The following is a 115,343-nucleotide window of genomic DNA, read 5'->3' as shown; positions in this document are numbered from 1 at the left end:
CGCCCTGCCCGTCCCGGCGGTCCAGGACCAGCCGCGCAAGTTCTTCGACTCGATGGGCGACTTCGCCGTCGAGCACGGCGCGAAGGGCCTGGCCTGGATCCGCGTCGGCGAGGACATGGCCCTCACCGGCCCGATCGCGAAGTTCCTCACCGAGGACGACGTCAAGACCCTCACCGACCGCCTCGGCCTGCAGCCGGGCCACGCCGTCTTCTTCGGCGCCGGTGACGTCGACGAGGTCTCCAAGATCATGGGCGCGGTCCGCGTCGAGGCCGCCAAGCGCGCCGGCCACTTCGAGGAGAACGTCTTCCGCTTCTGCTGGATCGTCGACTTCCCGATGTACGAGAAGGACGAGGAGACCGGCAGGATCGACTTCTCGCACAACCCCTTCTCCATGCCCCAGGGGGGCATGAAGGACCTGGAGGAGAAGGACCCGCTGGACATCCTCGCCTGGCAGTACGACATCGTCTGCAACGGCGTCGAGCTGTCCTCGGGTGCCATCCGGAACCACGAGCCCGAGATCATGATCAAGGCGTTCGAGATCGCCGGGTACGACCGCGACACCGTCGAGCAGGAGTTCGCGGGCATGCTCCGCGCGTTCCGCTTCGGCGCCCCGCCGCACGGCGGCATCGCCCCGGGCGTCGACCGCATCGTCATGCTGCTCGCCGACGAGCCGAACATCCGCGAGACCATCGCGTTCCCGCTCAACGGCAACGCGCAGGACCTGATGATGGGCGCGCCCACCGAGCTGGACGAGACCCGCCTGCGGGAGCTGAACATCGCGCTGCGCAAGCCGGTGTCGGAGAAGTAGGAGAACGGTCGGCCGAAGGCCCCGGGACCGCACGGTCCCGGGGCCTTCGGCATGCCCGGGACGGGGTCCGGACGGCCGGTGGGCGGGGCCGGCCGGGTGCGGGGGTCGGGGAGCGGACCTGCCTGGACCGGGTCGGTCCCGGTCCAGGGCCGGGAGGCCGGACCGGGACGACCGGGGGTTGGGTGGGGCCGCCGGGGGCCGGTGGCCGGAGGTGGCGGCCGGGTGCCCGAGGCGGCGGGCGAGGGCCGCCCGGGGGCCGGGGATCGGGCGCGGGTCTGAGGCGGCGGGCGGGGGCGGCCGGGGGTGGGCCGGAGGCCGGATGCCGGGAGGGCGGGCGTGGTGGATCGGGGCCGGGTGCCGTGGCGCCGGCCGGGGGCCGGGCACGGCGGGCTGGGGGTCGGGCCCCGTGCGGGCGGGATGAGGGTCGGGTACGGCGGGTCAGCGGCGGCGGGTCGGTCGGGCGCGGTGGGCCGGGGGGGGGGCTGGAGGCGGCGGGCCGCGGGGCCTGACGTGGTGGCGGTGGCGGTGGCGGTGGCGGTGGCAGGGGGCGGGTGTGGTGGCCCGGAGTGGACATGTGGGCCGAGGGGTCGGGTGCGGCGGGTCGGTCGGGCGCGGTGGGCCGTGGAGGCGGCGGGCCGCGGGGCCTGACGTGGTGGCGGTGCCGGTGGCAGGGGGCAGGTGTGGTGGCCCGGGGTGGACATGTGGGCCGAGGGGTCGCGTGCGGCGGGTCGGGGGGCCGGACATGGGAGCCGAGGGTCCGGACGCGGCGGGTCGGGGGCGGACGCGGGAGCGGGGCGGGCGTGGCGGATCGGGGTCATGTCCGGCCCCCCCGTCTCCGGGCGCCACGTCTGTTCGAGGGGCCGCGCCCCCGCCGACGGCCCCGCAACCCCGATCGGCCGCCGCCGCGTTGACAGGGTGTGAACCACCCATACGACGAAGGACGGCGGGTACGTGGACGCGACGAAAGGGACGCGGCGGCGCTGCGCGGGGGACGGGCCGGTCCTCCGGATGACGGCGGGTGACGCGCCGGACGGCGCGACGGCGCCGAGACTGGCTGTGGCGTCCCCGGCACGTCCTGCCGGCGCGACGGCGTCCCCCGTCGACGCGACCCCCGTCCCGAGCACCACCGAAAGGCCCGACATGCCCGTCCCGCGACGCTCCCGCCTCGTCCTGGCCGCGACGCTGCTGTTCCCGCTCCTGCCGCTGGCCGGTTGCACCGTCGCCGCCGAGCCGGTCCAGGCCCCGGCGGGCGGTGACCGGCAGCGGCACTCCGCCGGCCCCACCCCGGCGCCGACCGGCGCCGACCGGCAGCGGCAGCCCGCCGGCGCGGGCCGGGAGGGCGCCGCCGCCGCGAAGGCGGCGCCCGGGCCGCCGGCGCCCGCGACCCGGCCCGTCATCCCCGGCCTCGGTCCCGCGACCCGGGCCCGCATCCCCAAGGACAGTCGGCAGGCCGTCGTGGTCCGCGGCGACGGCCGGGACGCCAGCACCTCCACCGCGACCCTCTACGAACTCGACCCCGTCACCGGCTGGACGGCCGTGTCCGACCCGTGGCCCGCGCACAACGCGGCGAAGGGCTGGACCGATCACCACCTCCAGGGCGACCTGCGCTCCCCGATCGGCGTGTACGGCCTCACCGACGCGGGCGGCCTCCTGCCCGACCCGGGCGCGCGGCTGCCGTACGAGCAGGGCCACGGCTTCACCGTCACCGGGAACGGCTCCCTCGGCGAACCGCTGGAGGGGTCGTTCGACTACGTCGTCGCCATCAACTACAACCGTCGCCCGGGCGTCACGCCGCTGGACTGGACCCGCCCCTGGGGCGACGAGCGCGGCGGCGGCATCTGGATCCACGTGGACCACGACGGCCCGACGCAGGGCTGCGTCTCCCTCGAACGGGACCGCATGCGGGAGCTGCTGCGCTGGCTCGACCCGGAGAAGAAGCCGGTGGTGGTGATGGGCGACGTCCTCAGTCTCGGCCGCTGACGGGCCCGGTGCCCGGTCCCGCCGGCACGGGCCCGGGCTCCGACGCGGGCACCGGCGCGAGGGCGGTCGCGAGGGCGGGGGCGGGCGTGGCCGCGGGCGACGGCACCGGCACCTGCACCTGCACCGGCCCCGGTACGGGCACCGGGACGGGCGCGGGCGGGGCCGTTGCGCGGTCGGCGGCGGTACGGCCCCACGCCGTGCCGCACAGGACGAGCGCCACGCCCACGAGGCCCGGCCACCCCGGCCGGTCACCCGCCAGGGCGATGCCCGCCACTGCCGCCCACACGGGCTCGGTGCCCAGCAGGAGGCTCACCCGTGACGGGGAGGTGCGCCGTACCGCCCACATCTGCACGAAGAACGCGAAGAGCGTGCAGCACACCGACAGGTACAGCAGCCCCAGCCACTCTGCGGCGCCGAAGCCGACGGCCACCGCCCACGGCGTGCCGTCCGCCCCGGCCACCGGCGTCAGCACCGCGAACACCAGCGTCGCCGCGCCGAGCTGCACGGTCGTCAGCGACAGGGAGTCCGCGCCCCGCACCGACCGCAGGCGCGCCATGGCCAGCACGTGGACCGTACGGGCCACGGCCGCCGCCAGCACCAGCAGGTCGCCGCCGGACGGGGCGCTGAACCCGCCGCCCTGCGTCAGCAGCACCACACCGAGTACCGACAGGCCGGCCGCCGCCGTGAACGCCCCGGGCAGCCGCGTGCCCCGGACCCGGCTCTCGGCGATCGGCGTGAAGATCATGGTCAGGCTGATGATCAGGCCGGCGTTGGTCGCGGACGTGTGCACGAGCCCGTACGTCTCCAGCAGGAAGATCCCCGCGAGGATCGCCCCCAGCAGCGTTGCGCCCCGCACCTGGGCGGCGGTGAGCGACCGCAGCCCCCGCCACCCGGCGACGACCAGCGCGGGCAGCACCACGGCGAACCGCAGCACCAGCACCCCGAGCACGGTCTGCGCGGTGGTGATGCCCTTCGCGGCGAGGTAACTGGAGCCCCACGCCACCGCCACGAGCAGGACGGGCAGGTCGGTCAGCCAGGCACGGCGGGCGACGGGGGCGGGGACGGCGGTCATGGGGCTCCTCGGCACGGTTCGGGCGGGGGTCCGGGCCCGCCGCACGCGGTGCGGTCGTCGCCCGGCGGCGTCGACGGGCCCGCACAGCGTAGTGGCACCGGGGGAACACCCGTTCGGGCGCGTGGGGGCCGACCACGGATCGCTCCGGCGCGCCCACGCCGAGGACCTGCCCCCCACCGGGGACCCCCGCCCCGGTGGCGTGCACGCCGCACACCACCGCCCCGGCGCGCCGACGCCGAAGACCGCCGCCCCCGGTGCGGGAGGCGGCGGTCCTCGGACGGGATCCGGTCGGGCCGGCGGCGTCAGGCCGTCTTCTTCGGCTCCTCCAGGCGCGGGAACAGCACCGCGCCCTTCGTCACCGTCGCGCCCACGGGGAGCCGGCCCCACGTGGCGGCGTCCTGCACCCGCTGGTCCGCGAGGGCGCCCAGCGCGGGCTCGGCGCCCAGGGACTCCCACAGCTTCTGCGAGGTGTCCGGCATCACCGGGTTGAGCAGGACGGCCACGGCGCGCAGCGCCTCGGCCGCCGTGTACAGGATCGTGGCGAGACGGGCCCGGCCCTCCGGGGAGTCGTCCTTCGCGACCTTCCAGGGCTCCTGCTCCGTGATGTAGCCGTTGACCTGCTTCACGAAGTCGAAGACCGCCAGGATGCCGCCCTGGAAGTCCAGCTCCTCGCCGATCTTCCGGTCCGCCTCGGCGACGGCCTTCTCCAGCCCGTCCCGGACGGCCTGCTCGGCGTCACCGGCGGCCGTGGCCTCCGGCAGGGCGCCGTCGAAGTACTTGCCGACCATCGCCGCCAGGCGCGAGGCGAGGTTGCCGTAGTCGTTGGCCAGCTCGGAGGTGTACCGGGCGGTGAAGTCCTCCCAGGAGAACGAGCCGTCACTGCCGAAGGCGATGGCCCGCAGGAAGTACCAGCGGTAGGCGTCCACGCCGAAGTGCGAGGTCAGGTCCTGCGGCTTGATGCCGGTCAGGTTCGACTTCGACATCTTCTCGCCGCCGACCATCAGCCAGCCGTTGGCCGCGACCCGGCCGGGGACGGGCAGCCCCTGCGCCATCAGCATCGCGGGCCAGATCACGGCGTGGAAGCGGAGGATGTCCTTGCCGACCAGGTGCACGTTCGCGGGGAACGTCTCGTCGAACTTGGCCTGGTTGGAGCCGTAGCCGACGGCCGTGGCGTAGTTCAGGAGCGCGTCGACCCACACGTAGATGACGTGCTTGTCGTCCCACGGGATCGGGATGCCCCAGTCGAACGTCGACCGGGAGATCGACAGGTCCTGGAGGCCCTGCTTCACGAAGTTCACGACCTCGTTGCGGGCCGACTCGGGCTGGATGAAGTCCGGGTTCGCCTCGTAGAACTCCAGCAGCTTCGGGCCGTACTCGCTCAGCTTGAAGAAGTAGTTCTCCTCCTTGAGGATCTCCACCGGCTTCTTGTGGACGGGGCAGAGCTTCACGCCCTGCTCGCCGTCGATCAGGTCGCCGGGGAGCTTGTACTCCTCGCAGCCCACGCAGTACGGGCCCTCGTAGCCGCCCTTGTAGATCTCGCCCTTGTCGTACAGGTCCTGCACGAACTCCTGGACGCGGTCCGTGTGCCGCTTCTCCGTGGTGCGGATGAAGTCGTCGTTCGCGATGTCCAGGTGCTCCCAGAGGGGCTTCCAGGCCTCCTCGACGAGCTTGTCGCACCACTCCTGCGGGGTGACCCCGTTCGCGTCGGCCGTGCGCATGATCTTCTGACCGTGCTCGTCCGTGCCGGTGAGGTACCACACCTTCTCGCCGCGCTGACGGTGCCAGCGCGTGAGCACGTCGCCTGCGACGGTCGTGTAGGCGTGGCCCAGGTGAGGAGCGTCGTTGACGTAGTAGATGGGGGTCGTGACGTAGAACGCCTTCGCCCCCTGCTTCTCGGATCCAGTGGCCGCCATGGTCGAAATCCTAACGGGCGCCCGAACCACCCCCCACCTCCGAATCCGCCGCCCCGCCGCGGGGACGCGCGGAGACGTTCCGGGCGCAGGGGGCCGGCGGACGGGCCCGCCCGCCGGGCTCGGCCCGTCCCGCGTGCGGTCCGTCGCAAAGGCGCGCGGCGGCACGGTACGCGTCCGTGCCCGGCGGCCTCGGCGGGGGCCTGGTCCGTCACCGTGGACCCGGCCCCCGCGCCGGCGGAGCCGCGTCAGACCGACCAGGCGGCGAGGGCCTCGCGGTAGAAGCGGGCGTGCGGGACCTCGCGCGGGTCGGGGCCCGCGTGGAAGAACGCGGCGTTGTCGACGTCGAGCTTGCGCAGGTAGTCGAACGCCTTGCCGTCCTCGTCGCCGAACGCCACGAACTGCCAGAACACCGGCCGCCCGGTGGCCGCCGCGTCGGCGAGCGCCTGCGTCGCGGCGGTCTTCGACTCGGGGGCGCCGTCGGTCTGGAACAGGACCAGCGCGGGCCGGTCGGCGCCGGACTCCGCGTGGTGGTCGACGACCTGCTTGATGGCCCGGTCGTAGTTGGTCCGGCCCATCCTGCCGAGGGCGCCGTGCAGCTCCTCGATACGGCCCTCGACCGCGTCGAGGGTGACCTCGCCGGTGCCGTCGACCTCGGTGGAGAAGAACACCACCGGTACGGTCGCGGCCTCGTCGAGGTGCGCGGCGAGGGCGAGCGCCTGCTCGGCGAGGCGCTGGGCGCTGCCGTCCTTGTAGTACGGCCGCATCGACCCGGACCGGTCGAGCACCAGGTACACGGTCGCCCGCGCCCCGACGAGCCCGCGCTTGCGCAGCACGGCGCCGGCGGCCTTGTACGCCTCGACGACGCTCTCCGGCGCCCGCGCCTTCACCCGGGCGAGCGACACGGCCGCCTTCCCGGAGCCGGAGGGAGCACCGGCGCCTGCAGCGTCTTCAGCCCCTTCGGCCCCTTCGGCCCCTTCGGCCCCCGAAGCGTCGGCTCCCCGGGCGGGGCTGTCCGTCGCGGAGGCGTCCTCGGCAACGTCCTCGGCGGCGGGTGCGTCGGTCCGCGGCGTGTCCTGGCCGCTGTCGGTCGCGGCGTCCGGGGTGGCGTCCTCCCGAGTGGGGGCGTCCTCGTCGGCACCCTGCTCGGCGGCCGGGGCGTCGGCCTTCGGCGCGTCCTGGCCGCCGTCGGTCGCGGCGCCCGTGGTGTCGGCTTCCCGGGCGGCGCTGTCCTGGGCGTCGGCTTCCGGCGCGGGAGTGTCCTCGGCATCCTTGTCGGCGGCCGGGGCGTCGGCCTTCGGCGCGTCCTCGCCGCCGTCGGTCGCGGCGTGCTGGGCGGCGTCCTCCCGAGTGGGGGCGTCCTCGGCATCCTGCCCGGCGGCCGGGGCGTCGGTCTTCGGCGCGTCCTGGCCGCTGTCGGTCGCGCCGTCCGGGGTGGTGGCGTCCGGGGTGGTGGCGTCCGCCCGAGCGGCGGCGGCGTCCGCCCGAGCGGCGGCGTCCGCGTCCTCGTCGGCCTGCGGCGCGTCGCTCCGAGCCGTGACGTCCTCCGCGGGAACGTCCGTGGACTCCGTCCGTGCCGCCGGCACCGTGGCCTGCCGGGGCGCCGGGGCGTCGAACGACGCGGCCACGAGCGCCGCGGCGGTCTGCTCCGGGGACGGCGCGTCCTCCGCGCGCTCCGCGGGGGACGGGGCCGCCGGGGACGGCACCGTCGCCACCGCCGCCGGCTCGTCCTGGGGCACCGTGCGTTCCGCCTGGGGCGGGACGGAGGGGGTGGTCGTCGACTCGTCACGCTCCGCGCGGTCGCGTCCGAACACCTTGCGCAGCAAGCTCCGAATGCCCATGGGCCATGGCCTTTCGCATATTGGGTGCTGTATATGTCCGTACTGCTGGGATTCCATAGGAATCATCCCTGGCCAGGGCGGACACGTAAGGTTAGCCGCCCGGAGTGGCGCGGAACGGAGTCCTCCCCGGCCGCAAATCCGGCCGTCAACCCGGCCGTCAACCCGCCGTCCACCCGGGCGTCGGCCCGGCGATCGGCCCGGCCCTCAACCCCGCCCCGGACGCCCCGCGTTCATCGCCCGTTCACGCCGACGCCTCCGCCCTGCACGAGGGCGTGTCTAACGTCGCGGCCGAACGACATCCCGACAGCACGTCGGCGCGGTGCGCGCCGAAGGAGGAACATCGTGCGCAAGCTGCTGCCGTTGCTCACCACCACCCCGCACGCCGGCGCCGGCGGACGGTCCGCCCTCACCTGCCGGTACCGCTGCGGCGACGCCTGCTTCCACGAGGTGCCGAACACCAGCGACAACGAGTACGCCGGCGACGTCATCGCCCGCGCCCTCTCCCGCCGTTCGATGATGCGCGCCGCCGCCGCGGTGACCGTCGCGACCGCCGCGGGCGGCGCCGTGCTCGGCGCGGCCGCTCCCGAGGCGCACGCCGCGCGCGGTACCGCGGCCGGCTCCGCCGCCCCGACCGCCGGCAAGGCGCTCGGCGCGCGCGGCCTGCGCTTCACGCCCGTCGCGCCCAACACGGCCGACCGGGTCACCGTGCCGAACGGGTACACGCATGAGGTCGTCATCCGCTGGGGCGAACCGATCCTGCGCGGCGCGCCCGCCTTCGACCCGGAGCGGCAGACCGCGCGGGCACAGGCGGGCCAGTTCGGGTACAACAACGACTTCCTGTCGCTGCTGCCGCTGCGGGGCGAGCCGGGCCGCCAGGTGCTCGTCGCGAACCACGAGTACACCGACGAGGTGCTGATGTTCCGCGGGTACGACCCGCAGAACCCCACCCGCGAGCAGGTCGAGATCGCCTGGGCCGCGCACGGCCTGTCGGTCGTCGTCGTGCAGGAGGAGCACCGCACCGGGCGGCTCACGCCGGTCCGGCGGCACCCGCTGAACCGCCGCCTCACCGCGACCAGCGTCTTCGAGATGACGGGCCCGGCCGCCGGCAGCCCGCTGCTGCGGACGTCCGCCGACCCGACGGGCCGCAGGGTCCTCGGCACCCTCAACAACTGCGCGGGCGGCACCACCCCGTGGGGCACCACCCTGCACGGCGAGGAGAACTTCAACCAGTACTTCGCCAACGGCTCCTCCGTCACCGACAAGCGGTACGGCCTCGGCTCCGGCGCCACCGAGCGCAAGTGGGAGCGGTTCGACAGGCGTTTCGACGCCGGGCAGGAGCCCAACGAGTCGCACCGCTTCGGCTGGGTCGTCGAACTCGACCCGTACGACCCGGACTCGACGCCGCGCAAGCGCACCGCGCTCGGCCGCTTCAAGCACGAGGCCGCGCAGCCGCGCCTGACCGCCGACGGCCGCCCGGTCGTCTACATGGGCGACGACGAGCGCTTCGACTACTTCTACAAGTTCGTCTCCTCGAAGCGGATGATGAAGGGCGACTCCCGCCGGGCCCGCGAGCACAACCTCACCCTCCTCGACGAGGGCACCCTGTACGTCGCCAAGCTGACCGGCGACAGCCCGCAGGACGTCGACGGCACCGGCCGGCTCCCGAACGACGGCGAGTTCGACGGCAGCGGCCAGTGGATCCCGCTCGCCACCGGGAACGTCTCGCACGTGCCCGGCATGACCGCCGAGGAGGTGTACGTCTTCACGCGCCTCGCCGGCGACAAGGTCGGCGCGACGAAGATGGACCGCCCCGAGGACGTCGAGCCCTCCCCGCGCACCGGCCGCGTGTACGTGGCCCTCACCAACAACTCCAACCGCGGCAAGCCCGGCCAGCCCGGTGCGGACGAGGCGAACCCGCGGAACCTCAACAAGCACGGCCAGGTCCTGGAGCTCGCCGAGCACTGGGACGACCCGGCCTCCGACGGCTTCGCCTGGCGCCTGTTCCTCGTCGCGGGCGACCCGGACGACCCGGCCACGTACTTCGCGGGCTACCCGAAGGAGAGGGTGTCGCCGATCTCCTGCCCCGACAACGTCGCCTTCGACCCGCACGGCAACCTGTGGATCTCCACCGACGGCAACGCCCTCGGCTCCCACGACGGCCTGTTCGGCGTCGCCACCCACGGCGAGCGGCGCGGGGAGCTGAAGCAGTTCCTGACCGTGCCGACCGGCGCCGAGACGTGCGGTCCGATCATCCAGAACCGCCGCGTGCTCGTCGCGGTGCAGCACCCGGGCGAGGTCGACGGCGCGAGCGTCGAGAAGCCCGCCTCCACCTGGCCCGACGGGCCGGGCCAAATCGTCCGCCCGTCGGTCGTCGTGGTCTACCGCAAGGACGGCCGCCCGATCGGCGTCTGACCCGCGAGGTCGCCCGCCCGGCCCGCCGGGGTGCCGCGCCCGTGACCCCCGGCAGCGGGCACGGGCGCGCGGGGGCGGGCCCCGGCGGGTCCCGGGGCGGCCCCGGCGGGTGCCGGTGGCCGGGCGGCCCCACGGGCGGGTCCCGGGGCGGCCCCGGGGCCGGGGGCGTACGGGCCGCCCGGTCCCACGGGCCGCCCGGTCCCAGGCGCGGGCCCGGTCCCACGCGGGCCGGCCCCTCGGGCGGCGGGGTGGCTTCACGGGGTGGCGCGGGCCTGTGCGCGCCACCTCGTGAACTGCTCCGCCGGGTCGCCCGTGTACGACCACGGGGACCGCGACACCCGCGGACCCAGCAGCCGGAACAGATCTCCCGCCACCTCCAGGCGGCCCGCGTAGCAGGCGGCGTGCGTGAGGTAGTTGAGGAGCTCCACCTCCTCGGGGCGGACCGGGCCCGGCGCCCGGTCGCCGATCCACCGCTCCCAGGTGCGGCGCACCTCCGTGACGGCCAGCTCGTGCTTCCAGTGCTGGTCGAAGCCGCGCACCGAGCCCGGCCCGCGGCCCCGGCCCAGCTCGCCGTCGACGACGTACCGGTACTCCTCGACGCGCGCGATCTGCACCAGCACCGGCAGCGGGCAGCCGGGCGGCGCCGCGCCCGCCGCGTCCCGCGCGAAGTCGTACATCGAGCCGTGCGTGCCGTGCCACCGGGCCGACCAGTAGCGCAGCAGCTGCACGTGGCCCTCGGTGTTGTGCGGGTCGCGCCGGCGCAGCTCGTCCCACCAGCGGCGCAGCTCCGCCCGGCCGACACCGCCCTCGTACAGTCGGGCCACCGTCAGCAGCGACACCCACGGCATCGGGTCGACGGGGCGGGCGTCCGCCGCGGCCAGGCAGGTGTGGACGGCCGCGTCCACCCGGCCCCGGTCCACGGGGGTGCCGCGGCCCGCCGCGATGGCCGCGTCGAAGACCCGTACCACCTCGGTCGCGGCCCGCAGGACCGCCGCGTCCGGGTTGTCCGGCTCGGCCGCCCACCACCCCTCGACGGCCGAGGTGCCGGCCGCGGCGTGCGCGAGCAGCCGGACGCGGTGGGTGCGCAGCGGCCAGTCGTCGCCGGTCTCCCGCAGCAGGTCGCGGACGCCCTGCCAGCGGCCGATGACGAGGTCGTGCCGCACGTCGTCGAGGGCCGCGTCCCCGAAGTACGGGTCGAGGTCCGGGACGAACCGTCCGTCGCGCGCGGCGCGCGACACGCGGCCGATGAGCCCGACGCGTCTGCCGGCGCGGCCGTGCCGGGCGTGCCCGCCGCGGCCGGTCCTGTCCGGGCGCTCCCCTCCGGTGGCGCGGTGGCGTGCGGCCATGCCTTCTCCCCCCGGTCGCGTGGTCCTCGCGTGGTCGGTCGTGGTCAGAAGTCGGTCGCCAACGGCTCGTCGGCGTCCGGCCGGTGCTGCCGCGGCACGTCCGGGTAGCGTCCCTCCGCCCCGGCGAGCGTCCGTACCGCGTCCAGCTTCGCCGGACGGTAGTACGAACTGCCCCGCCGCCAGTACCAGGTCATCGGAATGAGACCTGCCGCGAGGCCGCCGAGGCCGATCACGACGGACGGGCCGGACAGCTCCGCCAGCGACTCGACGAAGATCCACAGCATGAACGCCGAGCCCAGCAGCGGCCACACCCCGCCCAGCAGGAACTCCCGCACCGACGACAGCAGCAGTTTGCGGTAGGCGACGACGGCGGCGAGCCCGGCCAGGCCGTAGTAGAACGCGATCTGCAGCCCCATCGCGCTGACGGCGCCCGAGAGGATGTCGCCCACCGAACCGAGCGCGTTGGCCGCGACGAACAGCGCCAGCGCGACGGCCCCGACGACGCAGATCGCCACCCACGGAGTGTTCCACCGGCGGTGCACCGCGCCGAACGCGGCCGGCACGGTCCGGTCCCGGCCCATCGCGAACAGCGTCCGGGACACCTGGATCAGCGTCGTCTCCAGCGTCGCCACCGTCGACAGCATCACCGCCACGACGAGCAGCTTCCCGCCGACCCCGGGCCAGATCGCGTCCCCGAGCAGGGAGACGGTGTCGGCGGCGCCGCGCGCGGTGACCTCCTCCGCGGACAGGACGACGTTCACGGCGACCGTGAACGCCTCGAAGAGCAGGAAGACCACGCCGACCCCGACGAGCGCGGCGAACCCGGCCGTCCGCCGGCTGTCGCGGGTCTCCTCGCTGAGGTTGCCGGTGACGTCCCAGCCCCAGTACGAGAACGCGGCGATCAGCGCGCCCGACGCGAAGCCGGACACCCCGTCGAAGTGACCGAAACCGAACCACGACCAGTCGAACGCGGCGGCCGCGCCCCCGCGCACCACGGCGCCGAGGACGAACAGCAGCAGGATCAGCAGCTCGACCCCGGTGATGACCATCTGGGCCCGTACGGTCAGCCGGGCCCCGCCGAGGACGACCAGCAGCATCACCAGGAACCAGCCGGCGCCCACCGCCGTCGCGAGCCAGGTGTCGTGGGCCAGCGCCGGGTCGAACAGCGACAGCGTCAGCGCCCCGGCGGGCAGCGACCCCGCCACCATGAACAGCGTCGTGGACACCACCAGCGCCCACCCGCAGAGGAAGCCGAGGAACGGGTGCAGCGCCCGCCCCACCCACGAGTAGGCGGCGCCCGCGTTCACGTCGAGCCGGCCCAGCCGCCCGAAGGCCAGCACGATGCCCAGCATGGGCAGCGCGCAGTACAGCAGCGCGGCGGGCGCGGCGAACCCGACGGCGCCGACGAGCACGGCGGTCGTGGCGGCCAGCGAGTAGGCCGGGGCACTGCCCGCGACCGCCATGACGACGGTGTCGAACGTGCCCAGCACATTGGGTCGAAGCCCTCTGCCGGAAGTGTTGCGCATGCCGAACGTCCTTGACTGGCAGGGGATATGGCGCAGGGACAGCCGCATCGTAGACCCCTGCCTGGAACCCGTCGCTCCACCCCGCTCCCCGGCCCTCGGGTCTCGGACGGCGCGTCCGCGCGGTGCGCGGGCACGGCGGTCCCCGGGTCCGGGACGCCGGGCCCGCGCGGTGCCGCGCACCTGCCGCTCACCCGCCCCGGTGCAGCACGGCGTCCACGACCAGGGCCCGGTGGTCGCTGCCGGGCAGGTCGAGGAAGCGGGCGCCGCGCACCGCGAAGTCCCCGCTGACCAGCACGTGGTCGATCTGCGTCCAGGGAGGTACGGGCAGGTCCGCGGGCCACGACGGGGTACGCGCCCGGCCGGCCAGCCGGGCCGCGTCGTGCAGCCCGCCCGCCCGCAGGACGGCCCGGAACGCCGCGTGGTCCTGCGCCGCGTTGAGGTCCCCCGCGACGACCGCGGGCGTGCCCCGCCGCGCCGCCGCGTCGTCCCGCAGCAGCCCCAGCTCCCGCCGCCACTCCCCGACCAGGCCCGGTACGGGCGGCACCGGGTGCGCGAGCCGGAGCCGTACCGCCACCCCGCCGACCCGGGCCGTCGCGCCGGGCATGCCGAGGGCCGTTCCGGGCAGGACGTCCGGGCCCGTCAGGGGGAACGCGCTGAACACCGCTGATCCGGCCGCGCCCTCCCGCGCCGCCCTCGCCCGGTGCGGCAGCCGGTCGGCCAGCGCGGCGGAGAGCACGTCCGCGCAGGCCGGATCGCACTCCTGGACGAAGAGCAGGTCGGGCCGTTCGCGCCGGGCCGTGTCGACGAGGGCGGGGACCGCGTCGCCGTACTCGACGTTCGCCGTCAGCACCCGCACCGCCGCGGCGACCGGGCCGCGCGCGGCGGTCGTGGCGGGCCCGTACGGCAGGGTGGCCCAGACCGCCGCGGCGAGCACCCCCGCCGCCCACGCCGCCAGGGCCGGCCGGGCGCGTCCCCGCGCGGCGGGCGCGAGCAGCAGCGCCGCGGCCGCCGGGGCGCCCAGCCACGGCAGCAGCGACAGCAGTTGCGGCACGGGCGTGACGGCGTCGGTGTCCAGCAGCCGGGCGGCACAGGTCACGGTGGGCGCGACGAGCAGCGCCACGGCCCCCCACGCCGGCCGGCGGCCCGCCGATCCACCGGCCGGTCCCCGCGCCGGCCGGCGGCCCGCCGATCCACCCCCCGGCCCCCACGCCGGGGGGTGCCACCGGGCCGCCGCCCCCCGTGCCGGTCTCCCCGTTGCCGGCCGCCGCCGGCCCGCTGATCCACTTGCCGGCTCCCCCGCCCGGGTGTGCCCTGGGAAGCGGGTCCACCGGCCCGCGCGCCGCAGGACCCGTCGGGACACCCGTCGGAAGGAGCCCGACCATGGGCGCACACGCGGCACCCGCTCGCCACCGTCGTTCACGGCCCCGCCCGCCGGGCCGCACGGCGGACCGGCACCCCCTGCGCCGGGCCGTGCCCGCCGCCCTCGCCGTCGTCTACGGCCTGTACGCGGGATTCCTCCACCGGGGCGACGGCCCGACCGACTGGGGCGACGTCCTGTTCGGCCTGGTCTGCGCCCTGGTGTTCGGCGCGCTCTGCTTCGTGCTCGCGCGGGCCCAGGGCTCGCTGCCCCGGGAGACGCGCGGCCTGGCGTACGGAGCGCTGGGCGGGATCGGCGTCGGCTTCCTGTACAGCGCCTCCGGCGGCACGCTCCTGGCCTGCGCCGTGCTCGGCCTGCTCGTCGGGGCGGCCGTCTTCTGCGCGGCGTTCTACGTCTTCTACACCCATGAGTGACCCCGCGGATCGGCCGCGCACCCGCCCGCGCGGACGCCTGCGGCCACGGTAACGCAGCCCACCCCACCGGTCACCGCAGGTCACGGGCCGCCCATACCCGCACCGCGCCGCATGGCGCCGTGCGGGTGACGGCCGGACACTGGGGGAGTGCCGCCACACCCGCGCACCACGGGCACCGGACGGCGCACCACCGGAACCGGGCAGCGCGCCGCAGCACCGCCGCTCGGGCCGCACCGCCGCTCCGGCCCCACCCCCGGAGGGCCCCGGAGCACACCGGAGGACCCCGCCATGACCCCACACCCCGTCGGCGCCGGCACGGCCGTCCCCGACCTCGCGGTCGAGACGCACGGCCTGGTCAAGGTGTTCGGCGCCACCCGGGCCGTCGACGGCGTCGACCTGCGCGTGCCCGCCGGCACGGTCTACGGGGTGCTCGGGCCGAACGGCGCCGGCAAGACGACCGCCGTGAAGGTCCTCGCCACCCTGTTGCGCCCCGACGGCGGCGAGGCCCGGGTCTTCGGCCGGGACGTGGTGCGCGACGCCGACGCCGTCCGCGGCCGGGTCAGCCTCACCGGCCAGTACGCCTCCGTGGACGAGGACCTGACCGGCACGGAGAACCTCGTCCTCCTCGGGCGGCTCCTCGGCCACGGCCGGACCGCCGCCCGCGACCGCTCCGCGCAGCTGCTGGAGGCGTTCGGGCTGGCGGACGCGGCGGCGCGGCAGGTGAAGCACTACTCGGGCGGCATGCGGCGCCGCATCGACATCGCCGCGTCCATCCTCAACACCCCCGACCTGCTCTTCCTCGACGAGCCGACGACCGGCCTCGACCCCCGCTCCCGCAACCAGGTCTGGGACATCGTGCGGGCCGTCGTCGCCCAGGGGACCACGGTGCTGCTCACCACCCAGTACCTGGACGAGGCGGACCAATTGGCGTCCCGCATCGCGGTCATCGACCGGGGCAGGGTCATCGCGGAGGGCACCAAGGGCGAGCTGAAGGCGTCGGTGGGCTCCGGCTCCGTCCACGTGCGGCTCCGGGAGGCGGAGCAGCGGGACGAGGCGGTGCGGGTCCTGGAGGCGGCGCTCGGCACGACCGCGCAGCTCGACCCGGACCCCGTGGCGCTGACCGCGACGGTCGACGGCGGGCGCAGCGAGCTGGGCGCGGCCGAGCAGGCGGCACGGGCGCTCGCCGCACTCGCCCGGGCGGGTGTCACCGTGGACGACTTCGCGCTGGGGCAGCCGAGTCTGGACGAGGTGTTCCTGGCGCTGACGGGCAAGGAGGGGTCGGCATGAGCACGACCACGTCGCAGAAGTCGCAGAAGCAGCGGGCCGACGACGCGGCGGTCGCCGTACCGCGCCCCGCGGACCTGGCCGCCCTGCTGGTCACCGGCGCGGACCGGCGGCCACCGCGCCCGTCCGCCCTGTCGGCGTCCCTCACCTTCGGCTGGCGGGCGATGCTCAAGATCAAGCACGTGCCCGAGCAGCTCTTCGACGTGACGGCCTTCCCGATCATGATGGTGCTGATGTACACGTACCTCTTCGGCGGCGCGCTCGCCGGGTCGGTCGCGCAGTACATCCAGTTCCTGCTGCCCGGCATCCTCACGATGAGCGTCGTGATGATCACCATGTACACGGGGATCGCCGTCAACACCGACATCGAGAAGGGCGTCTTCGACCGCTTCCGCACCCTGCCCATCTGGCGCCCCGCCCCGATGGTCGGCTACCTGCTGGGCGACGTGGTCCGGTACCTGATCGCGTCGGCGGTCATGCTCTCCGTGGGCCTGCTCATCGGCTACCGGCCCGACGGCGGGGTGGTCGGGGTGCTCGCGGGCGTGGCGCTGCTGATGGTCTTCTCGTTCGCGTTCTCGTGGATCTGGACGATGTTCGGGCTGCTGCTGCGGAGCGAGAAGTCCGTGATGGGCGTCAGCATGATGGTGATCTTCCCGCTGACGTTCCTCAGCAACGTCTTCGTGGACCCGCGCACCATGCCGGGCTGGCTCCAGGTGTTCGTGAACAACAGCCCCGTGACCCACCTGGCCACGTCGGTACGGGAACTGATGGCGGGCGCCCGCCCCTTGGCGGACATCGCCTGGACCCTGGGCTGGTCGGCGGTGTTCGTGACGGTCTTCGGCGCGGTGACGATGCGCCTGTACAACCGCAAGTAGGGGGCCGGGGCGGGCGGGAGTCCGGCGGCACGCCGCCTCGGGGGGCGGTCACCCGTCGCCGCCCCGGCACCGCCCGGATCCGGTGCCGCCCGGCCCCTGCCCTCGCGCCAGGCCCGCAGCGCCCGCCCCGGCACCACCGCCGCCCGGACCCGGCACCGCCGCCGCCCCGCGCCCCCCCGCCCCCGCGCGCACCCCGACCCCTCCCGGGCACCGGCACGCGGCACCCGCCGCCTCACCCCACCCGGACCGGCCGGTAGGGTTCCGGCCCGTGAGCTGCCCGGAGAACACCCCGCCCGTCACCGTCGTCGGCATCGGCGCCGACGGCTGGGCCGGGCTGTCCGGTCCCGCCCGCGACGCCCTGCGCGCCGCGGAGGTCGTCATCGGCGGCGGCGCCCGCCAGCTCGGCCTGCTGCCGCGGGCGGAGGTCACCGCGGAGCGCGTCGCCTGGCCCGTACCGCTGCGCCCCGCCGTGCCGCGGCTGCTGGCGGCCCACGCGGGCCGCCGTGTCGCGGTCCTGGCCAGCGGTGACCCGATGTTCCACGGCGTCGGCCGCGCCCTCGCCGAGGTCCTCGGCCCGGAGCGGCTGCGCGTCCTGCCGCACCCGTCGTCCGTCGCGTACGCCTGCGCCCGGCTCGGCTGGCCCGTGGAGGACACCGCGACCGTCACGCTGGTCGGCCGCCCCCTAGACACCCTGACCGCCGCCCTCCACGACGGGCGGCGCCTGCTGGTGCTCAGCTCCGGCGCCGCCACCCCGGGCGAGGTGGCCGCCCTGCTGCGGGCCCGCGGGTACGGGCCCAGCCGCCTGCGCGTGCTGGAGCAGCTCGGCCACCCCGACCGCGAACGCGTCCTGCGCGGCACCGCCGAGGAGTGGCCGCACCCGCCGGGCGACCCGCTGAACGTCGTCGCCGTCGACTGCGTCCGCGCGCCCGACGCGCCGCGCCTCGGCGCCGTACCCGGGCTGCCCGACACGGCGTACGAGCACGACGGGCAGCTCACCAAGCGCCACGTGCGCGCCGCGACGCTCGCCGCGCTGGCGCCCGCGCCCGGCGAGCTGCTGTGGGACGTCGGCGGCGGCTCCGGCTCCATCGGCGTCGAGTGGATGCGCGTCCACCCCACCTGCCGCGCCGTCACCGTCGAGCGCGACCCGCAGCGCGCCGCCCGCATCGCCCGCAACGCCGCCGCCCTCGGGGTACCGGGCCTGCGGGTCGTCCGGGCCGCCGCGCCCGCCGGCCTCGCCGGACTGGACACCCCCGACGCCGTGTTCGTCGGCGGCGGGCTGACCGCGCCCGGTCTGCTGGACGCCTGCTGGGCGGCGCTGCGGCCGGGCGGCCGGCTGGTCGCCAACACCGTCACCCTCGAATCGGAGGCGCTGCTCGCCGACCGGTACCGGCGCCACGGCGGCGAACTGGTGCGGCTCGCGGTCGCGCACGCCGTCCCGGTGGGCGGCTTCACCGGCTGGCGCCAGGCCATGCCGGTCACGCAATGGTCCGTCACGAAGCAGGAGACAGCAGGATGACCGTCTACTTCATCGGGGCGGGCCCCGGCGCCGCCGACCTCATCACCGTGCGCGGCGCCCGCACCCTCGCCTCCTGCGGGGTGTGCCTGTACGCCGGGTCGCTCGTCCCCCGCGAGCTGCTCGCCGAGTGCCCGCCGGACGCCCGGCTCGTCGACACGGCCCGCCTCGACCTGGACGCCATCACCGCCGAGCTGGTCCGCGCGCACGAGGAGGGCCACGACGTGGCCCGCCTCCACTCGGGCGACCCGTCCGTCTTCAGCGCCGTCGCCGAGCAGATGCGGCGGCTGGACGCGGCGGGCATCCCGTACGAGGTGGTGCCGGGCGTCCCGGCGTTCGCCGCCGCCGCCGCGTCGCTGAAGCGGGAGCTGACCGTGCCGACCGTCGGCCAGACGGTCATCCTGACCCGGATCGCCGAGCAGGCCACGGCCATGCCGGAGGGCGAGGACCTCGCGACGCTCGGCCGCAGCGGTGCCCTGCTGGTGCTGCACCTGGCGGCCCGGTACGTCGACCGCGTCGTCGCCGAACTGACCCCGCACTACGGCGCGGACTGCCCGGCGGCGGTCGTCGCGATGGCCAGCCGCCCCGACGAGGTGGTCCTGCGCGGCACCCTCGCCGACATCGCGGCGGCCACGAAGGAGGCCGGCATCACGCGCACGGCGGTCATCCTGGTGGGCCGTACGCTGGCGGCGACGCAGTTCCGGGACAGCCACCTGTACTCGCCGGAGCGGGACCGGCACACCTGCGACTGAGCCACCCGGCCGGCCGTCGCCCGGCGGCGGGGCGGCGGGGCGGCGGGGCGGCGGGGCGGCGGCGGCCCGGCCCGCCGGGTTGCCCGTCCGCCTGTCCGACCGCCCCGCCGGCCCGCCGGCCCGCCGGCCCGCCGGCCCGCCGGCCCGCCGGCCCGGAGACCGGCCGATGACAATCCCCACACGGAAAGTCCGGGCCGCGGGGGCAACTGTACGGCTCGCCCCGGTTTGGGAGTTGGTGGAGCGTCAGCTTCCCCGGCGGTGCGGTCGGCCCCCCGGCCCGTGCCCTTCTCCGGGGCGAGCGGGCTCCCTACGATCGACCCGACCACCGGCGTGACCTGCCGCGTGCGTGACCTCCGCTCCCGGGGAAAGAGCACTCGTGAAGACCAGACGTACTTTCGCGACCACCGTCGCCACCGCCGTCGCCGCCACCGTGGCCGCCCCCGTCGTCCTGCTCGCCGCGTCGCCGGCGTCCGCCGGGACGACGGCCCCGGCGGCGCCCGCCACCCCGGCGGCACCTGCCGCCACGGTGGCTGCGGCGGCCCTGGCGGCACCGGGCGCCCCGGCCCCCGGCCCGACGGCGCCGCTGGTGTCCCCGCCGGCCGCGTCGGCCGCCCTCCGCGCGGACGGACCGTCCGCCGCGGACCTGAAGCGGCTGGAGAAGGCCGTCGCCGACGCCCGCAAGGCGCTCGACGCCGCCATCGCGGCGCGGGCCGCGGCGAGTGCCGCGATCGACGCGGCGTTCGAGCCGACCAACCCGCACGTACTGGCGATCGCCGCGGCGGAGAAGGAGGCGGCCGCGGCCGCCGAGAAGGCCGCCAAGGCCGAGGAGGCCCTGAAGGCAGCTCGCGAGAAGCTCGCCGCCGTCACCTCGGACGAGACGGCGACGCCGCAGCAGAAGGAGGACGCGCGGAAGGCCGTCCAGGAGGCCGAGACGGCCACCGAGGCCGCCGCGACGGCGAAGGCCGCTGCGGACGGGAAGGTCCAGGACGCCGACCGTGCCTACGACGACGCCAAGTTCGCCCTCGCCAAGGCCCTCGGCGCCGCCCAGACCGCCGTCGCGAAGGCCCGGGAGGAGCTGGCCGCCGCGGAGAAGGCCCTCGCCGACGCGAAGGGCAGCGGCCACGGTGTCTGCGCCCGCGACGAGACCGCCGTCGCCGAGCTGGTCGGACTGCCCGAGAAGATCGTGGTGGGCAAGCCGGTCGAGCTGACGGTCCGCGTCACCAACACGTCCGAGCGGACGATGGACCGCGCCTACGGCCAGATCGTGATCGGTTCGGCCGACAGGGGCGTCGTCCCGCCGTTCGGGCTGGAGTGGACGTCGAGGACCGCGCCCGGCTGGAAGAAGGCGGACACCTCCGGGCTCGCCGTCAACGTCGGCCCGCTGGCCCCCCGTGCCGCCGGCACGTACACCCTGCGCCTGAGCCCGGCCGCCGACGCGAAGGCGTGGAAGGGCCGGATCGAGGTGTCCGCCTGGTACGAGCGCGGCGAGGACTGCGGCGCCAACGCGCGCTGGACGAGCCACCCGCTGGAGCTCGGCGTGGCCCCGTCCCCCACCCCGAAGCCCACCCCGAAGCCGACCGCGAAGCCGACTCCGACGCCCAGCAGCTCCCCGAGCCCGCAGGGCGGCACGGGCAGCACCCCGATCGGCACGACCACGACCACCACGACCACCGGGACGACCACCGGGACCCTCGCGAAGACCGGTTCCTCCGACGCCCTGGGCGGCTACGCGCTCGCCGCGGGCGCCGCGATCGTCATCGGCGCGGGCGCGGTGTTCGCCACCCGCCGCCGCTCCACGACGGGCGCCTGACACACCCGCGCGCCGCGCGTCACCCCCGGGCCAGGCCCCGGCCGCGTAGACCCCCGAGTCCGCGGCCGGGGCCTCCGCACGCCCGCACCCCCCGGCCCCGGCCCCCGCATCCCCCGGCCCCGATCGGCCCCCGCAGCCCTTCGGCTCCCGAAGCGCTTCCGCCCGGGTGGTTCCCCGCACCCCGACGCGCCACCCCGCGCGCCCCCGCAACCACCCCCACCACCTCCCGCACCCCCCACACCGCACCCAACACCGCGCCTGGCAAGCCCAGTTGCCGCGACCGACCGTCCTCGCCGCCGGCCCCCCGCGCCCCGGCCCCCGGCAGGTCCCCTTCCCCCACCGGGTCACGGTGTGTTCACTTCTCCCCTACCGGGAGCCCGCCGCGCGCCGGCACGGCGGGCGCCCACCATGTCCACCGTGCGGTCCGCACGTACGAGGGGGAGGCGCCCATGGCAGGAAAGCGAGCCGCGAGGTGATCGCGGCGGTCGGCCACACCGACCTGACCCCGGAGACCCTGGCCCTGGTCGAGGAGGAACTGCGCACCCGCCTGGAACACCTCGCGGACGACGCCACCGGGCTCGTACGCGTCGGCGCGGGCCTGCCCGTGGCGTTCGGCCGCGCGGTCCGCGGGGCGGGCCGCGGCCTGGTCGTCCTGCTCCCGGCCCAGGGCTCGGTACCGGCCGTGCTCCCCCGCCGCGACCGCCACGCCGCCGGCGAACTCCTCCGCCTGGCCGAGCAGATGCGGCTCATGCCGTACGACCCGGAGGGCCGCGACGCGTGCGTCGGCGCGGACGAGCGCATGATCGCCACCAGCCGCCACATCCTGGCGGTCTGGGACGGCTCCCCCTCCGACGGGCGCGACGCGACGGCCCACCTGGTCGCCTACGCCCGCGCCCGCGGCATCCCGGTGGACGTGGTCTGGCCCCCGGGCGCCACCCGCCACCCCATTCCCGCGGTCACATGACCGGCCGGGCGGGGCAAGCCTCCGCAGCCGTCCGAGCGCCCGGCGTCCCGGAACGCGGCACCTACCGGGGAGGAGAGCCGTCGCGGGCCCGCCGGGTCGCCCCACGGCTCACCACCCAGATGCTGATCAGCACCATGAGCACCCCGCCGACCAACCACCCCACGGACCCACCGGCGCGGTAGTCCCTGATCCCGGTGGCCAGGAGGAGACCGGACGGGATGAGCCCCGCCCAGTCGAGGACCCGATCCGCCCTCGTGGCTCTCGAAGACTCGGTCACGGGCCGATCCTGACAGGTGGGGGTGCCCGCCACCAGACCGGAAGCCGCCGACAACGGTGCCACAGGAGCCGACCGGACGGACCGGGGCGAGAGGGACCGATCCCTCCGGAGCCCTCGTCGCGTCCCAGCGGCGTCCGGTCTCAGGCGACCTCAACCCCCCGGGGTGCTCAAAGACGCCGGCGCCCTACACCTGCCTGCAGCATCCGTACTGCCGGCATATGTAGTAGTGGCCCGAGGATCTCATGAGGAAGCCGCATTCCGGACAGGCGGGGACTTGATGCGGGTTGACTCTGAGCACGCACGCGTTCTGCATCTTCAATGCGACCTCAGCGGTTTCCCGCCCATGGTGGCGGATGCCTTGCTGCATGAACTCGAATGCGCCGTAGACGTGTCCACACTCCGGGCAAGGGATTCGGTTGGAGTACAGAACCCCCGCATCCGATACACCCAGCTCGGACTCGATCCGCTCCTTCTCTTGGTCCGAGACCTCCTCCAGGCCGTATCGCTTCTTCTGTTCAGGGGTCCAGTACCATTCGATGATCGCGTCGTACTGACTCTGCGGCAGGTAGAACGTGGCCGACAAGCCGCTGTGAATGGTGGCCTTCACGATGGATATCACGGTGTGGCCGTCGGTCGAGATCACGGGGTTCCCGCTGCCGACTACTCCATCGATGGAGGTCAACAGGTTTTCCATGGCAATGCACCCGCCTACGGTGAGGGCTGAGTGGGAATTCCGGCCGGGCGTCGAGGGGAAGGTGTTTCCGTCCATCCGGCCTCGTCTCACAGGCGACGGATGTTGACGTTTTGCCACGCAGGGCCGATAGGAATTCATCGTCTCATGGTGCGCTGTGGGTGCAAGCCAGGGCGTAGTGGCGACATGGGAGTGGGCGATCACCCACCCATGAATGGTTTCTTGTTTGACGGTTTTCTTGTCGACAGGTGATGAGTGAACATCCGCCACAGGGCCGAAAGATCTCAGAAAAAAGGGGGGACGGGCCCCGGGACGGGCCAGACAGCATGTCCGGGCTCTGGGAGGGGCTCGCCGACGGCGACACGTATGCGAGCACGGCGGAACGGGCGTGCTTCTGCGGCGACCCCACGACCTGGGGTCCGAGAGCGCCCCGGTGATGAACTGGCGGTTCGCGTCCACCTCGTGCCCGTATCGGCAAGCACCGCATCGACCGCTTGAAGCCCGAGCGCCGCCGCGCCGGCGAAGCAGCCGCGGCTCGAAGAAGAGGAATCGGAGGTCGAGCCCCAGTCCTTCGAAGAGGTTCGACGTCTACTGATCGAAGTCAACAAGCGCCGGGACGGTGCCCGCTGGGTGCCGTCGCCGGCACTCGGTCCGCGGCAGGGCGAGACGCGTGGTCTCCGCTGGTGTGCCGTCGACTTGGGCGACGAGTACCCCAAGCTGCGCCGGAACCGTCCGCGGCCGAAGTGCCGGCACGGATGCCCGGAGTCTCGCCGTGCGGCCGGGCGGTGGCCGGGTGCTGCCCGCATCGAGTACGGGTGCGGCGCGAGACCCAGAACGCGAAGTCCCGAACGGGCCGCCGTGCGGTGCCGTTGCCGAGCCCGCTGGGCGCTGTGCTCCGGCAGCATGCCGAGGCGCGGGCGTGCGGACCCGAGGCCGCCGGCAGCCTGTGGCGGTGAGTCGGACTACGTGTGCACCACGCCGCTCGGAGGGCCGCTGAGCGCGAACACGCATTGCCGCGGCTGCAAGCGGCTGCTCGAAGGCGCACAGGCGCGGGATGGCCGGCTCCACGATGCCCGCCACACCGCCGCCACCGTCCTCATGCAGGGTCGTTCGTCAGCGTCCACTCACGTTCGGCTGCTGGCGGTGTCACGGCTCTCGGCCCTCCATGAACCACCCCGGACAGTGCCGAACGAGACGGAAACTGAGACGGAGCCCAGCGGAAGTGGTGGCGGCCGGCAAGCCTTCAGAAGGGGGGAGCGGTGTCGTAGCCGTCCTGCGACTCGACACCCCGAGGCTGAGGCTCGGATTCGGCGTCACAGACGGCATATCGCTCCTGCAGGACCTCCGACCCGGTGGTGTCATGGCCCCAGCTTGCCAGCGCATCGATCGCCCTCTCCTGGTACTTCCATGCCTCACTCGTAGCCAAGACGTTGCGCAGCATGGGGGCCAGGGCGTCTCGCAGGTGAATGAGATGAGGGTCGTCGAGCAGCGGGATACAGGCGGAGACGGCCGCTGCGCGTACGTCAGTGTCGGGATCATCGAGGAACGCAGAGACGGCGTGGAAGAGCTGCGGCCGAATCCGGCAGATCGCGACGAACGGCGGGTACTCCTCGGGCGGGAACCCGAAACGCCGACTGGTGGCCGCGGCCTCGTCGTCTGCTGCGTCGGCGACGGAGTCAAGCCACCCCAGCAACTCGGCGCGCATCGGTCCAGAGAAGCCGTGGGGCCCCTTCTCGACGGCTTCGAGGGTTCGGGCATCGCCGAGGATGCCCGCCACGTACATGGCAGCCGGCGCCGTGGCGGTGTACAGGGTGTTCTGGTGGTGCACCACGTGATGCAGACGGCTCAATGACTCCGACCTCACGCGCAGATCGGTGTCCATGAGACCTTGCAGCATCTGCGGTACGTCCTGAGCCGTTCCGTAGGCATGCTCCAGAGTGCTCCATGCTGTTCCGGACAGCACCTCTGCGGGGGCCATCGGCTCGACTGTCTCGTGGGGGAGGGGCACGCCGCGAGTATGGCGCAGGGCCGACGAGTACGAGCTGTCGGCCCTGTGCCTTCTGTTCCGTAGCTCTGGCCGGATCGGTCAGCGGAGGTCATACCGGCCGCTGGGTGGGCCCGTGGTGACGCTACCGTGCGGGGCGGTTACTGCCGCCCTCCGCCGCGGCGCCCCCTACTCGGTGGAAGGGCGCGTACAACCCACTGGTGCCCGCCGGAGTCTTCAGTCGCCGACTCAGACCGCGTCCTATGTGGTGAGGCGGTCGTTGGGCGGGTCATGGGGCGGGGTACGTGGAGTTGGATTGTTCCGGACGGGCTGTGGGAGATCGCGAAGCCGCTGATCCCGCCGTCGAGGGTGCGGCCGCAGGGCGGCGGGACGCAGGACACGCCTGATGGGACGCTGATCGCCGCGATCATCTACGTCCTGGTCAGCGGCTGCGCCTGGCGGGCCTTGCCGCCCTGCTTCGGGACGTCGAAGGCAACCGCCCATCGCCGGTTCCTGATCTGGTCCCGTGCCGGGGTGTGGGGCCGGTTGCACGAGGAGATCCTGCATCACCTCGACGACGCCGGCCTGCTCGACCTCTCCCGCGCCGTCCTCGACCCCGCCCACGGCAGGGCGAAAAAGGGGGCGGACTCACCGGTCCGAGACCCGTGGACCGGGGCAAGCCGGGCACGTCCTGTCGGACGCGAACGGACTGCCCCTCGTCGTCGGCCTCTCGGCCGCCAACGGGTCCCCGGCTGTTGACACAGTCACAAATGAGCGAGTAGCTCGAGGCCCGCTGGGTCACCGCCGAGGAGTTCACCGGACTGCGCCCCACGTTTGCCGGCGACCGCCCCTTCTTCGACGATGTGCTGCCGACGCGGGGACATCAGGTCCCAGAGGAGCCTGTACAGAACTGACTCCCCACCGCGCCGGCCACTCCGCTCCGGCTACTTCGCCGCTCAGTGTTCGTGCGTCACCTGAGCCAGCAGCTCACGGATCTCCCGCAGGCTCATCCGCGTACCGGGGTCGGAGTCCCGCTCCTCGATCTGCGCGAAGTGTTGTTCGGCCGTGGCCAGGTCGCCGCGGTGCCGGGCCAGTCGGCCGGCGAGGCGGTGGCCGGCGAGGTGGCCCGGGTACTCGGCGAGGATGTCCGCGACGAGTGGCGCGGCCTCCTCGTCGCGCTCCGCCTCGACGAGCAGCTCGGCCAGCTCGGGACGGGGATCGACGCGCCCTTCGAGCGGTCCGCGCGGTGGGTCGAAGTCGCCGGAGCGCTCCACGGCGCGGCGCAGCCACTGCTCGGCCTCCGCGGTGCGTCCGAGCCGGCGCAGCGCCCTGCCGAGGTGGTACGCCGCCTCGGGGATGTCGTTCTCCCACGCCTTCACGAGCCACCGCTCGGCCTCGGCGTACCGCCCCCAGCGCACCATGCTGCGACCGGCCAGGAACGCGGGCCGCGCCAGACCGCCCTCGGCGGCGCGCACATACCAGCGCTCCGCGAACTGCGGGTCTCCGCCCCGTTGTTCGGAGGCCCAGCCGACGCCCCAGGCTGCCCTCGCGTGACCGAGTTCCGCGGCCTTCAGCGTCCAGATGCCGGCGGCCCGCTCGTTCTTCGCGTGGGTGTGGATCCCGGCGATGCTGTACGCAGCCCTCGCGTCCCCGGCCTCGGCGGCCGGCCCGAAGTACGGCACGAGCAGGGTCTCGTCGGCATGGCAGTCCTGCAGCATGCGGCCGAGCTCGAGCAGCGCGCGCGGAGTGCCGGTCTTGCGGTACCAGTCGGCGGCGTCGGGCAGCCGGTACAGGCGGTCGAGTGCATCGGCGTACGCGAAGCACTCCTCGGCTCCCCCGGACTCCGCGGCCGCCCGCAACTCGGGCAGGCGCGCCGCGAGTTCGGGGTCGGGCAGTCGGGCGGGGTCGGCGCGAATCGCCGCGATCTCCTCGAGCTGCTCGACGAACATCCTGGGCAGGCCGCCGTACTGATCGTTCTCGTCCTCGGTGTCGCCGGTGAGACGCAGCCATCGCTCGGCCTCGTCCAGCCGCCGCTGCATGATGCCGATCAGACCGAGGTGGAAGCGGGCGTAGTCGTGACCATCGGGTGCTGCGGCCGCCGTCTCGAACCAATGCTCGGCCGTGCGCTGGTCACCGCGCTCGAAGGCCCAGACACCCAGGACGTAGGCCGCGCCCGAGTAGCCGAGCTCGTGCGCCCGTACGGCCAGGGCGCGTGCCTCCTCGATCCGGTCGCTGTCGCGGGCTACCAGGATGGCCTGCTCGACCAGGGCCTGGTGCGAGCCGACCGCCGCGGCTCGCGCGTAGAGAGCCTCCGCCGCGCGGATCGTGCTCGGGTAGTACGTGAACATGCCCGCGTACTCCGGGTCCCGCAGCGGACTCAGCGCCTCGAACGCGGCCTCGGCGTCCCCGTCAGCCTCCGCCCGCGCGAGCCGCTCCTCCCAGAGCTCAAGGTCGTCGACGATGTTCTCGATCACCTGACGGGCCGAGGCCGCCTTGCGGTCACCCAGTTCGGCCGCCTCGTCCAGCTGCGCCTGTGCTTCGGCGAAGGCACCGTGGCGGGCGGCTTTGAGCACCGCGCCGTTGGTGAGGCTCTGGACGTGGCCGAGCGCGGCTCCCCGCGCGTACCACTCCTGTGCTCCGTCCTGGTCGCCGGACTCCTTCAGGAGTGTGGCGAGCCCGAAGGCGCAGCCGCCGTCACGGTCGGCAGCGCTGCGGTACCAGCGCTCGGCTTCGGCGAACTCCCAGCGGTCCTTGTGGCAGATCGCGAGCGTGCGCGCCGCATCTGCGTCCCCGTGCTCGGCGGCCTTGGCCCACCAGGGCAGGGCCTGGTCCATCCGGCCGCTCTTGCCGAGGAATGTGGCGTAGGCGCGGTACGCGCCGTCCTGTCCGGCCTCGGCAGCGGCCGCCAACTCGGCTTCCTGGTCGCGTATGTGCTCATGCGTCTCCCCGTGTGTCATTCCGTGATCGTGTCAGGCGGCCACGGCCGGGGCGGATACGGGGGCCGGGGCGTGAAGGAGACGTTCCACCTCAACGCGAAGCGCCCCTCCGCCGCCTGCGAGGAGGCTGCTCGCGCAGCCGCTGCCGATGCCCCGCCGGCCGGATCCCGGACGCGACGGGAAGGGACGCCTTCACCACCGCGTACAGGGCAGCCAGGGAGCAGGCGGTCCGTGTTCGTCGCCGTCGAGCGCCAGGCCCGCGGTGGACGGTGAAGACCGACGCGCTCACCGCACCGCACGGGTGTGGTGTCACTTCCGTGGAAGAGCTCCGGCAGACTCAACCACCGCTACGAGCGCGTCACCCTCGCGACCACCTGGCCTTTCTCGGCCTCGCCGCAGCCCTCTGCTGCTACAAACGACTTCTCCGCCTCACCACATGGGACACGGTCCAGGCGTCAGTCGACCTCCGTCGGGCTGGAGCGGAGCCGGAGCCCCGGCCTGCGTGCCACCATGACTTCCGAGCGCTTCGCGACCGACACAGGGGAGGGAACGTGGGCAGCACCACGTCCGCCAAATGGTCCGGCTGGCGCAGCCGAATTGTCGAGATACCGGGTGCAGGAGGCGGGAAGCCGGTCCTCTTGGAGTTCCGCGCCGGCCTCACCACGAGCTTCAGCCTGTCGACCGTGCGCGAGGGTCCCTATCATCAGCGGGCCCACGACACGCTCGTCACCATTGGCCGGACTGGGCCGTCGCACATCGTCCTGCCGGCGGACTGCACCGCCCTCGCCATCCGGCGAGTCGTGGCGGGCAGCGAGGGCGCCAGTGGCCTGGGCCGGTGGAAGGTGCGCATCGTGGACAGCGACGCGCTGCCTCAGCTCCCGAGCAGAACAGCCCAGGGAAACGGAACCCAGACCTTCGGCTATTTCAGCCCCAAGCCGTACTTCGAGTACGCGCCGGTTGTGCACTACGACTTCATCGACTCCCCCGGCACCATCATCTACACACCGGCCGACGGTGGGAAGCAGCTGATCCGCTCCACTTCCGCTGTCGACCAGAAAGGCAGCCTGCGCCTTCCGCAGCACGGATACGTCACCTTGTCCGAACACGGCAAGTGGCGAATCTCGGTGACCTGACCCCACTGATCTGAGCGCTCTCCATGGTGATCAGATGGCGAGTTCGAGGGGACGACGGCTCGGACGACCGCGGTGATCCGGGTGGTGCCGCAACGGAGCTTCCGCAGGACCCGCCAGCTTTTCCGGATCGCTGTGGCGCGTTCGCCGAGGCTGCGGATCTTGGCATGATCCCGGTGGTGACGCCGCCGCCAGCCGCGCGGGTTCCTGCCCCGAAACGGAACACGGGTGCCGGAACTCGCACCCTGATACGCCTTGTCCGCCCGGCACTTGATGCCGTCGGCGGTCAAAGCGGCCGGGATGCCGTGCGTCCGGCCGCGGCCAGGTCGTGCGTGGCTCCCGGCAGTGCGTCCGATACCCAGATCAGGCGTCCGGCCGGGTCGGCGGGAACCTGCACGTTCATGCCGTGGTGCTTCCTCTTCCCCGAGTGGTACGGACGGCCGGCAGCGATGCGGTCGATCGGTAGGAGCGTGCCGTCGGGGATCACGTACGCCCTCCTGCGGACCGTGTCCATGGCGTGCTCCAGCGTCGGAGCGAGCGGTGCCGGGAGATCGACGGCCTCGCGTATGTAGCGGTGGACCGTCGCGATCCCGATGCGGAAACCCGCCGCGAGGCGGGCGTAGGTGTCACCGCAGCGCAGGTGCGCGAGGACGGGCAGGGCCTGCCGGCCACAGGTCAGTGCTTCTGCTGCTCCGCGTTCCGGATGTCGTGGTCGACGCGATCATGGGATGGGAGCCGGGCGGTGCCGCACGGATGCGGGCCCGGTACATGCACGTGACGGGGGCCCTGCTGAAGAAGACCGCCGACCAGGTCGGCGAAGCTCTCTGGCGTCCTCCCGAGGGCAAGTGAGACGGAAACTGAGACGGACAACGAAGAAGGGCCCCACCGCAAGCGGTGGGGCCCTTCGACATCGTGCCCGGTGAGGCACTGGCGGAGGATACGAGATTCGAACTCGTGAGGGGTTGCCCCCAACACGCTTTCCAAGCGTGCGCCCTAGGCCTCTAGGCGAATCCTCCGCCGGGAACATTACATGACTCGGAGGGGTGCTCGCGAACTCGTTCCCAGGCCGGAGGATCGGGTACGCTGGGCGCAGCCCCTCACGTGGCGCTATCTGACTGAACTCCCCCAGGGCCGGAAGGCAGCAAGGGTAGGTCGGCTCTGGCGGGTGCGTGGGGGGCGCTTGCGTTGGTGGCCGGGCGCGTGTGGTGCTGGTCTCGGAGCGGGGCCGCTTGTCGGTGGGGCCCGATATCGTCGTAAGGGTGTCGTCCCTCGCGCTGTACCGCCGCTATCGACCCGAGACCTTCGCCGAGGTCATCGGGCAGGAGCATGTCACCGACCCCCTGCAGCAGGCGCTGCGGAACAACCGGGTCAACCACGCGTACCTGTTCAGCGGGCCGCGGGGCTGTGGCAAGACGACCAGCGCGCGCATCCTCGCCCGCTGCCTGAACTGCGAGCAGGGCCCCACGCCCACCCCGTGCGGGGAGTGCCAGTCGTGCCGGGACCTCGCGCGGAACGGGCCGGGTTCGATCGACGTCATCGAGATCGACGCCGCGTCGCACGGTGGTGTGGACGACGCCCGTGACCTGCGGGAGAAGGCATTCTTCGGGCCCGCGGGCAGCCGGTACAAGATTTACATCATCGACGAGGCCCACATGGTCACCTCGGCGGGGTTCAACGCCCTGCTGAAGGTCGTGGAGGAGCCGCCGGAGCACCTCAAGTTCATCTTCGCGACGACGGAGCCCGAGAAGGTCATCGGGACGATCCGGTCGCGTACGCACCACTACCCCTTCCGGCTGGTGCCGCCCGGCACGCTGAGGGAGTACCTGGGCGAGGTCTGCGGCCGGGAGGACATCCCCGTCGAGGAGGGCGTGCTGCCGCTGGTCGTGCGGGCCGGCGCCGGGTCCGTGCGTGACTCGATGTCCGTGATGGACCAGCTCCTCGCCGGCGCCGGTGAGCAGGGCGTGACGTACGCCATGGCCACGTCGCTCCTCGGCTACACGGACGGGTCCCTGCTGGACGCCGTGGTGGAGGCGTTCGCGACCGGTGACGGCGCGGCGGCCTTCGAGGTGGTCGACCAGGTCGTGGAGGGCGGGAACGACCCGCGCCGGTTCGTCGCCGACCTGCTGGAGCGGCTGCGGGACCTGGTGATCCTCGCCGCCGTGCCCGACGCCGTGGACAAGGGCCTCATCGAGGGCCCGGCGGACGTGGTCGAGCGGATGATGGCGCAGGCGTCCACCTTCGGCGCTGCCGAGCTGAGCCGCGCCGCGGACCTGGTGAACACCGGTCTCACCGAGATGCGCGGCGCCACCTCGCCGCGGCTGCAGCTGGAGCTCATCTGCGCCCGCGTCCTGCTGCCCGCCGCCTTCGACGACGAGCGTTCGGTACAGGCCCGGCTGGAGCGGCTGGAGCGCGGCATGCACGTCCAGGCAGCCGGCCCGGGGCCTTCGATGGGGTACGTACCGGGGCCCGGTGCCCACCAGCCCGACGCGGTGGGGCAGGGCGCTCCGGCGGCCGTGCCGCCCGGCGGCGGTCCGGCGGCCGCGCGGGCGGCCGTCCGTGGCGGTGGCCCCGGCGCCGGCCCCGGCGTCGGCGGTGGCCCGGCCGGGGGTTTCGGTGGCGGCGAGGGAGCCGGTGCCGGCCCCGTCCCGGCCGCCGCCGCTGACCAGGCCGTGCCCCCCGCGCCGACCACGCCGATCGCCCCGGCCGCACCCGCACCCGCACCCGTCGCCCCGGCCGCGCCCACGCCCCCGGCGGCGCCTGCGGCGCCCGCCCCCGCGGCGGAGGCCGCGGGTTCCCGCGCCCCGGCGCCTGGCCCAACGCCGCCGCGCCCGGTGCCCCCGCGCCCGCCGGCGCCGGTACCGGTACGGGCGCTCCCGCCCCCGGCGGCCGGCAGCCCGGCGCGTGGCCGTCCGCCGCCGCGGCCGGGCCGGGCCGCGCCGCCCCCCAGCCGGAGCACGCCCCCCAGCCCCCGCAGTCGCCGGCGCACGCCGCCCCGCCCGCCGGGGCCTCCGCCGAGATGACGCACGGCGCCGCCCAGGCCCGCAACATGTGGCCCGGCATCCTGGAGGCCGTCAAGAACCGCCGCCGCTTCACCTGGATCCTGCTCAGTCAGAACGCCCAGGTCGCCGGGTTCGACGGCACGACCCTCCAGCTCGGCTTCCTCAACGCGGGCGCCCGGGACAACTTCGCGGGCAGCGGCAGCGAGGAGGTGCTGCGGCAGGCGCTCGCCGAGCAGTTCCACGTCAACTGGAAGATCGAGGCGATCGTCGACCCGTCGGGCGGCTCCGGCCCGGCCCCCTCGGCCCACCAGGGCGGTTACGGCGGCGGCCGCCCCGCCGCCCCGGCCGCGCCCCCGCCGCCCGGCCCGCAGTCCCCGCCGCCCGCCGCGCCCCGACCCGCCCAGCAGCCCCCGGCCGCGCCGCAGGCGCCGCAGGGGCGGCCCGGCCCGTCCACCGGCCCCGGCGGGTACGAGCAGCCGCGGTCCACCGGGCCCCAGCCGGTCGCCCCCGAGGACGACGTACCGGAGGAGGACGATCCGGACCTGGTCGACTCCGCGCTCTCCGGCCACGACCTGATCGTCCGGGAGCTCGGCGCGACGGTGGTGGAGGAATACACGAACGAGTAGGGGGCCCCGGCTCGGCGGCCCGCACAAAGGGCCCGCCGCGCGCCGGGCTACCCTGGCTGGCGTGAAGGTCCTCGTCATCGGCGGCGGCGCCCGCGAACACGCCCTGTGCCGCTCCCTCTCGCTCGATCCCGACGTCACCGCTCTGCACTGCGCGCCCGGCAACGCCGGAATCGCGGAGGTCGCCGAGCTCCACCGCGTCGACGCCCTCGACGGCGCGGCCGTGGCGCGCCTCGCCACCGACCTGGGGGCCGACCTGGTCGTCGTCGGCCCGGAGGCCCCGCTCGTCGCCGGGGTCGCCGACGCCGTGCGCGCGGCCGGCGTCCCCTGCTTCGGCCCCTCCGCGGAGGCCGCCCGGCTGGAGGGTTCCAAGGCGTTCGCGAAGGACGTGATGGCGTCCGCCGGCGTGCCCACGGCCCGCAGCTACGTCTGCACGACCCCCGAGGAGATCGACGAGGCGCTGGACGCCTTCGGCGCCCCGTACGTCGTCAAGGACGACGGTCTCGCCGCCGGCAAGGGCGTCGTCGTCACGGGTGACGTGGAGGAGGCCCGCGCCCACGCCCGCTCCTGCGAGCGCGTGGTCATCGAGGAGTACCTCGACGGCCCCGAGGTGTCCCTCTTCGCGATCACCGACGGCACCACCGTCCTCCCCCTCACCCCCGCCCAGGACTTCAAGCGCGCCCTCGACGGCGACGAGGGCCCCAACACCGGCGGCATGGGCGCCTACTCCCCGCTGCCGTGGGCCGACCCCAAACTGGTCGACGAGGTCATGGCGACCGTCCTCCAGCCGACCGTCGACGAACTGCGCCGCCGCGGCACGCCGTTCTCCGGCCTGCTGTACGCGGGCCTCGCGATCACCTCGCGCGGCGTGCGGGTCATCGAGTTCAACGCCCGCTTCGGCGACCCCGAGACGCAGGTCGTCCTGGCCCGCCTCAGGACGCCGCTGGCCGGGGTCCTGCTCCACGCGGCGAACGGCACGCTCGACTCCGAGCCGCCGCTCACCTGGCGCGACGAGGCCGCCGTCACCGTCGTCGTCGCCGCGCACGACTACCCGGCCACCCCGCGCACCGGCGACCCGATCGGCGGCCTCGACGAGGTCGCCGAGCTGGACGCGCCGCACGCGTACGTCCTGCACGCCGGTACGCGGCGCGAGGGCGACGCGGTCGTCAGCGCCGGCGGTCGCGTCCTGTCCGTCACCGCCACCGGCGCGGACCTGGCGCAGGCCAGGGAACGGGCGTACGCGGCGGTCGGGCGGATCCGCCTGGAGGGCTCCCAGCACCGCACCGACATCGCCCGTACGGCCGCCGGGCAGTAAACCCGTTCGAACCCCGAACCGTCCTCAGCCTTAGCCAAAGCCATTCCATCGAGTGACGGCTCACCCATCCGGATGACGCCTGCCGACGCCCCAACTAGGGTGCCGCGCAGGCGTTCCGGCACTTGGCCCACCGGCATTGCGATGTCCGTGGCGGGTGTCACAGTGGGGGAGTGAGCACAACCGTCGCAGGCGTGGAGGGGGTGACGTAAGGCCGTGTTCGGGTCCGGATCCGACAGGGACGGCGTGGGCGTCCCGCGTGCCGGTGGCGCGCTGGGCGAGGAGCACGGCGCGCGCGCCGCGCACGCCCTGGCCGTCGCCGTGCTGCGGGTGCGCGGTCGTGCCCTGGCCGTCGCCCTGCTGCCGGCCGCCGTCGCCGTCGTCCTGCTGACCGGTGGGTTCACGGGGCAGTTGGCGGGCGGCGGCTGGGACGCGGCGCGGTGGGTGGTGTCCGGTCTGGCCGCTGCCGTGCTGCTCGGCGCGGCCGGCGTCGGCGCGGTCATCGCGCGGGCCCGCCCCGCTCTCACGCCGACCGTCGAGATCACGGAGGCGTCCGCCCCGGACCTGTACCGGATGGTGCGGGACCTGGCCTCGCGGCTGTCGGTGCCCGCGCCGTCGGCGATAGCGCTGACACCGGACTGCGACAGCTGGCTGGAGGACCGTACGCACCGGGCGCACCGCGTGTCCGGCCGCCCGCACGGCCCGTCGGACGCCGCTCCCGTCCTGGTCATAGGGTCACCGTTCCTGTGGTGGATGCGGGTCGGCGAGCTGCGGGCGGTGCTGGCGCCGGTCGTGGCGGGCACGGGCTCGTCCGCCGACCCCGACATAGCCGCGGCCCGCCGGTTCGTCCGCGGGCTGGACGCGGCGGTGGCCCTGCCCGACCGGCCGGCCCTCGGCGCGCTGCCGCGGCTGGGCGCCCGGGGCGCGGGCGCGGTCGCGCGACTGCTGCTGCGGGCCGTGCGCGGACCCGCCACCGAGATGGAGCGGGGCGTTGCGGCGGCGGCGTCGGAGCGCGCGCAGGCCGTGGACTACGGGCTGCGGATCGTCGCCCAGGAGCAGGTCGGCCTCGCGTACGCGGGGTGGGACCGGCTGCTGACCCGGGTCGCGCTCCCCGCCTGGCGCATGGGCCGCTGGCCGTCCCGGCTGGACGCGGGCGTCGTCTCGGCGCTCACGGAGCTGTCCCGCCGCGACCGGCTGGCCGAGGGCTACACGACGCGACTGGGCGAGCGGCCCGCGTGCGACCTCCTGGAGGAACCCGGACTGGTGGACGAGGCGACGTCCCTGCTGGCCGCCCGCCTCTTCCACGGCGGCCCGGCCGTACCGGGCCCCGACTGGGCGCCGGTCGACTGGCAGCGGTACCCGGAGGAGGTCGTCGACCGGAAGTGGCGCACCGAGGCCGCCCGCCTCCACCGCGCCCTCGACCGCCTGGGCGCCCACCCGGGCGGCCCGGACGGCGCTCCCGACCCCGAGGGCCCCACTCTCGCCCGTGTCCTGCGGCACCTGTCGACGGCGGACGACGGCGACACCCTGGCGGCGGCGATCAGCGCGGAACTCTCCCGCGAGGAGTCCACCCGCCGGCCCCCGTCCGACCCGTCACCGGCCGATCGGACGCCGCCCGGCTCGAAGGCGAGCGACCGGATGCCGACCGGCCCGGACCCGGCTGACCTCCCGCCGACCGGCCAGGCGCCGGTGGCGGCCCCGGCGGGCGCCTCCGCCCCGGCGGCCACCCCGGCCACGGACGCCACCCCGGCCACGGACGCCACCCCGGCCACCCCCGTGCCGCCCCGCGACGGGCAGGAGGCGGCCGGATCCGGTCAGATCGTGGCGGCCGCGCACCGGGGGAGCGCGTCCACCCCCGCGCACGCCGCGGGCGCGGCAGGGCCCGCCCCGTACATCTGGGGCGGTGACGACCTGCCGCTCCTGCCGCTCCAGCCGCCCCGCACGGGCCGGGAGTTGCTCGCCGACCACGTCACGGCGATGGTCTGCTGTGCCGCCGTCGACACCGCGGGCGCCGCACCCGGGCTGGACTGGCTGGACGGGCCGGTCCTGCTGCTCGGTGAGGACGGCGGCAGACAGCGCGCCGACGTGGCCGACGGGGTCCTCGCGCTGATCGAGGACGCCGACCCCGAACCGCTGCGGAGCTGGCTCGCCGCCGTGGGCGCGCGCCCGGAGAAGCCCGTACGGCTCGTCTGACGGCCTCCCCGGCGTTCACCTGACGGGCCCGGTCCGGTGGTACTCCCTCCACCGGCACGCCACCGGTCTCCGGCCTGGCCGCCACCGCGCCGCCGCGGCCCCCACCCGGCGTCGCCGAGCCACTGCCCCACCCGCCGCAGCCCCACCGGCCACCGACCCATCCGCCGCCGGGCCGCCGCAGCCCCACCGGCCACCGACCCATCCGCCGCCGCGTCGCCGCAGCCCCACCGGCCACCGACCCGCCCGCCGCCGCGTCGCCGCCGGCCCACCCGCCGCCGACCCACCCGGCGCGGACGGGCGTGCCGGGTGCGCCGGGTGGCCCCTCCCCCGGGGGGCGCGGTTCCGTTCACGTCAATTCGCGACGACCGGTGACGGAGTGCGTGCGTTATGTGATGTGCTGGGGACCGGCGCTGAACGCGTCGGGTCATCGGAACCGGGGGAGCTGAGGGAGGGGCGCGGCATGGGGGCGGAGCACGTACGGAGGTGGGAGTCGGGGGCGCTCGCCCACGCGGCCACCGATCCGTTCGGTCAGGGGCGGCTTCCCTGGCTGCGCGGGACCGAGCAGTTCGTCGACGAGGACGGCCGCGTCACCACCTGGTACGCCGATCAGCCCTCGCCCCCGCACCCGCGCCCGTACCCCCCGAGCCCGCGTCCGGCCGCGTCCCGGGGCGGCGGCCCGCGCGCCGCGGACGACGTCCACCTCCAGATCAAGGGCTTCGCCTCGACGGGCGCGGTCGCCCCGGGCGAGGCGGTCGACTTCCACGTCACGGTCAACCCGCCCCAGCAGTTCTCGGTGGACGTGTACCGCATCGGGCACTACGGCGGTGACGGCGCCACCAAGATCACCACCAGTCCGCGCCTCTCCGGCATCGTCCAGCCGCCGCCGCTCACCGCGGACCGCACGGTCTCCTGCCATCACTGGTGGCTCTCGTGGCGGTTGCAGGTCCCGGCGTACTGGTCGACCGGCGCGTACGTCGCGGTGCTCACCACGGTGGATGGCTACCGCTCCCACATCCCGTTCACGGTCCGCGACGCCCACCCGGCGGACCTGCTCCTGGTCCTCCCGGACCTCACGTGGCAGGCGTACAACCTCTATCCGGAGGACGGCCGTACGGGCGCGAGCCTCTACCACGCGTGGGACGCCGACGGGCGCCTGCTCGGCGAGGCGGACGCCGCGGTCACGGTCTCCTTCGACCGCCCGTACGCCGGGCAGGGCCTGCCGCTGCACGTCGGCCACGCCTACGACGTCATCCGCTGGGCCGAGCGGTACGGCTACGACCTCGCCTACGCCAACGCCACCGACCTGCACGCCGGCCGCGTCGACCCGACCCGTTACCGGGGCCTGGTCTTCCCCGGCCACGACGAGTACTGGTCGGTGCCGCTGCGCCGGGCCGTGGAGGCCGCCCGTGACGCCGGCACCTCCCTGGTCTTCCTGTCGGCCAACTCCCTGTACTGGCAGGTCGAGCTCTCCGCGTCCCCGCCCGGTGTGCCGGACCGCCTGCTCACCTGCCGAAAACGCCAGGGCCCGGGCAGGTCGGCGCTGTGGCGGGAGGCGGACCGCCCGGAGCAGCAACTGCTCGGCATCCAGTACGCGGGCCGCGTCCCGGAGCCGGCCCCGCTGGTGGTGCGGAACGCCGAGCACTGGCTGTGGGACTCCACCGGCGCCGGCGAGGGCGACGCACTGCCCGGCCTCGTCGCGGGCGAGGCGGACCGGTACTTCCCGCGTACCGCCCTCCCCGCCCACCAGCGGCGCATCCTGCTCGCCCACTCCCCGTACCGGGACGCGGACGGCGCCGTCCGCCACCAGGAGACGTCCCTCTACCGCGCCCCGTCCGGCGCCCTCGTCTTCGCGTCGGGGACGTTCGCCTGGTCGCCGGCTCTGGACCGGCCGGGTCATGTCGACCTCCGGGTCCAGCGCGCCACGGCGAACCTGCTGGACCGCATCTGCAAACGGGACTAGAACGTCCCTGCACCCCTGGCCACGGCCCGTCCCGCCGCGTGCGGGAGAATCGGAACCGATCGGTCAGAACCACGGGGAGGAACCGTGTCCGGATTCGTAGAAAAGCCCGAGCCGCTTCAGGTGCCGGGCCTGGTGCATCTGCACACCGGGAAGGTGCGCGAGCTGTACCGGAACGAGGCGGGCGACCTCGTGATGGTCGCCAGCGACCGCATGTCCGCGTACGACTGGGTCCTGCCCACGGAGATCCCGGACAAGGGGCGCGTCCTCACCCAGCTCTCCCTGTGGTGGTTCGACCGGCTCGCCGACCTGATCCCCAACCACGTGATCTCCACGGAGCTGCCCGAGGGCGCCCCCGCGGAGTGGGAGGGGCGCACGCTGGTCTGCCGCTCGCTGCGGATGATCCCCGTGGAGTGCGTGGCCCGCGGCTACCTCACCGGCTCCGGCCTGGTCGAGTACGAGGCGAACCGCACGGTCTGCGGCCTCGCCCTGCCGGAGGGCCTCGTCGACGGCTCGGAGCTGCCCGCGCCGATCTTCACGCCGGCCACGAAGGCCGCCGTCGGGGAGCACGACGAGAACGTCTCCTACGAGGAGGTCGCCCGCCAGGTCGGCGCCGAGACCGCCGCGCAGCTGCGGCAGTCGACCCTGGCCGTGTACAGCAGGGCCCGGGACGTCGCGCGGGACCGGGGGATCATCCTCGCGGACACCAAGTTCGAGTTCGGCCACGACGAGGCGGGCGGCCTCGTGCTGGCCGACGAGGTCCTGACGCCGGACTCGTCGCGCTTCTGGCCGGCCGCCGAGTGGGAGCCGGGCCGCGCGCAGTCCTCGTACGACAAGCAGTTCGTGCGGGACTGGCTCACGTCCCCGGCCTCCGGCTGGGACCGCCACAGCGAGCAGCCGCCGCCGCCGCTCCCACGTGAGGTGGTGGAGGCGACGCGCGCCAAGTACGTCGAGGCGTACGAGCTGCTGACGGGCACGGCCTGGTAGCCGGCGGACCGCACCTGACGGGTTCCGGGCGCACGAAGGCCGGGCGCGGCACACAGGGACGGGCGCGGGCGCACCCACGGGGTGGGTGCGCGCCCGTCCGGTCGGTCGATCCGCTCCGGGAACGGGACGGGACCGGACGGGACCGGAAACCGGAAGGGGAACGGGGCGGGAACGCCGAAGGCCCCGGTCCGATGACCGGGGCCTTCACACTGAGCGGACGACGAGATTCGAACTCGCGACCCTCACCTTGGCAAGGTGATGCTCTACCAACTGAGCCACGTCCGCATGCGCCGTAGCGCGGGACCCACTATACCCAACCTCGCTCGCGCGCGAGACGCACCGCGGCATGACGGTTCTCGGCGCCGAGCTTCGAGACGGCGGAGGAGAGGTAGTTGCGGACGGTCCCGGGGGAGAGGTGGGCCCGGCGGGCGATCTCCGCGACGGGCGCCCCGTCGGCGGCGAGTTCCAGCACCTCGGCCTCGCGCGCGGTCAGCGGGGAGTCGCCCGCGGAGATGGCATCGGCGGCCAACTCAGGGTCCACGTAACGGTTCCCGGCATGCACGGTACGGATGATCTCGGCGAGCCGCTGGGCGCTGACCGTCTTCGGGACGAACCCCCGCACCCCGGCCGTGAGGGCCCGCTTGAGGTGGCCGGGGCGGCCGTGCCCGGTCACGATCATGGTTTGGCAGCCGGGCAGTTCGGCCTGGAGCGCTGTGGCGACCCTCACACCGTCGGCGCCCGGCATCTGGAGGTCCAGCACCGCCACGTCGGGCCGGTGGGCGCGGGCCATGGCGAGCGCCTCCGGGCCGGACGCGGCCTCGGCGACGACCTCCAGGTCGTCCTCCAGCCCGAGGAGGGCGGCGAGCGCGCCCCGGATCAGGTGCTCGTCGTCGGCGAGCAGCACTCGTACGGTCATCAGCGGACCCCTTCCACGTCGTCCCGCCGCCCGGGGGGAACCCCGTCGGCCACCGGGGCCGCGCCGGGCACCCGGGCCATGTCGGTCGCCGCCGTCGCGCCGGTCGTGCCGGTCGCGCCGGTCACGTCGGCCGCGCCGGACGCCGTCGCCCTCGTCAGCGGCCCTGCGGTCGTCCCCGCGGCCGTCCACGCTCCGGTGATCCCGGCCACCCCCGTTCCGGCGATCACCGCGGCCGCCGCAGCGCCCGTGGCGGCGCCGAGCGGGACGCGGGCCGTGACGCGGAACCGGTTGCCGCCGTCGACCGGCCCGGCCTCCAGCACGCCGTCCAGGGCGGCCAGCCGCTCCCGCAACCCGGCCAGTCCCGACCCGGGCGCCTCCGGCGCGCGGGTCCTGCCCGCCCCGGTACCGCCACCGGCGCCCGCCCCGCTACCGCCCGGCACCCCGGTCCCGCCACCCGCCCCGGGAACGCCCGACGGCCCGCTACAGCCCGGCGCCCCGCCACCGCCCGGCCCTCCGGCCCCACCTCCCGCTCCGGCAACGCCCCACAGCCCGGGACCGACCAGCGTCCCGGGCCAGTCCCCCGCCGCCCCGGGCCCGTCCGCCGCTCCGGCACCCCCCACTGCCCCGGGTACGGCCGGTACCGCCGTGGCGGCGGCGCCGTCGTTCTCGATGACCAGGACCGCGCGGTCGCTCCCCGCCGGTACCGTCACCGTCACCTCGCAGAGCCGGGCGTCGCCGTGCCGCAGGACGTTCGTGGTGGCCTCGCGGACCACCCAGGCGAGCGCCGACTGCACGGGCGCGGGCACGACCGCCTCGGCGTCCCGCGCGTCGACGCGGCAGACGATGCCGGCGGCGGCCAGGACGCCGCGGGCGCCCTCCAGTTCGGTGTGGAGGTCCGCCCCGCGGTAGCCGCGCACGACGTCGCGCACCTCCCGCTGGGAGTCCTGGGCGATGCGCTGCACCTCGGCCATCTCCGTGACGGCCCGGTCGGTGGCGCCGCGCCGGGCGAGCTGGACGGCGAGCTCGCTCTTGAGGGCGATCACCGAGAGGTTGCGCCCCATGACGTCGTGGAGGTCGCGGGCGAACCGGAGCCGTTCCTCCGTGACGGCCAGCCGCGCCTGGAGCCGGTGGGCGGCGTCCAGTTCCCACACGGCCCTCAGCAGCCAGCCGGAGAAGCCGCTGGTGACGGCGAAGACCACCGTCCCGAACGCGGACGAGAGGGTGACGCCGACGACCGCGGTGGCGGGCAGCCCCATGGCCAGGGCGAGCCCCGCGACACCGCCGATCGCGACGACCGTCAAGGCGAGCAGGTGGCGGGCCCGCAGGGAGCACAGGGCGAGGGCGCCGACGCCCCAGCTGACCAGCCCGGCGGCGATGTACATCGTGATCTGGAGGTCGAGCAGCGGAGCCACCCGGCGCTGGGCGAGCACGGTGACGCAGCCGAGCACGGTGAGCGCCGCGACGGCGGCCATGAGCCGGTGCGGGCGGTCGCGCCGGCCGAGCTGCCAGCTGAGCGCCCACGAGGCGAGGACCGCGACGAGCACCGTGTGCACGACGACCAGCAGGAACAGCCAGCCGCCGATGGGCCCGGCCTGCACGGCGAGGGCCAGCGCCGGCAGCCCCGAGATGAGCACCGACACCCCGGCGAGCCCGTGGTACGTCCACCGCGTGTACAGCTCGACCTTCTCCGGATTGCTCCTGCGGCTCCACCAGCCGGTCAGTCCAGGCATGCGCCCCGTCTCCCCCGTCCCGCTCAGTGGCGGGGCTCCCACCGGAACCACCGCCGCACAGCAAACACCGACACGGCCGTCCAGGCCAGGGCGGTCACCGCCGCCCGTACGAGCTCCCCCGGGTCGCCCCCGCCGAGCCACCCGGCCCGTACGAGCTGCACCACGCCGGTCACCGGCAGCAGCGCGCACACGTCCTGCACCCGCTCCGGGAACACCTCCAGCGGGACGAACAGACCCGAGCCGAACGCCGACACCAGGAACAGCGGCATCGTCGTCAGCTGCGCGCTCTCCACGGTCCTGGTCAGTCCCGCGGTGACCGCGGCGAGCGCGGCGAGCAGCACGATGCCGACGAGGACGCCCGCGACGAGCAGCTCCGGCCGCCGGGGTGCCCGCACGTCGAGGAACGCCACCGCCGCCCCCACCATGATCAGGCACTGGGCGAGGGTGAGCGCCACCGAGGGCAGCGCTGTCCCGGCGAGGATCTCCGGGTCGGTCGCCTCGCCGGTGCGCAGCCGCTTGAGGACGAGCTCCTCGCGGCGCGCGACGTACGCGGGGACGAGGTTGAGGTAGACGACGATGACGAGGACCATCCCGACGCCGCCGGTCATCACCGCTTCCAGCAGGGTCAGTCCGCTCTTCTCCGCGCCGATCCGGTCGACGCTCGTCCCGATCGAGCCGACCATCAGCAGCGGCATGAGGAGGGTGACGAAGAGGGAGGTGCGGTTGCGTACGAGGAGGGTCAGTTCGGCCCGCGCGAGCGCGCCGAGCCGGCCGGCGGCCGTGGTTCCGGGCCGCTCGTGGGCGGTGGTCGCCGCCATGTCACACCTCCACCGTGTCGGCGCGGTCCCCGGAGGACCGCGCGATCTCCAGGAACGCCTCCTCCAGGGAGGCGGACCGGGCGTCGAGCCCGTCGAGCGTCACGCCCTGGTCGCGGGCCCAGCCGAGCAGTTCGGTCAGGGCCCGCTGGAGGTCGTGGGTACGGATCTCGACCCGTCGCGCGCCCTGCTGCGCGGCGCGCAGGGAGAGCGGCAGCCGGGCGGCCGGGATGCCGGCGGGGAGGCCGAAGCGGATCCGGGCCGGCCGGGAGGCGGTCACCTCCGCGGGAGTGCCGGAGGTGACGACGCGGCCGGCGTGCATGATCGCCAGCCGGTCGGCGAGGGCCTCGGCCTCCTCCAGGTAGTGCGTGGTGAGGAGCACGGTCGTGCCGGTCTCGCGGAGCTGGCGCACGAGGTCCCAGGTGTCACGGCGGCCCTCGGCGTCGAGTCCGGTGGTGGGCTCGTCGAGGAACAGCACGTCGGGCCGGCCCAGCAGGGCGAGCGCCAGGTCGAGCCGTCGCCGTTCGCCGCCGGAGAGCTGCTTGACGCGGACGCGGGCGCGGCCGGTGAGGCCGACCATGTCGAGCGCCTCGCCGGTCGGCCGGGCGCCGCTGGTGCACCCGGCCCACATGCGGACCGTCTCGCTGACGGTCAGGTCGGACGGGAAGCCGCCTTCCTGGAGCATCACGCCGATGCGGGGCCGGACGGCGGCGCGCTGCCGGTACGGGTCGTGGCCCAGCACCCGGACGCTGCCGCCGTCGGGGGCGGCGAGCCCTTCGAGGATCTCGACGGTGGAGGTCTTCCCGGCGCCGTTGGTACCGAGGAGCGCGAAGATCTCCCCGCGCTCCACGGCGAAGGTGATGCCGGTCACCGCCTCGAAACCCCCGGCGTACCGGCGCCGGAGCCCCTCGGCCTCGATGGCGGGCCCGTCGTCGGGCCGGCGTCCGGTCCCGGGGCGGGACGCGGTCCCGGGGCGTGGCGCTGGGGCGGGCCCGTGGTCGGGGCCGGAGTGGTCGTCGCTGGTCATGGTTCCAGGCTCGGCGCGGACCGGCGCGGTCGGCAGTGGGCGCTGTCAGCTCCCCGCGATGACAAATGTCATCGGGCCGGGGAGGAGGGGAGGGGCGCCGGATGTCGGCTCGGGAACGGCGAAGACCCCGGTCGATTGACCGGGGTCTTCATTCCTGAGCGGACGACGAGATTCGAACTCGCGACCCTCACCTTGGCAAGGTGATGCTCTACCAACTGAGCCACGTCCGCATTGCTCCCGACCGGCTTTCACCGGGCGGTGCGAACACCACTGTACCTGATCCACCGGAGTGGTCGGTACGTGATGTGGAGCGGGTGACAGGAATCGCACACTGCGCCTTCCCCCTGGAAGGGGGATGTTCTACTACTGAACTACACCCGCACGCTCCGTGAGGTCTCGGCCTTTTCGGCCTCGCCCCTCGGCGTGCTCCAGACTTTAGCCGATCAAGGGGGGTGTCGCGCAACTCGGTGCTTCGGCACCGGTCCCGCGGCCCCTGCGACCGTGCGTCCCCCCGGCCCCCGCCGGCCTCCCGACGGGCCCTGACCTGCCGACCGCCGTACGACTGCCGCCCTGTCGGAGCGCCATCGGTACGAGCGCCCCCCTCGCGCGGGCGCCGCTCCTGCCCCGGGCCCCGCACCGCCGAGCGCCCCCAGCGGGGCCGCCGCCCCCCGCCACCGCCGGCTCCCGCCGAACGCCGCGCGCCCGAGCGCACCGCCCCGCTGGGCCCCGCACGGACCCGGCCCTGCACAGACGGCCCCGCTCGGACGGGCCCGCACAGGCCGCCCCGCGCAGGCCGGCCCCGCACAGGCCGCCCCGCACGGGCGTCGACGTGCGGCGGGGGCGGCGACACCCGTCGCCGCCCCCGCCCGCCTCCCGCCGCCGGCTCAGGCCGGCGCCCTACGTCTCAGTGCGCCTCTTCGAAGGCTTCGTACACCCGCTTCGGGATGCGGCCGCGGGCCGGGACGTCCAGCTTGTTGGACTGCGCCCAGGCGCGGACGGCCGCCGGGTCGGGGTCCACGGCGGTGTGCCGGAACGGCTTGCGGGCCTTCTCGACACCGCCGCCGGACTTCTTCCGGCCGGCGTCGAGGTACGGGGCGAGGGCCTTGCGCAGTTTCTCTGCATTGGCTTCATTGAGGTCGATCTCGTACGACTTACCGTCGAGGCCGAACCTGACCGTTTCCGCCGCTTCCCCGCCCTCGATGTCGTCGGTGAGCGTGACCACTACGCGCTGCGCCACGGATATCGGTCCCTTCCCGTGGTAAGCCGCCGTCGATGTGTGTTCTGTGACACGTTTGACGTGCGGCGATACCTGATTCACATGGGTGTTATTTCCTTTGTACAGCGCCGGGTGCCGCACTGGGAAGACCCGGCAATTCTCCCCGCGTGTCCGCGCGGCATTGCGCGGCCCGGATTCTTTTCCGGGATTTTCCCCGGGCATCCCGCGGACGTGCCGCTGCCCGCCTTCCGTGTCCGCATGCCGGGGGAGGGGAGCGGGCGTCCCGGGTGCGCGCGTGTCTTCCTTCAAGATCACCCCAGGTCGTTTGTGGGATCCTCTGGAAATCTACTCGCGTAGAATTTGTAGGCAGGTACGCTGAGGGAACCGCCCACGCAACACACCACCGGGAGTGCCAGTGGCACGCGTCGTAGTCGACGTCATGCTCAAGCCGGAGATCCTCGACCCGCAGGGACAGGCGGTGCAGCGTGCACTGCCCCGCCTCGGTTTCGAGGGGATCGCGGACGTCCGCCAGGGGAAGCGCTTCGAGCTGGATGTGGAGGGCCCGATCGACGAGGCCGCCCTCGCCCGCATCCACGAGATGGCCGAAACATTCCTTGCCAACACCGTCATCGAGGACTTCGTCGTCAAGGTGGAGGAGGCGTGACCTCTCGCATCGGAGTCGTCACCTTCCCCGGGACGCTCGACGACCAGGACGCCCTGCGCGCGGCCCGCCTCGCCGGTGCCGAGCCGGTTCCGCTCTGGCACCGCGACAAGGACCTCCACCAGGTCGACGCGGTGGTCCTCGCGGGCGGCTTCAGCTACGGCGACTACCTCCGCGCCGGAGCGATCTCCCGGTTCTCGCCGGTCATGGAGACGGTCATCGAGCAGGCCCGCGCGGGCATGCCCGTGCTCGGCATCTGCAACGGCTTCCAGATCCTCACCGAGGCGCACCTGCTGCCCGGCGCGATGCTGCGCAACAACCACCTGCACTTCGTCTGCCGCGACCAGAAGCTGCGCGTGGAGAACGCCGGCACCGCCTGGACCGCCGACTACGAGCAGGGCCAGGAGATCTCGGTCCCGCTGAAGAACATGGACGGCCGGTACGTCGCCGACGAGCGCACGCTCGACGAGCTGGAGGCCGAGGGCCGGGTCGCCTTCCGGTACCTCGACGTGAACCCCAACGGCTCGCTGCGCGACATCGCCGGCATCACCAACGCCGCGGGCAACGTCGTCGGCCTCATGCCGCACCCCGAGCACGCCGTCGAGCCCCTCGTCGGCACGGGCCGCACGGACGGCCTCGGATTCTTCACCTCGATCCTCAAGAAGCTGGTCAACGCCTGATGAGCCTCGACACCGTCAAGCACGCCACCGAGACCCCGGACGTCGAGCAGCCGTGGGCCGAACTCGGCCTGAAGAAGGACGAGTACGAGCGCATCCGCGAGATCCTCGGCCGCCGCCCGACCGGCGCCGAGCTGGCGATGTACTCCGTCATGTGGTCCGAGCACTGCTCGTACAAGAGCAGCAAGGTCCACCTGAAGCAGTTCAGCGAGAAGAAGCCGCAGTCCGACGCCATGCTCGTCGGCATCGGCGAGAACGCCGGCGTCGTCGACGTCGGCCAGGGGTACGCGGTGACCTTCAAGGTCGAGTCGCACAACCACCCCTCGTACATCGAGCCCTACCAGGGCGCCGCCACCGGCGTCGGCGGCATCGTCCGCGACATCCTCGCCATGGGCGCCCGCCCCGTCGCGGTGGTCGACCCGCTGCGCTTCGGCGCCGCCGACCACCCCGACACCAAGCGCGTCCTGCCGGGCGTCGTCGCCGGCATCGGCGGCTACGGCAACTGCCTGGGCCTGCCCAACATCGGCGGCGAGGTCGTCTTCGACTCCTGCTACCAGGGCAACCCCCTGGTCAACGCCGGCTGCATCGGCGTGATGAAGCACGAGGACATCCACCTCGCCAAGGCGTCGGGCCCCGGCAACAAGGTCATCCTCTACGGCGCCCGCACCGGCGGCGACGGCATCGGCGGCGTCTCGGTCCTCGCGTCCGAGACCTTCGACGACACGAAGCCCACCAAGCGGCCCGCCGTCCAGGTCGGCGACCCCTTCCAGGAGAAGCTCCTCATCGAGTGCACCCTGGAGATCTTCCGGGAGAAGCTCGTCGCGGGCATCCAGGACCTCGGCGGCGCCGGCCTGTCCTGCGCCACGAGCGAGCTCGCCTCCGCCGGGACCGGCGGCATGCGGGTCGAGCTGGACACCGTGCCGCTGCGCGACGCGTCGCTCTCGCCCGAGGAGATCCTCATGAGCGAGTCGCAGGAGCGCATGTGCGCGATCGTCGAGCCGCAGCACGTCGACCGCTTCCTGGAGATCTGCGAGAAGTGGGACGTCATCGCCACCGTCATCGGTGAGGTGACCGACGGCGAGCGCCTGGAGATCTTCTGGCACGGCGAGCAGATCGTGGACGTACCCCCGGGCACGGTCGCCCACGAGGGCCCGACGTACCACCGCCCGTACGAGCGCCCCGCGTGGCAGGACGCCCTCCAGGCCGACGACGCGAACGCGCTGCCCCGGCCCGCCACGGCGGAGGAGCTGCGCGAGCAGGTCCTGAAGCTGGTCGCCCACCCGAACCAGGCCTCCAAGGCGTGGATCACCGACCAGTACGACCGGTTCGTGCAGGGCAACACCGTCCTCGCCCAGCCCGAGGACTCCGGCATGATCCGCATCGACGCGGAGACCAACCTCGGCGTGGCCATCTCCACCGACGGCAACGGCCGGTACGCCAAGCTCGACCCGTACGCGGGCGCGCAGCTCGCGCTGGCGGAGTCGTACCGCAACGTCGCCGCCTCCGGCGCCCGGCCGCTCGCCATCTCCGACTGCCTGAACTTCGGTTCGCCCGAGGACCCGGCCGTCATGTGGCAGTTCGCCGAGGCCACCCGCGGCCTCGCGGACGGCTGCCTCCAGCTCGGCACGCCGGTGACCGGCGGCAACGTCTCGCTGTACAACCAGACCGGTGACACCGCCATCCACCCGACGCCGGTCGTCGCCGTCCTCGGCGTGATCGACGACGTGACCCGCCGCACGCCCATCGCCTTCGCGCAGGAGGGCCACCTCCTGTACCTGCTGGGCGACACGCGTGAGGAGTTCGGCGGCTCGGCCTGGTCCGAGGTCGTCCACGGGCACCTCGGCGGTCTGCCGCCGAAGGTGGACCTCGACCGCGAGAAGCTGCTGGGCGAGATCCTCATCTCCGCCTCGCGCGACGGCATGGTCGACGCGGCGCACGACCTGTCCGACGGCGGACTCGTCCAGGCCGTCGTCGAGTCCTGCCTGCGCGGCGGGAAGGGCGCCCGGCTCGTCGTCCCGGACGGGCTCGACGCGTTCACGTTCCTCTTCAGCGAGTCGGCGGGCCGCGCGGTCGTCGCCGTCCCGCGCAGCGAGGAGCTCCGCTTCACCGACATGTGCGGCGCGCGCGGCCTGCCCGCGACCCGCATCGGTGTCGTGGACGGCGACGCGATCGACGTCCAGGGCCAGTTCGACATCCCGCTGGACGAGCTCCGCACGGCCCACGAGGCGACCATCCCGGGCCTGCTGGCCTGAGACCCGCCCCACCCCGCGGCCCGCTGCCCCGTCCGCCCCGCCGCATCCGCGCGCGGCGGGGCGCCAGGCCGTCGGGGCATCGGGCCGGGCCGTCGGACACCGGGCGCCGGGCCGCCCCGACACCCGCGCGGTGCGCCGGTAGCCTCGGGGCATGCCACAGCCGAGGAAGCGCCCCCGCAGTTACGACCCCGGGAAGACCCGCGCCGCGGTCACGGCGCAGTTCGCGCACGTCCACGAGGGCGTCGCACGGCTCACCCCGGAGCAACTCGCCCTGCCGACGCGGCTGGGCGAGTGGACCGTACGCGAACTGGCCGCGCACATCGCCATGGTGCTCCGGTCCGTCATCCGCGGCGTGGCGGCCCCCGAGCCGTCCGTGCGGGACGTGGTCCTCCTCGACTGGCCCGCCGCCACCCGGCGGTACGCCGGCGCGGTGGACCAGGACACCCGCGAACTGGCCGAGGCGGCCGTCGGACCCGACGGGCTGCCGGAGCTGTACGCCCGCACCGCCGAGGAGTTCGCCGCCGCGCTGGCGGACGCGCCCGGCGACCGGCTGATCGTGACGCGCTTCGGCGCCATGCCGCTGGCCGACTTCCTCGTGACCCGCACGGTCGAGCTGACCGTGCACACCGACGACCTCAACGCCGCGACCGGACTGGCCGTCCCGTACGACCGGCAGGCCCTCGCCACCTGCACCCGCGTCCTCGCCGACGCCCTCGCCCTCAAGGCGCCGGGCGGCTCCGTGGAGCTGCGGGTACCGCCCCACGCCGTCGTGCAGTGCGTGGAGGGCCCCCGGCACACCCGCGGCACACCGCCGAACGTCGTCGAGACCGACCCGCTCACCTGGACCCGGCTCGCCACGGGCCGCACCTCGTGGGCGGAGGCGGTCGACGCGGCGCACCTGCGCGCCAGCGGTGACCGCGCGGACCTGGCCGCCTGGCTCCCCGTCCTCGGCTGACCCGCCGGCGTCGGCCCAGGCCCACGGGCCCCCTCCGAGGCGTCCACCCGGCCCCTCCCGGCGCCCCGTCGTGGCCCGGGGGCGCTCCATGGGCCGATCCCAGGCGCCTCGTCGACCCCGGACGGCCCGTACACGGCCCCGGGCAGCCGGTCGTCGGGTCTGAGGCGTCGTGCGAGGCCCTGCGGGGTCCCTGGGACGTCCGGGCCACCGGAAGACGCCGGGGGCGCAGGGGGCGGAACCGACGCGCGTCCCGGCCCGTCCCATCCGCATGCGGACCACGAAGACTCTCCTCCCCGCCCTGGCCGCCGCCGTCGCGCTCGCCGGCTGCGCCACCACCGAGGGCCCCGGCGAGCGCCCCGACATCCCCGTCACCGGTGTGCACTGGACGGTCGACTCCCTCACCGTGGACGGCCGCAGGACGGCCTCCCCGGCCCCCACGGCGTACGTCGAATTCCAGCCGGGCGGCCGCTCGGCGGGCAACGCCGGGTGCAACCGCTTCACCGCCGCGGCGACCGTCGACGGCGACACCGTCACCGTCGGCAAGAGCACCCGCACCCAGATGGCCTGCGACGGGCCCGTACAGGGCTTCGAGAACGCCTTCCTCAAGGCGTTCACCGGCCGGCTGGAGGCCCGACTCGACGACGACCGCCTCACCCTCACCACCCCGGACGGCGACACCATCGCCCTCACCGAGCAGCCCGCCGCGCCCCTCGCCGGCACCACCTGGCACGTCGACTCGCTCCTGGAGGGGAAGACCGCCACGTCGCTGCCCGCCGGCACCGAGGGCCGGGCGCACCTGACGGTCGCCGACGACGGCACCGCGCGCGGCAACCTCGGCTGCAACAACTTCACCGCCACCGTGAAGACCGGCTCCGGGAAGCTGACGTTCGGCCCCCTCGCCGTCACCCGCAAGATGTGCACCAAGCCGCAGATGGAGCTGGAGCAGCACCTGTACGGGACGCTGAGCAGCGGGACCGTGACGTTCCGGATCCAGCACCGGGCACTCTCGGTCACCGCGCAGGACGGCTCCGGATTCGCCGCCCGGGCCGCGGCCCGGTAGGGGTGCGAGGTCCGTCACACCGCGGGCGGGGCGGCGGGGCTCCCGGGAGCGGCGAAAGGCCGCCTGGTCAGGGGCCCCGTCCCGCCCGCGCCCCGCGGGGGCGGGACGGCCCCATTCGGACCAGTGGTCGATCTCGCCTACACTCGGTGGTGTGCCACGTGGTGACGGTCGACTCAATCACGATCTGCTTCCCGGCGAAAAAGGCCCCCAGGACGCTTGCGGCGTCTTCGGTGTCTGGGCTCCGGGTGAAGAGGTCGCAAAGCTCACGTACTTCGGGCTCTACGCCCTCCAGCATCGGGGTCAGGAATCCGCGGGAATCGCGGTAAGCAACGGCTCCCAGATCCTCGTCTTCAAGGACATGGGCCTGGTTTCCCAGGTCTTCGACGAGACTTCCCTCAGCTCGCTCCAGGGTCACATCGCGGTCGGACACGCCCGCTACTCGACCACCGGGGCCTCCGTCTGGGAGAACGCCCAGCCCACCTTCCGGGCCACGGCGAACGGCTCCATCGCCCTCGGGCACAACGGCAACCTGGTCAACACGGCCGAGCTCGCCGGGCTCGTCGCCGACCTGCCCAAGAAGGACGGCCGCGCCACCCAGGTGGCGGCCACCAACGACACCGACCTCGTCACCGCGCTCCTCGCGGGCCAGGTCGACGCCGACGGCAAGCCGCTGACCGTCGAGGAGGCCGCCGCCGCGGTCCTCCCCAAGGTCCAGGGCGCCTTCTCCCTCGTCTTCATGGACGAGCACACCCTCTACGCCGCCCGCGACCCGCAGGGCATCCGTCCGCTGGTCCTCGGCCGGCTGGAGCGCGGCTGGGTCGTCGCCTCCGAGTCCGCCGCCCTTGACATCTGCGGCGCCAGCTACGTCCGCGAGGTCGAGCCGGGCGAGATGATCGCGATCGACGAGAACGGCATCCGCACTTCCCGATTCGCGGAAGCGAAGCCCAAGGGCTGTGTCTTCGAGTACGTGTACCTGGCCCGTCCCGACACGGACATCGCCGGCCGGAACGTCTACCTCTCCCGTGTGGAGATGGGGCGGAAGCTCGCCGCCGAGGCCCCGGCCGAGGCGGACCTCGTCATAGCGACGCCGGAGTCCGGCACGCCCGCGGCGATCGGCTACGCCGAGGCGAGCGGCATCCCCTTCGGCGCCGGCCTGGTCAAGAACGCGTACGTCGGCCGGACCTTCATCCAGCCGTCCCAGACCATCCGCCAGCTGGGCATCCGCCTCAAGCTGAACCCCCTGAAGGAAGTCATCAGGGGCAAGCGCCTGGTCGTCGTCGACGACTCGATCGTCCGCGGCAACACCCAGCGCGCGCTGGTCCGGATGCTCCGCGAGGCGGGCGCCGCCGAGGTCCACATCCGGATCTCGTCCCCGCCGGTGAAGTGGCCGTGCTTCTTCGGCATCGACTTCGCCACCCGCGCCGAGCTGATCGCCAACGGCATGACGGTCGACGAGATCGGCAAGTCCCTCGGCGCCGACTCGCTCGCGTACATCTCGCTCGACGGCATGATCGAGGCGACCACGATCGCCAAGCCGAACCTCTGCCGCGCCTGCTTCGACGGCGAGTACCCGATGGAGCTGCCCGACCCCGAGCTGCTCGGCAAGCAGCTGCTGGAGACGGAGCTCGCCGCGGGCCCGGCCGCCACGGCCGCCGCCGACGCCCTCCGCCGCCCGTAGGCACCCCCCACACCCCCGCTGTACGACACGAAAGTTCTGTAGCCATGTCTCAGGCCACCAGTGCCACGGGCGGCGGCGCCAGCTATGCCGCCGCGGGCGTCGACATCGAGGCGGGCGACCGCGCCGTCGAGCTGATGAAGGAGTGGGTGCGCAAGACGCAGCGCCCGGAGGTCCTCGGCGGCCTCGGCGGGTTCGCCGGCCTCTTCGACGCCTCCGCCCTCAAGCGCTACGAGCGCCCCCTCCTCGCCTCCGCCACCGACGGCGTCGGCACGAAGGTCGACATCGCCCGCCGCATGGGCGTGTACGACACGATCGGCCACGACCTCGTCGCGATGGTCATGGACGACATCGTGGTCTGCGGCGCGGAACCGCTCTTCATGACGGACTACATCTGCGTCGGCAAGGTCCACCCCGAGCGGGTCGCCGGCATCGTCAAGGGCATCGCCGAGGGCTGCGTCCTCGCCGGGTGCGCCCTCGTGGGCGGCGAGACCGCCGAGCACCCCGGTCTCCTCGGCCCCGACGACTTCGACGTCGCCGGCGCCGGCACCGGTGTCGTCGAGGCGGACCGCCTGCTCGGCGCCGATCGCATCCGTACGGGTGACGTCGTCATCGCCATGGCGTCGTCGGGCCTTCACTCCAACGGGTACTCGCTCGTCCGCCACGTGCTCTTCGACCGGGCCGGCATGGCCCTGGAGCAGCAGGTCGACGAGCTCGGCCGGACCCTCGGCGAGGAGTTGCTGGAGCCGACGAAGATCTACTCGCTGGACTGCCTGGCGCTCACCCGCACCACCGACGTCCACGCCTTCAGCCACATCACCGGCGGCGGCCTCGCCGCGAACCTGGCGCGGGTCGTTCCCGACCACCTGCACGCGACGGTCGACCGGTCGACCTGGGCCCCCGGCGCGATCTTCGACCTGGTCGGCACGGCCGGTCAGGTGGAGCGGCTGGAGCTGGAGAAGACCCTGAACATGGGGGTCGGCATGATGGCCGTCGTCCCCGCCGACTCCGTCGACGTGGCCCTGACGACCCTCGCCGACCGGAATCTCGACGCCTGGGTCGCCGGCGAGATCACCGAGCGTGGCGACCACTCGACCGGCGCCGCCCTCACGGGTGACTACGCGAGCTGAGCAGCACAGAAACCCGGTCCGGGGCGGGCCCCGGACCGGGTGGAGAGTGTGCGGGCGTCAAGCGCCGCGACGCTGCGATGACGGACCGGACTCGTCGTCCCCGTCATCGTCGTCGTTGTACAGCTCCGCGTAGCGGGCGTACGGGTCGTCTTCCTCGTCGTCGTCCTCGAACGGCTCTCCGTTCGGAGGCTGACTCGAAGTCGATGCGCCCAGCTCGCTGGCCAGCCGTGCGAGGTCAGTCCCACCGCTGTTGTACTTCAGCTGGCGGGCGACCTTCGTCTGCTTGGCCTTGGCCCGGCCGCGCCCCATGGCTCGACCCCCTCGGTGACGGGGCTCGACGGCCCCAGAGTCTTGACACGCGTTCATGATGCGGAACGGACTCCCCGTGGAGAGACCGGCCCGTGGGCTTCAACGGTACCTGCTTCCGCGGCCATACGGTACGCCGCCCGCATGACGCGCCCCGGAGCCGGACCGGCGAGGCGCCCCGTCCTCGCTGGTCAGCTGCGATTTTAACCTCTTCCCGAGGTCGACCCGCCGACCGGCGTGAGCCATCTCTCTCCGACGGCCGCACACCGCTGTACGAACACACCAACCCGGAGCGCGTCCGGGAGGTTCCCGAGGGCACGCAAGGTGCCGCCCGCCGGGCCGCCCTGTCAAGGGCGCCTTCCCGGCGGGCGTACGCAGCGTGGCCGGACGACTCCGCGGCGGGGTCAGCGGCGGCGGGCCTCCGCCATCCGCTGCTCGGCGATCCGGTCGGCGGCGGCGGCCGGCGGGATGCCGTCTTCCTTCGCACGTGCGAATATCGCCAGCGTCGTGTCGAAGATCTTCGTCGCCTTCGCCTTGCACCGGTCGAAGTCGAAGCCGTTCAGCTCGTCGGCGACCTGGATGACGCCACCGGCGTTGACCACGTAGTCGGGCGCGTAGAGGATCCCGCGTTCGGCGAGGTCCTTCTCGACGCCCGGGTGCGCGAGCTGGTTGTTGGCCGCGCCGCACACCACCTTCGCGGTCAGGGCGGGCACGGTGCCGTCGTTCAGCGCGCCGCCGAGCGCGCACGGCGCGTAGATGTCCAGGCCCTCGGTGCGGATCAGCGCGTCGGTGTCGACGGCCACTCTGACCTGCGGGTACGCGTCGGTGATCCGGCGCACCGACTCCTCGCGCACGTCCGTGACGACGACCTCGGCGCCGTCCTTCACGAGGTGCTCGACCAGGTAGTGACCGACCTTGCCGACGCCCGCGACGCCGACCGTGCGGCCGCGCAGGGTGGGGTCGCCCCACAGGTGCTGGGCGGAGGCGCGCATGCCCTGGAAGACGCCGAAGGCGGTGAGGACCGAGGAGTCGCCGGCGCCGCCGTTCTCGGGGGAGCGGCCGGTCGTCCACCGGCACTCGCGGGCGATGACGTCCATGTCGGCGACGTACGTGCCGACGTCGCACGCGGTGACGTACCGGCCGCCGAGGGAGGCCACCATCCGGCCGTAGGCCAGCAGCAGTTCCTCGGTCTTGATCTGCTCCGGGTCGCCGATGATGACGGCCTTGCCGCCGCCGTGTTCCAGGCCGGCCAGAGCGTTCTTGTACGACATGCCGCGGCTGAGGTTCAGCGCGTCGAGGACGGCCTCCGCCTCCGTGGCGTACGGGTAGAAGCGGGTGCCGCCCAGGGCCGGGCCCAGGGCGGTCGAGTGGAGGGCGATGACGGCCTTCAGGCCCGAGGCGCGGTCCTGGCACAGCACGACTTGCTCGTGGCCCCCCTGCTCCGAGTGGAACAGGGTGTGCAGGACGCCGTCGGTCACATCGGTCACGGTGGTGACTCCCAAGTACGAAGCGGCGGAATGAGGCCCTCCGGGGGTGGGGAGGACCTGTTCGGGATGAGGGTAAGTCCTACCTGCGCGTAGGACCGATGCAGTGCGCAGGATCACCCCCTCCCGGAGTACGGGACGGTGCCGGCGTGGAAGGATTCCCGGCATGGCGGCTGTCTCCTCGGTCCTCGTCCCGTACGCCTCGTACCTGCGGGTGTACGAGCCCCTGGACGCCTTCCCGGAGCCCGAGCGGGGCCACTGGGCCCGCTACGCGCCGGTCGCCCTGCGGGGCGGGACCCCGACGGCCCAGGACGAGCTGCGCCGCTCCCTCGCCGATCTGCTGCCGACGCCGCCGGTGCCGGTGCCGGTGCACGAGAGCGGCGACGCCTTCGTGGTGGAGCGCGACGGCGTGGTGTGCGTCTGCCCGTGGCGGACCCGGCTGCGCGGCTGGCTGGCGCTGGAGGAGCTGTCCGAGCTGCTGCCGCCGTCCGTGCTGGACGCGGCGCTGCCCGCGGTGGTGCGGGGTCAGGCTGCGGCGGACTTCGAGCGGTGGCGGGAGCGGAACCCGGACGCCCGGCCGTGGATCCGGGGCGCGGTGTGGCAGGTGCCGGTGCGCTGGTTCGTCCTCTTCGCGGACGAGGAGCGCGAGTACGTGCCGGGGGAGGGGGCGGGCAAGCCGCCGCTGCTGCGGTACCGCACGCCGATGGTCGAGGCGCGCCGGCGGGTGGCGCGGGGGCTGCGGGCCCTGCGCGAGGCGGTCGACGAAGGGCCCCTGACCGAGGGGCTGGTGGACGTCGGGCGGTGGCTGGAGGAGTTCCACCCGCGCTCGCTGGTCGAGCTCGACTACGGGGGCCTCGTCCACGCCCTGCCGGCGGAGCGGCTGGCGGAGGACCGGTCGGTCGCGGACGTGACGGCCGCCATCGCGGCGCTGCGGGACGGCGACGGGACGGGCGCGGGGACGGCGTACGAGCGGCTGACGACGCGGTGGCGGACGGTCCGGGACCTGCGCTTCGCGAACTGAACCGGAAGATTCCCAAGTGGGGCTATTGCGCCGGAGGCTGTTGCACCTGAGTCTTGTGTGACGTGCGTGCCCTGAAGGTCGATGGTCCCGATCCGGGTCTTTGCCTCAAGGGTGATGAATCGCACTAACAGTGGCTCTTGCGTCCATCGCCCGACCTCGTGCCAAAATAGGACAAGGAGTCCGGGGAGGGCTCCTTCCGTCCAACTTTGGGCGGAAGGCTCAGCATTGCACGCTATGGGGGGTCTGGTGGCTCCTGATCGCTCTGTGACTGATCGTCACTGTGACGTGACTGTCCGCTATGGCATGGTCCATCGGCTTCCGCCGCTGATGGACACCTGAGAGGGCAATTCCATCGGTTTGGCCGAACGTGGCTGGACAGATGGTGTAGTTGTAGTGCCGAGGACAAGCCGTTCGTCCTATAACCGACTCGGCCCGCGTCTGCCATTTCGGGCAACGCGGGTCAAGGTGCAGAATTTAGAGGAAAGAACCGAGAACGTCGGTTCTCCCGAGGAGGCCGCTCATGACCGCTCGCACCCCTGATGCTGAGCCGCTGCTGACCCCCGCTGAGGTAGCCACGATGTTCCGCGTGGACCCGAAGACGGTGACCCGCTGGGCGAAGGCCGGCAAGCTCACGTCCATCCGCACGCTGGGTGGACACCGCCGGTACCGCGAGGCAGAGGTCCGTGCGCTGCTCGCGGGTATTCCGCAGCAGCGTAGCGAGGCCTGAGACACCCCTGTGAACCGGGCTCTTCCGGGTCCCCCAACCCGGACCGCCCACCCCTTGCACCACTGACGGACGCCCGCCCCAACGGGCCGAAGGTCACCGATCGCGCTGGACTCCGCCGGGTCCGGCGCGATCTTTTTTTGTGCCCGCCTCCCGTCGTCCCGACGGTGCAATTGCACGTATTAAATCGGGCTGGTGTAGGCATGGGATAAGTGAAGCGGTTTCCCGAACGGGTTCCGTGACTCGCGTCACATTCCTGACGCCCCCTCGGGGCGGTCCGCGGAGCCCCCGCCGGGGCCGCCCCGCCCGCCGGACGGGCCGCCTCACACGGTCTCGTGGGGTGCGCACGCCCCCACGCAGGCCCCCGCGCACCCACGCACGTCCCACGCGCACCTCTCACGCGAGTCGATCGGACGGGCCGTCAGGCGGACTCGGACCGGGCCTCCCGGAGCGGGGGCTGCTCGGTGAGCGCGGCGAGCTGGGCGAGGCGGTGGCACACGGCGCAGCGCCGGGTGAGGTGGCGGTAGCCGGAGGCGGCCGCCAGGTGGGCGCGCAGGAGCGCGCGGGTCTCGTGCCGGGCCGTCGCAGTCGCCATGCGCGTCACCTCCGGGACAGGGCGCCGATGCCCTTCTGTCTGGGTACCGGTCCCGTCATCCGCCGTCAAGACGGTCGGCACGCACCGGCGCCCCGTACGGGCCCCTGAGCGGCACGGACGGCCCCGTACGGGCTGAGGGGGATCAGATGTCCGGGAGCGCGACGGGGCGGCGCAGGGAGCGCCCCGCCGGCGGGGCGCCGGGGGCGTGAGCCGGGGAGCGGGCGGGGACGTGCGGGGCCCGTTGCGGTGGGGAGGGGCGCCGCGGGGGGCCGTACCGCGCCGCCACGCCCCGCGGTGCGGGAGGCGCGCTTCAGGCCGGGCCCGGGCATGCGAACGAGGGCCCGCACCGTATGGTGCGGGCCCTCGTATCACTGCGGTCCTGACGGGATTTGAACCCGCGGCCTCCACCTTGACAGGGTGGCGAGCACTCCAAACTGCTCCACAGGACCAGGTTTCGCGGCCGGTGTTCCTTGGCTGCGAGCAAGACTGTACAGCAGGTCGGACCACCAGGTCGAACTCACTCCTGGCGACCGCACCGTCACGGCGCCGCCGCGTCGATCGCCTTCACGATCCGCTTGTCCGAGACGGGATACGCCGTGCCCAGCGCGTGCGCGAAGTAGCTGACGCGCAGCTCCTCGATCATCCAGCGGATGTCGAGGACCTCCTGCGGCACCGGCCGGCCCTTCGGCAGCTGCTCCAGGAGCCAGGCGTACTCGTCCTGCATCTCGTGGACCTTCTCCATGCGCGTCGTGTCGCGCTGCACGGATGTCGGCATCTGCTGCAGGCGGCGGTCCACCGCCACCAGGTAGCGCATCAGGTCCGGCAGGCGCCGCAGCCCCGTCCTCGTCACGAAGCCGGCCGGCACGAGGGCCGCCAGCTGCTCGCGGACGTCCCGCACGTTGTTCACCAGGGTGAGGCTGTTCGTGGCCTTCAGCCGGCGCTCGCACGCCTGCCAGGCGGCCAGGATCTGCTGGACCTGGTCGACCGTACGGATCGTCAGCTCCACCAGGTCGGCACGGACCTTGTCGTACAGCTTGCGGAAGGACTCCTCGTCCCAGGCGGGGCCGCCGTGCTCGGCGATCAGCCGGTCCGCCGCGGCGGTCGCGCAGTCGTCGAACAGCGCCTGCACGGAGCCGTGCGGGTTGCGCGACAGGGCGAGCTTCTGCTGGTTCGTCAGCCGGTCGGAGGCGAACTTCGCCGGGTTCACCGGGATGTTCAGCATGATGAGCTTCCGGGTGCCCCGCCACATCGCCCGCGCCTGCTCGGCCTCGGTGTCGAAGAGCCGGACGGCGACCGTCGTGCCCTCGTCGACGAGGGCCGGGTACGCCTTCACCGGCTGGCCGGCCCTGCGCGTCTCGAAGACCCGCGTCAGCGTGCCGATCGTCCACTCCGTCAGGCCGGTGCGCTCCAGCGAGCCGCCCGAGCCCGCCGGGCCCGCCGTCGCGGCCGCCGCGGCCTTCGACAGGGCCTGCCGGGCCTTCGGGCGCAGCCGCAGCTTCAGCTCCTCCAGGTCCTTGTCCTCGGCGAGCTTGCGGCGCCGCTCGTCGACGATCCGGAACGTGATCCGCAGGTGGTCGGGGACCTTCGCCCAGTCGAAGTCGTCCGCGGAGACCGGCACGCCCACCATGCGCTGCAGTGCGCGGGCGAGGGTCTCCGTCAGCGGCTCCTGCCCCGGTGCGGCCTGCTCCAGGAACCTCCGCGCGAAGTTCGGCGCCGGCACGTAGTTGCGGCGGATCGGCTTCGGCAGCGAACGGATCAGCTCCGTCACGACCTCCTCGCGCAGGCCCGGGATCTGCCAGTCGAAGTTCTCGTCCACGACCTGGTTGAGGACCTGGAGCGGGACGTGGACGGTGACGCCGTCGGCGTCCGCGCCCGGCTCGAACTGGTACGTCACGCGGAACTTCAGCGCGCCCTGCCGCCACGTGTCGGGGTAGTCGTCCTTGGTGACGGCCCCGGCCCGATCGTTGATGAGCATCTCGCGCTCGAAGTCGAGCAGTTCCGGCTCGTCCCGCTGCTTGTGCTTCCACCACGAGTCGAAGTGGGCGCCGGACACCACGTGCTCGGGCACCCGCTGGTCGTAGAAGTCGAACAGCGTCTCGTCGTCGACGAGGATGTCGCGGCGCCGTGCCCGGTGCTCCAGCTCCTCGACCTCGGTGAGCAGCCTGCGGTTGTCCGCGAAGAACTTGTGGTGCGTGCGCCAGTCGCCCTCCACGAGCGCGTGGCGGATGAACAGCTCTCGCGACACCTCCGGGTCGATGCGGCCGTAGTTCACCTTGCGGTCGGTGACGATCGGCACGCCGTACAGCGTCACCTTCTCGTACGCCATGACGGCCGACTGGTCCTTCTCCCAGTGCGGCTCGGAGTACGTGCGCTTCAGCAGGTGCCCGGCGAGCGGCTCGATCCAGTCAGGCTCGATGCGGGCGTTGACCCGCGCCCACAGCCGGGACGTCTCGACGAGCTCGGCGGACATGACGAAGCGCGGCGGCTTCTTGAAGAGCGCCGACCCGGGGAAGATCGCGAACTTGGCGCTGCGGGCACCGAGGTACTCGTTCTTCGCGCCGTCCTTGACGTCCTTCATGCCGACGTGGGACAGGAGGCCGGCGAGGAGCGAGACGTGGACCCGCTGCTCGTCGGCGTCCTCCTCGTTGAGGTGTATCCCCATCTGCTTGGCGACCGTGCGCAGCTGGCTGTAGATGTCCTGCCACTCGCGGATGCGCAGGTAGTTGAGGTACTCCGCCTTGCACATGCGGCGGAACGCCGACGACGACAGCTCCTTTTGCTGCTCGCGGACGTACCGCCAGAGGTTCAGGAAGGCGAGGAAGTCCGACGTCTCGTCCTTGAACCGGGCGTGGCTCTGGTCGGCCTGCGCCTGCTTCTCGGCGGGCCGCTCGCGCGGGTCCTGGATGGACAGGGCGGCCGCGATGACCATGACCTCACGGACGCAGCCGTTCCGGTCGGCCTCCAGCACCATCCGGGCCAGGCGCGGGTCGACGGGCAGCTGCGCCAGCTTGCGGCCCGCCGGCGTCAGCCGCTTCTTCGGGTCCTTCTGCGCGGGGTCGATCGCGCCGAGCTCCTGGAGGAGCTGCACGCCGTCGCGGATGTTGCGGTGGTCCGGCGGGTCGATGAAGGGGAACTTCTCGATGTCGCCGAGACCGGCCGCCGTCATCTGCAGGATGACGGAGGCGAGGTTCGTCCGGAGGATCTCCGCGTCCGTGAACTCCGGGCGTGAGAGGAAGTCGTCCTCGCTGTACAGGCGGATGCAGATGCCGTCCGAGGTGCGGCCGCAGCGGCCCTTGCGCTGGTTGGCGCTGGCCTGGCTGACCGGTTCGATCGGCAGCCGCTGCACCTTGGTGCGGTGGCTGTACCGGGAGATCCGGGCCGTGCCCGGGTCGATGACGTACTTGATGCCGGGGACCGTCAGCGACGTCTCGGCGACGTTCGTCGCGAGGACGATCCGGCGCCCCGGGTGCGCCTGGAAGACGCGGTGCTGCTCGGCGTGGGAGAGCCGCGCGTACAGCGGGAGCACCTCGGTGTTCCGCAGCTTCCGCTTGAGCAGCGCGTCCGCGGTGTCGCGGATCTCGCGCTCACCGGAGAGGAAGACGAGGACGTCGCCCGGCCCCTCGGCCTGGAGCTCGTCGACGGCGTCGCAGATCGCGGTGATCTGGTCGCGGTCCGCGTCGTCGGAGTCCTCTTCGAGGAGCGGGCGGTAGCGGACCTCCACCGGGAACGTCCGGCCGCTGACCTCGACGATCGGCGCGTCGCCGAAGTGCCGGGAGAACCGCTCGGGGTCGATCGTCGCGGAGGTGATCACGACCTTGAGGTCGGGGCGCCGCGGCAGCAGCTGGGCCAGGTAGCCCAGGAGGAAGTCGATATTGAGGCTGCGTTCGTGGGCCTCGTCGATGATGATCGTGTCGTACGCGCGCAAGTCGCGGTCGGTCTGGATCTCGGCGAGCAGGATGCCGTCCGTCATCAGCTTCACGAACGTGTCGGAACCGACCTGGTCCGTGAAGCGGACCTTCCAGCCGACCGCCTCGCCCAGCGGCGTCCCCAGCTCCTGCGCCACCCGCTCGGCGACCGTGCGGGCCGCGATCCGCCGCGGCTGCGTGTGCCCGATCATGCCGCGCACGCCGCGGCCGAGCTCCAGGCAGATCTTCGGGATCTGCGTGGTCTTGCCGGAGCCGGTCTCACCGGCGACGATCACGACCTGGTGGTCGCGTATCGCCTCCGCGATCTCGTCCTTCTTCTGGCTGACCGGCAGCTGCTGCGGGTACGTGACCGCGGGCACGCGGGACGCCCGCTCGGCGGTGCGGGCGGCTCCCCTCGCCGCCTCGGCGGCGATCTCGTCCAGGACGGCCTGCCTGGCCTCGGGCTTACGGATGCGGCGGGCGCCTTCGAGACGGCGGCCGAGCCGGTGCGCGTCGCGCAGCGAGACCTCGGCCAGCAGGGTCTGGAGGTCGGCGAAGGAAGTAGACATACCGTGTCCCAGGATCTCACCCGCGGCTCGGGAGTGGCGAACCCATTTCCCCGTACCATTTCGGGCGAGCCGACACCAGCCGCCGCGATCAGGAAGGCGCCCGACCCGATGCCCCGTACCGATGCCCGGCGGCGCCGTCCGGCGCTGCTCGTGCCGGTGCTGGTGGGCGCGGTGCTCGGACTCCTGCTCTGCGCCGGCGGGTGGTGGGCCGGCGGCCTGCCCGCGGCGACCGGGGCGCAGCCCGGGCGGGCGACGGAGACCACCGCGGCCGCGTCCGGGGCGTCGGCGGTCTCCGGGGTGCCTGGGGTCTCCGCGGTCTCCGCGGTGCCCGCGGTCTTCCGGGTGCCTGGGGTCGCTGTGGCGCATGCGGTCTCCGTGGCTCCCGCCGTCTCCGTGACTCCCGCGGTTTCCGTCGCCTCTCTCCCACCGGGGCTCTCCGCCGCGCCGGGCTTCTCGGCCGGCCCCGCGCGGGCCGCCGCCCACGGTGATTCCGCCGGCGCCGGCACGCCCGGCTGCGACGACGGGTCCCGCTCCGGCGACGGCGGCCTGACCCCCGCCACCCTGCCCCGCGGCCCCTCGCCCGGCGAGCTGCTCCCCGCGCCGTACGACGTGCGCGGCGCGGCGCCCGGGACCGGGTGCGCGGTGGGGGAACCGGCCGGCACCACCCCCGGGCGAGCCCCGCCCGGTCTCGTCCCGCTCTCCCCGATGGACCTGTCGATCCTGCGCGTGTAGCCGGCGCCCCGCCGCCGCGTCCCCTTCCCGTCCGCACAGCGCAGGAGATCCACCATGTCCCCGAAGTCGAAGTCCCCGAAGTCCCCGGCCCCCGCTCCGGCCCCGGCGTCGAGGAAGCCGTCCCCGGCGAAGGAGCCGTCCCGGGTGAGGCCGTACCTCATCGGCGCCGGCGTCGCGGCCGCCGCCGCGCTGCTCGCCTTCGCCTCGTACACGGCCACCAAGCCCGAAGACCGGGACGCGGCCGGCTCGGCCGCCTCCGCCCCGGCGTCCGCCGCCGCGGAGGAGGGCGTCTACCCGCAGTGGGAGGAGCTCGCCCGCCGGGACGCCCGGGACGGCCTGGCCGTGGGCCGCGCCGACGCCCCGGTGGTGCTGATCGAGTACGCCGACTTCCGGTGCGGGTACTGCGGGAAGTTCGCCCGGGACACCGAGCCGCAGTTGATCGAGAAGTACGTCGACGCGGGCGTCCTGCGCATCGAGTGGCGGAACCTCCCGATCTTCGGCGAGGAGTCCGAACGCGCCGCCCGGGCCGCGTGGGCGGCGGGCCGGCAGGGCAGGTTCTGGCAGTTCCACGGGGCCGCGTACGCCGAGGGGGCGAAGGAGAAGGGGTTCGGCGCGGACCGGCTGGCCGAGCTGGCCCGGCAGGCCGGCGTCCCCGACGTCGCCCGCTTCTCCCGCGACCTGGACGGCCCGGAGGCCCGTCGGGCGGTCGAACGCGACCAGAAGGAGGGGTACGCGCTGGGTGTCGCCTCCACGCCGTCGTTCCTGATCAACGGGCGTCCGGTCGCGGGCGCGCAGCCGCTGGAGACGTTCACGGCCGCGATCGACGCGGCGGCGGCGAAGGCCGGCCGATGACGGACGTCGGCTACCTGGCCGCCTTCCTCGGCGGTCTGCTGGCGCTGCTGAGCCCGTGCAGCGCCCTGCTGCTGCCGGCGTTCTTCGCGTACTCCGTCGACTCGACGGCGCGGCTGATCGCGCGCACGGGCGTCTTCTACGCGGGCCTGGCGACGACCCTCGTGCCGCTGGGCGCCGCGGGCTCCGTCGCCGGGCGCTTCTTCCAGGGCAACCGCGACCTGCTCGTCACGGGGGGCGGCTGGCTGATCATCGCGCTCGGCGTCGCCCAGGTGCTGGGCTTCGGTTTCGCGCCGCGCCGGCTCACGGAGGCGAGCGGCCGGATCCGCCCGACGTCGGCGGTGTCGGTGTACGCGCTGGGCTTGGTCTACGGCCTGGCGGGGTTCTGCGCGGGCCCGATCCTCGGCAGCGTCCTGACGGTGGCGGCGCTGGGCGGCAGCGCCGTCTACGGCGGTCTGCTGCTGGCCGTGTACGCGCTGGGCATGGCGGTGCCGCTGTTCGCGCTGGCCCTGCTGTGGGACCGGTACGACCTGGGGCGCCGCCGCTGGCTGCGCGGCCGCCCGGTGCGGCTGGGCCGGCTGGAGCTGCACACCACGTCCCTGCTGTCGGGCGGGTTCTTCGTCCTGCTGGGCGGGATGTTCCTGGCCTTCGACGGCACGACGGCCCTGCCGGGGCTGCTGTCGGTGGACGCCTCGTTCGCGGCCGAGCAGTGGGCGGCCCGCGCGGGCCGCGCGGTCCCGGACTGGGCGCTCCTGCTGGGCGTCGTGGCGGCGGTCGCGGTGGTGCTGGGGGTGCGCGGCCGGCGCCACCGGGAACGCGCCTGACCCGGAGGGACGGCGGCGGGGTCCGGGAGACGGCGGCGGGGCCGGGAGTTGCTAGGCGCCGCCGCCGAGGACCTCGCCGAACAGCTCGGTGAAGCGGTGCTTCCACTTGTGCCGGCGATTGCAGTACCGGCGCGGGAAGAACCGGCGCTCCAGCCTGACCGGCCGGTCGCACCACTTGCACGGCAGCGTGCGGCCCTGGTTCGCGTACTCCCCCATGCGGGCGACTCTAGCGACCGGTCCGGTCCGGCGACCGTCGGGGAACGACGAAAGGCCCCGTCCGGAGACGGGGCCTTTCGGCTGGTGGCTGGGGCCGGGGTCGAACCGGCGACCTTCCGCTTTTCAGGCGGACGCTCGTACCAACTGAGCTACCCAGCCACGCGACTCTGACGAGCCGCAGCGGTCCTGACGGGATTTGAACCCGCGGCCTCCACCTTGACAGGGTGGCGAGCACTCCAAACTGCTCCACAGGACCAAGCTTCGTGCGAGAACAAGTCTCGCACACGGTAATGCGTGCCCCCAACGGGATTCGAACCCGTGCTACCGCCTTGAAAGGGCGGCGTCCTGGGCCACTAGACGATGAGGGCTAAGGGCCCGCCTGGGCGCTTCGTCAGCGCGTCGGGGACGTGAGAAGCATATGGGATGCGGGGACGGTTCGCCAAAACGGTTTCGCGGGGGCGGGGCGGTGGCGGTGGCGAGGCGTGCGGAGCACCGGGCGCACGGCGCCGGGACGGGTCACCGCGACGGGGTGCCCGGTGCGGCGGTGGGCTCCCGGGACGGCGCGCCCGGCGCCGGGGACGGGCTGCCGGGCACCGGGGTGGGGGACGGGGACGGGGACGGGGCAGGGGACGGGGTGCCGGCCGCGGGGACGGGTTCCGGTTCCACCAGCGCGTCCTCCGGGACGTGGCGGGCGACCTCCGCCGTGGTCAGCCCGAGCCCGCCCAGCGTGATCTCGTCCCACGCCTGGAGGCGCCGGGTGTCCCGGTCCAGGTACAGGACCGAGGCGTGGACCCGCTCCGGTTCGTCCTTCTCGACCGCGCGCAGCCCGCCGCCGCCCGTCGACCCCTCGATCTTCAGGCGGGTGCCGTTCGGCAGGACCTCGTTCACGCGCCGGTGCACGTGGCCGGCCAGGACCAGCGGGACCGCGCCGTCCGTCTGGTGGGCGGCGATGGGGTTGTGGGCGACCGCGACGTCCACGGGCGTGCCCGCCCGCGTCTGCGCCCGCAGCGAGTCCGCCAGGCGCCGGCCCGCGTCCCGCTCGGCGTCGTCGCCCGCCGGTACGACCGTGCGGTCCGGGGTGAACTGCGGGTCTCCGACGCCCGCCACCCGCACCCCGGCCACCGTGACCGCCTGCCCGCCGTCCAGGACGTGCACGTTCCGCAGGCCGCTCAGGTACTTCTGGGTGTCCATCGAGTCGTGGTTGCCGCGCACCCAGACGTACGGCGCGCCGAGGTTGCTGATGGGGTTCAGGAAGACGTTCTCGGCGGTGCTGCCGTGGTCCATGGTGTCGCCCGAGTCGATGATCAGGTCGATGCCGTACTGCTCCACGAGCGAGGCGACGATGTGCCAGGCCGCCGGGTTGAGGTGGATGTCCGAGACGTGCAGCACCCGGATCGTCGCCGGGTCGGGCTGGTACGTCGGGAGGGTGGACGTCGCGTCGTACAGCTTGGTCACGTTGGTGACGAGCCGCGCCAGTTCCTTCTGGTAGACGTCGAACTCGGTGACGATCGAGCGGGCGTTGCCCACGACCGCCGGGGCACTGCTGAGCAGGCCGGAGAAGCGCGGTTCCAGGACGGACTTCGGGTTCCACGTCGCGTACGCGGTCGCCCCCGACGCCGCGAGCAGCGCGAGCGCGAGGCCGCCGGCCGCGAGCGCGCGGCGGGGCCTGCGGTAGACGACGAGCCCGAGCGCGGTGGCGCCGGTGACGACGGCGACGCAGGAGCGGAGGGCCAGCTCGCGGGTGCCGTCCACCACGTCCCCCGTGATCTCCTCCTGGAGGCCGGAGATCCGCTCGGGGTGCTCGACCAGCGCCTGCGAGCGCACCGGGTCCAGCTGGTCGACGTCCACGTCGAGGCGGATGGGTCCGGTGTGCGAGTCCAGCTCCAGGGCGCCCAGCGGCGAGACGTTGATCTTCGTGCCGCCGGTGAGGGACGGACGCAGCGTCATGCTGGTGTCCATCGGCCCGACCGGCGTACGGACGCTGCCCACCACCAGCAGTCCCAGCCAGGCCCCCGCGACGACCACCGCCAGCAGCCCGACGGCGCGGACGGCCCGCCGCGCCGCGGGACGGCGGGTGCCGGCGGGGTCGGTCGGCACCGCGGGCCGGGCCCCGGGACGGGCGCCGGGGCGCACACGGTCCCGCACGCGGCGCAGGGCTCGGGCGATACGGACGTACGGGGTACGGGCGACGGCTCGGGCCATTGGGGCCGTATGCCCTGCGGGGTGCGCGGCTATGCCCGGGTGCCCGCCGCATCCACGACAATGGCGGAGTGCTGGAGATGACGCGCGAGGAGTTCGAGGAACTGGTGGCCGAGGCGCTCGACCGGATCCCCCCGGAACTCACCCGGCTGATGGACAACGTCGCCGTGTTCGTGGAGGACGAACCCTCCGCGGACGACCCCGACCTGCTCGGCCTGTACGAGGGGACGCCGCTCACCGACCGGGGCGAGTGGTACGCGGGCGTGCTGCCCGACCGGGTCACGATCTACCGGGGGCCGACCCTGCGGATGTGCGACTCCCGCGAGGACGTGGTCGCCGAGACGGAGATCACCGTCGTCCACGAGATCGCCCACCACTTCGGCATCGACGACGCGCGGCTGCACGAACTGGGGTACGGCTGACGGACCCGCCGTCCGGGCGTGTCCCCCGCGGGCGCCCGGGAGTTGGGCAGGGAAACCCCGTCCCCGCCCTGGAGGTGCCCCCGTGCGCCAGCTGCCCGCCCCCGTCCGATGGGCCGTCACCGCCGTGGCGGTGGTGGCATCCGCCGGCTCCGTCAGCGGCTGCATGAGCGTCTCCGACGACAGCTCCCGGCCCCGGCCCACCGAGTCGGTGGACCCCTCCGGGGCGGCCGCGGCCGAGGCGGACAGCGGGGTCGCCGCCCCCGGCGGGCGGCACGGGCCGCGCGGCGGAGCGGACGACCCCGACACGCCCGACGGCGGCACGGCCGGCGGCTCCCGCCCGTCCCGGGCGCCGTCCGCGTCCGCCGCGCCCTCCGCGGGCCCCGCGGCGAGCGCCAGGCCCGACGGGGGCCACGGCGCCGACCCCGCACCCGACCCCGGTCCCGGCACGGGCGGCACGGGCGGCACGGGCGGCTCCGGCGGCGGTACGGGGCCGAGCGGACCGCCCCCGACGCCGTCCGCGCCCGCCCCGCCGCCGGAGCCGACGCCCACGCCGTCGCCGTCCGATGAGCCGCCCGCGCCCGAGCCGTCGGAGCCGCCCACCGCGTCGCCGTCCGCGGAGACCCGCACCGAGGCGCTGCACCGCGCGGACCGGTCCGCGTCCCGGTGGACGGAGCCGGCCGCGTCACCGCAGTCCGCACCCGCCTGAGCGCCGCCGGGGCCACGGCTGGGCGCGGGGGCCGGACGGGGACTGGGTGGGGTCCGGGGCCCGTACTCGGGACGGGGTCCGTACTCGGGACAGGGGCCATGCTCGGGACACGAGCCGGACGGGGTCCGGGCGTGGTCCGGGTGGGATTCGGATGGGTGTTTCGGGTGGGGCCGGGCGGGATCCGGTGGAGCGGAGCTCGTGTTCCGGACGGGTTCCGGGCCGGGTCCGGGTGGGGGCCGCGAGGGGTCTGCACGGGGAGTCGAGGCGGGGGCCGGTGAGGGGCCGTTCGGCGGCCGAGCGGGGTCGAGCTTGCGCTGAGTGGGGGAAGGTGCGTATGGTGGTAGATCGTTTGATCCCATTTGCCCGGCGCCAGACCGAAGAGCGCCGCGTGTGGCGCGTACTCTCTCCCTTGCCGTGGCTGACCGCATCGAGGCGGTCGATTTGCTAAGCAGCGAAACACGGAGTTGACGGGCGCGTGCCGAGACTCCGGAAGGTTTCGCATTTCGCATGTCCATTTCCAGCACTGACACCGTTCTGTCCACGACCGAGAACCCCACCGCCGACACCGCGGTGAACGACGAGCAGCTCGTCGCCGCCGACGCGGAGGGCACGGTCGAGGAGACCGCCGAGGAGACCGCCGTGGCGGTCGCCGACGAGACGGTCGCCGACGAGCCCACCATCACCTTCGCCGACCTCGGCCTCCCCGAGGGCGTCGTCCGCAAGCTCGCCCAGAACGGCGTGACCACCCCCTTCCCGATCCAGGCCGCGACCATCCCGGACGCCCTGGCCGGCAAGGACATCCTCGGCCGCGGCCGCACCGGCTCCGGCAAGACCCTCTCCTTCGGTCTGCCGCTGCTCGCCACGCTGGCCGGCGGCCACACCGACAAGAAGAAGCCCCGCGGCGTCATCCTCACCCCGACCCGTGAGCTCGCCATGCAGGTCGCGGACGCCCTCCAGCCGTACGGCGACGTCCTCGGCCTCAAGATGAAGGTCGTCTGCGGCGGTACGTCGATGGGCAACCAGATCTACGCCCTGGAGCGCGGCGTCGACATCCTCGTCGCCACCCCGGGCCGGCTGCGCGACATCATCAACCGCGGCGCCTGCTCGCTGGAGGCCGTCCAGGTCGCCGTCCTCGACGAGGCCGACCAGATGGCGGACCTGGGCTTCCTGCCCGAGGTCACCGAGCTGCTCGACCAGGTGCCGGCCGGCGGCCAGCGCCTGCTCTTCTCCGCCACGATGGAGAACGAGATCGCGACGCTGGTCAAGCGCTACCTGACCGACCCGGTCGTCCACGAGGTCGACAGCGCCCAGGGCAACGTCACCACCATGACCCACCACGTCCTGGTCGTGAAGCCCAAGGACAAGGCGCCGGTCACCGCCGCGATCGCCGCCCGCAAGGGCCGCACCATCATCTTCGTCCGCACCCAGCTGGGCGCGGACCGCATCGCCGAGCAGCTGCAGGACACCGGCGTCAAGGCCGACGCGCTGCACGGCGGCATGACCCAGGGCGCCCGTACGCGGGTCCTGGAAGACTTCAAGAAGGGCTACGTCAACGCCCTCGTCGCCACCGACGTCGCCGCCCGCGGCATCCACGTCGACGGCATCGACCTGGTCCTGAACGTCGACCCGGCCGGCGACCACAAGGACTACCTGCACCGTTCGGGCCGTACCGCCCGTGCGGGCAAGTCCGGCGTCGTCGTCTCGCTGGCCCTGCCGCACCAGCGCCGCCAGATCTTCCGCCTCATGGAGGACGCGGGCGTCGACGCCACGCGCCACATCGTGGGCGGCGCCGGGGCGTTCGACCCGGAGGTCGCCGAGATCACCGGTGCCCGGTCCCTGACCGAGGTGCAGGCCGACTCCGCGAACAACGCCGCCAAGCAGGCCGAGCGCGAGGCGGCCGACCTCGCCCAGCAGCTGGAGCGCATGCAGCGCCGCGCCGCCGAGCTCCGCGAGGAGGCCGACCGTCTGGTCGCCCGCGCCGCGCGCGAGCGGGGCGAGGACCCGGAGGCCGCCGTCGCCGAGGTGACCGAGGCCGCCGAGGCCGAGGTGCAGGCCGCCGTCGCCGCCGTACCGGCCCAGCCCGAGCGGGACTCCCGCGACGACCGCTCGTCCTCGTACGAGCGCCGGGACCGCCGCGACGAGCGGGGCAACTTCGAGCGCCGCGACCGCGAGGACCGGGGTGGCTACCGCCGCGACGACCGCCGGGACAACGACCGTGGCGGGTTCCGCCGCGACAACGACCGCCCGTCGGGTGGCTTCCGCCGCGACAACGACCGCCGCGACGACCGGGGCGGCTTCAACCGCGACCGTGACGACCGCGGTGGCCGCTCCTTCGAGCGCCGGGACAACGACCGCGGCGGTTTCCGTCGGGACAACGACCGTCCGGCCTCGGGTGGTTTCCGCCGGGACAACGACCGTCCGGCGTCCGGTGGCTTCCGCCGTGACAACGACCGTCCGGCCTCGGGTGGTTTCCGCCGTGACAACGACCGTCCGGCGTCCGGTGGCTTCCGTCGTGACAACGACCGCCCGGCCGGTGGCTTCCGCCGCGACGACCGTCGTGACGACCGCCCCACCGGCGGTCACCGCGGCAGCGACCGTCCGTTCAACCGCGACCGTCGGGACGACCGCCCCGCGGGCGGCGGCTTCCGCTCCGGCGGCCACGAGCGCCCGTACGGTCGCCGTGACGACCACCGCGGCGGCTCGAACACCGGCTCCGGCTCCGGCTCCTCCTTCGGGCGCCGCGACGACAAGCCCCGCTGGAAGCGCAACGGCTGACGCCCCGTAGGGCGCCCGACGGGCCCGTACGCGACACCTCGTGTGCCGCGTACGGGCCCGTCCCGGTTCCGGGACGGGCCGTACGAGGGTGTTGTGCCGATACCCGATCGGCTCACCGGTCCCGGCGGGCTATGCTCGGGGATGACCCGTCGAGGGCCCTTAGCTCAATTGGCAGAGCAGCGGACTTTTAATCCGTTGGTTGTGGGTTCGAGTCCCACAGGGCCTACCAGTCGCGAGCCTCCGCGGCTCGTCACGGGGTCTGGTGCCCCGGCCGGTTCCTTCCGGCCGGGGCATTCGTGCGTCCGGGGGCGCCGCGCTCCCTTTCGAGGCCGTTCCGGACCCGCTCCGGGGCCGGTGATGGCCCGCTGTCGGGGGCCTCGTCGCCGGCGAACCGGGAATTTCTTCAGCTTTCTGGCGCTGAAGGCGCGAAATGGTCAACGGCACCCCCCGGGATGGCGTAAGGTTGTGTTCAACGACGCGGGGTGGAGCAGCTCGGTAGCTCGCTGGGCTCATAACCCAGAGGTCGCAGGTTCAAATCCTGTCCCCGCTACTGAAACCGAAGGCCCGGTGCTTACAGCACCGGGCCTTCGGCGTTTTCCCGGTCGGGCTGTCGGGCGGTCGAACAGCGGCCGGGCGACGTCGGTCGGCGGACGGTCGGCCGGATGGTCGGATGGTCGGATGGCCGGTCGGGCGGTCGATGGCGCGGCTCCCGGGATGTGGCCGCCGCCTCGCCCGGTCGGCCGACCGCGGGTCGCCGGGGAGGGCGGCTGCGGCCAGCCTGGGGTGGTGGGGCAGCGAGCGGAGTACGGCGAGGGCGGCGACGAGCGGGCCGGTGACGACGCGCGCGACGGCGCCGCCGGCCGGGGTGGCCGCGGTGCCCCGGTGCCCCACGGCGGCGGTGCCGGCCCGGTGCCCCACGGCCACGGCCGTGCCGAGCGGGATCGGGTCGAGGCCGGTCAGGTCGAGTCAGGTCGGGCCGAGACCGGTGGGGTGGTCCGGCGGATCGTGCGGGGGCTTCCCGGGCTGCTGCTCGTCGGGGGCGTGGCGTACGACATCGCGACCCCGCCGCCCTTCACGGGCGTCCCCTTCTTCGTCGCCGCGCCGCTCATCGCCGCACCCCTCTACACCCGGCGCGCGACCCTCGTCGTCGCGCTGTGCGCCGTCCTGGCCGTGATCGCGCCGCACCTGGTCGAGAAGCCCTTCCCCCGGGTTCCCACGCTGACCGAGCTGCTGACCGTGGTCACCGTCGGCGGGCTCGCCCTGCTCATCAACCGGCTCGTACGGCGCAGCGGCGAGCGGCTCGCCTCGGCGCGGGTGATCGCGGAGACGGCGCAGCGGGCGGTGCTGCCGGTGCCCGCCGAACGCATCGGCGGACTGCGGGTGGCCGCGCGTTACGAGGCCGCGCAGGCCGACGCGTCCATCGGCGGGGACCTGTTCGCCGTGCAGGACACCCCGTACGGGGTCCGGCTCGTCGTGGGGGACGTGCGGGGCAAGGGCCTGGGCGCGGTGGAGGCCGTGGCGATCGTCATCGGGGCGTTCCGCGAGGCCGCCGAGCAGGAGAGCTCGCTGGAGGCGGTGGCGCAGCGGCTGGAGCGGGCGCTCGCCCGGGAGGGGACCCGGCGGGACGGCCTGGACGCGGTGGAGGGGTTCACGACGGCGGTGCTCGCCGAGGTCCCGCGCGGCGACGGGACGGTACGGGTGGTGAACCGGGGCCACCCCGAACCGCTGCTGTTGGGTGCGGACGGCCGCGTGGCCGTGCTGGAGCCGCCGGAGCCGGCGCTGCCGCTGGGCATGGGGGAGCTGGGCACCTGGCCGGACCGCGCGTACACGGCGCCGTTCCCGCCGGGGGCGACACTGCTCTTCCACACGGACGGCCTCACCGAGGCGCGGGACGCGGCGGGCATGTTCTACGACCCGGCCGCCTGGCTGGAGGGGCGGACCTTCCCGGCGCCGGGGGAGCTGCTGGACGGGCTGGTCGACGACGTGCGGCGGTACACGGGCGGCGGGGCGGACGACGACATGGCACTGCTCGCGGTCGCCCGCCCCGACGGGCACGCTCCGTGAGGGGAGGACAGCTCTCGGCGATAACAATTGACAAACCGTCAGAAAGTCGTGGTCGGTCGGAGGGGTCTCGAACCCCTTGACGCGGTGTCAATTCGCCGGGAAATGTCTGCCTATAGGGGACTTGGTGCCTGTCGTCGGCCCTCACGAATACCCGGCAACGGCTTGGAATACGACCCGTGCGTCTATTAACGTTCGATAACGCAGCGCGGTCGTACCAGCCGTCGCAGAGGCGGCACCGTGCGCATGCGCCGAATCCCGCGAGGGAACCGGGGACCCACCACACCTGGGGTGAATCGGGCTGCATTCCGGCCCGTAGGAGACCTTCCTGCTCCGAACCCGTCAGCTAACCCGGTAGGCGAGAAGGAAGGAAAGGAGAGCGCCCCCGTGGCGTCCAACAGGCCTGCCCCCGAAGCCCCCTTCGGCGCGTACGACACCACCGGCCAGCCGGTCGGACAGGGCTTCGCCGGCACCGCCGCCCCCGCGGCCGACGTCGAGTGGAACCCCACCGAGGACTCCGTCCGTCCGGTCCGCGGCCGCCACCGCGTCGTCAAGCAGCGCGGCGGCCTCGCCCGCAGCTCCACCGTCCTCGGCGTCGGCGTCATCGCCGCCGTCGGCGCGGGCGGCATGGCCACCGCTCAGGACAAGCCCCGGGTCGCCATATCCCTCCCGGACGTCGGCCTCCCGGACGCTTCCTCGCTGCCCGGCGTCGGCGCCCTGATCGCCGACGACACCACGGACGCCGGCGCCGCCGCCGAGGCCGCCGCCGACCCGCAGGACGTCGCCGCCGCCGACCTCGCGCCCCTCGCCACGCTGTCGTCGGCCTCGCCCGGTGGCCAGGAGGCGCAGGGCGGTTCCGACGCGGGCGAGGCCCTGCGCGCCCGCATCCTCCAGCAGGCCGAGCAGCAGCAGGCGGCCGCCGACGCCGAATCCCGGGCCGCCGCGGAGAAGGCGGCCGCCGAGAAGGCCGCCGCCGAGGCCGCCGCCCAGCAGGCCACCGCCCAGGCCAAGGCGAAGGCCGAGGCGAAGGCCGAGCAGGAGAAGCGCGAGCGCGCCGAGGCCGCGGCCGCCGCCAAGGCGGAGGCCGAGCGCCTGGCCAAGCTCGCCGCGAGCTACGCCCTGCCGACCTCCTCGTACACGATCACCTCGACGTACGGCCAGGCCGGCTCCATGTGGTCCTCCGGCTACCACACGGGCCTCGACCTGGCCGCCCCCACGGGCACCCCGGCCAACGCCGTCCACAGCGGCACCGTGAAGTCGGCCGGCTGGTCCGGCGCGTACGGCTACCGGGTCGTCCTGGAGCTCGCGGACGGTACGGAGGTCTGGTACTGCCACCTCTCCTCGATGACCGTCAGCGCCGGGCAGAGCGTCGGCACCGGCGAGACCATCGGCCGCGTCGGCGCCACGGGCAACGTCACCGGGCCGCACCTGCACCTGGAGGTCCACACGCCCTCCGGCGGCGGCATCGACCCGCTGGCCTGGCTCCGCGGCAAGGGCCTCACCGTCTGACCCCGTCCCCGCTCGAGGCGGCGGCCCGCTCGAGGCGGCGGCCCGCTCGAGGCGGCGGCCCGCTCGAGGCGGCGGCCCGCTCGAGGCGGCGGCCCGCCGGGTGCGCGTCCCGACCGACGGTACGGGCGGTAGGGCGGTACGGGCGGTCCGACGTGGCGTACCGACCGACGGTACGGGCGGTACGGCGTGCGCACCGCCCGCCTGACGTCCGGCGGTCCATCGATCCCGGCAGCCTTGGCGGCACACCCCCCGACGCCAGGGCTGCCGGTCTTCCCCGCCCGGCCGGTCCCGCCCCGTCATGCAAGGCCCGTCCGGCCCGGCTCGCCCCGCCCGCGCTCAGTACCGGTACGGGTTGTACCCCGCGTAGTCGCGGTGCGGCGGCGGGGTCCACACGCGGCCGGTCGCGCGGGCGGCGAACGTCAGCGCCGGGCCGGCCGTCGCCTTCCGCTGCCACATGTGGTGCAGCAGCTCCTGCTCGCGCGCGGTGAAGTCCCGGTCCGCCGCGCCCCGCCGCGCCCGGTGGCGCAGGAACGCCAGCGTCGTCGCGAACGCCTCGTACTCGCCCACCGACCGGGCCGCCGCCGGGCCGTACGCGCGGGCCGCGTAGTCCCGCGCCAGGGACCGCGCCCGCATCGAGGACAGCGCGAGCGGCTCGTCCGCGGTGAGCCAGCCGGCCGCCGCGTACGCCGGCAGCTCGGCGGCTATGGTGCGCAGCTCCCGCTGGCGGGTCCAGACCGCGAGCCACGTCAGCAGCCCGAGCGCCGGCAGCATGAACGCCCCGTACACGGCGACGAACCCCCACGGGCCGAACGTCGTCGAGCCGTTCCACAGCGCGTGCACGCCCATCGCCAGGGCCAGCCCCAGCACCGGCAGCACCACCCGCGCCATTCTGCGGCGGCGGGCCGTCATCGCGGCGATCCCGAACCCGATGCCGGTCAGCACCGTGAACAGCGGATGCGCGAACGGCGACATCACCACCCGTACGAAGAACGTCGCCGCCGTCACCGACCCGATGCCGGAGGTGCCGAACTCCTGGTCCTCGCCGAAGGCGCTGCCCAGGTAGAGGATGTTCTCCGTGAAGGCGAAGCCGGTCGCCGTGAACCCGGCGATCACCACCCCGTCGACCAGGCCCGTGAAGTCACGTCTGCGGAAGAGGAAGACCAGCAGGATCGCGGCGGCCTTGGCGCTCTCCTCCACGACGGGGGCGACGACGGTCGCACCGAGCGTGTCGGCCGATGTCGGGTCGGCGGTCGCGGTGGCTATCCACCGGGTCGCGAAGGTGTTGGCGACGATCGCGACGAGGGCCGCGGCGAACGCCCCCCAGGCGAACGAGAACAGCAGGTTCCTCCACGGACCCGGCTCCACCCGGTCCAGCCAGCGGAACGCCGCCATCAGCAGCGGAACCGGCAGCAGCGCCAGCCCGAGGCCCACCAGGAAGCCCGTCGTGCCCGTCTGCTCGCGCACCAGGGCCAGGATCACCAGGGCGCACAGGGCGAGCACGAGGATCACGGCGGAGGCGCGCACCGCCCTGCTGCGCCAGAACGCGCGCCGGGGCTTGTACCGCCAGCGCGCCCGGTCCGGTACGGCGTCGAAGGACGGCCGTGGGTGGTACGTCGGGATGGCCGGCTGGGCGGGGCCGGCCGGCCGGGTGTGCGGCGGTGCGGGGCGGTGCGCGGGCGTCTGGGACACCCGGCCGACCCTAGACGGCCCCGCCGACACTCCGCGACCGTCTGTGGACGGTCGGGCCGGGCCCGGCGGGCCGGACGGCCGGCTGGCCCCCTGCCGTCGCGGCCCGCCCCGGGCGCCCTGCGGCCGTCGGACCGGGCGCCCGGCGTGGGCCCCTGCCGCCCTGCGGCCGTCCCGCCGGGGGTGCCACGCCGCGGGCGTCCGGACGTGGGACCCACGCTGCGGACGACCCGCCGCGGGGGCCTCGCTGCGACCCTCCCACCGGAGCGGTCTCGCCGCGAGCCTGCTGGGGCCGCCCCGCCGGGGCGCCCTGCGACCGTCCCGTCGCGGGCGCGTCCGGTCGTGGGGGCTACGCCGCGGGCGTCCGCCGGAGCGGTCAGGTGGGGCGGTCAGGCTGAGCGGTCAGGTAGGGCCGTCAGGTGGGGCGGGCGACCGTGGCCGTCAGGCCGGGCGGGCGGTCGGGACGCGGGCGAAGAGGAGGTCGTGCACGACGTGGCCCTTGTCCAGGCCCTGCCCCTCGAACCGGGTCAGCGGCCGGAAGTCGGGCCGGGGCGCGTACCCGCCGTCGGGGGCGGTGTTCTCGAAGTCGGGGTGGGCGGTGAGCACCTCCAGCATCTGCTCCGCGTACGGCTCCCAGTCCGTCGCGCAGTGCAGCACGGCACCGGGCGCCATGCGGGGCGCGAGGAGGCTCAGGAACTCCGGCTGGATCAGCCGCCGCTTGTGGTGGCGCTTCTTCGGCCACGGGTCCGGGAAGTACACGCGGACGCCGGCGAGCGCGGCGGGCGGCAGCATCTCGCGCAGCAGGATGATCGCGTCGCCGTTGGCGACGCGGACGTTCGTCAGCCCCTGCCGCTCGGCGAGGCCGAGGAGGTTGCCCTGGCCGGGCGTGTGGACGTCCACGGCGAGGATGCCGGTCGACGGGTCGGCGGCGGCCATCCGGGCGGTCGCCTCGCCCATGCCGAAGCCGATCTCCAGCACCACGGGGAGGCCGCCGAACAGCTCGTCCAGGTCCAGGACGCGCTGACCGTCGATGTCCAGGCCCCAGGCGGGCCACAGGCGGCGCAGCGCGTCGGCCTGACCGGTGGTGACGCGGCTGCGGCGGGGCTGGAAGCTGCGGATGCGCCGCTCGAAGTGCGACCCGGCCGGGTCGGGGGCGGGCCCGCTGCCGTCGGCGAACATTCGGCTGCCGCGGCGCGCCGGGGCGGGCACCTGCGGGGTCTCGGGGGCGGGGGGCGTGGGGGGCGTGCTCGACGCGGTCTTCTCGGACACAGTGCCTTCGATTCTACGAACCCGCACCGACCCCCCCTGCCCCTCGACGCGTCGCCCCTACCCCTCGACGAGCGCCAGCGCCCGCCGGGCGACCTCCCGCCCGATCGGCAGGGACGCCGTCGCCGCGGGCGACGGGGCGTTCAGCACGTGGACCGTGCGGGGGCCGCGCCGGATGAGGAAGTCGTCGACGAGCGTGCCGTCCCGCAGCACCGCCTGGGCCCGCACCCCCGCCGGCGCCGGCCGCAGGTCCGCGGCGTCCACGGCGGGCAGCAGCCGCCGCACGGCGTCCGTGAACGCCCGCTTCGACAGGGACCTGCGCAGCTCCCCCGCCCCGTACCGCCAGTGGCGCCGGGCGATCCGCCACGAGCCGGGCCAGGCCAGCGTCCCGGCCAGGTCCCGCGGGTCCACCTGCCGCCGCCGGTAGCCCTCGCGGGCGGCCGCGGGCACGGCGTTCGGGCCGACGTGCACGCCGCCGTCGACCCCGCGCGTCAGGTGCACGCCGAGGAACGGGAACGCCGGGTCCGGCACGGGATAGACCAGGCCCCGCACCAGACCGGGCCGGGTCAGCTCGTAGTACTCGCCGCGGAACGGCACGATCCGCACGCCCGGCTCGTCCCCCGCGAGCCGCGCCACCGCGTCGCAGTGCAGTCCCGCGCAGTTCACCAGCGCCCGCGCCCGCACCACGCTCCCGTCCGCCGTCCGCACGGCCACCCCCCAGGGGCGGCGGTCGACGGCCGTGACCCGCGCCCCGTACCGCAGCTCGGCGCCGGACGCCTCGGCGAGCTGCGCCGTCACCGCCCCGTAGTCGCAGACGCCCGTGGTGCCGACGTGGATCGCGGCGATGCCCCGCACCTGCGGCTCGAACTCGCTGATCTGCGCCGGGCCCAGCTCGCGCACGGGGATGCCGTTCTCCCGGCCGCGCTGGACGAGCGCGTGCAGCCGGGGCAGCTCGGAGCGGTCGGTGGCGACGATCAGCTTGCCGGTCACCTCGTGCGGCAGCCCGTACTCGGCGCAGAACTTCACCATCTCGGCCGCGCCGCGCGCCGCGTACCGCGCTTTCAGCGAACCGGGACGGTAGTAGATCCCGCTGTGGATCACGCCGCTGTTGCGGCCCGTCTGGTGACGGGCGGGGCCCGCCTCCTTCTCCAGGACGACCACCCGCGTCCCGGGAGCGGCCCGCGAGAGCGCGTACGCCGTCGACGCCCCGATGATCCCGCCGCCGATCACCAGGATGTCGCAGTCGAACATGCCGCCGCCGAACCCGGACACCTGTGCCACCTCCCACCCCGATAGTGCACTGGCCCGCTGACAACGCCGTTAAACCAGGTCCGCGCGGCGGTGGGAGATGGATCACGCCAGGTGGTGCGCCCTGTCCCGCCGCCCTACGCCGGGGTCGTCAGCAGCGGCCGGGCGCGCTCGCGCAGCTCCGCGACGCGCGGCTCGTCCCCGTACGGCTCCAGTCGGTGCAGCAGGTCGCGCACGTACTCGGTGGTCCGCGCCGACGAGATCCGCCCGGCGACCTCCACCGCGCGCGTGCCCGCCGCGCAGGCCGCGTCGAGGTTCCCCGACTCCAGTTCGGCGACGGCGCTCACCACCAGCCGCAGGCCGTGCGAGCGCACGTACTCCTCCGTCGGCCGCGACAGCGCCTGCTCGGTGAAGCGCCGCACCTGGCGGGGGGCCTTCAGGTCGCGGTAGCACTCGGCGGCGTCGGCGGCGAACCGGTCGTACGAGTAGAAGCCGAGCCAGGACGGGTCGGCGTCGCCCTCCCGGGAGCGCTCCAGCCACCCCTCGGCGGCCTTCAGCGCCGCCCCGGCCGCCGCCGCGTCCCCGGCCTTGGCGTGGGCGCGCGCCTCCACCAGCCGGAAGAACGACATCGTGCGGGCCGTGGCCAGTCCGCGGTTGCGCTCCAGGGCCGCCTGCGCCAGGTCGACGCCCTCGTCGGCGAAGCCCCGGTAGGTGGCCTGCAGCGACATCGACGCCAGGACGTACCCGCCGAGCGGCACGTCCGCGGCGGCCCGCGCCAGGCGCAGCGCCTGGATGTAGTACCGCTGGGCGGCCTCCTGCTGGCCGGTGTCGAAGGCCATCCACCCGGCCAGCCGCGTGAGCTCGGCGGTCGCCCCGAACAGGGCCCGCCCCACCTCGTCGGAGTACGAGCCCAGCAGCAGCGGCGCCGCGTCGACGCGCAGGCACTCCGGCACCATCGACGAGCGCCAGTCCCCGCCGCCGTACTTGGAGTCCCAGCGGCGGGCGTCCTCGGCGGCCTCCCGCAGCTTCGCCACGTCGCTGTGGCCCACGCGCGCGTGGCCACCGTCCGGCGGCAGCTCCTCGACCACCGTGACGGACGCGACGGGCCGGGCGGCGGCGGAGGGCACCGGGGCGGAGGGCACCGGGGCGGTGGTCTTCGGGGCGGTGGCGCCCGGGGCCTCCGGGGCCCCCGGCCCCGCGCCGGACGCGGGCGGGGCGGACGGAGTGTCGCCGCGGGTGCCGGGTACGGACCCGGCGCCGGGCGTGCCGGGCGCTGCCGCGGTGCCGGCCGCCGCCGTGGTGCCGGGGGCGGTCGTGCCGGGCTTCGGGGCCGGGCCGTCCGCGCGCGGGACGTGCCGCTCCACCGACGGGTCGGCCGGGGCGATCAGCCACCGCGACGCCGGCACCGCGTACGCGCTCACCGCGAACGAACCCGCCAGGGACTGCCAGATGCCGCCCCCACCCGCCCGCCGACCCGCCAGGTCCAGCCGGTACAGCTCCGTCGCCGACCGCACGGCCTCGCCCACGTCCCGCGGGAAGGCCAACCCCACCTCCGGCGCAGGATCCGCGTCCGCCAGGCCGATCTCGTGCAGCGGCACCGGCCGGCCCAGCTTCTGGCCGATCGCGGCGGCGATCAGATGCGGCGCGGCACCCTGCGGGATCATGCCCTTCGACACCCACCGGGCCACCGACGTCTTGTCGTACCGCAGGGTCAGACCGCGCTGCGCGCCCAGGTCGTTGACGCGCCGGGCCAGGCCGGCGTTACTGATGCCGGCGAGGGCGAGAACGGTGCCGAGCTTCTCGTTCGGTCCGCGTAGCTCCCTGGACATGCGCCACCCCTCGACCCAGACGGCCGCCGCGCTGCCAGGCATAGGCGCGCGGCATTCGTAAACCCAGCGTAGTTCGCCGCATCCCCACCGTTAAGAGGCGGTGTTCCCTATGGCGGGATTGTTGTGCGTACGGGAGGTTGGCGTGCGCCGCGCACCCGCCGCCGTGCCCCCGCCGTGTGGCCGTGCGCCCGTCCGTGCGCTCTGCCCCCTCCCGCCGGGAGAGCGCTTCCATGGTGCCGCGTGGGTCGGCCCGCTGGGCGGGAACCAGCGGGCTGGGGGACACCGTCGCCTCATTCCCCGCGGGCGGCGGACCGGACCGGGGGGCGAGCAGCGCCCCCCGGACCGGACCACGCCGAGGCGAACCGGACCCGGACCGACAGCGCGCGCGGGCACCGGCGGGCACGGAGATTGGCTGAATGATGCCCATCGTCCACGCGGCCCAACCCTCCTGTGGGCGGCCGGACTTGACGAATCCACCGTCAGCCGAAGGGAGTTGACCGCCCCGCACCGACACGTCCCCACCGCTCCGCCAATTGCCAGGGGCGCGTTCCCGTTTGCGTACGCGCCGCCCGGACGACCTCCTGTGCGCCTGTTGTCGTGGCAGCATGTCTGTCATCGGCACCCCTCGTCGCACCAGCCGCGCCCCAGCGGCACACGACGAGCGGACCCGAGTGGCTGAAGATGTCCACAGGCTGTGGAGGCGGCGATGCGCTGGCTGGTGGGGTGGAGCAGTATCGCCGCGAGCTTCGGCACGGTCGGCGCCGTCACCGCCTCCGACGACACCGCCACCATGCAACCCGTCGGCGGCCACCTCCTCTGGGGCGACCCCGACCCCCTCTGGGCCGTCGGCGACTGGCGCCCCGACGAAGTGCGCGTCGTCAGCGTCGCCCCCGACACCCGCCTAGCCGTCCTCGGCTGCTGCGCCGCCACCGACGAGGAACTCAAGGTCGGCCTCTTCGCCGCCCGCGGCGGCGCCCTGCGCCACCTCACCGCCTGGCCCGGCAGCTACACCGCCGTCGTCCAGACCGGCCGCCGCATCACCATCGCCGCCGACCTCGCCGGCGCCCGCCCCGTCTTCCACACCCCCTGGGCCAACGGCACCGCCTACGCCACCGCCGCACTCCCCCTCGCCGACCTCATCGAGGCCCAACTCGACATCGGCCACCTCGCCGCGCTCCTCGCCTGCCCCGAAACCCCCGAAGCGCTCCGCGACTCCACCCCCTACGCCGGCGTCAGACGCGTCCCCCCCGGCCACGCCCTCGTCCTGCGCGAGGGCTCCCGCGAGATCACCGGCTACGAACCCGTCGCCTCCCTCGCCGTCGCCGCGCCCCAACTCGACCCCGACCACGCCGTCGAAGCCGTCCGCGACGCCCTCGTCGAAGCCGTCCGCGCCCGCCTCACCGCCCCCCGCCACGCCCCCGCCACCCCACCGCCCGACCCCGGACCCGTCCCCGGCATGGGCCCCGCCGACCGCCGCGCCGCCCGCGGCCACGCCCCCGCCCCCGGCATCGGCGCCGACCTCTCCGGCGGCAGCGCCTCCAGCACCCTCGCCCTCCTCGCCGCGGGCCTCCCCGGCGTCCCCGGCACCATCACCGGCCACGGCGGCGCCGGCGCCGGCGAACGCCTCCTCGCCGTCACCTTCAACGACCTCACCGCCGGCGCCCGCGAACCCGGCCACACCGCCGAACTCGAACGCGCCCACGCCCTCGCCGAGAACCCCCGCCTCCACCACGTCGTCGTCGCCGCCGACGACGAAGCCCTCCCCTACGCCGACCTCGACATCCCCCTCACCGACGAACCCGGCCCCGCCCTCGTCACCGCGGCCCGCCACCGCCGCCGCCTCGCCGCGGGTAGCGCCGACCACCTCACCGGCCACGGCGCCCGCCAGGTCCTCGACGCCCACCCGGCCCGCCTCGCCGACCTCCTCATGGACCGCAGACGCCGCCACCTGCTGCGCCCCGTCACCGCCCTCGCCCGCGCCAGCGGTCCCACCGCCGGCTCCCTCCTCGTCCCCATCACCGTCTACCGGGCCGCCCGCAGACTCGCCCGCACCCCCTACCGCGCCGGACTCGAAGCCGCCGCAGGCCGCCTCCTCGAAGCCAACCGCGCCCTCGCCACCGGCGACGGCAACCCCGAGGGCCCCCTCGACGCCTCCCTCGCCGCCCTCACCTGGACCCGGCCCGGCCCGGCCGCCCGCTGGCTCACCGGCGAGGCGCTCGCAGAAGTATCGGTTCGCCTCCACCAGGCAGCGACCCGCCCCACCTCCGTCCAACGCCCCGGCGAGGCCCGCGCCCGCGCCGCCCTCGCCCGCCACGCCGCCGACCACCGCGTCCTCGAACAGGCCGCCGAGGTCCGCAGCCAACGCCTGCACGCCCCGTTCTTCGACAACCAGGTCGTCCGCGCCTGCCGCGACCTCCCCGAATCCCTGCGCGTACGCCCCGGCGCCCGCGCCGACGTCCTGCGCGCCGTCCTCGCCGGCACCGGCATCCACGACCTGCCACCCGGCTGGGGCGCCCCCACCCACGCCCCGTCCCAGGCCGCGGTACGCGCCGGGCTCCGCGTCGCCCTCCCGCAGCTCCTCGCCCTCTTCGAGGCCCCGCTCCTCGCCGACGCCGGGCTCATCGAGGCCCGGGTCGTCCGCACCGCCCTGCGCGCCGCCGCCGACGGCGAACCCGTCCCCCTCGACGGCATCGCCGACCTGGTCTCCACCGAGCTGTGGCTCCACCGCCTCGTCGCCCGCCGCGGCACCTGCTGGTCCGGCACCGCCGCGCCCCGCCGCCGCGCGGTCGCCGCGGGCGTGCCGTCCCGCCCGACCCTCCGCTCGTAACCCCTGGCGGGGCGCCGCGGGTGCCCCGGTCGCCGTGGGTGTCCTGGGCGTCGTGGGTGCCCCGGGATGCCCCGGTCCCGGGGGCCGGGCGGCCGTGGCGATGGGCGCGGGGAGACGGGGCGGAGCGGTACGTGACCGGGGCGACCCGGGCGTTGCCGAGGCAGGCGACGGCCGACCGGCGCGCGGCGGTGGTGGCCGGCGGGCCCGGCCGGCGGTGCCTGGCGGGCGGTGGCGCGGGGCGGGTCAACGGCGGTGGATGGCCGGCGGTGGCGCGCGGCGGGTGCCGGCGGTGGTGGCCGGTGGTGCGGGGGCCGGTGTCGGGGCGGTGCCCAGTGACAGCGGACGCCGGTAGCCCCGTACGACACGCGTGCTGCGCGGTACGGCTCCGGGCGCGGCGCCCCGCACAGGGCCGTCGGTGGCGGGCGCCGAGGGTCAGCCCTCAGCCCGGGGTGATCAGGTCCCCGAGCGCCTCCAGGACCAGCAGCCACATCGGCCCCGCCCCGGTGCCGAACGCCGCCGCGAGGGCGTACCCGAGCCCCACTTCGACGGCCCGCACACCGACGCCGTCCCGCCACTCGACGAGGACGGCCCCGTCACCGTCGGAGGTGAACTCGCCGATCGGCTCCCCGCCCCGCAGCAGCCGACTGCCCGCCAACGAGTCGGGCACCAGCCGGTAGACGACCTCCGCGTACGGCACGTCCACCCGGAACGAGTGCCTCGTCAACCGGCCCTTGCCGGGCCGGATCGGCACCGCGGAACCGTCGACGACGAGCGTGAGCGACGCCCCGTCGCGCGTGCCGACGGGAACGTGCTCGTCGATGGCGGAGACGGCCGCGTCCCGGCGGAGCTCGACACGCGGGACGGCGTCGCCGTGGACGACGACGACCCCCGCACCGAGGTCCAGCGAGACGGTGACGGGTCCGAAGAGGTCGTCCTCGACGACCTTGACGCGGACGGCTGGGGCGGCCGGGGCGGCCGGGGTGTCGTGTTCCATGGGGTCCCCCTGGTGCTCACGGTGGTCTGACGGCTGGTCGGGCCGCCGAGCACAGCATGGCGTGTCCGCCGGACGCCCCGCCCCGGGGGTCTCCACGCCCACGCCGCCCCCAGCCCGTCCCAGCCCCTCCCGGGGCCCCCGTCCCGGTCCGTTCCGTCCCGAAGGCCCCGACCCCGGTCCCGTCCCAGCGCGCCCGGAAACCCCCACTCGGCCCGTTCCCCTCGGCGCTCTCGGTCCCTCGGCTTCCGTCGGACGCCGTCAGTCGCCGTCCGCGCAGGTGATGCGGGCGTCCGCCCAGTCGGCGAGCCCGACCGCCCCGAACGGCCTGCTCGGCTCGGTGACGAGCCGGATCGATGTGCGGCCCGCGATACCGACGCGTACCGGCACCGCCGGGTCGCCGCCGTCGACGACGGGGGAGCGCCAGAGCCGCGCCCCGTCCGCGTAGACGGAGAACCGCACGGACCCGAGTCCACTCGTCATGTCGTCGACGCCGACGAATGCCGCGTACGTGGAGCACCGCCGGTTCAGGTCGACCACCACCGAGGAGCGGGGGTGCACCGTGATGCCCTGCTCGTACCAGGTGCCACCGATGGACATGCCGTGACGCTGCCACACCCAGCTGGAGCCGCCCAGCCGCAGTTCGGGCCGTGTGTGGTCACCGAGTACGTCGAAAGCGAGCCGACCCACCCGGTAGGTGGCGGGCGCGGGCGGTGGCACGGGCACGGGCACGGGTGTGGGAACGGGGGAGGCGGCCGGGGGCGTCGACGCCTCCGTCGGGGCAGGGGGCGCGGCGGGCCGGGGTGCGCTGCGGGCGGGTGCCGGAGTCGGCGCCGCCTTGGCCGCGGCCGTCGGTTCGGGCGCGGGAGGGGGCGTCGGCTCGGGCGGGTCCACGGGCCGGGGAGAGGCCGGTGGCTCGGACGCCGGTGACGACACGGGCGGCGTGAGCGTGGGTCGCGGGACGACCGGCTGGGCCACCGGTGGCCGGGCGTCGGGCGCGGAAGCGGGCCGGGGGCCGCCGGACAGTGCCCAGACGAGTCCCGCGGTGGCCGCGACGGCCATGGCGGCGGCGGCCCCGGCCTTGGCGGGAGCGCCCAGTCCTCCGGCGGCCCCCCCGGCCCCCCCACCCCCACCCGCCCCGCCTCCCGTTGCGGTCCCGGCCCAGGCCCCGGCCCCGGCCACGCCCCCATCCGCAGCACCACCCGCACCCGCCCCGGCGCCTGCACCACCCGCCGCAGCACCACCCGCACCACCGGTACCCGCCCCGGCAGCCCCGGCACCCGCACCACCCGCCGCAGCACCACCCGCACCGGCCCCCGCACCCGCCGCCCCGGCCCCGGCCCCGGCGCCGACCGCGCCTCCGGCGACGAGGCCCGCCGCCTCCAGCGAGTAGCCGGCGGCGAACCAGCCGATGACGGCGACGGGCAGCAGCGCCGGAATGCCGGCGTTGACCTGGGCCAGCTCTCCGGCGGCCAGCCGGCAGCGCACACACTCCTCCAGGTGCCGGCGCAGCCCCCGCTCCGCCCGCATGCGCAGGCCGCCCCGGGCGTACGCGCCGAGCCGGTCGGCGTACCGGGCGCAGTCGCCGCCCGTGGTGAGGGCCCGGCTGACGTGCGCCTGGAGGTAGGCCTGCTTCAGCCCCTCGCGGGCGCGACTGGCCAGGACCGCGGTGGCGTTGGGCGTCAGCCCGAACAGGGGTGCCACCTCGCTCGGTGATTCCTCCTCGACGGTCGTGTGCCAGAGCACGGCCTGCCACCGCTCGGGCAGCGAGCGGAACGCCCGCACGGCGAGGGACTGCTCGGCCTCCCGCATGGCCCGGACGTCGGCGCCGAGCTCGTCGGTGCCGGCGGCGGTCAGTTCCGAGGCGCGGGCCGCCTGCGTCGCGAACAGGCCGAAGTCCTCGACGAGCTGCTCGCGCTTGGCGGTCTTCGTCCACGCGGCGGCGACGTGCCGGACGGTCGTCAGCAGGTACGCCCGGACGGCCTGCTCCGGGCCGGCGCCGCGCCGCACGGCCTGGAGGGTACGGGCGAAGACCTCCGCGGTGAGGTCGTCCGCCGTGTGCTGGTCACGGCAGCAGGTGCGCGCGTACCTGCGTACCGCCGCGGAGTGGCGGCGGAACAGCTCCTCGTACGCCGAGTCGTCACCGCCGCGCATGAGCTGGACGAGTTCGGCGTCGGACGGGGGCAGCTCCACCGGTGGCGGCAGGAGGGAGTCGCCGGCCGGCCGCGTGTGGTCGCGGTCCCGCTGCGCGGGGATGCCGTGGCCGCCGTCCGGTGCGCGGTGGCGCGACGCGCGGCCGCCCTGGCTGGGGACCTGTGCGGGGCGCCGTTCGCCGGCCGCTCCGAGGGCGTCACCGCCGAACGGCTCGTCGCGACCGTCACCGTGCAACCCGACCGCCCCCGTACCCCTGCTCAGACCGGAAAACCGTCCCAGCGTGCCACAGCGGGCGGAGGGTGCCGTCGCCCCGAGCGGATCATCCACTCATCCGGGGAGACCTTCCGAACACCCGCACCTGCGGGCGGGTGTTCGGAGTACGCTCGCCCGTTACGCGCGGCGCGAGCGCAGGCCCTCCAGCAGGATCTCGAGGAGCCTCGCGGAGGCGGCGCTCTGCTGGGCGGCGTCCGGCAGGGACGGTGCCGCCGTGGCGATGACGAGCAGCACGTCCGCGACCGTCACGTCCCGGCGCAGCTCGCCGGCTTCCCGGGCGCGGTTGACCAGCCGGCCGACGACCTCCAACAGCTCCGAGACGCCGGCGTCGTCGAGCTCGGCCGCCGGTATCGCGCGCGGCGTGACGACCCGCAGTCCGGGCTGGGGGGAGGCGCCGCGCTGGTGCGGTACGCGGGCGTCCTCCGGCGTGGCCGCGGCGGGCACCTCCTCCACGTCGACGCCCACGCGCAGGACCTGCGGCGGCAGCAGCCTGCCGGCGCCGGAGGCGACGGACGTGCGCAGGAAGCGGGAGAGCGCCGACCAGGGCTCGTCCTCCTGGCCCAGGGCGGTCCTGGCCTGCTCGGTGAGCCGGGCCGTCTCCTCCTGGGCTATGCGGCGGACCAGTACGTCCTTGCTCGGGAAGCGTCGGTAGACCGTCCCGACCCCGACGCGGGCGCGGCGCGCGACGTCCTCCATGGGCGCGCCGTAGCCCAGCTCGCCGAACACCTCGCGCGCCGCGCGCAGGACGTGTTCGAGGTTGCGCTGGGCGTCCACGCGGAGCGGTGCCGGCCGCGCGGTGTGCCCGGAGGCCCCGGCGACGCCGGTCACCCCGACACCGCTGACGGCGCCGGCCCGGCCCGGCACGCCGCCCGGTACCCCGGGTACGCCCGGGACCCCCGACCCGCCGACCCCGCCCGGTCCCGTGGACCCCGCGGGCCCCCCGGCTCCGTTGGTCGCGCCGGTCGCGGTCAGTCCGCCGACGGTGTGCGCGGTCCGCGCCTGCCCATGCGAATCCTGAATGTGCATAGCGTTCCCCCGGTCATTCGATGTCTCCCCCCGGAGACTCCCCGCCTTGACATCCGGGGGACCGGCCCCACCGCGCCCTGGTCTACGCGCGGCGATCCCGACACCCCGATGAGATACGAACATAGTTGAGACGGAGTCAATTCAGAAGGGGTAGTTCCGTCCGGTGCGCCCCTCGATCGGAGCAAGGTGCGGAAGACTCCCGATTGCCGTCCCGCGTGCCGCCCCCGGCGCCCGGTCTGACGTGCGCTTTCCCCCTTCCGCGGGGGTGAAGCGCCACCCCGCGCCTCCCGGCTCCACCGGTCACACAATCCGTCGAGCCTGTGGACAAACACCGGCGCTCGTTGCGTCATGGGATGGTGACGGCTGCTATCTCGCGGGGATCCGCCGAATCCCCGACTCGTGCGCGCGTTCTCGTCGTCGGCGGCGGCTATGTCGGTATGTACACCGCCCTGCACCTGCAGCGGCAGCTCGGGGACGAGCTGAGAAGCGGGGCGGTCGAGGTGGTGGTGGTCTCACCGGACCCGTACATGACGTACCAGCCGTTCCTCCCGGAGGCGGCGGCGGGGAACATCTCGCCCCGGCACGTCGTGGTGCCGCTGCGCCGGGTCCTGGACCGGTGCCGGATCGTCATCGGCGAGGTGGAGTCCCTCGACCACGCCAAGCGCACCGCGACCGTCCGGACCCTCGCCTCGGAGGAGGAGGCGGCCGGTCCGCTGGAGCTGACCTACGACGAGCTGGTCCTCGCGCCGGGTTCCGTCTCGCGCACGCTCCCCGTGCCCGGTCTGGCCGATCACGGCATCGGGTTCAAGACGGTCGAGGAGGCCATCGGCCTGCGCAACCACGTCATCGAGCAGATGGACATCGCCTCCTCCACCCGTGACCCGGCCATCCGGGACGCCGCGCTGACCTTCGTCTTCGTCGGCGGCGGGTACGCCGGCGTGGAGGCGCTGGGGGAGTTGGAGGACATGGCCCGCTACACGGCGCGGTACTACCACAACGTCAAGGCCGAGGACCTGAAGTGGGTGCTGGTCGAGGCGAGCGACCGCATCCTGCCCGAGGTGGGCGAGGAGATGGGCCGGTACACGGTGCGGGAGCTGCGTGCCCGGAACATCGACGTCCGGCTGGGGACGCGCCTGGAGTCGTGCGTGGACCGGGTGGCGGTCCTCAGCGACGGGAGCCGCTTCCCGACGCGCACGGTCGTGTGGACGGCGGGCGTGAAGCCGGCGCCGGTGCTCGCGGCGACCGGGCTGCCGCTGAACGAGCGGGGCCGCCTGCGGTGCACCGCCCACCTGACGGTGGAGGGCGTGGAGCACGCGTGGGCCGCCGGGGACGCCGCGGCCGTCCCGGACGTCACGGCGAAGGCCGCGGGCGCGGACTGCGCGCCGAACGCGCAGCACGCCGTCCGTCAGGCGAAGGTCCTGGCGGAGAACCTCGTGGCGTCGCTGCAGGGCCGGCCGCTGCAGGAGTACGCGCACCGGTACGTGGGGTCCGTGGCGTCGCTCGGGCTGCACAAGGGCGTCGCGCACGTCTACGGGCGGAAGCTGAAGGGCTATCCGGCGTGGTTCATGCACCGCGCCTACCACCTCAGTCGCGTCCCGACGTTCAACCGGAAGGCGCGCGTGCTGGCGGAGTGGACGCTGGCGGGGCTGTTCAAGCGGGAGATCGTGTCGCTGGGTTCGCTCGAGCACCCGCGCGCGGAGTTCGCCCTCGCCGCGGGTCCGCCGCCGCCTCCGGCGGACATGGCCGTCACCTCCGACTCCTCCCCCGACGCCCATGACACGGGTGACGACGGGGACGGGAGAGGCGGCGGGGACCTCGGGGGCCCGGGCCGGACGGGGCCGAACGACCCCACGAACGATTGACGCCCTTGTCAGTGTGTTCGGTCACACTGGACGTGTGACCATAGGTGGGCTCACACCTGCACAGAGTGACTCAGCACGGCAACGACACCACGAGGCATAGAGATCCGTGAACTTCACGCGTTGGAGCGCCCGCTTTCCCGGTACGCAGCGCCGCGCCGCCGCGCGCAGGACCGATCAGACGGGCTCGCCGGGGCAGCGGGGCGAAGGCGCCGTGCCCGCAGCGCGGGGTGAGTACGACCGGCAGGCGGGGACGCCACCCGACGACGCCCCGGTGCCCGCCGACGGGCCCGACGGGGCGGCGGTGCTCGCCGCGTCGGACGGGCGTGCGACGGTACCGGGCGCGCCCCTCCCACGATCCGATGCACCCGACGGCGCGCAGGAGACCGGTGGGACCGGTGGGGCCGGTGGCACTGGTGGTCACGCCGCGCCGCCCGGTGTGCCCGGTGTCCCCGGGCCGCCCGAAGCCTGCGGTACGCCCGCCGCCGGCGGCGTCGCCGCTGCCGGCTCGCCCGCGCAGGCGCCACCCGCCGCGTCCGGCACATCCGCCGCGCCCTCCCCGCTCCCCGCGCCCCCGTCCCTGGAGGACTTCTCCGTGCGGGAGATCCTCAGCCACCTCCCCGGCCTCGTCGCGCTCACCTACGGCACGGAGCACCGCGTCGCGTACGTCAACGACGCCTACGCCGCGGTGTTCGGGCACCGCGCCCCGGGCAGCACGGTCGCCGACGGCTGCCCCGAGCTCACCGACCTGGGCCTCGTACCGCTCATGGACCAGGTGCTGCGCAGTGGCAAGCCGCGGACGGTGAAGTCGCGCCGGACGCAGGGCGGCGGTTCCTTCACGGTCTCGTGCCTCCCCGTCGACGTCCCCGCCCACCACGGTCGGCCGGCGCGCCCGGGCGGCGGGGTCCTGGTGCACGCGGCGGACGTCACGGACCACGCGGAGGCGGCGGAGCGGCTGCGGGCCAGCGAGCGCCGCCACCGAGAGACGGCGGTGACGCTCCAGCGCTCGCTGCTGCCGCAGGAGCTGGAGCAGCCGGACGACCTGCGGGTCGCCGCGACCTACCAGCCGGGCGGCACGGACGCGGCGGTCGGCGGCGACTGGTACGACGTGATCACGCTCGGCGCCGGCCGCACGGCCCTCGTCATCGGGGACGTCATGGGCCGCGGAGTGCGGGCGGCGGCGGTCATGGGGCAGCTGCGGACGGCGGTGCGGGCCTACGCGCGCCTGGACCTGCCGCCGCACGAGGTGCTGCAGCTGCTGGACGGACTGGCCGCGGAGATCGACGCGAGCCAGATCGCCACATGCGTGTACGCGGTCCACGACCCGAACGAGGGCCGCCTGGTCTACGCGTCCGCCGGGCACCTGCCGATCCTGGTGCGGGACGAGGACGGTTCGGTCCGCCGGGCCGACGACCCGACGGGGCCGCCGCTGGGCACGGGCGGGTGGCTGCACACGTCGGGGACGATCGCCCTGCCGCCCGGTTCGACCGCCGTCCTCTACACGGACGGCCTGGTCGAGCGGCGCGGCGAGGACATCGACGAAGGCGTGGCGGGCCTGGAGCGGGCGCTGTCCGGCGCGTCGGGCGCCCCGCAGGTGGTGTGCGACCGGCTGCTGCGCTCCCTGGGGGTGACGGCGGAGCACGACGACGACGTCGCGGTACTGGTCCTCCAACACCCGTCGCGGTCGGGGGCGGACGCGGAGCTGTTCCACAACGCGGCGCTGGACCTGCTGGGCGGGGTGGAGGCGGCTCCCCGCGCACGGGCCTTCGCGTCCGGGGTGCTGTCGAGCTGGCGGTTCCCGGTGGAGCTGCGCGACCTGGGCGTCCTGGCGACGAGCGAGCTGGTGGCGAACTCCCTCCAGCACGGCACGCCCCCGATGCGGCTGCGGCTGCGGCGCACGGACCGGCGCCTGATCATCGAGGTGACCGACGGGGACGACCACCTGCCGCGCCGGCGCCGCGCGGAGACGGAGGACGAGGCGGGCCGCGGCATCTCGATCATCGCCACGATCGCCTCGTCCTGGGGCAGCCGCCGCACGCCGGGCGGCGGGAAGGCCGTGTGGTGCGAGTTCGCCCTGCCCGGCTGACCACCTCGTGGACGCCTCGGCCCCGCCCGGACCCCGTGAGGGCCGCGGGCGGGGCCGAGGGGCGGCGTCCCGTGGTGGCGGTCAGGCGGCCGTGCCGGCGGTGGCCCGCTCCTCCGGAGCGTGCCGGGCGACGACCCGGGACCGCATGCCGTACGGGTGGTCCTGCAGGGCGGTGAGGCTCCGCCCCAGGCGTAGCGCCAGCACGCTGATGCCCAGCGAGAACAGCACGAACGTCACGATGTACGGCCCGTGGAGCGCGGCTCCCATGGGCCCGCCCACCGCCGGCCCGACGGCCAGGGCGAGCTGCTTGACCAGCGCGAACGCCGAGTTGTACTGGCCGACCATCGACTCGGGCGCCAGGTCGGCCACCAGCGGTGCGACGGTCGGCGACAGCATCGCCTCGCCGAGCCCGAAGAGCCCGTAGGTGGTGATGAACGCGGCGGTCGCCATGGCCTGGCTGCCGTGGCCGAGGCCCGCGTACCCGGCGATGAGCCACGCGACGGCCCAGATCAGGCCCACGGCCGCGATGACCCGGCTGCGGCGGCGGCGCTCCACGAACCGCAGCACCAGGAACTGGGCGGCCACGATGACGGCGGTGTTCGCGGCCAGCGCCATGCCGAGGGTCGACGGCTCGATCCCGGCGGCCTCGGTCCCGTACGCGGCGAGGCCCGACTCGAACTGCCCGTAGCAGGCGAAGAAGAGGACGAAGCCGAGGACGCAGAGCTGGACCATCGCCCGGTGCCCGAGCAGGGCGCGCAGCCCGCCCCCGCCCTTGGCGCCGGTGTGACCGGGCCGGGCGTCGGCGATGGCCGGGGTGTGCGGCATGCGGACGGTCGCGGCGATGGCGGCGAGGACGAGGAACATGGCCGCCTCGATGGAGAACAGCAGCAGGAAGCTGCCGGGCCGGCTCTCGTCGACGAGCAGGCCGCCGATGAGGCCGCCGATGCCGAGGCCGAGGTTCTGCAGGAAGAACTGGAGGGCGAAGGCGCGGGTGCGGGCGTCCGGGGCGGAGCTCCAGACGATCATCGTGGCGAGCGCGGGCTGCATCACGGCCGTACCGGCCCCGAGCAGCGCGGCGGCACCGACGACGGCGGTGACGCTGCCGGCGACGCCCATGGCGAGCGCGCCGAGCGCGGCGAGGAGGGCGGCACCGATGAGGACGGGCAGGGGGCCGCGCCGGTCGATGGTCCTGCCCGTGAAGGGCAGCACGGCGAGGGCGGCCATGGCGAAGACGGCCAGCACGGCCCCCGCCGTGGTGGCCCCCAGGTCCCTGACCTGCGCCACGTACACATAGAGATACGGAACGGTGAACCCGAGTCCGAACGCGCTCAGCGCGTTGCCCGCCTGGATCCGGCGCATCGCCGCGCCCCTTGCCTTGGTCACACTCACCCACTTCAACGTCGTAGGACTGAAGCCTGAAGACTTCAATCCTAAAGTTCGATGCTTAACTGTACACAGTGAAGGACTTCGAAGCGAACGCGCGCGTGGGATACTCCTCGACATGCCCGAAGCCCACGTGCCGAGCGTCGAACCGACCCTCGACGAGCAGATCGCCGCCTACCAGCGCGAGTACCGCGACCTCGACCCGCAGGTCGAGCAGGTCGTCTCGGCACTCGGCCGCCTGAACCGCCGCATGACCGTGGCGTACGGACGCCAGCTCGCCGAGCTCGGCATCGGGAACACCGAGTGGGAGGTCCTCAAGACCCTCGTCCTCTCGGGCGCCCCGTACCGGATGGGCCCGAGCCAGCTCGCCAAGCGCCTCGGTCTCACCCCCGCGGCCATGACGCACCGCATCGACCGGATGGCCGGCGAGGGCCTCGTCACCCGGGACCGCGACGAGACGAACCGGGTCCGCGTGATCGTGGAGCTGACGGACGAGGGCCGCGCCAAGTGGCTGGAGTCCATGCGGATGGCGACCACGTTCGAGGAGGAACTGCTGCAGGACCTGTCCGGGGACGAGCGCGGTGTCCTCGGCGAGCTGCTGATCCGCCTCCTGCGCCGCGTGGAGCACGCGCAGCCGGACGCCGAGGGCCGGCTGAAGGACCTCGACTGACCGTACGGACCCCGCCGCGGTGGGGGGTTGACGCGGACTGTGGCAGTCCGTATAGTTCTTCGGGTTGTCGCGGGACCGGAACGGTTCTGCGGCGGCCACTCAGCCGCTGATGCGGCACCCAAACCCAGCACGATTCTTCCCCCGGGATGAATTTCGGCATGCCGTAATTCATCCGGACGCCCCGATTATGAGGCGCCGCGGAAATCCGCTAGAGTTTGGGACGTCGGAACGGCCGAAGGGCCGGAAAGACAACCCCCTCTGACGGGGAATCAGGCCCGAAAGGATCTGATAGAGTCGGAACCGCCGGAAAGGGAAACGCGAAAGCAGAGAACGGCCCGGCAGCCCGCTCCAGCGGGTGGCGGAAACGAGAAATCGGATCTGCTAGACTGGAAACACGAAAGACCGAAGGGAAGCGCCCGGAGGAAAGCCCGAGAGGGTGAGTACAAAGGAAGCGTCCGTTCCTTGAGAACTCAACAGCGTGCCAAAAATCAACGCCAGATTAGTTGATACCCCGTCTCCATCACGGAGATGAGGTTCCTTTGTAGAAAACACAGCGAGGATGCTGTGAACCGCGGGGGACTATTCCTCCCCCCGGTTCCGCTCAACGCGAGTGTCGACCCGATCACGGGTAAGCATTCACGGAGAGTTTGATCCTGGCTCAGGACGAACGCTGGCGGCGTGCTTAACACATGCAAGTCGAACGATGAACCCACTTCGGTGGGGGATTAGTGGCGAACGGGTGAGTAACACGTGGGCAATCTGCCCTTCACTCTGGGACAAGCCCTGGAAACGGGGTCTAATACCGGATACGACCACTTCAGGCATCTGATGGTGGTGGAAAGCTCCGGCGGTGAAGGATGAGCCCGCGGCCTATCAGCTTGTTGGTGGGGTAATGGCCCACCAAGGCGACGACGGGTAGCCGGCCTGAGAGGGCGACCGGCCACACTGGGACTGAGACACGGCCCAGACTCCTACGGGAGGCAGCAGTGGGGAATATTGCACAATGGGCGAAAGCCTGATGCAGCGACGCCGCGTGAGGGATGACGGCCTTCGGGTTGTAAACCTCTTTCAGCAGGGAAGAAGCGAAAGTGACGGTACCTGCAGAAGAAGCGCCGGCTAACTACGTGCCAGCAGCCGCGGTAATACGTAGGGCGCAAGCGTTGTCCGGAATTATTGGGCGTAAAGAGCTCGTAGGCGGCTTGTCACGTCGGATGTGAAAGCCCGGGGCTTAACCCCGGGTCTGCATTCGATACGGGCAGGCTAGAGTGTGGTAGGGGAGATCGGAATTCCTGGTGTAGCGGTGAAATGCGCAGATATCAGGAGGAACACCGGTGGCGAAGGCGGATCTCTGGGCCATTACTGACGCTGAGGAGCGAAAGCGTGGGGAGCGAACAGGATTAGATACCCTGGTAGTCCACGCCGTAAACGTTGGGAACTAGGTGTTGGCGACATTCCACGTCGTCGGTGCCGCAGCTAACGCATTAAGTTCCCCGCCTGGGGAGTACGGCCGCAAGGCTAAAACTCAAAGGAATTGACGGGGGCCCGCACAAGCAGCGGAGCATGTGGCTTAATTCGACGCAACGCGAAGAACCTTACCAAGGCTTGACATATACCGGAAACATCTAGAGATAGGTGCCCCTTGTGGTCGGTATACAGGTGGTGCATGGCTGTCGTCAGCTCGTGTCGTGAGATGTTGGGTTAAGTCCCGCAACGAGCGCAACCCTTGTTCTGTGTTGCCAGCATGCCCTTCGGGGTGATGGGGACTCACAGGAGACTGCCGGGGTCAACTCGGAGGAAGGTGGGGACGACGTCAAGTCATCATGCCCCTTATGTCTTGGGCTGCACACGTGCTACAATGGCCGGTACAAAGAGCTGCGAAGCCGTGAGGCGGAGCGAATCTCAAAAAGCCGGTCTCAGTTCGGATTGGGGTCTGCAACTCGACCCCATGAAGTCGGAGTTGCTAGTAATCGCAGATCAGCATTGCTGCGGTGAATACGTTCCCGGGCCTTGTACACACCGCCCGTCACGTCACGAAAGTCGGTAACACCCGAAGCCGGTGGCCCAACCCCTTGTGGGAGGGAGCTGTCGAAGGTGGGACTGGCGATTGGGACGAAGTCGTAACAAGGTAGCCGTACCGGAAGGTGCGGCTGGATCACCTCCTTTCTAAGGAGCACTTCTCACCAGTTTCGGCTGGTCAGAGGCCAGTACATCGGCGTACGTCCGATGCTGGTTGCTCAAGGGTGGAACGTTGATTATTCGGCACACTCGGTTCTCTTCCTGTCAGTACTGCTTCGGCGTGGAACACAGAGGAGGGGTCGAGGGTGTCGGGCACGCTGTTGGGTGTCTGAGGGTGCGAGCGTTGCTCGCCCTTCTGCGATGCCGCCCCAGTGCACTCCGGATGTTGTCCGGGGGTGATGGGTGGCTGGTCGTTGCTTGAGAACTGCACAGTGGACGCGAGCATCTGTGGCCAAGTTTTTAAGGGCGCACGGTGGATGCCTTGGCACCAGGAACCGATGAAGGACGTGGGAGGCCACGATAGTCCCCGGGGAGCCGTCAACCAGGCTTTGATCCGGGGTTTCCGAATGGGGAAACCCGGCAGTCGTCATGGGCTGTCACCCGCTGCTGAACACATAGGCAGTGTGGAGGGAACGAGGGGAAGTGAAACATCTCAGTACCCTCAGGAAGAGAAAACAACCGTGATTCCGGGAGTAGTGGCGAGCGAAACCGGATGAGGCCAAACCGTATGCGTGTGATACCCGGCAGGGGTTGCGCATGCGGGGTTGTGGGATCTCTCTTTCACAGTCTGCCGGCTGTGAGACGAGTCAGAAACCGTATGGATAGGCGAAGGACATGCGAAAGGTCCGGCGTAGAGGGTAAGACCCCCGTAGCTGAAATTCATGCGGCTCGTTTGAGAGACACCCAAGTAGCACGGGGCCCGAGAAATCCCGTGTGAATCTGGCGGGACCACCCGTTAAGCCTAAATATTCCCTGGTGACCGATAGCGGATAGTACCGTGAGGGAATGGTGAAAAGTACCGCGGGAGCGGAGTGAAATAGTACCTGAAACCGTGTGCCTACAAGCCGTGGGAGCGTCGGATGCAAGCTTGCTTGTATCTCGTGACTGCGTGCCTTTTGAAGAATGAGCCTGCGAGTTTGCGGTGTGTTGCGAGGTTAACCCGTGTGGGGAAGCCGTAGCGAAAGCGAGTCCGAACAGGGCGATTCAGTAGCGCGCTCAAGACCCGAAGCGGAGTGATCTAGCCATGGGCAGGTTGAAGCGGAGGTAAGACTTCGTGGAGGACCGAACCCACCAGGGTTGAAAACCTGGGGGATGACCTGTGGTTAGGGGTGAAAGGCCAATCAAACTCCGTGATAGCTGGTTCTCCCCGAAATGCATTTAGGTGCAGCGTCGTGTGTTTCTTGCCGGAGGTAGAGCACTGGATAGGCGATGGGCCCTACCGGGTTACTGACCTTAGCCAAACTCCGAATGCCGGTAAGTGAGAGCGCGGCAGTGAGACTGTGGGGGATAAGCTCCATGGTCGAGAGGGAAACAGCCCAGAGCATCGACTAAGGCCCCTAAGCGTACGCTAAGTGGGAAAGGATGTGGAGTCGCAGAGACAACCAGGAGGTTGGCTTAGAAGCAGCCACCCTTGAAAGAGTGCGTAATAGCTCACTGGTCAAGTGATTCCGCGCCGACAATGTAGCGGGGCTCAAGCGTACCGCCGAAGTCGTGTCATTGCAGTACATACCCCCAACGGGGACTGTGATGGGTAGGGGAGCGTCGTGTGCCGGGTGAAGCAGCCGCGGAAGCGAGTTGTGGACGGTTCACGAGTGAGAATGCAGGCATGAGTAGCGATACACACGTGAGAAACGTGTGCGCCGATTGACTAAGGGTTCCTGGGTCAAGCTGATCTGCCCAGGGTAAGTCGGGACCTAAGGCGAGGCCGACAGGCGTAGTCGATGGACAACCGGTTGATATTCCGGTACCCGCTTTGAAACGCCCAATATCGAACCAGGCGATGCTAAGTCCGTGAAGCCGCCCTGGAGCCTTCGGGCAAGGGGAGTGGTGGAGCCGACGGACCAGACCTGTAGTAGGTAAGCGATGGGGTGACGCAGGAAGGTAGTCCAGCCCGGGCGGTGGTTGTCCCGGGGTAAGGGTGTAGGCCGTGTGATAGGCAAATCCGTCACACATTGAGGCTGAGACCTGATGCCGAGCCGATTGTGGTGAAGTGGATGATCCTATGCTGTCGAGAAAAGCCTCTAGCGAGTTTCATGGCGGCCCGTACCCTAAACCGACTCAGGTGGTCAGGTAGAGAATACCGAGGCGTTCGGGTGAACTATGGTTAAGGAACTCGGCAAAATGCCCCCGTAACTTCGGGAGAAGGGGGGCCATCACTGGTGAGAGCACGTGCTGCTCGAGCTGGGGGTGGCCGCAGAGACCAGCGAGAAGCGACTGTTTACTAAAAACACAGGTCCGTGCGAAGCCGTAAGGCGATGTATACGGACTGACGCCTGCCCGGTGCTGGAACGTTAAGGGGACCGGTTAGCTCCATTTCGGTGGGGCGAAGCTGAGAACTTAAGCGCCAGTAAACGGCGGTGGTAACTATAACCATCCTAAGGTAGCGAAATTCCTTGTCGGGTAAGTTCCGACCTGCACGAATGGCGTAACGACTTCTCGACTGTCTCAACCATAGGCCCGGTGAAATTGCACTACGAGTAAAGATGCTCGTTTCGCGCAGCAGGACGGAAAGACCCCGGGACCTTTACTACAGTTTGATATTGGTGTTCGGTTCGGCTTGTGTAGGATAGGTGGGAGACTGTGAAGCTTGGACGCCAGTTCAGGTGGAGTCGCCGTTGAAATACCACTCTGGTCGTGCTGGATGTCTAACCTGGGTCCGTGATCCGGATCAGGGACAGTGTCTGATGGGTAGTTTAACTGGGGCGGTTGCCTCCTAAAGGGTAACGGAGGCGCCCAAAGGTTCCCTCAGCCTGGTTGGCAATCAGGTGTTGAGTGTAAGTGCACAAGGGAGCTTGACTGTGAGACCGACGGGTCGAGCAGGGACGAAAGTCGGGACTAGTGATCCGGCGGTGGCTTGTGGAAGCGCCGTCGCTCAACGGATAAAAGGTACCCCGGGGATAACAGGCTGATCTTCCCCAAGAGTCCATATCGACGGGATGGTTTGGCACCTCGATGTCGGCTCGTCGCATCCTGGGGCTGGAGTCGGTCCCAAGGGTTGGGCTGTTCGCCCATTAAAGCGGTACGCGAGCTGGGTTTAGAACGTCGTGAGACAGTTCGGTCCCTATCCGCTGTGCGCGTAGGAATATTGAGAAGGGCTGTCCCTAGTACGAGAGGACCGGGACGGACGAACCTCTGGTGTGCCAGTTGTCCTGCCAAGGGCATGGCTGGTTGGCTACGTTCGGGAGGGATAACCGCTGAAAGCATCTAAGCGGGAAGCCTGCTTCGAGATGAGTATTCCCACCTCCTTGAGAGGGTAAGGCTCCCAGTAGACGACTGGGTTGATAGGCCGGATATGGAAGCCCAGTAATGGGTGGAGTTGACCGGTACTAATAGGCCGAGGGCTTGTCCTCAGTTGCTCGCGTCCACTGTGTTAGTTCTGAAGTAACGAACTCCCAATCTGCCGGTTGGTTGTAGGTCGATATCTTCATAGTGTTTCGGTGGTCATAGCGTTAGGGAAACGCCCGGTTACATTTCGAACCCGGAAGCTAAGCCTTTCAGCGCCGATGGTACTGCAGGGGGGACCCTGTGGGAGAGTAGGACACCGCCGAACAATTTGTTGGGGAAGCCCCGCACCGTATGGTGCGGGGCTTTCCGTATTTCCGGGCTCCTTTTTTCCGCGCGACAGCCGGCCGAACCGGGAAGGGTCGACTCGAAGGGTCGGCTTAAAGGGCCGACCCCGGGGCGTTCCTTCAGGACGGCTGGACGAGGCGGGTGTCGTACGCCAGGATCACCGCCTGCACTCGGTCCCGGGAACCCGTCTTCGCCAGGATCCGGCCCACGTGCGTCTTCACCGTGGACTCGGCCAGGTGGAACCGTTCGGCGATCTCCGTGTTCGTCCACCCCTGGGCGATCACCGCGAGGATCTCCCGCTCCCGCTCCGTCAGGGCCGCCAGGCGCCGATCGGGCAGCGGCGCCGCCCCCGGCACCGGTGGAAGGTGCTGCGCGTACGCGTCCAGCAGCCGCCGCGTCAGCCGCGGCGCCACCACCGCGTCCCCCGACGCCACCGCCCGCACCCCCGACAACACCTCCTCCGGCTGCGCGTCCTTCAGCAGGAAACCGCTCGCGCCCGCGCGCAGACCCGCGTACGCGTACTCGTCCAGGTCGAACGTCGTCAGGATCAGCACACGGGTACGACCGCCCGACGCCACGATGCGGCGCGTCGCCTCGATGCCGTCCATCCCCGGCATGCGGACGTCCATCAAGGCCACGTCCGGCCGCAGTTCGGCGGCCAACCGGACGGCCTCGCCGCCCGTGCCCGCCTCGCCCGCCACCGACAGGTCATCCTGGCTCTCCAGGAGCATGCGGAACCCGAACCGCTGCAACGGCTGGTCGTCGACGATGAGCACCGTGGTCACGAGAGGGAGTCCTTCGGGAGATGGAGACGCACCCGCCACCCACCCGCGGGGGCGGGCAGCGGGCCGGCGTCGAGAGTTCCGTCGTACAGGGCCGCGCGCTCGCGCATGCCCGTCAGACCGCGGCCGGGCGGCGGCGTCCCCAGCACCGGACGGCCCGTGTCCGTGACGGTGACCGCGACCCCGCCCCGACCACCGGTCCCGCCGTCGGACCCGCTACCGGTCCCGACGTCGGACCCACCGCGCGCGCCGTCGGCGCGCCCTTCACCAGGGCCGTCCTCGTACGAGACGTCCACGGTCGCCGTCGCCCCCGGGCCCGCGTGCTTCAGCGTGTTCGTCAGGGCCTCCTGCACCACGCGGAACACCGTCAACTGAGGGCCGGCGGGCAGCGGTACCGGCCGGCCGCGGACCGCGAACCGTACCGGCAGGCCCGCCGCCCTCACCCCGTCCACCAGCTGGTCCAGGTCGGCCAGGGCCGGCTGCGGGGTGAGCTCGGCGGGCGCGGCCGCCGGCTCGTCCACCGGTTCGTCACGCAGCACCCCCAGCAGGCGGCGCAGCTCGGTCAGGGCCTGGCGACTCGTCGAAGCGATGGCGTCGAGGGCCTGCCCCGCCCGCTCCGGCGACCTGGTCGCCGCGTAACGGCCGCCGTCCGCCAAGCCCGTGATGACGGAGAGGTTGTGCCCGATGATGTCGTGCATCTCCCGGGCGATCCGGGCCCGTTCCGCCGCGGCCGCCAGCCGGGCCTGCTGGTCGCGCTCCACCTCCAGCTGCCGGGCCCGCTCCACGAGTGAGGCCGTGTACTCCTGGCGGGTGCGCACGAGCAGACCGCCCAACGCGACCAGGGCGAACGCCCACATCGGTGCCAGGACCAGCTGGTCCCAGCCGGCGCGCGGGAAGCGGTACGCGCCCACCAGCAGCGGCCCGAGCAGCAGGGCCGCCGCCCACCACAGGCGGCGCAGCGGAAGGCGCAGCGCGACGTTGAAGACGACGACGTGCTGGATCATCGCCGCCTGGAGCAGGGCTCCCGTCCAGTTGCTGACGAACGCCGCCGGGGCCATCACGGCGAGCACGGCGAGCGGATGCCGGCGCCGCCACAGCAGCGGCACCGACAGGGCCAGGCTCATCGCGAACACGAGGGGCGTGGGGACGTCCGGGGCGGCGGCGATGTTGCGCCAGCCGCCGTTGGCGTCCGTGAGCGCGGCGACGACGAAGAAGCCGGTCAGCAGCGTGTCCCACAGCAGCGGGTGGCACCGGTCGAGGCCGCGGACCCGGTGGAGCACCGACTGCACGAAGGCCGTCAGGGACCCCGTGGCGGACGGTTGTCGGCTCATGTGGTCATCCTCGTACGGAACCGGTCACACGTCCCGGTGTTTCAGGGACACCGCGGCTGCTGCCAGGGCCGCCGCCGCCCACAGGACCAGGGCGAGGAGGGCGGCGCCGGGGGAGGCCGCGCCCGGGAGGGGGTTGGAGGAGCCGAGGGCGCCCGCCGCCTGGGTGGGGAAGTGGCGCAGAGCGGTCTCCGCGGCCTCGTAGGGGAGGGAGCCGAGGATCTCCGGGACGATGACGACGCCGCCGATGAACGCGCCGAGGGCGCCCGGTACCGAGCGGAGCAGCGCGCCGAGAGCCAGGGCGATCAGTGCGACCAGGGTGATGCCGGCGGAGCTGCCGACGAGGGCGAGTAGGACGCCGTCGTCCAGGAGGGACGCCCTCTTGTCGGTGTCCGCGAGGAGCGGTTGTGCGGCCGGGAAGGCGACGAGGGCGGTGGCGAGGCTGAGGGTGAAGGCCGTCGCGGCGAAGACGGCGGCCTTCGCCCACAGGACGGGCAGGCGGGTCGGGACGGCGGTGAGGGTCGCGCGGATCGAGCCGGACGCGTACTCGCCGGCGGTGACGAGGATGCCGAGGACCGCGAGGCAGATCTGGGAGAGCATCGTGCCCATGAGGACGAGGACGACCGGGTCGATGTCGGAGTCGCCGCCTCCGGAGGTGTAGGTGCCGCCCATGACGAGGGCGACGGTGACGACGAGGGCGCCGGCGGTGGCGGCGGTGACGCGGGTCGAGCGCAGCGAGCGGATCTTGTGCCACTCGGCGCGTACGACACGGGCCGGGGTGACGCCGTACGGGGCGGGGGCGGTGGTGGGCGTGGAGGTGGCGGGGGCGGGGGCGGTGGTCACGCGGTGGCTCCCTGGTACTCGACGGCGTCCTGGGTGAGGTCCATGAACGCCTGCTCCAGGGAGGCGTCCTGCGGGGTGAGTTCGTACAGCGGGATGGCGTGGTCGGCGGCGGCGCGGCCGATGTGGGGGGCGTCCGCGCCGCGGACGTCGAGGGTGTCGGGGGCGGTGGTGGTGATCTCGGCGCGGGGGTGTGCCGCGCGCAGGGCCCGGTGGAGGTCCGCGGCGCGCGGGGTGACGACACGGACGCCACCCGTGCCGGCGCGGCGCAGGAGGTCGGTGACGCTGGTGTCGGCGAGGAGACGGCCGCGGCCGATGACGACCAGGTGGTCGGCGGTGAGGGCCGTCTCCGACATGAGGTGGGACGAGACGAGGACGGTGCGGCCCTCGGCGGCCAGGGACTTGAGGAGGGTGCGGATCCACAGGACGCCCTCGGGGTCGAGGCCGTTGACGGGTTCGTCGAGGACGAGGGTCGAGGGGTCGCCGAGGAGGGCGGAGGCGATGCCCAGGCGCTGGCCCATGCCGAGGCTGAAACCCTTGACGCGGCGGTCGGCGACGTCGGTGAGGCCGGCCAGCTCCAGCACCTCGTCGACCCTGCGGCGGGGCAGGCCGTGGGTGAGGGCCAGGGCGTGGAGGTGGTCGCGGGCGGTGTGCCCCGGGTGGACGGCGCGCGCCTCCAGCAGGGCGCCGACCTGGGTGAGCGGCGCCCGGTGCGCGGCGTAGGGGCGGCCGTTGACGGTGGCGTGCCCGCTGGTGGGGGCGTCGAGGCCGAGGATCATGCGCAGGGTGGTGGACTTGCCGGCGCCGTTGGGCCCGAGGAAGCCGGTGACGGTGCCGGGGTGGACGGTGAAGGAGAGGCCGTGGACGACGGTTCGGTCGCCGTACCTCTTGGTCAGTTCGTGAGCCCGGAGCATGTCGCCGACGCTACGGAGCGGGGCGGCGCGGAGCGTCCGACCGTGGTGGGGACCGGTGGCGGCGGGGTGGTACCGGGGTACGACTCCGGCCGGTCCGGGGCTCGGGGCGGGTGCGGGGCCCGGGCCCGGCGGGAGGGTGCGGTCCGTGGTCCGCGGTGGAGTTCGGGCGCGGAACCGGGGCGTGGGCGGTGTGTGCTGACGGGCGGGGTGGGGCGGGGCGGTCGGGGTGCGGGTTATCCGGTTGCCGGTGGTCGGGGGCGGTCGGGAGGATCGGGAGATGACCTATGCGGTGCGGCCCGTGCGGGCCGAGGAGTGGCGTGAGGCGCGGGAGTTGCGGTTGGCCTCCCTGCGGGACCCGCTGGCGCACCTGGCGTTCCTGGACACCTACGAGGAGGCCGCCGCGCGGCCGGACGCGCACTGGCGGGGGCGGACCGAGCGCGCCGCGGCCGGGGCCGGGGCGCGGCAGTTCGTGGCCGTCGGGCCCGACGGGCGGTGGGTCGGGACGGTGACCGCGCTGCTGGAGCGGCAGGGCGGCGACGTGCTGCTCGGGGAGCCGGCGGAGGTGGACCAGACGCACCTCGTCGGGGTCTACGTACGGCCCGGGGCGCGGGGCAGCGGGGTGGCGGAGGCGCTGATGCGGGCGGCCGTCCGGTGGTCGTGGTCGCTGCGCGAGCCGGTGGTGCGCCGGGTGCGGCTGTACGTGCACGAGCGGAACGCGCGGGCCGCGGCGCTGTACCGGAAGGCCGGCTTCCGGCCAAGCGGCGCGATCATCTCGCTGGAGCGCGGACCCGAGCCGGGGGAGGCGGGTGCGGTGGAGGTCGAGTACGAGCTGCTGCGGTCCGGCGCGTCCGCGGACGTGGCGGAGGGGGCCGGCGCCGGCGCGTAGGCGGGGCTCCGGTGGGCCGGGCAGGGCGGTGGCCGGGCAGGCTGGTCGCCGGGCCGGGCCGGGCGTCAGGGGATCGGGGTCGGGAGGGGATCGGTCCAGCGGGCGCGGGCCTGTTCGTGGGAGCGGAGCAGGGCGAGGGTGGGGAGGCCCTGGTCGTGGCCGGTGGAGAGGAGCGCCGGGAGCTGGGGGAGCGGGGCGACCGCGGCGACGTCGTCGAGGACGAGGCTCATTGGTGGGTCGAGCCGACCGTCAGATGACCGTGCGGCCATGCGGCGGCCGTGCTCGACCACGTGTGCGGTGAGGGCGGTGAGGAGGGGCATGGCTCCGGGTGCCGTCCGGGGGTCCTCCACGGGTTCGCCCACCACATAAAGGCTGCCCCCTTCGGCGATGAATGATTCCAAGGTCAGCGAATCAGTTCGATTCGGTGTGCACGACTCGCGGACGTGGACCGTGGTGAGGGCGGAGAGCGCCCGGAGCGTCAGGGCGCGGGCGGCTTCGCGGCGTTCGGGGTGGGCGGTGAGCGCCGACTCCAGGAGACCGGCGTGGCTGTTGGTGGCCCTGGGGTGTATGCGGAGGATGCGTACGGGCTCGTGGGCGCTGCCGGTGTTCTGTGCCCAGCGGTGCACCTGCCGGAAGGGCCGGCCGTCGACGGCGGCGGCGTGCAGCCAGCAGCGCAGGAGGGTCTCGGCGGTGTCGGCGACCGCGGCGTCGAGGCGCGCCCGGGGGCGTACGGGGGCGAGGAGCGCGGTGGCGCGGGCCGCCGCCGTACCGGTGTCCTCGCAGCCGTCCGCGGGGGACCAGTGGAGGCGGGCCGGGGTGTCGCAGAGGTGCCCGGGGTCGTAGAGGAGGACCGGGCCCAGCTTGGCGCGGGCGTCCTTCGTCTCGGCCCACACGGTGGGGTCGGACGTGACGACGAGGACGGGACCCACCGCGTCCTGGACGGCCTGGAGAGTACTGGGGCGGCGGGTGGCGCGGTCGCCGTACAGGACGCGCGGTGCCGGCGTACGGGGCGCCGGGAACGCCGTGGCGGTGGCGGGTGGCGCGGCGGTGGCGGGTGGTGTGGCCGGTGCGGGTGCGGGTGCGGGTGTGGGTGCCGGGAGCGGGGTGGGCGTGGGTGCCGGTGCGGGTGGTGCTGCGGGTGCTTCCGCCGGGGCCTGCTCCTGGAGCGGGGCCGGGGCTTGGAGCGGGGCCGGGGTGGTGGCCCGGGGGCCGTGGCCCCGGTCGGCGCGGGCCGCCGCGCGTACCGCGCGCCAGCGGGACACCGTCCCCACGGCGAAGACGGCCAGCACGGCGAGCACCATCAACTCGCCGATCAGCAGCCCCCAGAACACGCCGTGGCCCGGCAGCTGGTCCGCGGGTGTCGCCGGCCAGGCAGCGGCCATGCCCCGCGGGTCGGTGACCAGGGAGCGCAGGGCGAGCGGCGAGCGGCCGAAGGTGACGCCCGCGGGCCAGGAGCCGTGGGCGAACAGCCCGGCGAGGCCGCTCGCCGTCCACACCATCAACGTCGAGGCGAACAGGAGCGCCAGCAGCCCCACGAGCAGCCCGTCGGGGACGCCTCCCTGGGTTCCGCGCGTCTCGGGTGGGCGGCCCACGTCACGCCACCGTCGATTCCGAGTCGTTCATGTGGCGTTCCATGAGGGCCGCGCGCTGCTCCGCCTCCCATTCGGCGGCCTTGAGGTCGTCGGGCAGGTCGTCGGGCAGGTCGTGCGGCGCGGACTCGGTCATGGCGCGGTCCGTGTAGACGAGGGGGCGTTCGGCTTCGGTGATGAGGTGTTTCACCACCTGGACGTTGCCGTTGACGTCCCAGACGGCGATGCCGGGCGTGAGGGTCGGGATGATCTCGACGGCCCAGCGCGGCAGGCCGAGGACGCGTCCGGTGGCGCGTGCCTCGTCGGCCTTCTGGGCGTAGATCGTCCTGGTGGAGGCCATCTTGAGGATGGCCGCCGCCTCGCGCGCGGCCGCGCCGTCGACGACGTCGCTGAGGTGGTGGACGACGGCGACGAAGGACAGGCCGAGCCGACGGCCGAACTTCAGCAGCCGCTGGAACAGCTGCGCCACGAACGGGCTGTTGATGATGTGCCAGGCCTCCTCGACGAGGAAGATGCGCTTCTTCCGGTCGGGGCGGATCCAGGTGTGCTCCAGCCACACGCCGACGATCGCCATGAGGATGGGCATGGCGATGGAGTTGCGGTCGATGTGCGACAGGTCGAAGACGGTGAGCGGCGCGTCGAGGTCGATGCCGACGGTCGTGGGGCCGTCGAACATGCCGCGCAGGTCGCCGTCGACGAGCCGGTCGAGGACGAGCGCGACGTCGAGGCCCCAGGCGCGTACGTCGTCTATGTCGACGTTCATGGCCTCGGCGGACTCCGGTTCGGGGTGGCGGAGCTGCTCGACGATGTCGGTCAGGACGGGCTGGCGGTCGGTGATGGTGGCGTTGACGTAGGCGTGGGCGACCTTCAGCGCGAAGCCGGACCGCTCGTCGAGTCCGTGGCCCAGGGCGACCTCGATGATGGTGCGGAGCAGGGCGAGCTGGCCGGTCGTGGTGATGGCCGGGTCGAGGGGGTTGAGGCGGATGCCGTCGTCGAGGGCGGCCCTCGGGTCGAGGCGGACGGGCGTTATCCCCAGCTGCTCCGCGATGAGGTTCCACTCGCCGACGCCGTCCTCGCCCTGGGCGTCGAGGACGACGACCTGGCGGTCGCGGAAGCGGAGCTGGCGCAGGACGTACGTCTTCTCCAGCGCCGACTTGCCGTTGCCGGACTCGCCGAGCACCAGCCAGTGCGGGGCGGGGAGCTGCTGGCCGTACAGCTGGAACGGGTCGTAGATGTACCCCTTGCCGCTGTACACCTCGCGGCCGATGATCACGCCGGAGTCGCCCAGGCCGGGCGCGGCGGTCGGCAGGTACACGGCCTGGGCCTGGCCCGTGGAGGTGCGTACGGGCAGCCGGGTGGTCTCCACCTTCCCGAAGAGGAAGGAGGTGAAGGCATCGGTGAGGACGGACAGCGGATCGCGCATCATCAGGCCCCTATCGTCCTATCGTCTCGTCCTGTGTGCCTAGCGGCGGATGCCGGTGGCGAACGGCAGCGTGTTCACGAAGGCCCGGTGGTGTTCGCGGTCGCACCACTCGAGCTTCAGGTACGACTTGCCGGCCGACGCCCGGATCGTCCGCTTGTCCCGGGCGAGGGCCTCGGGGGAGCGGGACGACACGGTGATGTACCCGACGAGGTTGACGCCGGCCGCGCCGCTGGCGAGATCTTCACCCCGCTGGTCGAGGCGGCCGTGGGCGGCGATGTCACGGGGGTCGATGGTGCGGTTCATCTTCGCGGCGCGGCTGGCCTCGGCCTCGTCGTTGGTCTTCTCGGTGAGCATGCGCTCGATGGCGATCTCGGTGGGTTCGAGATCCATCGTGACGGCGACCGTGCGGATGACGTCGGGGGTGTGGACGAGCAGCGGGGCGAGGAAGTTCACGCCGACGGGCGTCATCGGCCACTCCTTGACCCAGGCGGTGGCGTGGCACCAGGGGGCGCGGGTGGCGGACTCGCGGGTCTTGGCCCGGAGGTGGGTCGGTTCGACGGCGTCGAGCTCGGCGGGCCAGGCGTTCCGCTTCGTCATGGCCTGGATGTGGTCGATGGGGTGGTCCGGGTCGTACATGGAGTGCACGAGGGACGCCAGGCGTGACTGGCCGAGGGGCTGGCGGACGCGGATGTCGGCCTCGGCGAGGCGGGCGCAGATGTCGGTGAGCTCGCGGGCCATGACGACGGCGAGGCCGGCGTCCTTGTCGAGGCGCACGCGCCTGCCGCCGCCGGTGTGGCGGGCGGCGCGGGCGATGGCGTGGGCCTCGGCGGCCAGTTCGCGGGTGTAGTGCATGCAGGCGACGAGGTACGCGCGGTGCTGCTCGCTGGAGGTCGACACCATGGACAGCAGCTGCTCGTAGGAGTCGCGGAGCCAGCGGGGCGCGTGGGCGTCGCCGCGCTGGGCGACGTCCTTGGCGTGGGCGTCGGGGTCGGCGGGGAGGGTACGGGCGAGCATCTGGATGCGGGTGACGAAGCCGTCGCCGTTGGCGACGTGCTTGAGGAGGGTGCCGAAACGGTCCACCAGGGCTTCCTGGTCCTCGCTGTCGCGCAGTCCGACGCCGGGGCCCTCGATCTCGATGGCGGCGGTGACGGTGCGGCGGTCGGCGTGGAGGAGGACGGCGATCTCGTCGGGGCCGAAGGGGGCGGAGAGCCAGTTGATGCGGCCGATGCCGGGGGGCGGGCCGACCTCGACCTCGCGGCCGTCGAGGCGCGTACCGGCCTCCATGGCGGCGGAGCGGTACGTGGTGCCCTGGCGCAGGACGCGCTTGTAGCTGCGGTTGATCTCGTACCAGCGGTAGAAGGTCCGGCCGCGGTAGGGGACGTACACGGCGGCGAGGGCCAGCATCGGGAAGCCGGTGAGCAGCGCGATGCGCAGGGTGAGGAGGGGGACGAGGAGGCCGCACATCATGCCGAGGAACGCCCCGGCGATGATGAGGGCGATCTCGCCCGTCTCGCGGTTCTTGCCGATGATCGCGCTCGGCCGGGCGCGGCCGATGAGATACGTGCGGCGGGGCGTGATCGCGTGGGACTGGGTCGTCACCGCCCTGCACCTCCTGATCCTGCGTTGCCTGTGTTGCCGGTGCCGCTGTTGGTGGCGCGGCTGGTGTGCGGGGTGTTGGTGGCCGAGTGGGCGCTCGGGGCCGGGGTGGGGGCGCTGCGGGGCGGGGGCGCGGCGGCGGGGGCGGTTCCGCCGCCGGCCCCGCCTGTGGCCGGTGCGCCGCCGCGGCCGCCGTGGGCGGCGACGCCGCCGGACAGGGCGTTGGCCGCGGCGGGGGCGCCGCCGGCGGCGCGCTGGTGGGTGCGGCTGCTGTGGGCCTTGATGCCCTGGGAGACGAGGGCGGCGGGGGAGGAGATGACGGCCGCGGCCTGGGCGCCGTCGGTGGCCTGCTTGCGGTTGGTGCGGGCGGTGGCGATCTCGTCGCCGAAGCCGGGGACGAAGCGGTAGATCGCCGCGGACGCGAAGATGGCGAGCAGGATGATCGCGAGGCCGGAGACGACGGCGGAGAACGCGTCGGGGCCGTCGCCGGAGGAGAGCGCCCCGGCGAGGCCGAGGACGATCACGATGACCGGTTTCACCAGGATGACGGCGATCATGATGCCGGCCCAGCGGCGGACGTGGCCCCACATGTTCTTGTCGACGATCCCCGCGTACACGACGGTGCCGAGGAGCGCGCCGACGTAGAGGAGCGCGGCGCGGATGACGAGTTCCAGCCACAGGATGCCGGCGGCGAGGATCGACACGAGCGACACGACGATCAGCATGATGGGCCCGCCGCCGATGTCGTCGCCCTTCTTCAGGGCGGTGGCGAACGAGCCGAAGAACGCGTCGGTCTGGCCGCCGGTGCCGGCGGCGATCACCTCGGTGACGCCGTCCGTCGCGGAGACGACGGTGTGCAGGATCAGCGGGGTGAAGGCGGAGGCGAGGACCGTCAGCCACAGGAAGCCGACGGCTTCGGAGAGGGCCGTGCTCAGCGGTACGCCGCGGATGGCGCGCTTGGCGACGGCGAGCAGCCAGATGACGAGCGTGAGGATGGTGGAGGCGGCGAAGACCACCGCGTACTGCTGGAGGAAGCGGGTGTTGGTGAAGTCGACGGCCGCGGTGGACGCCACGGCGTCGCTGAGCTTGTCGACGGTCCAGGCGGCGGCGTCCGCGCAGCCGCGGGCGAGGGAGGAGAGCGGGTCGACGGCGTCGCCGGGTTCGAGGGGGGAGGTGCGGGCGGTGCCGCCCCCGTCCTCACTCTCGCAGAAGTCCCGGGAGGGGCCGTGGACGAGGTCGCAGGGGTTGTTGCTCCTATCGGGGCTGGGCGAGGGGGACGGGCTCGGCGTGGGGGCGGCTACAGCCCGTCCGGCCAGCAGGAACGCGGTCGTCTGCGCGGTGAGCAGAAGTGTGCCCACGGTGGCGGCGCGACGCCTGGCTTCAGCGGGCATAAGTGAATCCTCCGAACCCCGTCACGGCGTCGGCGATCTCTTCGGCACTGGAGGCGCGGGTGTCGGCACCCACGGGGGCGGGGCCGTCCTTCTGCGAGTACGTCACGGTCTTCCAGTCGCCGTCGACCCACTGGAGCTCCATCGTGATGGTGAACCAGCCGTTCGTCACCGGTTTGGTGGAGCCCTCGCCGGCCAGGCCGAGGAGCCCCGCGCACCAGACCGCCACCGTGGCGCGCTCCGAGTCAAGACCGGTGATCTTTGTGCCCATGGGGGCCGTGCGGGAGACGAAGGTGAATCCGTCGGGGACCGTGCCGTCCGGCTTGAGGCCCACGTTCTGGAAGAAGGAGGGTGAGTACGCCTGGTCCAGCGTCCGACGGAAGTGGGTCACGCGCGACGGGGCGATGACGGCGGCCAGGATCGCGTCCCGCTTGGACTTGTCGAACATCTCCGCCGATCCCAGCGCCACCGCGTAGTTGGCCGCCGCGCTCTGGGCGCCCTGTTCGTCCTGGGGGAAGCCGGACGGGATGGTGCCGTTCTTGCCGGTGACGGGCTTCACGCCGGTGGCCGCCGTGGGGGTGGCGCCCGGGGCGGTGCCCTTGGCGGTGTCGCCCTCGCCGTCACCGCCGCGGTTGGCGAAGGCGATGGCGGCGATCAGCAGGACGACCACGCCGACGACGGTGACCAGCGACCGGGACGCGCGCGGTGGGCGCCGCGCGGGGCCGCCGAAGCCGTCGTCGGTGTCCGCGTCGGGGAGGCGGGTGCGGGTCTGGCCCGTGGTGCCCCGGTTCCTGCCCCGACCGCCACCGCCGTCGTACTCGTCGCCGAAGCTCATGACGGGTACGCCTCCTCGGACGACGGCTGGTGCCGTGTGGGTGGCCGCGACGCGTGCGCGGTGTGGTGACTGGACATCAGGAGACGCATCCTCTGCGGGCCCCGGGAAGTGAAGGCGGGTCAGGCGGTCGGGAGGGTCAGACGGCCATCCCGTACACGATGGTGAAGAGGGTGCCCAGAGATCCGATGATGAAGACGCCGGTCAGGCCGGCCACGATCAGGCCCTTGCCCTGCTCGGCGCTGAAGGTGTCGCGCATGGCCGTCGCGCCGATGCGCTGCTTGGCCGCCCCCCAGATCGCGATGCCGAGGCACAGCAGGATGGCCACGGCCATCACGATCTCGATCATCACGCGGGCCTGGTTGCCCAGGCTTCCGAAGGGGCCCCAGTTCGGGGCGATTCCGCCAATGATGGTGGTGATGTCGCCCTTCTCGGCCGCCAGGTACATGTAAGTCACCGCCCCTGTTCGGTAGTTCGACGGCCCGCCCGGTGGCATGGGCCGTCAACTATCTTCGCTGATCGAACCGCCGACGTACGACGTCTTGGCGGGTCTCTTTACCCGATCACCGCACGTTTGACCGAGCCGACGCCTCTGACCTGGGCGGGTAGGGGGTCGGGCCCGTACGGAAACACGTATGGTCACTCTGTGTATCACGGGGTGTGACTCCGGGCAATGACCGTCGTTGTTCCCCTTTCGGGGCTTTCGTCCGCATATGACAACGCCGCCGCCGGACCGGGTCCGGCGGCGGCGTGCGCGCGTGAGCGCGGGATGATCGCGCGTCAGAGGTTGGACTGCCCCGTCTGGGTGAAGAGGAAGTAACCCAGTACCACGATGGCGACGGCGGTCAGTGCGATGACAGCGATCGCGGCGGCCGTTCCCCCGGAGTCTCCGAGTCGGCTCACCTTGTTCCCCATGGTGTTCTCCTGTGGTGCTGACCCCGCCCTTGGTCGTAGGCGGGGAGTGTCACGGCCGTTTGCGGCTGCATGGCACAGCGTAGCGCAGTGGTCCAGACCACTTGGCGGGGGTTGGGTGGAGGTCCCGTGGGTGCGGTGAGGGGGTCGGGCGGAGGGGCGCGGTGTCCGACCGGACCCGCCGGGCGCCTCCTGTCGTCTTCTCGCCATGGGTGCCGCTGTGACGTTCGGCGCTGCCGGGGTTCCGCGGGTCTTTGCAGGTCACGGCAGGTAGCGGCCGGTCACGGTGGGTCGCGCCAGCTGCAGGTCGTGGCCGTGCGGCAGGCGGGATCGGGGTGGCGGAGGCGGGCGCGCCACCGGCCGGCCGGTGGGGGTCGGGCCGCCGCCCCGCCGGCCGTGGCGGCATCGTGGCGGGGTCCGTCCGGGGCTTCCGTGCGCACTCCGCGTTGGCCTGATGTTCATTCGCACACGTTCCGTACGCGTCCGTACCCGCCGTGCCACGGCGGGTACGGGGCGTCGGCGGGCCGGGCGCGCGACCGGTGTGCGCCGGGGCGTCCGGTGGTGTTGTCCACAGGCCGGGCGGGCCACCTCCTGAAGCGGGAGCGCGCCGCCTAGACTGACGCGACGGGCCTTATGCGGAGGGTGGTTGACGGTGCGTAAGGGGTGGCTGGTCGGCGGGATCGTCGTCGGCGCGTGCACGAGCTTCGTCGCGCTGCTCGTCGTCGGGACGTACGTGGCCGCCGCCGGACTGGTCGGCGGGGGCGGTGGACTGCGCGGTGTCGTGGGACTGGCCAAGGGCGCGGTGCCGGCCGCCTACCAGTCGTTGGTGCAGCGGTGGGGGAACCTCTGCCCCGCCATCAACCCCGCCCTCCTCGCCGCGCAGCTCTACCAGGAGAGCGGGTGGAACCCCAAGGCCGTCAGCCACGCCGACGCGCGCGGCATCGCCCAGTTCATCCCCGGCACGTGGGCCAGTCACGGCATCGACGGCGACAAGGACGGCGACCGGGACATCTGGGACCCGGCCGACGCCATCCCCTCCGCCGCCTCGTACGACTGCGAACTCGCCTCGTACGTGAAGAACGTGCCCGGGGACCCCACGAACAACATGCTCGCCGCCTACAACGCGGGCGCCTACCGCGTCATAAAGTCCGGCGGAGTGCCCGCGATCAGCGAGACGCAGAACTACGTCAAGATCATCCGGTCCCTGGAGAAGAGCTTCGCCCGGCCCGTAGGCCCGGTCGAGCCGTCCCGGCAGGCCGCCGGGGCCATCTACTTCGCGCAGAAGCAGCTCGGCAAGCCCTACCTGTGGGGTGGCAACGGCACCCCCGAGCACGGCGGCCGGTTCGACTGCTCCGGACTCACGCAGGCGGCGTACCGGACGGTCGACATCGAGCTGCCGCGCGTCGCCAACGACCAGTACAACGCCGGGCCGCACCCCTCGCGGGAGGAACTGCTCCCCGGCGACCTGGTGTTCTTCTCGGACGACCTGCGGGACTCCCGGGCCATCCGGCACGTCGGGATCTACGTCGGCGGCGGGTACATGATCAACGCCCCGTTCACCGGCGCCGTGATCCGCTTCGACAAGATCGACACACCGGACTACTTCGGTGCCACGCGCGTGACCCGGGACGGCGCGCAGGCGTTGCCACAGAGGGCTTCTGACGCCTGATCGGACCGGGGCGGCGGAGGCGCCCCCATCACTCTTCGGTAACGTCGTCGTGATCGTTCCGTGGAGAGTGGAACGTACCCCTCACGCAGGTCGTTCCCTGGACTGACCGCACCCGCAACGCAGGACAAGGCAAGGGGCCGCAGCGCATGGCCGGACTCGCATCGGATGGCTCGAACCCCGATGTCAGCCTGCTCTACGACATCAACGGACTGGCGAAGGCAGCCCCGACCTGGTTCGACCGCGTCATGGAGTTCGTCGGCGAGTACGGCATCATGCTGGCCCTCGTCCTCGTGGCGCTGTGGTGCTGGTGGAGCGTCCGCCGGCGTGGCACGCCGGAGGACTCCGCGGCCGCCGTCGCCGGGCTGATCTGGGCGCCGCTCGCCGCGGGCATCGCCCTCCTGGTCAACGTGCCGATCCGCGGGTTCGTCGAACGGCCCCGGCCGTTCCTCGACCACGAGGGCCTGGAGGTCCTCGTCGCGGGCAAGACGGACTACTCCTTCGTCAGCGACCACTCGACCATGGCCATGGCCATCGGCGTCGGCCTCTTCGTCGCCCACAAGCGCTTCGGCCTCGCCGGCATCGGACTCGCCCTCGCCGAGGGCTTCTGCCGCGTCTACATGGGCGTGCACTACCCCACCGACGTCATCGGCGGCCTCGCCCTCGGCACGGCCGTGGCGCTGCTCCTCGCGCCCGTCGCCCTCGCGCTGCTGACGCCGCTCACCTCGGCCCTCGCCCGCTCCCCGCGCGCCGGCCGGCTCGTCCGCTCCCGGCGGGCGCCGCGCGGCGCCCGCCACCAGACCGTCGACCTGCCCGATCCCCGCGCCGAGGCCACCGGCGCCGGGCAGAGCGACCTCGCGGCCTGACGGCCGGGCACGGGCTGCCCCGGCCGGGCACGGGCTGCCCCGGCCGGGCACGGGCTGCCCCGGCCGGGCACGGGCTGCCCCGGCCGGACACGGGTTGCCCGGGCCTGACCGGGCAGCCCCTGCCTGGCACGGGCTGCCCGAGCCTGACCCCGGCTGCCCCCGGTGCCAGGACCGCTCCGAACCGGCGCACGGGTCCCGGTCCGGTCCGGGCCCGTCCTGCCCCCCGAGCCGCACGCCCCCTACAGCGTCTGCGCGTGGTCGAACAGTCCCGTCGGGTCGTACCGTCGCCGCAGTGCGGTCAGGCGGGGCGCCGCGTCGCCGTAGTAGGCCCGGCGCCAGCCCCCCAGGGCCGGGTCCGGGTAGTTCTGGTACGCCGCCCCCGACGCGTACGGCCGCATCGCCGCGTGGGTGCCCCGCAGCCAGCGCCGCTGCGCCGTCCCCGGCGTCCCGGGCCGCCACGACGCCACGTACTGGGCGAGCACCCGCGAGCGGCGGTGCACGAACGCCGTCGCCGACGGGGCCACGCGGTTCACCGCGCCCCCCAGCGCCGTCAGCGCCAGCGTGCCGCCGCCCCCGCCCTGCTCCACCGTGATTCCGGTGAACGCCTCCGCGGCCGCCGCGAGCGCGGCCCCGGCGGCCTCCGGCAGGGGGCCGTCGAAGAAGTCCGAGGCGGCCGCGTACGTCTCGCGCCCCAGCGCCCCGCGCGGGTCGCGGCCCGGCAGCGGACCGGGCAGCCGGCACTGCTCGTCCGACAGCCCCGCGCACCCGCCGAAGACCAGCATCGCCTCCAGGTACCCCCGCTCGCGCAGGGACACCGACGGGTCCGGCGCCCCCACCCGGTCGGCGAGCCGGTCCACGGCGTCCTCCAGGTCCCCCCGGCCCCCCAGGCTCAGCGCCGTCACCGACACCCCCGGCACCCCGCCGCCCGCGCCCGCCGACAGGTGCAGCGTCGACCACACCTCGTCCGGCTGGTCCGGGCCCCACGCCTGCCACGCCGCCAACACCCGCCGCGCCCTCCGCCAGGGCCAGTTCAGGTACGCGGCCACCGTCGGACGCGCCGGGTGCGTACGGAAGCGCAGCTCCGTCACCACCCCGAAGCCCGCGTGGCCGCCGCCCCGCAGCGCCCACAGGAGCTCCGCGTCGTCCTCGGCGGACGCCGTGACGGTGCGGCCGTCCGCCGTCACCAGGGTGGCCGCCGACAGGCTGTCGCACGTCAGGCCGTACGCGCGCGACA

The 115,343-nt window shown here is 73.5% G+C and carries 80 protein-coding genes, 10 tRNA genes, 3 rRNA genes, 1 other RNA gene, 6 pseudogenes and 1 riboswitch (2 of these 101 running past the window's edge); of the genes and pseudogenes, 50 read left to right on the top strand and 50 right to left on the bottom strand.

Going from position 1 to position 115,343, the window contains the following annotated elements:
• Together aspS and NRO40_RS14390 are read left to right on the top strand one after the other, a co-directional pair.
• Window positions 1–808: the 3' portion of an aspartate--tRNA ligase gene (gene aspS, locus NRO40_RS14395; protein WP_058944042.1), read on the top strand. Its footprint begins 959 nt before the window's first position; 808 of the gene's 1,767 nt are visible here — the last part of the coding sequence; the start codon falls outside the window, past its left edge; it ends in the stop codon at window positions 806–808.
• A 1,140-nt stretch (window positions 809–1,948) separates the two neighbouring features.
• On the top strand, window positions 1,949–2,788 hold the full coding sequence (locus NRO40_RS14390; RefSeq protein WP_058944041.1) for a L,D-transpeptidase family protein: 840 nt from the start codon (window positions 1,949–1,951) through the stop codon (window positions 2,786–2,788).
• Window positions 2,789–2,954: 166 nt separating this feature from the next.
• Here the strand turns inward: NRO40_RS14390 and NRO40_RS14385 are convergent.
• The 3 genes and pseudogenes from NRO40_RS14385 to NRO40_RS14375 form a co-directional block, all read right to left on the bottom strand.
• Window positions 2,955–3,860 (bottom strand): annotated as a pseudogene (locus tag NRO40_RS14385) (DMT family transporter); the annotation flags it as partial.
• A 302-nt stretch (window positions 3,861–4,162) separates the two neighbouring features.
• The gene (gene metG, locus NRO40_RS14380) at window positions 4,163–5,773 is read right to left on the bottom strand and encodes a methionine--tRNA ligase (protein ID WP_058944040.1); all 1,611 of its coding nucleotides are present in this window, start codon (window positions 5,771–5,773) and stop codon (window positions 4,163–4,165) included.
• Between the two features lie 245 nt (window positions 5,774–6,018).
• The gene (locus tag NRO40_RS14375) at window positions 6,019–7,611 is read right to left on the bottom strand and encodes a VWA domain-containing protein (RefSeq protein WP_058944039.1); all 1,593 of its coding nucleotides are present in this window, start codon (window positions 7,609–7,611) and stop codon (window positions 6,019–6,021) included.
• Window positions 7,612–7,953: 342 nt separating this feature from the next.
• Between NRO40_RS14375 and NRO40_RS14370 the strand changes: the two genes are divergently transcribed.
• Window positions 7,954–10,023 carry a PhoX family protein gene (locus NRO40_RS14370; RefSeq protein ID WP_058944038.1) on the top strand — a complete coding sequence of 690 codons (2,070 nt, stop codon included), beginning with the start codon at window positions 7,954–7,956 and terminating at the stop codon, window positions 10,021–10,023.
• A gap of 254 nt (window positions 10,024–10,277) precedes the next feature.
• On the opposite strand, the gene NRO40_RS14365 is transcribed toward NRO40_RS14370, so the two are convergent.
• The 3 genes from NRO40_RS14365 to NRO40_RS14355 all read right to left on the bottom strand — a co-directional run bounded on the left by NRO40_RS14365 (window position 10,278) and on the right by NRO40_RS14355 (window position 14,015).
• Window positions 10,278–11,369 (bottom strand): hypothetical protein, encoded by a 1,092-nt coding sequence (locus tag NRO40_RS14365; protein WP_232791189.1) that lies wholly within the window; start codon window positions 11,367–11,369, stop codon window positions 10,278–10,280.
• Window positions 11,370–11,413: 44 nt separating this feature from the next.
• Window positions 11,414–12,895, bottom strand: coding sequence for an APC family permease (locus tag NRO40_RS14360; RefSeq protein WP_058944037.1), 1,482 nt, complete (start codon window positions 12,893–12,895; stop codon window positions 11,414–11,416).
• A 187-nt stretch (window positions 12,896–13,082) separates the two neighbouring features.
• The gene (locus tag NRO40_RS14355) at window positions 13,083–14,015 is read right to left on the bottom strand and encodes an endonuclease/exonuclease/phosphatase family protein (protein WP_079047334.1); all 933 of its coding nucleotides are present in this window, start codon (window positions 14,013–14,015) and stop codon (window positions 13,083–13,085) included.
• Window positions 14,016–14,275: 260 nt separating this feature from the next.
• Here NRO40_RS14355 and NRO40_RS14350 point away from each other — a divergent pair, with 260 nt between their 5' ends.
• From NRO40_RS14350 to NRO40_RS14320, 7 genes are all read left to right on the top strand, one after another.
• Complete coding sequence (locus NRO40_RS14350) at window positions 14,276–14,686, top strand: hypothetical protein (RefSeq protein ID WP_058944036.1); 411 nt, start codon at window positions 14,276–14,278, stop codon at window positions 14,684–14,686.
• Window positions 14,687–14,974: 288 nt separating this feature from the next.
• Entirely contained in the window at window positions 14,975–15,973 is a 999-nt protein-coding gene (locus NRO40_RS14345) for an ATP-binding cassette domain-containing protein (RefSeq protein ID WP_058944035.1), read from the top strand.
• On the top strand, window positions 15,970–16,845 hold the full coding sequence (locus tag NRO40_RS14340) for an ABC transporter permease (RefSeq protein ID WP_058944034.1): 876 nt from the start codon (window positions 15,970–15,972) through the stop codon (window positions 16,843–16,845). The genes NRO40_RS14345 and NRO40_RS14340 overlap by 4 nt, the downstream gene beginning before the upstream one ends.
• Before the next feature lie 268 nt (window positions 16,846–17,113).
• A complete protein-coding gene (locus tag NRO40_RS14335) occupies window positions 17,114–18,361 on the top strand; it encodes a bifunctional cobalt-precorrin-7 (C(5))-methyltransferase/cobalt-precorrin-6B (C(15))-methyltransferase (RefSeq protein ID WP_058944033.1) in 1,248 nt (415 codons plus the stop codon).
• A complete protein-coding gene (cobM, locus tag NRO40_RS14330; protein ID WP_058944032.1) occupies window positions 18,358–19,110 on the top strand; it encodes a precorrin-4 C(11)-methyltransferase in 753 nt (250 codons plus the stop codon). Before NRO40_RS14335 ends, cobM begins: the two co-directional genes overlap by 4 nt.
• A 376-nt stretch (window positions 19,111–19,486) precedes the next feature.
• A complete protein-coding gene (locus tag NRO40_RS30580) occupies window positions 19,487–20,920 on the top strand; it encodes a hypothetical protein (protein ID WP_058945306.1) in 1,434 nt (477 codons plus the stop codon).
• A 472-nt stretch (window positions 20,921–21,392) separates the two neighbouring features.
• Complete coding sequence (locus NRO40_RS14320; RefSeq protein WP_058945305.1) at window positions 21,393–21,884, top strand: hypothetical protein; 492 nt, start codon at window positions 21,393–21,395, stop codon at window positions 21,882–21,884.
• A 61-nt stretch (window positions 21,885–21,945) separates the two neighbouring features.
• Here NRO40_RS14320 and NRO40_RS14315 read toward each other — a convergent pair whose 3' ends face one another.
• Together NRO40_RS14315 and NRO40_RS14310 are read right to left on the bottom strand one after the other, a co-directional pair.
• Window positions 21,946–22,161, bottom strand: a complete 216-nt coding sequence (locus NRO40_RS14315) for a hypothetical protein (RefSeq protein WP_058945304.1) — start codon at window positions 22,159–22,161, stop codon at window positions 21,946–21,948.
• 184 nt (window positions 22,162–22,345) lie between these two features.
• Window positions 22,346–22,930, bottom strand: coding sequence for a hypothetical protein (locus NRO40_RS14310; RefSeq protein WP_058945303.1), 585 nt, complete (start codon window positions 22,928–22,930; stop codon window positions 22,346–22,348).
• A 354-nt stretch (window positions 22,931–23,284) separates the two neighbouring features.
• Between NRO40_RS14310 and NRO40_RS14305 the strand changes: the two are divergent.
• Window positions 23,285–23,953: pseudogene (locus NRO40_RS14305) on the top strand (site-specific integrase); the annotation flags it as partial.
• A gap of 142 nt (window positions 23,954–24,095) precedes the next feature.
• Here NRO40_RS14305 and NRO40_RS14300 read toward each other — a convergent pair.
• Window positions 24,096–24,830: a hypothetical protein gene (locus NRO40_RS14300; protein WP_079047537.1), complete on the bottom strand. Its 735-nt coding sequence runs from the start codon at window positions 24,828–24,830 to the stop codon at window positions 24,096–24,098.
• A gap of 297 nt (window positions 24,831–25,127) precedes the next feature.
• Between NRO40_RS14300 and NRO40_RS14295 the strand changes: the two are divergent.
• Window positions 25,128–25,578: pseudogene (locus tag NRO40_RS14295) on the top strand (transposase); the annotation flags it as partial.
• Between the two features lie 214 nt (window positions 25,579–25,792).
• Here the strand turns inward: NRO40_RS14295 and NRO40_RS14290 are convergent.
• The gene (locus NRO40_RS14290) at window positions 25,793–27,793 is read right to left on the bottom strand and encodes a tetratricopeptide repeat protein (RefSeq protein ID WP_079047536.1); all 2,001 of its coding nucleotides are present in this window, start codon (window positions 27,791–27,793) and stop codon (window positions 25,793–25,795) included.
• A gap of 312 nt (window positions 27,794–28,105) precedes the next feature.
• Between NRO40_RS14290 and NRO40_RS14285 the strand changes: the two are divergent.
• Both NRO40_RS14285 and NRO40_RS14280 read left to right on the top strand, forming a co-directional pair.
• A pseudogene (locus NRO40_RS14285) lies at window positions 28,106–28,209 on the top strand (IS5/IS1182 family transposase); the annotation flags it as partial.
• A 114-nt stretch (window positions 28,210–28,323) separates the two neighbouring features.
• Window positions 28,324–28,905, top strand: a complete 582-nt coding sequence (locus NRO40_RS14280) for a hypothetical protein (protein ID WP_257375590.1) — start codon at window positions 28,324–28,326, stop codon at window positions 28,903–28,905.
• Between the two features lie 50 nt (window positions 28,906–28,955).
• Here the strand turns inward: NRO40_RS14280 and NRO40_RS14275 are convergent.
• Window positions 28,956–29,617: pseudogene (locus NRO40_RS14275) on the bottom strand (transposase family protein); the annotation flags it as partial.
• Here NRO40_RS14275 and NRO40_RS14270 point away from each other — a divergent pair.
• Window positions 29,581–29,751: a hypothetical protein gene (locus NRO40_RS14270; RefSeq protein WP_306674871.1), complete on the top strand. Its 171-nt coding sequence runs from the start codon at window positions 29,581–29,583 to the stop codon at window positions 29,749–29,751. The pseudogene NRO40_RS14275 and the gene NRO40_RS14270 overlap by 37 nt on opposite strands.
• A gap of 79 nt (window positions 29,752–29,830) precedes the next feature.
• Here NRO40_RS14270 and NRO40_RS14265 read toward each other — a convergent pair.
• Window positions 29,831–29,918: transfer RNA gene (locus tag NRO40_RS14265), tRNA-Ser, on the bottom strand.
• A 72-nt stretch (window positions 29,919–29,990) separates the two neighbouring features.
• Here NRO40_RS14265 and ffs point away from each other — a divergent pair.
• From ffs to NRO40_RS14230, 6 genes and pseudogenes are all read left to right on the top strand, one after another.
• An RNA gene (gene ffs, locus NRO40_RS14260) (signal recognition particle sRNA small type) lies at window positions 29,991–30,089 on the top strand.
• Window positions 30,090–30,161: 72 nt separating this feature from the next.
• Window positions 30,162–32,527 (top strand): annotated as a pseudogene (locus NRO40_RS14255) (DNA polymerase III subunit gamma and tau).
• A gap of 61 nt (window positions 32,528–32,588) precedes the next feature.
• On the top strand, window positions 32,589–33,839 hold the full coding sequence (gene purD / locus NRO40_RS14245) for a phosphoribosylamine--glycine ligase (RefSeq protein ID WP_058942898.1): 1,251 nt from the start codon (window positions 32,589–32,591) through the stop codon (window positions 33,837–33,839).
• 243 nt (window positions 33,840–34,082) lie between these two features.
• Window positions 34,083–36,029, top strand: coding sequence for a M48 family metalloprotease (locus tag NRO40_RS14240; protein ID WP_232791114.1), 1,947 nt, complete (start codon window positions 34,083–34,085; stop codon window positions 36,027–36,029).
• Window positions 36,030–36,489: 460 nt separating this feature from the next.
• Window positions 36,490–37,989: a N,N-dimethylformamidase beta subunit family domain-containing protein gene (locus tag NRO40_RS14235; RefSeq protein WP_058942897.1), complete on the top strand. Its 1,500-nt coding sequence runs from the start codon at window positions 36,490–36,492 to the stop codon at window positions 37,987–37,989.
• An 84-nt stretch (window positions 37,990–38,073) separates the two neighbouring features.
• Window positions 38,074–38,973, top strand: coding sequence for a phosphoribosylaminoimidazolesuccinocarboxamide synthase (locus tag NRO40_RS14230; RefSeq protein ID WP_058942896.1), 900 nt, complete (start codon window positions 38,074–38,076; stop codon window positions 38,971–38,973).
• 212 nt (window positions 38,974–39,185) lie between these two features.
• Here NRO40_RS14230 and NRO40_RS14225 read toward each other — a convergent pair.
• From NRO40_RS14225 to NRO40_RS14190, 8 genes are all read right to left on the bottom strand, one after another.
• Window positions 39,186–39,258 (bottom strand) — tRNA-Gly (locus tag NRO40_RS14225).
• Between the two features lie 22 nt (window positions 39,259–39,280).
• On the bottom strand, window positions 39,281–39,889 hold the full coding sequence (locus NRO40_RS14220; protein WP_058942895.1) for a response regulator transcription factor: 609 nt from the start codon (window positions 39,887–39,889) through the stop codon (window positions 39,281–39,283).
• Window positions 39,889–41,619 carry a histidine kinase gene (locus tag NRO40_RS14215; RefSeq protein ID WP_058942894.1) on the bottom strand — a complete coding sequence of 577 codons (1,731 nt, stop codon included), beginning with the start codon at window positions 41,617–41,619 and terminating at the stop codon, window positions 39,889–39,891. Before NRO40_RS14215 ends, NRO40_RS14220 begins: the two co-directional genes overlap by 1 nt.
• Before the next feature lie 23 nt (window positions 41,620–41,642).
• A complete protein-coding gene (locus NRO40_RS14210; protein ID WP_058942893.1) occupies window positions 41,643–42,437 on the bottom strand; it encodes an ABC transporter permease in 795 nt (264 codons plus the stop codon).
• A gap of 1 nt (window position 42,438) precedes the next feature.
• Window positions 42,439–43,461: an ABC transporter ATP-binding protein gene (locus NRO40_RS14205; RefSeq protein WP_079047167.1), complete on the bottom strand. Its 1,023-nt coding sequence runs from the start codon at window positions 43,459–43,461 to the stop codon at window positions 42,439–42,441.
• A 157-nt stretch (window positions 43,462–43,618) separates the two neighbouring features.
• Window positions 43,619–43,691 (bottom strand) — tRNA-Gly (locus tag NRO40_RS14200).
• A gap of 76 nt (window positions 43,692–43,767) precedes the next feature.
• Window positions 43,768–43,842 (bottom strand) — tRNA-Gly (locus NRO40_RS14195).
• Window positions 43,843–44,365: 523 nt separating this feature from the next.
• Window positions 44,366–44,698 carry a histone-like nucleoid-structuring protein Lsr2 gene (locus NRO40_RS14190; RefSeq protein WP_079047166.1) on the bottom strand — a complete coding sequence of 111 codons (333 nt, stop codon included), beginning with the start codon at window positions 44,696–44,698 and terminating at the stop codon, window positions 44,366–44,368.
• A gap of 394 nt (window positions 44,699–45,092) precedes the next feature.
• Between NRO40_RS14190 and purS the strand changes: the two genes are divergently transcribed.
• The 7 genes from purS to purM all read left to right on the top strand — a co-directional run bounded on the left by purS (window position 45,093) and on the right by purM (window position 53,087).
• Window positions 45,093–45,341, top strand: coding sequence for a phosphoribosylformylglycinamidine synthase subunit PurS (purS, locus tag NRO40_RS14185; protein ID WP_058942891.1), 249 nt, complete (start codon window positions 45,093–45,095; stop codon window positions 45,339–45,341).
• Window positions 45,338–46,018 carry a phosphoribosylformylglycinamidine synthase subunit PurQ gene (purQ, locus tag NRO40_RS14180; protein WP_058942890.1) on the top strand — a complete coding sequence of 227 codons (681 nt, stop codon included), beginning with the start codon at window positions 45,338–45,340 and terminating at the stop codon, window positions 46,016–46,018. Before purS ends, purQ begins: the two co-directional genes overlap by 4 nt.
• A complete protein-coding gene (purL, locus tag NRO40_RS14175) occupies window positions 46,018–48,267 on the top strand; it encodes a phosphoribosylformylglycinamidine synthase subunit PurL (protein WP_058942889.1) in 2,250 nt (749 codons plus the stop codon). The genes purQ and purL overlap by 1 nt, the downstream gene beginning before the upstream one ends.
• Window positions 48,268–48,418: 151 nt before the next feature.
• Window positions 48,419–49,222: a maleylpyruvate isomerase family mycothiol-dependent enzyme gene (locus tag NRO40_RS14170; RefSeq protein ID WP_058942888.1), complete on the top strand. Its 804-nt coding sequence runs from the start codon at window positions 48,419–48,421 to the stop codon at window positions 49,220–49,222.
• A 268-nt stretch (window positions 49,223–49,490) separates the two neighbouring features.
• Window positions 49,491–50,282: an META domain-containing protein gene (locus NRO40_RS14165; protein ID WP_058942887.1), complete on the top strand. Its 792-nt coding sequence runs from the start codon at window positions 49,491–49,493 to the stop codon at window positions 50,280–50,282.
• Window positions 50,283–50,433: 151 nt separating this feature from the next.
• Window positions 50,434–51,960, top strand: a complete 1,527-nt coding sequence (gene purF, locus NRO40_RS14160; RefSeq protein WP_058942886.1) for an amidophosphoribosyltransferase — start codon at window positions 50,434–50,436, stop codon at window positions 51,958–51,960.
• A gap of 44 nt (window positions 51,961–52,004) precedes the next feature.
• Window positions 52,005–53,087, top strand: a complete 1,083-nt coding sequence (gene purM, locus NRO40_RS14155; protein ID WP_058942885.1) for a phosphoribosylformylglycinamidine cyclo-ligase — start codon at window positions 52,005–52,007, stop codon at window positions 53,085–53,087.
• A 57-nt stretch (window positions 53,088–53,144) separates the two neighbouring features.
• Here the strand turns inward: purM and NRO40_RS14150 are convergent, their stop codons facing one another.
• Window positions 53,145–53,396 carry a DUF3073 domain-containing protein gene (locus tag NRO40_RS14150; protein WP_058942884.1) on the bottom strand — a complete coding sequence of 84 codons (252 nt, stop codon included), beginning with the start codon at window positions 53,394–53,396 and terminating at the stop codon, window positions 53,145–53,147.
• Window positions 53,397–53,797: 401 nt separating this feature from the next.
• Complete coding sequence (locus tag NRO40_RS14145; protein ID WP_058942883.1) at window positions 53,798–54,880, bottom strand: Leu/Phe/Val dehydrogenase; 1,083 nt, start codon at window positions 54,878–54,880, stop codon at window positions 53,798–53,800.
• Between the two features lie 163 nt (window positions 54,881–55,043).
• On the opposite strand from NRO40_RS14145, the gene NRO40_RS14140 reads away from it, so the two are divergent.
• Window positions 55,044–55,898: a hypothetical protein gene (locus NRO40_RS14140; protein WP_058942882.1), complete on the top strand. Its 855-nt coding sequence runs from the start codon at window positions 55,044–55,046 to the stop codon at window positions 55,896–55,898.
• A 520-nt stretch (window positions 55,899–56,418) separates the two neighbouring features.
• Complete coding sequence (bldC, locus tag NRO40_RS14135; protein ID WP_003949541.1) at window positions 56,419–56,625, top strand: developmental transcriptional regulator BldC; 207 nt, start codon at window positions 56,419–56,421, stop codon at window positions 56,623–56,625.
• Between the two features lie 418 nt (window positions 56,626–57,043).
• Here bldC and NRO40_RS14130 read toward each other — a convergent pair whose 3' ends face one another.
• The 3 genes from NRO40_RS14130 to hrpA form a co-directional block, all read right to left on the bottom strand.
• Window positions 57,044–57,217 (bottom strand): DUF6274 family protein, encoded by a 174-nt coding sequence (locus NRO40_RS14130; RefSeq protein ID WP_157901884.1) that lies wholly within the window; start codon window positions 57,215–57,217, stop codon window positions 57,044–57,046.
• Between the two features lie 374 nt (window positions 57,218–57,591).
• Window positions 57,592–57,666: transfer RNA gene (locus tag NRO40_RS14125), tRNA-Asp, on the bottom strand.
• Between the two features lie 89 nt (window positions 57,667–57,755).
• Window positions 57,756–61,691 carry an ATP-dependent RNA helicase HrpA gene (gene hrpA / locus NRO40_RS14120; protein WP_257375420.1) on the bottom strand — a complete coding sequence of 1,312 codons (3,936 nt, stop codon included), beginning with the start codon at window positions 61,689–61,691 and terminating at the stop codon, window positions 57,756–57,758.
• Window positions 61,692–61,799: 108 nt separating this feature from the next.
• On the opposite strand from hrpA, the gene NRO40_RS14115 reads away from it, so the two are divergent.
• From NRO40_RS14115 to NRO40_RS14105, 3 genes are read left to right on the top strand one after another with little or no spacing between them, the layout of a single operon-like run.
• Window positions 61,800–62,423 carry a hypothetical protein gene (locus NRO40_RS14115; RefSeq protein ID WP_058942881.1) on the top strand — a complete coding sequence of 208 codons (624 nt, stop codon included), beginning with the start codon at window positions 61,800–61,802 and terminating at the stop codon, window positions 62,421–62,423.
• 54 nt (window positions 62,424–62,477) lie between these two features.
• A complete protein-coding gene (locus NRO40_RS14110) occupies window positions 62,478–63,275 on the top strand; it encodes a DsbA family protein (protein ID WP_058942880.1) in 798 nt (265 codons plus the stop codon).
• Window positions 63,272–64,096 (top strand): cytochrome c biogenesis CcdA family protein, encoded by an 825-nt coding sequence (locus tag NRO40_RS14105; RefSeq protein ID WP_058942879.1) that lies wholly within the window; start codon window positions 63,272–63,274, stop codon window positions 64,094–64,096. The genes NRO40_RS14110 and NRO40_RS14105 overlap by 4 nt, the downstream gene beginning before the upstream one ends.
• A gap of 51 nt (window positions 64,097–64,147) precedes the next feature.
• Here NRO40_RS14105 and NRO40_RS14100 read toward each other — a convergent pair whose 3' ends face one another.
• From NRO40_RS14100 to NRO40_RS14080, 5 genes are all read right to left on the bottom strand, one after another.
• Window positions 64,148–64,312 (bottom strand): hypothetical protein, encoded by a 165-nt coding sequence (locus NRO40_RS14100; RefSeq protein WP_157901883.1) that lies wholly within the window; start codon window positions 64,310–64,312, stop codon window positions 64,148–64,150.
• Between the two features lie 82 nt (window positions 64,313–64,394).
• A tRNA-Phe gene (locus tag NRO40_RS14095) sits at window positions 64,395–64,471 on the bottom strand.
• Between the two features lie 22 nt (window positions 64,472–64,493).
• Window positions 64,494–64,568: transfer RNA gene (locus NRO40_RS14090), tRNA-Asp, on the bottom strand.
• A 39-nt stretch (window positions 64,569–64,607) separates the two neighbouring features.
• Window positions 64,608–64,680 (bottom strand) — tRNA-Glu (locus NRO40_RS14085).
• 148 nt (window positions 64,681–64,828) lie between these two features.
• Entirely contained in the window at window positions 64,829–66,514 is a 1,686-nt protein-coding gene (locus NRO40_RS14080; protein ID WP_257375419.1) for a metallophosphoesterase family protein, read from the bottom strand.
• A 68-nt stretch (window positions 66,515–66,582) separates the two neighbouring features.
• On the opposite strand from NRO40_RS14080, the gene NRO40_RS14075 reads away from it, so the two are divergent.
• The 7 genes from NRO40_RS14075 to NRO40_RS14045 all read left to right on the top strand — a co-directional run bounded on the left by NRO40_RS14075 (window position 66,583) and on the right by NRO40_RS14045 (window position 73,984).
• On the top strand, window positions 66,583–66,933 hold the full coding sequence (locus NRO40_RS14075) for a metallopeptidase family protein (RefSeq protein WP_058942877.1): 351 nt from the start codon (window positions 66,583–66,585) through the stop codon (window positions 66,931–66,933).
• Window positions 66,934–67,015: 82 nt separating this feature from the next.
• Complete coding sequence (locus NRO40_RS14070; protein WP_058942876.1) at window positions 67,016–67,639, top strand: hypothetical protein; 624 nt, start codon at window positions 67,016–67,018, stop codon at window positions 67,637–67,639.
• 507 nt (window positions 67,640–68,146) lie between these two features.
• On the top strand, window positions 68,147–70,414 hold the full coding sequence (locus NRO40_RS14065) for a DEAD/DEAH box helicase (protein WP_079047165.1): 2,268 nt from the start codon (window positions 68,147–68,149) through the stop codon (window positions 70,412–70,414).
• Between the two features lie 153 nt (window positions 70,415–70,567).
• A tRNA-Lys gene (locus tag NRO40_RS14060) sits at window positions 70,568–70,643 on the top strand.
• 247 nt (window positions 70,644–70,890) lie between these two features.
• Window positions 70,891–70,964: transfer RNA gene (locus NRO40_RS14055), tRNA-Met, on the top strand.
• Window positions 70,965–71,200: 236 nt separating this feature from the next.
• Window positions 71,201–72,478, top strand: a complete 1,278-nt coding sequence (locus tag NRO40_RS14050; protein ID WP_157901882.1) for a PP2C family protein-serine/threonine phosphatase — start codon at window positions 71,201–71,203, stop codon at window positions 72,476–72,478.
• A gap of 236 nt (window positions 72,479–72,714) precedes the next feature.
• Window positions 72,715–72,851: riboswitch (cyclic di-AMP (ydaO/yuaA leader) on the top strand.
• Window positions 72,852–72,862: 11 nt separating this feature from the next.
• Entirely contained in the window at window positions 72,863–73,984 is a 1,122-nt protein-coding gene (locus tag NRO40_RS14045) for a M23 family metallopeptidase (protein WP_058942875.1), read from the top strand.
• 336 nt (window positions 73,985–74,320) lie between these two features.
• On the opposite strand, the gene NRO40_RS14040 is transcribed toward NRO40_RS14045, so the two are convergent.
• The 4 genes from NRO40_RS14040 to NRO40_RS14025 form a co-directional block, all read right to left on the bottom strand.
• The gene (locus NRO40_RS14040; RefSeq protein WP_079047163.1) at window positions 74,321–75,673 is read right to left on the bottom strand and encodes a PrsW family intramembrane metalloprotease; all 1,353 of its coding nucleotides are present in this window, start codon (window positions 75,671–75,673) and stop codon (window positions 74,321–74,323) included.
• A gap of 438 nt (window positions 75,674–76,111) precedes the next feature.
• The gene (trmB, locus tag NRO40_RS14035) at window positions 76,112–76,939 is read right to left on the bottom strand and encodes a tRNA (guanosine(46)-N7)-methyltransferase TrmB (RefSeq protein WP_408057004.1); all 828 of its coding nucleotides are present in this window, start codon (window positions 76,937–76,939) and stop codon (window positions 76,112–76,114) included.
• A 57-nt stretch (window positions 76,940–76,996) separates the two neighbouring features.
• Window positions 76,997–78,187, bottom strand: coding sequence for an L-2-hydroxyglutarate oxidase (gene lhgO / locus NRO40_RS14030; RefSeq protein ID WP_058942903.1), 1,191 nt, complete (start codon window positions 78,185–78,187; stop codon window positions 76,997–76,999).
• A gap of 134 nt (window positions 78,188–78,321) precedes the next feature.
• On the bottom strand, window positions 78,322–80,013 hold the full coding sequence (locus NRO40_RS14025; RefSeq protein WP_058942902.1) for a hypothetical protein: 1,692 nt from the start codon (window positions 80,011–80,013) through the stop codon (window positions 78,322–78,324).
• A 706-nt stretch (window positions 80,014–80,719) separates the two neighbouring features.
• Here NRO40_RS14025 and NRO40_RS14020 point away from each other — a divergent pair.
• Window positions 80,720–82,840 (top strand): asparagine synthase-related protein, encoded by a 2,121-nt coding sequence (locus NRO40_RS14020; protein WP_107115122.1) that lies wholly within the window; start codon window positions 80,720–80,722, stop codon window positions 82,838–82,840.
• A gap of 439 nt (window positions 82,841–83,279) precedes the next feature.
• On the opposite strand, the gene NRO40_RS14015 is transcribed toward NRO40_RS14020, so the two are convergent.
• From NRO40_RS14015 to NRO40_RS14005, 3 genes are all read right to left on the bottom strand, one after another.
• Complete coding sequence (locus NRO40_RS14015) at window positions 83,280–83,834, bottom strand: hypothetical protein (protein WP_058942873.1); 555 nt, start codon at window positions 83,832–83,834, stop codon at window positions 83,280–83,282.
• Between the two features lie 258 nt (window positions 83,835–84,092).
• Entirely contained in the window at window positions 84,093–86,219 is a 2,127-nt protein-coding gene (locus NRO40_RS14010; protein WP_408057003.1) for a sigma-70 family RNA polymerase sigma factor, read from the bottom strand.
• Between the two features lie 156 nt (window positions 86,220–86,375).
• Window positions 86,376–87,284, bottom strand: a complete 909-nt coding sequence (locus NRO40_RS14005) for a TetR/AcrR family transcriptional regulator (protein WP_306674869.1) — start codon at window positions 87,282–87,284, stop codon at window positions 86,376–86,378.
• 353 nt (window positions 87,285–87,637) lie between these two features.
• Between NRO40_RS14005 and NRO40_RS14000 the strand changes: the two genes are divergently transcribed.
• Together NRO40_RS14000 and NRO40_RS13995 are read left to right on the top strand one after the other, a co-directional pair.
• The gene (locus NRO40_RS14000) at window positions 87,638–89,146 is read left to right on the top strand and encodes an NAD(P)/FAD-dependent oxidoreductase (protein WP_079047162.1); all 1,509 of its coding nucleotides are present in this window, start codon (window positions 87,638–87,640) and stop codon (window positions 89,144–89,146) included.
• Window positions 89,147–89,252: 106 nt separating this feature from the next.
• Complete coding sequence (locus tag NRO40_RS13995; RefSeq protein ID WP_198549368.1) at window positions 89,253–91,229, top strand: ATP-binding SpoIIE family protein phosphatase; 1,977 nt, start codon at window positions 89,253–89,255, stop codon at window positions 91,227–91,229.
• A gap of 81 nt (window positions 91,230–91,310) precedes the next feature.
• Here NRO40_RS13995 and NRO40_RS13990 read toward each other — a convergent pair whose 3' ends face one another.
• Window positions 91,311–92,588, bottom strand: a complete 1,278-nt coding sequence (locus NRO40_RS13990; protein ID WP_058942872.1) for an MFS transporter — start codon at window positions 92,586–92,588, stop codon at window positions 91,311–91,313.
• 142 nt (window positions 92,589–92,730) lie between these two features.
• Between NRO40_RS13990 and NRO40_RS13985 the strand changes: the two genes are divergently transcribed.
• The 4 genes from NRO40_RS13985 to rrf all read left to right on the top strand — a co-directional run bounded on the left by NRO40_RS13985 (window position 92,731) and on the right by rrf (window position 99,067).
• Window positions 92,731–93,282: a MarR family winged helix-turn-helix transcriptional regulator gene (locus NRO40_RS13985; protein ID WP_058942871.1), complete on the top strand. Its 552-nt coding sequence runs from the start codon at window positions 92,731–92,733 to the stop codon at window positions 93,280–93,282.
• Window positions 93,283–93,917: 635 nt separating this feature from the next.
• Window positions 93,918–95,445: ribosomal RNA gene (locus tag NRO40_RS13980) — 16S ribosomal RNA — on the top strand.
• A gap of 302 nt (window positions 95,446–95,747) precedes the next feature.
• Window positions 95,748–98,867 (top strand): 23S ribosomal RNA (locus NRO40_RS13975).
• Window positions 98,868–98,950: 83 nt separating this feature from the next.
• Window positions 98,951–99,067, top strand: a 5S ribosomal RNA gene (rrf, locus tag NRO40_RS13970).
• The 16S, 23S and 5S rRNA genes sit together here, the layout of an rRNA operon.
• Before the next feature lie 139 nt (window positions 99,068–99,206).
• Here rrf and NRO40_RS13965 read toward each other — a convergent pair.
• The 4 genes from NRO40_RS13965 to NRO40_RS13950 are packed head-to-tail and all read right to left on the bottom strand — an operon-like array spanning window position 99,207 to window position 102,951.
• The gene (locus tag NRO40_RS13965) at window positions 99,207–99,872 is read right to left on the bottom strand and encodes a response regulator (RefSeq protein ID WP_058943044.1); all 666 of its coding nucleotides are present in this window, start codon (window positions 99,870–99,872) and stop codon (window positions 99,207–99,209) included.
• The gene (locus NRO40_RS13960; protein ID WP_058943043.1) at window positions 99,869–101,200 is read right to left on the bottom strand and encodes a sensor histidine kinase; all 1,332 of its coding nucleotides are present in this window, start codon (window positions 101,198–101,200) and stop codon (window positions 99,869–99,871) included. The genes NRO40_RS13965 and NRO40_RS13960 overlap by 4 nt, the downstream gene beginning before the upstream one ends.
• A 24-nt stretch (window positions 101,201–101,224) precedes the next feature.
• Window positions 101,225–102,040, bottom strand: a complete 816-nt coding sequence (locus tag NRO40_RS13955; RefSeq protein ID WP_058943042.1) for an ABC transporter permease — start codon at window positions 102,038–102,040, stop codon at window positions 101,225–101,227.
• On the bottom strand, window positions 102,037–102,951 hold the full coding sequence (locus NRO40_RS13950; RefSeq protein ID WP_058943041.1) for an ABC transporter ATP-binding protein: 915 nt from the start codon (window positions 102,949–102,951) through the stop codon (window positions 102,037–102,039). Before NRO40_RS13950 ends, NRO40_RS13955 begins: the two co-directional genes overlap by 4 nt.
• A 277-nt stretch (window positions 102,952–103,228) precedes the next feature.
• Here NRO40_RS13950 and NRO40_RS13945 point away from each other — a divergent pair, with 277 nt between their 5' ends.
• Window positions 103,229–103,837, top strand: coding sequence for a GNAT family N-acetyltransferase (locus NRO40_RS13945; protein WP_058943040.1), 609 nt, complete (start codon window positions 103,229–103,231; stop codon window positions 103,835–103,837).
• Between the two features lie 65 nt (window positions 103,838–103,902).
• Here the strand turns inward: NRO40_RS13945 and NRO40_RS13940 are convergent, their stop codons facing one another.
• The 7 genes from NRO40_RS13940 to NRO40_RS13910 form a co-directional block, all read right to left on the bottom strand.
• Entirely contained in the window at window positions 103,903–105,429 is a 1,527-nt protein-coding gene (locus tag NRO40_RS13940; protein WP_058943039.1) for a P-loop NTPase family protein, read from the bottom strand.
• A 1-nt stretch (window position 105,430) separates the two neighbouring features.
• Entirely contained in the window at window positions 105,431–106,849 is a 1,419-nt protein-coding gene (locus NRO40_RS13935) for an ATP-binding protein (protein WP_058943052.1), read from the bottom strand.
• Between the two features lie 39 nt (window positions 106,850–106,888).
• Complete coding sequence (locus tag NRO40_RS13930; RefSeq protein WP_058943038.1) at window positions 106,889–108,448, bottom strand: SCO6880 family protein; 1,560 nt, start codon at window positions 108,446–108,448, stop codon at window positions 106,889–106,891.
• The gene (locus NRO40_RS13925) at window positions 108,445–109,836 is read right to left on the bottom strand and encodes a hypothetical protein (RefSeq protein ID WP_232791122.1); all 1,392 of its coding nucleotides are present in this window, start codon (window positions 109,834–109,836) and stop codon (window positions 108,445–108,447) included. Before NRO40_RS13925 ends, NRO40_RS13930 begins: the two co-directional genes overlap by 4 nt.
• Complete coding sequence (locus NRO40_RS13920) at window positions 109,826–110,668, bottom strand: hypothetical protein (protein ID WP_058943037.1); 843 nt, start codon at window positions 110,666–110,668, stop codon at window positions 109,826–109,828. The genes NRO40_RS13925 and NRO40_RS13920 overlap by 11 nt, the downstream gene beginning before the upstream one ends.
• Before the next feature lie 136 nt (window positions 110,669–110,804).
• A complete protein-coding gene (locus tag NRO40_RS13915; protein ID WP_023587500.1) occupies window positions 110,805–111,113 on the bottom strand; it encodes a hypothetical protein in 309 nt (102 codons plus the stop codon).
• A 332-nt stretch (window positions 111,114–111,445) separates the two neighbouring features.
• Window positions 111,446–111,580: a hypothetical protein gene (locus tag NRO40_RS13910; RefSeq protein ID WP_257375418.1), complete on the bottom strand. Its 135-nt coding sequence runs from the start codon at window positions 111,578–111,580 to the stop codon at window positions 111,446–111,448.
• A 649-nt stretch (window positions 111,581–112,229) separates the two neighbouring features.
• On the opposite strand from NRO40_RS13910, the gene NRO40_RS13905 reads away from it, so the two are divergent.
• Both NRO40_RS13905 and NRO40_RS13900 read left to right on the top strand, forming a co-directional pair.
• Window positions 112,230–113,246: a C40 family peptidase gene (locus NRO40_RS13905; protein ID WP_058943036.1), complete on the top strand. Its 1,017-nt coding sequence runs from the start codon at window positions 112,230–112,232 to the stop codon at window positions 113,244–113,246.
• 146 nt (window positions 113,247–113,392) lie between these two features.
• Window positions 113,393–114,109, top strand: coding sequence for a phosphatase PAP2 family protein (locus NRO40_RS13900; protein WP_058943035.1), 717 nt, complete (start codon window positions 113,393–113,395; stop codon window positions 114,107–114,109).
• A gap of 239 nt (window positions 114,110–114,348) precedes the next feature.
• Here NRO40_RS13900 and NRO40_RS13895 read toward each other — a convergent pair whose 3' ends face one another.
• On the bottom strand, window positions 114,349–115,343 hold the 3' portion of the coding sequence (locus tag NRO40_RS13895; RefSeq protein WP_058943034.1) for an FAD-dependent oxidoreductase. The gene runs 610 nt beyond the window's last position; only the last 995 of its 1,605 coding nucleotides appear in the window; its start codon lies beyond the right edge, outside the window; its stop codon occupies window positions 114,349–114,351.

This window comes from Streptomyces changanensis (genome assembly GCF_024600715.1).
Taxonomy (GTDB): domain Bacteria; phylum Actinomycetota; class Actinomycetes; order Streptomycetales; family Streptomycetaceae; genus Streptomyces; species Streptomyces changanensis.
The sequence above is the reverse complement of the archived record's forward strand: the minus strand, read 5'-3'. Positions and strand labels throughout refer to the sequence as shown.

Coding starts and splice junctions, on each gene's coding strand:
- NRO40_RS14390 (WP_058944041.1), top strand. CDS start 1,949: ATGCCCGTCCCGCGACGCTCCCGCCTCGTCCTGGCCGCGACGCTGCTG.
- metG (WP_058944040.1), bottom strand. CDS start 5,773: ATGGCGGCCACTGGATCCGAGAAGCAGGGGGCGAAGGCGTTCTACGTC.
- NRO40_RS14375 (WP_058944039.1), bottom strand. CDS start 7,611: ATGGGCATTCGGAGCTTGCTGCGCAAGGTGTTCGGACGCGACCGCGCG.
- NRO40_RS14365 (WP_232791189.1), bottom strand. CDS start 11,369: ATGGCCGCACGCCACCGCGCCACCGGAGGGGAGCGCCCGGACAGGACC.
- NRO40_RS14360 (WP_058944037.1), bottom strand. CDS start 12,895: ATGCGCAACACTTCCGGCAGAGGGCTTCGACCCAATGTGCTGGGCACG.
- NRO40_RS14350 (WP_058944036.1), top strand. CDS start 14,276: ATGGGCGCACACGCGGCACCCGCTCGCCACCGTCGTTCACGGCCCCGC.
- NRO40_RS14345 (WP_058944035.1), top strand. CDS start 14,975: ATGACCCCACACCCCGTCGGCGCCGGCACGGCCGTCCCCGACCTCGCG.
- NRO40_RS14340 (WP_058944034.1), top strand. CDS start 15,970: ATGAGCACGACCACGTCGCAGAAGTCGCAGAAGCAGCGGGCCGACGAC.
- cobM (WP_058944032.1), top strand. CDS start 18,358: ATGACCGTCTACTTCATCGGGGCGGGCCCCGGCGCCGCCGACCTCATC.
- NRO40_RS14310 (WP_058945303.1), bottom strand. CDS start 22,930: ATGGACGGAAACACCTTCCCCTCGACGCCCGGCCGGAATTCCCACTCA.
- NRO40_RS14300 (WP_079047537.1), bottom strand. CDS start 24,830: ATGGCCCCCGCAGAGGTGCTGTCCGGAACAGCATGGAGCACTCTGGAG.
- NRO40_RS14290 (WP_079047536.1), bottom strand. CDS start 27,793: ATGACACACGGGGAGACGCATGAGCACATACGCGACCAGGAAGCCGAG.
- NRO40_RS14235 (WP_058942897.1), top strand. CDS start 36,490: ATGGGGGCGGAGCACGTACGGAGGTGGGAGTCGGGGGCGCTCGCCCAC.
- NRO40_RS14220 (WP_058942895.1), bottom strand. CDS start 39,889: ATGACCGTACGAGTGCTGCTCGCCGACGACGAGCACCTGATCCGGGGC.
- NRO40_RS14215 (WP_058942894.1), bottom strand. CDS start 41,619: ATGCCTGGACTGACCGGCTGGTGGAGCCGCAGGAGCAATCCGGAGAAG.
- NRO40_RS14210 (WP_058942893.1), bottom strand. CDS start 42,437: ATGGCGGCGACCACCGCCCACGAGCGGCCCGGAACCACGGCCGCCGGC.
- NRO40_RS14205 (WP_079047167.1), bottom strand. CDS start 43,461: ATGACCAGCGACGACCACTCCGGCCCCGACCACGGGCCCGCCCCAGCG.
- purL (WP_058942889.1), top strand. CDS start 46,018: ATGAGCCTCGACACCGTCAAGCACGCCACCGAGACCCCGGACGTCGAG.
- NRO40_RS14170 (WP_058942888.1), top strand. CDS start 48,419: ATGCCACAGCCGAGGAAGCGCCCCCGCAGTTACGACCCCGGGAAGACC.
- NRO40_RS14165 (WP_058942887.1), top strand. CDS start 49,491: ATGCGGACCACGAAGACTCTCCTCCCCGCCCTGGCCGCCGCCGTCGCG.
- purM (WP_058942885.1), top strand. CDS start 52,005: ATGTCTCAGGCCACCAGTGCCACGGGCGGCGGCGCCAGCTATGCCGCC.
- NRO40_RS14150 (WP_058942884.1), bottom strand. CDS start 53,396: ATGGGGCGCGGCCGGGCCAAGGCCAAGCAGACGAAGGTCGCCCGCCAG.
- NRO40_RS14140 (WP_058942882.1), top strand. CDS start 55,044: ATGGCGGCTGTCTCCTCGGTCCTCGTCCCGTACGCCTCGTACCTGCGG.
- bldC (WP_003949541.1), top strand. CDS start 56,419: ATGACCGCTCGCACCCCTGATGCTGAGCCGCTGCTGACCCCCGCTGAG.
- NRO40_RS14130 (WP_157901884.1), bottom strand. CDS start 57,217: ATGGCGACTGCGACGGCCCGGCACGAGACCCGCGCGCTCCTGCGCGCC.
- hrpA (WP_257375420.1), bottom strand. CDS start 61,691: ATGTCTACTTCCTTCGCCGACCTCCAGACCCTGCTGGCCGAGGTCTCG.
- NRO40_RS14115 (WP_058942881.1), top strand. CDS start 61,800: ATGCCCCGTACCGATGCCCGGCGGCGCCGTCCGGCGCTGCTCGTGCCG.
- NRO40_RS14110 (WP_058942880.1), top strand. CDS start 62,478: ATGTCCCCGAAGTCGAAGTCCCCGAAGTCCCCGGCCCCCGCTCCGGCC.
- NRO40_RS14105 (WP_058942879.1), top strand. CDS start 63,272: ATGACGGACGTCGGCTACCTGGCCGCCTTCCTCGGCGGTCTGCTGGCG.
- NRO40_RS14100 (WP_157901883.1), bottom strand. CDS start 64,312: ATGGGGGAGTACGCGAACCAGGGCCGCACGCTGCCGTGCAAGTGGTGC.
- NRO40_RS14080 (WP_257375419.1), bottom strand. CDS start 66,514: ATGGCCCGAGCCGTCGCCCGTACCCCGTACGTCCGTATCGCCCGAGCC.
- NRO40_RS14065 (WP_079047165.1), top strand. CDS start 68,147: ATGTCCATTTCCAGCACTGACACCGTTCTGTCCACGACCGAGAACCCC.
- lhgO (WP_058942903.1), bottom strand. CDS start 78,187: ATGTTCGACTGCGACATCCTGGTGATCGGCGGCGGGATCATCGGGGCG.
- NRO40_RS14025 (WP_058942902.1), bottom strand. CDS start 80,013: ATGTCCAGGGAGCTACGCGGACCGAACGAGAAGCTCGGCACCGTTCTC.
- NRO40_RS14020 (WP_107115122.1), top strand. CDS start 80,720: ATGCGCTGGCTGGTGGGGTGGAGCAGTATCGCCGCGAGCTTCGGCACG.
- NRO40_RS14015 (WP_058942873.1), bottom strand. CDS start 83,834: ATGGAACACGACACCCCGGCCGCCCCGGCCGCCCCAGCCGTCCGCGTC.
- NRO40_RS14005 (WP_306674869.1), bottom strand. CDS start 87,284: ATGCACATTCAGGATTCGCATGGGCAGGCGCGGACCGCGCACACCGTC.
- NRO40_RS14000 (WP_079047162.1), top strand. CDS start 87,638: ATGGTGACGGCTGCTATCTCGCGGGGATCCGCCGAATCCCCGACTCGT.
- NRO40_RS13990 (WP_058942872.1), bottom strand. CDS start 92,588: ATGCGCCGGATCCAGGCGGGCAACGCGCTGAGCGCGTTCGGACTCGGG.
- NRO40_RS13985 (WP_058942871.1), top strand. CDS start 92,731: ATGCCCGAAGCCCACGTGCCGAGCGTCGAACCGACCCTCGACGAGCAG.
- NRO40_RS13960 (WP_058943043.1), bottom strand. CDS start 101,200: ATGAGCCGACAACCGTCCGCCACGGGGTCCCTGACGGCCTTCGTGCAG.
- NRO40_RS13950 (WP_058943041.1), bottom strand. CDS start 102,951: ATGCTCCGGGCTCACGAACTGACCAAGAGGTACGGCGACCGAACCGTC.
- NRO40_RS13945 (WP_058943040.1), top strand. CDS start 103,229: ATGACCTATGCGGTGCGGCCCGTGCGGGCCGAGGAGTGGCGTGAGGCG.
- NRO40_RS13935 (WP_058943052.1), bottom strand. CDS start 106,849: ATGCGCGATCCGCTGTCCGTCCTCACCGATGCCTTCACCTCCTTCCTC.
- NRO40_RS13925 (WP_232791122.1), bottom strand. CDS start 109,836: ATGCCCGCTGAAGCCAGGCGTCGCGCCGCCACCGTGGGCACACTTCTG.
- NRO40_RS13920 (WP_058943037.1), bottom strand. CDS start 110,668: ATGAGCTTCGGCGACGAGTACGACGGCGGTGGCGGTCGGGGCAGGAAC.
- NRO40_RS13915 (WP_023587500.1), bottom strand. CDS start 111,113: ATGTACCTGGCGGCCGAGAAGGGCGACATCACCACCATCATTGGCGGA.
- NRO40_RS13910 (WP_257375418.1), bottom strand. CDS start 111,580: ATGGGGAACAAGGTGAGCCGACTCGGAGACTCCGGGGGAACGGCCGCC.
- NRO40_RS13900 (WP_058943035.1), top strand. CDS start 113,393: ATGGCCGGACTCGCATCGGATGGCTCGAACCCCGATGTCAGCCTGCTC.